Source organism: Streptomyces sp. NPDC029674 (assembly GCF_044903205.1).
Classification (GTDB): Bacteria; Actinomycetota; Actinomycetes; order Streptomycetales; family Streptomycetaceae; genus Streptomyces.
The window spans coordinates 112,400-227,192 of record NZ_JBJDPY010000005.1 but is presented as its reverse complement, the minus strand read 5'-3'; the positions used below and the strand labels follow the sequence as shown (position 1 = coordinate 227,192).

The following is a 114,793-nucleotide window of genomic DNA, read 5'->3' as shown; positions in this document are numbered from 1 at the left end:
CGCCGGTGATGTCGACCGCGCCGATCAGCCGCCCGGTCCGCGGATCGTGCACGGGAGCCGCCGCACACGTCCACGGCTGCACACGCCGCATGAAGTGCTCAGTGGCGAAGACCTGTACCGGCCGGTCCACGGCGACCGCTGTCCCCGGCGCGTTCGTCCCCATGGCGGATTCCGCCCACCGCGCGCCCGGCACGAAGTTCATCCGTCCCGCCCGCTGACGCGTCACCGCGTGCCCCTCGACCCACAACAACCTGCCCTGCGCGTCGCACACGGCGAGAAGATGCTCCCCGTCCGCCGCAAAGCTCCCCATCAGCTCACGGAACAGCGGCATGACCCGCGCCAACGGATGCTCGGCCCGATACGTCCCGAGGTCGCCGTCGGTCAGCTCCACCGCCGCTCCGGTGGCCTCCGGACTCACCCGTGCCCTGGCCGATCTCCGCCACGAGTCGGCCACCACCGAACGCACCGGACGGGAGATCGTCCCTGCGTCGGTGAACCTCTCATGGGCCCGGCGCACCACCCGCAGCCGCTCGACGGGATCAGTGCCGGGTTCCAGGGCCACCCATGGATCGGTCAACTCGGCCTCCCGGGACGGCGATGCGGTGCTGCCATCGTCACCCCGGAGAGGGAAGCCGACAAGGACGCGGTGGTTCAGGCGAAGTTGACGAGGCGTAGATAGCGCGTCCAGTCCCAGAGCGGCCCCGGATCCGTATGGTCCGCACCGGGGACCTCATGGTGACCGATGATGTGCTCACGGTCCTTCGGGATGCCGTACTTCGAACAGATCGCGGCGGTCAGCGCCGCGGACTGCTCGTACATCGCGTTGGTGAAGTACTCGGGTTTGTCCACCCACCCTTCGTGTTCGATGCCGATGCTGCGTGTGTTGTAGGACCAGTTGCCCGCGTGCCAACCGACGTTGCGATCGCGGACGCACTGGGCGATGTGGCCGTCCTTGGATCGCACCACGTAGTGGGCCGACACCCGCTTCGCCGGGTTCTGGAAGATGGCGAGGGTGTCCGCGTACGTCTCCTGCGTGACGTGAATGACCACGTAGTCGATGGGATAGGTGCTGGGGCGGCTGGCCGCCGTGTAGTTGGAGGTACTGGCCGGCACCCACTCGGCCAGGGGGTAGTCGACCGCCTGGGGTCCGGCGGTCGCGCGGGTGGCGGGCAGGAGCACCGCGGGTACGGCTGCGGCGACCGCACCCTGCAGCAGCCGACGCCTGCTCGGGGAGCGTCTTACTCGATCCATGACTGGTCTGCCTCTCGGTGGTGGTGGGTGGGGGGGGGAGAGAGAACGGCTTGACTGGCGCTGTACTTGGGGAGCTCACCTGGTGGTGAGATCAACTGCGGCTGAGAGACGCAGCGCCGGTCTCCGGACGGGAGAGGCCGCCCTGGCGAAGGCGCTGGGTCTCAGGAGGGACGGTGGTCCGATTCGCGTGGTAGCGAGCCGGATATCTGACGCAGCCGCGCGTGCAGTTCGCGGGTGACCGTCGTGGAGGCCGCCCAGTCGCGGGCCGGTCCGATCGGCACGAGGTGCACGGCGATGGTGTCGCCCGGCTCCGCGCCCTCCACATGGAAGGGACCGGTCTGCGGGTTCAAGAACGGCAACTTGCAGACTTCGGAGACCAAGTCCTTCTCCGAGCGCACGTTTCCCGCGAAACAGTCCTCAGTGAACAGGTCGATGACCGTGCCCGGAGCTATGCCCGCGACGGGGAGGGCACCGCCGAACGTCCAGGTGTACTCGTCCGGCCCAGGCCGTACGGTCAGGGTCTGCGGGTCATTCATCGCTGTGCCGCTCCACTCCGGCCGGATGGGCAGGTCGTTCTCGACTCCCACCACCATCCACGTTCCGATGTCCGGGCTTGTGCACGACACAGGTGCGGTGAGCTCGGACAGTAACTTTTGAGAGCTTTCCCCGACATTTGAATCCCCCGATCCGCGTCGCCACCGCTGTCGCTGTCGCCACCGCCGTCGCTGTCGCTGTCGCTGTCGCTGTCGCCAGGGCAGCGGGGCCTCGCGTGAATTACGTTACGGCGCTGGGTGGTTGAGGCGGAAGGGCGCTGCCTGGATCTGTGCATAGCAGCGTGATTGTGGATATCCCGACCACCCGATCGGGGGAGAGGTGGCCGGCATCCTCATCCGGCCCAGGCTCGCTGCGACAAGTTCGCGCCGTCGTCACGCGCAAGCCGTAGCCACGCTCACGCCAGTGCCACGCTCAGGCCGACGCACGCTCGCCCCGACGCCATGCGCAGGCCGACGCACCCTCACCCCGACCCCACGTTCACGCCGGCGCCGCGATCACACTCACGCCGATGTCATGCTTACGCTCAAACCCGCTGGATCATCCAGCACCGCCCGCGCCACCGAATGCGCCGCCCCCAGCAGCGGGCCGTCCGGTCCGAGGCCGGACACCGTCACTCCGCAGGCCCGACCAGCGGTGCGTTCCATCAGTTCCTGCTCGAGAGCGGGCAGCAGCCACGGCGCGAGGCGAGACAGTGCGCCGCCCAGTACGACGGCCCGCGGGTCCAGCAGATTGACCGCGCCGGTGAGCGCGATGCCCAGTGCCGTGCCGGCGTCGTGGAGCGCTCGTCGCACTGTTTCGTCGCCCGCGGCGGCGCTCTCGGCCAAGAGCTCAGCCGGTCCGTCACCGGGGCTCAGGCCCGCCGCGCGCAGAACCGCTTCCTCGCCCGCGTACTGCTCCAGACAGCCACGGCCCCCGCAGGGACAGGCCGGCCCGTCGGGATGCACGGGTATATGCCCCAATTCGCCTGCGAAACCCCGTGTGCCGCGCAGCAGCCGACCGTCGACGACGAGTGCGGCACCGATGCCGATCTCGGCGGAGACGTGAAGGAAGTCCTCGGGCGATGCTTCTCCGAGCCATAGCTCGGCGAGCGCACCAAAGTTGGCCTCGTTGTCCACTGTCAGCGGCATCTCGGTGGGGAGGAGCCGGCTCAGGTCGATGTCGTGCCATCCGAGGTTGGGGGCGCGGACGACGGTCCGCGTGTCGCGGGCGACAAGCCCGGGCACGGCCACCGCTAGGCCCGCGGGGGACAGGCCTGCCCGGCGGGCCTCTGCGCTCACCTCATCCACGAGATCGGCGAGTTCTTCCAGGACCGGCACGGGCGAGCGTCCACGGTTCCCGGCCCGCCGCACAGCGCGCGCACGGACCTCTCCACTCAGATCGACCGCACACACCGCGAGGTGGTCGACACCCACCTCGGCGCCGATGCCGACGGGCCCCCGCGCACTGACCGCGAGGGCGGACCCGGGGCGGCCCACCCGGCCCGGCCGCTCGGGACCCAGCTCGTCCAGCAGCCCGGAGCGGATCAACTCGTCCACCAGCGTGGAGACGGCGGCCCGCGTCAGCCCGATGCGGGAGGCGACGGCGGCACGGGACAGCGGGCCGTGCGCCGCCACGGCGTGCATCACCCGGGACAGGTTGCGGCGGCGCATCGCCTGCTGGGTGTCGGGCAGCCGCGCGCCGGACGTACCCCGGCGCTCGTCGTGCAGCGGTGCGGTCATGCCTCGGTCAGTCCTCACTCCCCATGGGGCGCCCTGTCCAGGAGCGGCGCCGCGTCGGAGAGTACCCCGGAGATCCGGGACAGCGTTGCGTCGTCCCGGTCCACGGGGTCGAGCACGGGTCCGCGGGCCGTGCCCCAGCGGCGCGCGATCGCACTGGGATCCTCACCGGTCAGCAAGCCCGCCGCCTGTGCCGCGGCGCCGAGCGCGACGAGCTCCTGGGCCTGGGGGATCTGAACGGGACGTCCGGAGAGGCGCTGTACGGTTTCCTGCCAGGCCGTGCCGCGCGCTCCGCCTCCGATGAGCAGCAGCGGGGAAGACCGGTCGGCGTCGGGGTCCAGGACAAGGTCGAGCGCGCCGAGCAGCGAGTGCACGGCTCCGTCGTACGCGGCCTGGAGCAACTGCCCGGGCGACGTGTCGTGACGCAGGCCGTGCAGCACTCCGGAGGAGTGCGGCAGGTTCGGCGTACGCTCGCCGTCCAGGTAGGGCAGGAGCGTGACGGAGCCCCCGGGTTCCACGGCGTCGCGCTCCAGGTTGAGCAGCGCGGCCACCCGGTCGACGGCCTGCGTGCAGTTGAGGGTGCAGGCCAGCGGTAGCCACGCGCCGCGTGCGTCGGCGAAGCCCGCGACGGTGCCGGTCGGGTCGGCGGGACGGTGTCGAGAGACCGCGTACACGGTGCCGGAGGTGCCGAGGCTCAGCACCGGTGTGCCGGGGCGCAGTCCGAGCCCCAGGGCGGCCGCCGCGTTGTCGCCGGTGCCGGGTGCGACCAGTGTGCCTCTGGAGAAGGGCAGCTCGTCGCCGTCCCGCACCGTTCCGACAACCTCACCGGGACGGGCGACACGGGGCAACAGCGCCGGGTCGAGACCGACCATGTCGAGGATGCCCTCGTCGTACTGTTCCGCTTCCGACGCCCACCAGCCTGTTCCGGAGGCGTCGCCGCGGTCGGTGGTGCCGAGACCCGTGAGGCGTTCCGTGAGGTAGTCGTGGGGGAGGCGTACCGCGGCTGTGGCGCGGGCCGAGGTGGGCTCGTGCTCGGCGAGCCAGGCCCACTTCGTCACGGTGAAGGAAGGTCCGGGAACGCTGCCGATCCGGTCGGCCCACTCCTTGGGGCCGCCGAGGCGCTCGACGAGGCTCCGGGCCTGCGGGGCCGACCGCACGTCGTTCCAGAGCAGCGCAGGCCGCACCGGCCTGCCGTCCCTGTCGAGCGTGACGAGCCCGTGCTGCTGGCCGCCGATGGACACGGCGGTCGCCTCGCGGGCGGCCCGACCGCATTGTTCGAGAGCCGCGCACAGAGCGTTCCACCACTCCTGGGGGTCGCTTTCGCGGTGCTCGCCCGTGCTGACGCGGTGCGGAGCCTGGCCGCTCGCGACGACCCGGCCGGTGGCCGCGTCGACGACCAGGACCTTGGTGGACTGGGTGGAGCTGTCCACGCCGACCACGAGGGGTCCCTGGGCCGTGGGCGCTGATGACATGACGGTCTCCGTTCCTGCGGTTGTCTCCGGGTGCGCTCCGAAGTTCCTTCCCCGACCTTCCCAGCGGCGCCCTCGGATACTAATTTGTAAAGTGCCATGACGAAATAGGTGAGGGAGCCGTACATGAACTACCAGCCCACTCCTGAGGACAAGTTCAGCTTCGGTCTGTGGACCGTCGGCTGGCAGGGCAGGGATCCGTTCGGGGACGCCACCAGGGCCGCGCTCGACCCGGCCGACTCGGTGCGACACCTTGCCGAACTGGGTGCCTACGGAGTGACGTTCCACGACGACGACCTGATCCCCTTCGGATCGTCCGAATCGGAACGGGAGGGTCACATCAAGCGCTTCCGGCAGGCGCTGGACGCGACCGGTCTCGTCGTGCCGATGGCCACCACGAACCTCTTCACCCACCCCGTCTTCAAGGACGGCGCGTTCACCGCCAACGACCGCGACGTACGCCGCTACGCGCTGCGCAAGACGATCCGCAACATCGACCTCGCGGTGGAACTGGGCGCGCAAACCTACGTCGCGTGGGGAGGCAGGGAGGGCGCGGAGTCCGGCGCCGCGAAGGACGTGGGCCATGCGCTCGACCGCATGAAGGAGGCCTTCGACCTCCTCGCCGCGTACGTGACCGAGCAGGGCTATGACCTGCGGTTCGCGATCGAGCCGAAGCCGAACGAGCCGCGTGGCGACATCTTGCTGCCCACCGTCGGTCACGCCCTCGCCTTCATCGAGCGCCTGGAGCGGCCCGAACTGTTCGGCGTCAACCCCGAAGTGGGCCACGAGCAGATGGCGGGCCTGAACTTCCCGCACTCCATTGCCCAGGCGCTGTGGGCGGACAAGCTCTTCCACATCGACCTCAACGGTCAGACGGGCATCAAGTACGACCAGGATCTGCGGTTCGGCGCGGGGGATCTGCGCAGCGCCTTCTGGCTGGTGGACCTCCTGGAGAGGGGCGGTTACGACGGCCCACGGCACTTCGACTTCAAGCCGCCGCGTACGGAGGACTTCGAAGGAGTGTGGGCGTCGGCCGCGGGGTGTATGCGCAACTACCTGATCCTGCGGGAGCGGGCGGCCGCGTTCCGGGCCGATCCCGAGGTGCGTGAGGCGTTGCGCGCCGCGCGGCTCGACGAACTGGCGGTTCCCACCGCCGAGGACGGGCTGTCCGGGCTGCTCGCGGACAGGGAGGCTTTCGAGGCGTTCGACGTGGAGGCGGCCGCGGCGCGCGGGATGGCTTTCGAACGGCTCGACCAGCTGGCCATGGATCACCTGCTGGCGGCTCGGGGCTGAGCGCTCTCGTCAGCCGACGCTCCGTCAGTTCGCGCACGGGGGTCGCCTGAGGACCGGTTCGAGGCGACGCTTGATGGTATGGCCATGCCGCCCGTACCTCCGCAGCCCCCTCCGCCCCCGCCCAGTGGTCCGCCACCGGGCGGGGGCGGGTTCGGCCCACCACCAGGCGGCGGTTACGGGCCGCCTCCCGGCAGTGGGGGATGGCCGACCGGCCCGCCTCCCGGTGGGCCACCAGGGCGGCGTAACGGGCTGTTCGTCCTGCTGGCGATCATCGTGGCGGTGGGAGCCGTCATCGCCGCTGTCCTCGTGGCCACCGGCGACGACAGCGACGACAAGAAGGAGCCCGTCGAGAGCAGCAAGGACACGACGCCGGAACCCACTCCCTCTCTGAGCGTCCCGTCGCAGATCCCGACCGAGCTGCCCACTGGATTACCGAGCGATGTCCCGTCGCTGCCCACTGGCATTCCCTCCCTTCCGACGGACTTCCCGAGCGACCTGAACTCCCTCGTGCCCTCCTCACCCGCTGGTGACCAAGTCCCGTACTACCTGCTGAAGACGGGGGACTGCTTCAACGTCGACAGCAGCAAGCCGGGGCAGGCCGCGAAGAGGTCGTGCAATGGACCGCATGACGCCGAAGTCGTCGAGTTCGCCGAACTGAAGGGCACCTATACGACCGATCAGGCCCTCAAGAAGGCGGCGGCCGCCCTCTGCGAAGGCCCACTGCAGCGCAAGGCGCGTAACCAACCCTCGGGAACCGTACGAGGCACTCTGGTGCAGTATCCCGACGCAACGGGCTACAAGGTGGGCATCGACAACGTTGCGTGCAGTCTGGCGGGGGACAGCGGCCCGGGAAAGCGCAAGCTCACCAAGCCACTGTCCTGACGGGGCGTCGCTTCGAAACCAGTATTTCGACGGCCAGTACTTCGACGCCAGCACCTCAAGGCGATACTTCGGAGTCAGTACTTTTCCGGGAGCCTCACGTACGTCACCGTGGTCTCCACACCACTGTCGACCAGCCGCCCTCGCCGGTCGAAGGCCTCGGGCCCGTCGCTCATCCCGAAGTCGTTGTCATTGATGAGGGCAAGGGTGCGGCTGTCGACCCTGGCGACGCCTTCGATCTTGTCGGGCACGCCCTCGACGGCACCCAGGTCGACCACCAGCCGCTTGTCGAGGACGGGCACTCCGGAGGCGGCGGGATCGTCGAGCTGCTCCAAGGAGGGCCATGTCGTGGCCTCGTCCCACTTGCCGCCGACGATGTTCGACCTGCGGTCCAGAGTGACCGTCTGGAGTCGCGCGGCCTTGTCGGTCCGCTCCTGAACGAGGAGCCGATCGCGTCCGATGGCCACTACGGAGGAGATCTTCAGCTCCGAGGTGTCGTCCTCGCCGGGGTCCACGATGCCCACGGCATCGAACCGGTAGGCGTACTCGGCGGTGACCTTCTGCTTCTTCGGAGAGAAGCGCAGCAGTCGCGCCGTACGCGATTCGTCACCGGCGTCCTCGTCCGGAAGGGCCAGCGGACTCTGCACGGCCATCACGAGGTCTCCGCCGGGGAGTTGCGTCAGGCCTTCGAAGCCACGGTTCGTCTTGCGGTGCAGCAGAACGCCCGGCAGCGCCTCGACCACCGGATAGCCGGCGCCGCGCAGCTTCAGCCCCCGGGGAACGTAGCGCTTGATGACCTTCCCGCGCGCGGAGACATGGATCAGTGAGGGTCCGTACTCGTCGGCCAACCAGAAACTGCCGTCCGCGGCCCGCACGATGCCTTCGGTGTCCAGGCCATTCGGGTCGTACGAGACGGGAGCCTTCGCGTCATACGTGTACGGGGCCTCGTCGCGGCCTTCTTGGTTGGGCAGGCCTGTGACGGGCTTCCCGGAGGAAGTCGTGAGCGGCAGCGCGGAGACGACCTCGATTTTCGCCCCGTGGAGGCGGATCTTCACGATCGCCGGGTCGAAGCCGGGGATGGGGAAGGTGCGGCGCTTCTTGCCGTCCACCTTGATCTGACCGTTGGGGCCCCGGTCGGTCACCGTCCAGAACTCGCCTTTGCGGCCCGTCGGGTAGAGGTCGCTGCCGATGCCGCCGAGATCGACGCCACGATCGTTCTTCACCGTTCCGGGAAGCAGCGCGTTGCTGAAGGGGCCGAGAGGTATGTCCCCCAGGGTGGCGACCTTGGTGACCCGTGCCGTGCCGTGATCGCCGCTCGTCTGCCGGCCCGTCGCGGTGCCGGCTGCCGTGCGGGCGGCGATCACGGCGAGCGGTATGCCGACGGCTATGGAGCGGCGGACACGCTCCTTGCGGACTGCGTGCGGGGACATCAGGGGCCTCCTGGGGTACGCGTTCGGTGACAGCGGCCAGACTTCGCCGCCGCCACGAACACGAAGGGGCCACCGCGTGAACAGCGGGAGACGCGCCCGCGGCGCCTCCCGCGAGGGGCAGAAGGCTGTCGTTCGAACCCTCATGGATCGACGCCCCCGGTGCGCCGTACCTCCCAGTGGGAACCCCGTCGGGGTTACTCCTTGCCGCTGGCCATGGCCAGCGCTGTCGCCGGGTCATGAGCCGCCGGCCCCGCGGGGACCCAACGGCCCCGCTCCTTCCGGTAGGGCCACCAGCGGCCGTCGCGCCCATGGCGCAGCTGCGCGTCCGTGCCGACCACGGTCCAGCGGTTGTGGGCCGCGCGAAGCCGGGGCCGCTCGTCCTCGTCCCAGGCTGCGTCCAGCGCGGCACGCGCGCGTGCCAGTGCCTCTCCCCGAGGCGTCCACTCCTCTTCGAGTACGTGGAGCGCAGCCCGGCCGCCGTACGTCCAGGCCCGCACAGCGAGCGCGAGACCGTCCCGGCCGCGTTCGGATTCCGCCGCGAGACGCGCTTCGATCACGGCGCCTGGCTGAGCGGCTGCCAGACGCACCGCATCCTCCGCTTCGGTCAACTCAGCCTCGACAGAGCTCTTTTCGTGGCCGGGGGTGAGCGCGTCGGCCAGCAGCCGGTACGCCTCGACGGCCGCCTGCGCGGCCAGGAACTCGACCGCCGGCACATCGAGTCCCGGCGCGGGCTCCGCCTCCGTGTCGAGCGTCGGCGGCAGGCCCGGCTCTGCGGGCAGCGGAGGCAGGCCGGGCAGCGGCGGAAGGATGGCGCCGTCCGCGTACGCCTCCGCGGCGCTGACGCCCTCCGGGGCGGCATCCTGGGTGCCTTCCAGAGGCTCCTGGAAACCCGCTTCGGCGACGCTTCGCACCTGTAGCTCGTCGAGAAGTATCCGCTCTCCGCGCCCCCGCACCAGCAGCAGCACAAAAGGATCCTCGTCCAGCAGGCGCGCCACCTGGTAGCAGAGCGCGGCCGTGTGCCCGCAGTGGTCCCATGCGTCACAGTCGCACTCGGGCTCCAGGTCGCCGATGCCCGGGAGGAGTTCGACGCCCGCAGCCGCGGCATCCTCCACCAGATGCGGAGGCATCTCACGGTCCAGGAGTGCCGCGATGTGCCCGGCCCGCTCGATGGTCATGCTCAGGAAGCGGTCCCACTCCTCCGGGCTCAGCTCCTGCAGCAGGACATCGGAACGGTGCGGTGTGCCGTCACGGTCCTTGACGACCGCCGTGATCCGGCCGGGCCGCACGGACACCGCGCCCACCGCACCCGCGCGGGCGAGCCTGCGCCCCGTCTTGAGCTGCTGGAGATCGAGCGCGGTGTCCTCGAGAGCCTTCAGCCAGGACTGACCCCACCAGCTCTGCGCGAAGCCGCGTCCATGTGCGGGCGGCAGAGCCGCGAACGTCCGCTCGTCCGACTGTGCGCCCGCGCGCGGGTCGTCGTCCACGGCACCGTACGTCTCGTCATGAATGTCACTCATCGCGCGCCCCCTCGCAGCTCCACCAGATCCGACAGTTCGGCGTCGGTCAGCTCGGTGAGAGCGGCCTCGCCCGACCCCAGCACGGCATCCGCCAACTCCCGCTTGCGCAGCAGCATGTCCGCGATGCGGTCCTCGATCGTTCCCTCGGCGATCAGCCGGTGCACCTGCACCGGCTGCGTCTGCCCGATGCGGTAGGCGCGGTCGGTGGCCTGCGCCTCGACTGCGGGGTTCCACCATCGGTCGTAGTGCACGACGTGTTCGGCACGTGTCAGGTTCAAGCCGGTTCCCGCCGCCTTCAGAGACAGCAGGAAGACCGGGACGTCGCCATCCTGGAAGCGCTGCACCATGGCCTCTCGCGCCGCGACGGGGGTGCCACCGTGCAGGAACTGAGAGGGGACCCCACGGGCCGACAGATGCTGTTCGATGAGTCGCGCCATCTGGACGTACTGCGTGAAGATGAGCACGCTCGCCCCCTCGGCGAGGATCGTGTCGAGCAACTCGTCCAGCAGCTCCAGCTTTCCGGAGCGCCCGGGGATCCGGGGCTTGTCCTCCTTGAGGTACTGCGCCGGGTGGTTGCAGATCTGCTTGAGCCCGGTGAGGAGCTTGACGACCAGTCCTCTGCGCGCGATTCCGTCGGCACCGGAGATCTCCGCGAGCGTCTCCCGGACCACGGCTTCGTAGAGGCCTGTTTGTTCCGCGCTGAGCGAGACGGCGCGATCGGTCTCCGTCTTCGGCGGCAGCTCGGGCGCGATCCCGGGGTCCGACTTGCGCCGGCGCAGCAGGAACGGACGCACGAGCTGCCCGAGCCGCTCGGCGGCGCCGGGATCCGCACCGCCCTCCACCGCCTGCGCGTACCGCGTACGGAAGGTGCCGAGTTTGCCGAGCAGGCCAGGAGTGGTCCAGTCGAGAATGGCCCACAGTTCGGAGAGGTTGTTCTCCACAGGTGTGCCGGTGAGGGCCACGCGCGCGCGTGCGCCGATGGTGCGCAGTTGCTTGGCCGTGGCCGAGTACGGGTTCTTGACGTGCTGAGCTTCGTCGGCGACGACCATGCCCCAGGAGGTCTGCCCGAGCTTCTCTGTGTCCAGTCGCATCGTGCCGTAGGTGGTGAGGACGAATTCGCCGTCCGCCAGGCCCTCCAGGCTGCGCTGTGCGCCATGGAAGCGGCGGACACGCGTACCGGGCGCGAACTTCTCGATCTCGCGCTGCCAGTTGCCCATCAGCGACGTCGGGCAGACCACCAGCGTGGGGCCCGCGGTCTCCTCCTGTGTCTGGCGGTGCAGGTGCAACGAGATCAACGTGATCGTCTTGCCGAGACCCATGTCGTCGGCGAGACAGCCTCCAAGGCCGAGGGAGGTCATCCGTGCCAGCCAGTTCAGGCCGCGCAGCTGGTAGTCGCGCAACTCGGCGGCGAGCGCCTCGGGCTGCCCGACCGGCTCCATGCCCTCCGGGTCCGCAAGCCGCTCGCGCAGGGTCGCGAGCCAACCCGTTGGCTGTACGTCGACACGGTGGCCCTCGACCTCGGCCGTGCCGGTCAGCGCGGCGCTGAGGGCATCGATCGGAGTGACCTTGTGGTCCTGACGGTCGCGGGCACGGCGGGCCTCTTCGGGGTCGACCAGCACCCATTGGTCGCGCAGCCGTACCACCGGACGGTTGGCCTCCGCGAGGCGGTCCAGTTCTGCCCGGGTCAGCTGCTGGTCGCCCAGCGCGAAGCGCCAGTTGAAGGAGAGCAGAGCATCGGCGGACAGGAAGGACGGCGTATCCGAAGAAAGCTTTTGCGGTCCCTTCTGGTCGTCATCCCGCTCGTCGTCCGGAGGACCGATGACCACGCGCGCGGTAAGGCTGCGCGACAGCTCCTTCGGCCAGTGCACGTCCACGCCGGCGACAGCCAGTGCTCGGGCGCCCTCGCCCAGGAGCGCGGTGACGTCCTCGTCGGCCAGCTCGATCGCGTCGGGCACAGTGGCGGAGAGCAGCGGGGCGAGAGGCGGCCACGCGCGCGTGGCACGACGCAACGCGAGCAGGGCGTCCATCCGTGAACGCGCCCCGAAGGCTTGTGCCGAAGCTCCGGAGCCGGCCCACACCTCGGCGGCGTCCGCGACGAGCGAGGGATCGCTGACGCTGTGCAATTGCAGTACGGCCCGGAAGGGCAACCGAGTGCCGTCCTCGGCCACCGAAGTGAGGCCGGGAATCTCCACGCGCAACGAGATGCGTACACCGGCGTCGTGTCCGGCAGCCACATCAAGGGCCCAGGCACGCTGCTCGGGCACGTGCTGGGGCTCCGGTGCGGCGAAGACGGCCCCGCCCGTAGCCAGGGGTGCGGCGGGGGAGCGCGGGAGTGTGTCGGCCACGGCGTCCAGGAACTGGCGCAGCAGTCGCTCGGGCTCCGGCAGCCGCGGCGGCAGGGTGTCGTTCAACGGGCGCGCGTGGGCGGCCGGCGGCATCGCCGCGGACAGCTCACGCAGCCGCTGCAGATCTTCGGCGCTGAGCGGGCCGACGCGCCAAGCGTCGTGGTCAGTGACGGTCAATCCCGGCAACAGGAGTCCGCGAGCAGCCAGTTGGAGGGCCAGCACCCCCGCCGTCCCCCAGAAAGCGGCCGTCGGATGAGCTCCCGTGGCGGCACGCGCGCGCGTGAGGACAGGCAGTGCGGCGCGGACAGAGAGCAACACCGCGGGCACGGCGGCGGGCTCGATCCCGTCGTCCCCCGGCACCGCGAGGGTCAGTTCTTCGTAGACGCCGGCAGCTGTGTCCGGTGGCTCAGTGCCGTCGCTGCGCCAGAAGGCGACGCGTCCGTCGCGCGACGGGTCGGCAGGCACGAAAAGGGCGGAACAGCGTGACAGTTCGGAGAGCTCGGAGGGAGACACTACGGGGAGTCTGTGCACAGCGATAACGCATTCCTCAAATTTGACTACTGCAGCCGGAGTCGCCGAGAGTACAGCAACTTCAGGTGCGTCGGGGGCTGTGCAACAGTGACCCCGATCACATGGTGTAGCCAGCCCCCCCTACCGCCCGGGGCTGACCCCCGGTTCAACATGGGTGGTGCCGTCATGGTCGGCGAAGGTCACTGATCCGTACGTTCTATGAGGTCAGCCCCTCACCACCAGACGGAGACCCACTATGCCCCAGGCCGCCGCAGTCGCGGAACGCTCCCCAGCCGACACCGGCAGGCAGTCTGCCGGTAGTGATTTCGCGCCCCTGCTGCGCGCAGTCAAGGAGCAGCGGCTCCTGGACCGCCGCACGGGTTGGTACACGCGAACCATCGGCATCAACGCCCTCGCGCTGGCCGCTGTGGGAGTGGGGATGTTTCTGCTCGGCGCCTCGTGGTGGGTGTTGCTGCTTGCCCCTGTGCTGTCCGTCCTGTGCGCCCGGACCGCCTTCATCGGCCACGACGCGGGCCATTCACAGATAACCGGGAACCGTTCCGTCAGCCGCGCCATCGGTCTCGTGCACGGCAACCTCCTGCTCGGGATGAGCTCGGCCTGGTGGAACGACAAGCACAACAGGCACCACGCCAACCCCAACCATGTCGAGAAGGACCCCGACGTCGCCGCGAATGTCCTCGTGTGGACCAGCAGGCAAGCCAAAATGCGTCTCGGGTTCCGGCGTTGGCTCACCCGCAATCAGGCCTGGCTCTTCTTCCCGCTGACACTCCTCCAGGGAGTCGCCATGAAGATCTACGGCTTCCAGGACCTGCGGCGGCAGGATCCGCGCGAGCGCGTGGTGGAAGGCATCCTGCTGGTCGCCCATCTCATCGGCTACGTGACACTGCTGGTCGCCGCCATGCCCCTCGGGCACGCGATTGCCTTCGCGGCGCTGCACCAGGCGCTGTTCGGCCTGCACCTCGGGCTCGCCTTCGCGCCCAACCACAAGGGCATGGAAATGCCCGAACCGGACGGCGAGCGATGGGGCCACCTGCGGCGTCAAGTGCTCACCTCACGCAACGTTCGCGGCGGCCCGGTGACGGACTGGTTCCTCGGCGGCCTCAACTACCAGATCGAGCATCACCTGTTCCCGAGCATGCCGCGCCCTCACCTGCGCCGCGCCCAACCCGTCGTGCGCGCCCACTGTGCCGCTGTGGGAATGGCCTACACAGAGGCCGGATTCGTCGACTCCTACCGCCAGGTGCTGCGCCACATGTACGAAGTCGGCGAACCTCTCCGGGTCGAATAGACGGGAGGGCGGCGCTCGGGCAGCGGCGATCGGTCAGGGGCCAGTAGGGGTCACGGCTCAGGGTTCTCTCAGGGTCGTGGCCAGGAACCGTGGGAGAGCTGATGCCGTTCTCCAGGACAGAGAGCGGCACAAGCCGCGAAGGAGGCGACGCACATGTCGAAGAACGCGAAGATCGCCGCAGGGGGTGCGGCGGCCGGCATCATTCTGCTGATCTGGTTGCCGTGGTGGGCCGCACTCCTGATCGTGCTCGGTGTCCCCGCGGCGGCCTATCTGACGCTCGACTCCGGTCAGCGGCGGAGGCTGCGCCGCGTCACACGCAAGGAGATCGGTCACTGAGCCCTCTGCGTGGTGACGCAGTGGCTTCTGTCGCTCGTGCTCAGGAAGGGCGAACCGCTATTTCGTCGAGGGCTTCCAGCAGTGCGGGAAGCTCGGGGCCACGGCCCACCGGCAGCACCTCTCCGGGTTCCTCGTCCAGCAGGAGGAAGGCGATGTCGTCGGTCCTGGCGACCATGGACCAGCCAGGGCCGTCGGCCCGCAGGGTGCGCGCGTTGCCCGAGGCGAAGGACGACCGCACCCGCCCCAACGGCGGTGGAGTGTCCACGTACGCGCGTGCTTCTGCCAGGACGCGCCGGACGCTGGTCAGAGGCGCTGCCTCGGCGTCCGCCGGAGACTCCACCGCGGACCCGTCCGTCGCGAAGTCCTCGTCGTCGATCTGTGCCCGCCAGGCCGCCCATTGCAGTGCTATCTCGTCGGCGCCCAGCCGCCGTTGCGCAGGGCCCCAGGTGTCGGACCGGGGCGGCGCGAGTGGTGGACGGTCGGTGTCGTCGGGATCAGGTTCCGGATCGTGCGGAGCGGGCACTCCGGGGGCGGCCACGGCCACCGCGAGAGGCCACCCGGGCAGCGCGGTGACCACCGTGCGCTCTTCCGGAGACAGGTCGTACTCCATGCCGCAGTCCCAGGACGCGATCGCCACGGCCACGAGCGACACGTCGTCGACGACGACAGTCCAGCGCGCACCTTCACCGTCCTGGCCGAGCACCAGCCCGTATCCGGCTGCGAGCGGCGGGAGGCCGAGCGCCGCACACGCCTCCGGATAGTCGTCGCCCAGCACGCTGGGAAACTTCGCGGGCGTCAGGAGCACTGCCGTCAGCACGTACAGCGCGTCGTCGGCGGCGTCGACAGCGTCGTCCGTCCCGGCCATGCCCAGCCTCCCCGCTCGCTTCATCCGTCGGCGCACCCTAACCACTCGCCCCAGAGATCGTCGAGAGGTCGATGAGCAGGAAAATCACCGACGGACCACATCACACGACGGCTCGGTCGGGCCGGGGGATCACGCGGCGGGCAGCCCCAGAAGGGAACGGGCCACGGCTCGTGGCGATTCGTCCCGTTCACGCGCCAGGGCGATGACAGCGCGGCACGCGAGCTCGTTGACGCCGAAAGACAGCGCCTCCGGAGAGACCCACCCGGTGGCTTCGTCCATCTCGGCCTGATCGTCCTCCGCGCACGCCGCCACATAGACCGCGGCGGCCTCGAAGAGGTTGTGTGGGCGCTTGTGCTTGCCCTGATCGCGAGCGGCCTTGCCGGCGTCCCGCGTGGACTTGTTGGCCTGCCAGAACTTGCGGAGCCCGTCAAACATGTGGTCCACCTTCCCCCGGATGCGGCTACCACCATTGAACCCTCATCAGCCGCTCACGGACGTAGAGTTGGTGTTCCGGCGCGAGAAGGGTGAGCACGTGGTGAAGCGTTTCGAGCGGCTCGAGCAGATCAGGCGACTCGACCCGGAGCGGGACTTTCTCGAGATCTACCGGCTCACCGCGACGTTCGAGTTCCCGTGGGACTACACGCGCGCACTCGAACTCGCGCTCTACCGCACCTACGCGGTCCCCAGTATCGGCCGTCTGCTGGCGCAGACAGCAGAACTGACAGACCGTACGCAGAAGCGATACGACGACACGGCTCTTCTTCTCGACGCCGTCGTAGAGCACGGGTTCGCCGACGACGAGGGTCGTACCGCCATCCGGCGCATCAACCAGATGCACCGCAGCTATGACATCAGCAACGACGACATGCGCTACGTACTGTGCACCTTCGTGGTGGTGCCGAAGCGGTGGATCGATACATACGGCTGGCGCAGGCTTTCGCGCCACGAGATGGACGCCGCCGCCGTGTACTACCGCACCCTCGGTCAGCACATGGGCATCAAGGACATCCCGGGCTCCTACGAAGAGTTCGAAAACTTCCTTGATGCCTACGAAGAAGCCAACTTCGGTTGGGACCCAGGAGCGCGTGAGGTCTCCGACGCGACCCTGGACCTGATGGCCTCGTGGTACCCACGCCCCGTGGCGCCCCTCCTGCGGAACGCGACCCTCGCCCTGCTCGACGAGCCCCTGTTGCGGGCGTTCCGGTACGAGCAGCCGGGTGCGGTGGCCCGCGCGGTGGTCAGGGGTGCGGTGAGGCTGCGCGGCCGCGTGGTGCGGCTCATGCCGCCGCGCGCGAAGCCGCACTATGCGCGACAGAACCCGGAGATCAAGGGCTACCCCGACGGCTACGAGGTCGCGAAGCTCGGTACGTTCCCCGTGCCGGGCGTTCGCGGGTGTCCGGTGCCGCACAAGGGCATGTCAGCGACCACGCCCGCCGAGTGACGTCAAGGTGTCGCGCAGCCAGGAGAGTTCAGCCTGGCTGGTGGCACGGGCGATCGTGAGGACGCCGCGCCGGAAGGGGTCGTCCAGTTCCTCCGCGCGCAGAGGGCGTTCACCGTCGTAGAAGAAGCTGGCGGGTTCCTCGAGGAAGGCCAGCCGTCGTCGGAGCACCGCCGCTTGTGCCGTTGCGTCGTCCAGGTGGCGGAGGAAGGCAAGGAGCGTGAACCAGCGGTTCTCGTCGGTGATGTCTCCCTGGGCCGGCTCCGCGAGTCGTTTGCGCAGCTCCTGCCTGCCGGCGGACGTGAGGCTCAGAACGTGGCGTGGCGCTGCCACAGCGCCGGGCTGCGTCTCCCTGGCGAGCAGTCCTGCCTTCTCCAGCCGTTTGATGGCGGGGTACAGCGTGCTCTCCGCGACAGGGCGCACGTGCCCGGTGAGAGCTGAGATGCGCTTGCGCAGCTCGTAGCCGTGCAGGGCGGCGTCGTAGAGGAATCCGAGGATGGCCAGTTCCAGCATGGGTCGCATTCTGCCGCACTCACTCCACAGCGGCGGTACATCTGTCACGCAATACATCGGTGTCGATGTATTGTCTCTGGAGTCTGCTGACGACGACGGGGCGGACGACATGACGCGGGTTACGGAGTGTGGCGATGAGGGAAGCACGGTTCGACGCTCGGGGTAGCCGTGTGCGGTGGACCGAGGTCGACGGGGCAGAGCCGGCACGGGTGTACGTCCACGGCCTCGGCGCGGCTTCCACGGTCTACCACGCGCACATAGCGGCCAGGCCTGAATTGGCCGGTCGCCGCTCGTTGTTCGTGGATCTTCCCGGGCACGGCCTCAGTGACCGTCCCGCCGACTTCGGATACACCCTGGAGGACCATGCTGAGGCGCTGGCTGCAGCCTTGGATGAGGCGCACGTGGTCGGTGCGGAGATCGTCGCGCACAGCATGGGCGGGTCTGTCGCCATCGTGCTTGCCCGCCGACGCCCCGACCTGGTGACGAGGCTGGTCCTCACGGAGGCCAACCTCGATCCGCATCCTCCCGTCACAGCGGGCAGCAGCGGCATCGCCGCGTACTCGGAGCAGGACTTCGTCAGCGGCGGTGGCTACGTGCGTGTGCTCGGGAAAGTCGGCGCCACATGGGCGGCCACGATGCGCCTCGCGGACCCTCTGGCACGCCACCGGAGTGCTGTCGGCCTTGTCACGGGTACCCGGCCCACGATGCGCCGGACGCTCATGGAATTGCCCGTCGAGTGGGTCTACTTGCAGGGTGCTTCTAGCGGTGAGCTACCCGGGCACGGTGAACTGACGGCCTCGGGCGTGCGGGTGGTGACGGTGCCCGAGGCGGGGCACAACATCATGTTCGACAACGCGGACGCGTTTGTAGTGGCGATCGCCGGTTGCCCCTGACCGGCTCGTCGAAGTGGGGTGGCCCACGTTCAGTCCTGGCGTACCGCCAGGGCGAGGAAGCGTGCGTCCTCGTCGACGTATGAGGTCATGAGCCACCCGGAAGCGGCGAGCAGCCGACGGAGGTTCGCCTCCGCCCGCAGGTCGTCCGGAGTGATCTGTCGTCCCTGCCGTGCCGCGAGTGCCGCCCTGCCGATCGGGTGGAAGAGCGCGAGCAGCCCTCCAGGGCGCACCACCCGCCTCAACTCCTCCAGGTTCTCCGCGGGATCGGGCAGGTGGGCGATCAGCCCGGCGGCGAACACGGCATCGAGTGACCGCGCGCGCAGCGGGAGGTGCGCCACGTCGGCGAGCAGGAGCTGCCCGTCGCGGTCCCTGCCCGCACGTGTGGCGGCCTCCAGCATGGCCGGAGTCAGGTCGGCGCCGAGTACGACGCCCGAGGGTCCTACGGCGTCCCTGAGCGCGGGCAGTGCACGACCCGTTCCGCACCCGGCGTCGAGCACGGAGGAGCCCGGAGTGAGCCTCAGTTCGGCGACGGCCGCCCGATAGGCGGGCCCGTCGTCGGGGAATCGGCTGTCCCAGTCGGCGGCGCGGGCGGTGAAGAACTCTTGGACCTGCGTGTGGTCGTCGCTCATGCGACCCATGATCCCGCAAAGAGCCGCACGCGCGTTGGGTGCACTCGTTCGAGCTTGATGCGATCGTTCAGGAGCGTCTCTCTGTCATATTCCGCCAGCTTTCGAACTGCGCCCCCGGTGTGCGCCCCATGCCGGACTACCGTCCCGGGGCCATGGGACACCTGGACCACGCCACGTTCGGTTGGCTGACCCCCGTGCTGTCGTACGCGATGGCCTGCATCGGCGCCGCCCTCGGACTGCGCTGCACCGTCCGCGCGCTCGGTGCCGAGGGCCGCTCACGCCGGAACTGGCTCATCACCGCTGCCTCCGCCCTGGGTACCGGCATCTGGACGATGCACTTCGTCGCCATGCTCGGCTTCGGAGTCACCGGCACCGAGATCCACTACAACGTGCCATTGACCTTCCTGAGCCTGCTCGTCGCGATGGCCGTCGTGGGCGCCGGCGTGTTCGTCGTGGGCTACGGCCGGGACCGCGGGCGCGCGCTGGCGCTGGGCGGGCTCACCACAGGGCTCGGCGTCGCGAGCATGCACTACCTGGGCATGGCGGCGCTGCGCCTGCACGGCGACGTGCGGTACGACCTCGTGCTGGTCGGGCTCTCCGTAGTCATCGCAGTCGTCGCGGCGACCGCCGCCCTCTGGGCCGGCCTCAACATCAAGTCTCCGATCGCCGTCGCGGTCGCGTCGCTGGTCATGGGCGGAGCGGTGACCAGCATGCACTACACGGGAATGCTCGCGGTCAGCGTCCAGGTGGCCCCTTCCGAAGCCGCATTACCCGGGGCTACGACGATGCAGTTCATCTTCCCCCTCGCTGTCGGCCTCGGGTCCTACCTCTTCCTGACCTCGGCATTCGTCGCGCTGTCCCCGACCGCCGGCGAGCGCGAGGCGTCCGTGTCGGCCCAGCGACCGGTTGACGGCCTCGCTCTCTAGAGACGCCTCCGGCTCCCACCGGGCCAAACGCCCCCGACCATCCGAGCGAGGAGGCCATGGACGCCCCCCGAAGCACCCCCGATCCGGCCGCAAGCCCGACACCACCGCCTCCGGAGCACCCGGCGCGCGGGCGTCGCGCCCACGCGGGCTCACCCGCCGACGAACGACCGGGCGCAGAAGGCGAGTCCGTCGACCCGTCGACATACAGGGCGCCCACGCGCGCGGCACGGTGGCGGGTACGGCCCCGCACGGTGCGCGCCAAGATCGTGTGCCTGCTGATGGTGCCCGTCGTGTCGTTGCTCGCCCTGTGGGGGTACGCGACCGTCAGCACTGCGCAAGACGTGGCCCGTCTGCGCCAGGTGCAGCGCGCCGATGCCGACGTACGGGCCCCGGTCGAGGCGGCCGTCGCCGCCCTCCAGGCCGAACGGGTCACCGCCGTTCGCTACGCGGTCGAGCCCGGTGCGGACCGCGGCAGCGCACTCGAAAGGCAGGCGACACGGACCGATCGCGCGGTGGCCGAGCTGCGGCTGGGAGACCGACGGACCGTCGCCGACGGAGCAGGGCTTGCCGACGGTGTGGCCGACCGGCTGGAAGCGTTCGTGGCCGGTGCCGAAGAACTGCGCTCGTTGCGGACCGACGTGCTGGACCGGCGCGCAGGCTGGGACGCGACGTACGGCCAGTACACGAAGACGATCTCTCAGGCGTTCGCAGTGGATGGCGCCCTCACCGGCATGCAGGACACCGAACAGGGCTCCCACGCGCGCGTGCTGCTCGAATTCTCGAGGGCGGACGAGATGCTGGCCCGTGAGAACGCCGTGCTCGCCGCCGCCCGGCTGGACGGCGCCCTGGACGGCGAACGGCTGCGGTTGTTCACCGGCGCCGTCGACACCCGCCGCACCCTGACCGAAGCAGCGGTCGCGGACCTGCGCGGTCCCCAGCAGGCCGCCTGGCGCGGACTTGACGAAGGCAAGGCGTACGGAGACGTACGCACCGCCGAGGACAAGGTCCTCCTGGCCGCACCGGGCCGCAAGGCACTCGCCGCGGCACCGGCAGGGGCCTGGGACAACGCCTACGCGGTCGTGCGGGACGAGATCCACGCGATCAAGGAGGGAGCGGACCGCAGCGCCGCCGACCGGACCGACCCACTCACCCAAGGAGTGCTCACCCCGGCGGGCGCCGCCGTCCTGCTCGGACTGGTCGCCGTCTGTGCCTCACTCGTCATCTCCGTACGCATCGGGCGAGGCCTTGTCGTCGAGCTCGTCAGCCTCCGTAACGGAGCGCTGGAAATCGCGCGCCGCAAACTCCCGCACGCCATGCGACGACTGCGTGCCGGTGAGGAGATCGACATCCGTGCCGAGGCGCCCCCGGGCCCACCCGCGGAGGACGAGGCCGGACAGGTCTCCGAAGCGCTCGATACCGTCCATCGAGCGGCCCTGCGCGCGGCGATCGAACGCGCGGAGCTGGCCAGCGGCATCTCCGGGGTGTTCGTCAACCTGGCCCGCAGGACCCAGGTCCTCGTCCACCGCCAGCTCAGCCTCCTCGACAGCATGGAGCGCAGGGCCGACGACCCCAACGAGCTCAGTGACCTCTTCCGGCTCGACCATCTGACGACCAGAATGAGGCGCCACGCGGAGAGCCTCATCATCCTTTCCGGGGCCGCACCCGGCCGGGCCTGGCGCATGCCCGTCTCCCTCACCAACGTGGTGCGCGCGGCAGTCTCCGAAGTCGAGGACTACGCGCGCGTGGAGGTACGACAACTCCCCGCGGCGTCGGTTCTCGGGCCGGCGGTGGCCGACCTCACCCACCTCCTCGCCGAACTCGTCGAGAACGCCGCCCAGTTCTCGCCGCCCCACACCAAGGTGCGGGTCAGCGGCGAACCCGTGGGCAACGGCTATGCCCTGGAGATCGAGGACCGCGGACTCGGCATGGGCAAGGAGACGCTCGCGGAGGCCAATCGCCGTATCGAGCAGTCGGAAGCACTCGATCTGTTCGACAGCGACCAGCTCGGCCTCTTCGTGGTCAGCAGGCTCGCGGCCCACCACGCCATCAAAGTGCATCTGCGCACGTCCCCCTACGGGGGAACCACCGCCGTCGTCCTGCTTCCCACCGCACTACTGCACAGCGGCACGGTGGGAATCGCGGAAGTCCACGCTGGGGAGGCTCACCCGATGGCGCGCAGGGCGGCTCTAAACAAGGAGCACGCGCGCGTGCAGGGAGCACCGCGACAACACCTGAACAACCACGCCGTTCCGGTCTCGGCCACTCGTCCCGTGCTGGCCGCGGCGGCCGAGGAGCCCTCTCCGCCCGGCGTCACCACGCTCAGGCTGCACCAGGGACGAGCCGCCCGCGACACCCTGGGAGCGCCTCCCGCCGGCACCGAGGTGCCTGACGCCGTCGGCGTCGACGCACGGGACGTCGACGGCGACGCACAGGACATCTCGGACGGCCTACCGCGCCGCGTACGCCAGGCGAGCCTCGCCCCTCAGCTGCGGGAACGCCCCACAGACGGTGGCGGCACCACGACAGGGGACGCCGGGGGTGAGGACGAGCGCAGTCCTGAACAGGTACGCGACCGTATGGCCGCCTACCGCGACGGCTGGGCACGAGGGGGCGGCCGGCCTCCGGGTGCAGGCGGCTCGGGTCCCGCGGCTCCGGGGACCGTACCGGGCAGTGACAGCAGCGAAGGAGATCGCGCATGATCCAGGACCAGAGCATCCCCACCGGCCGGACCGGCGAACTGGATTGGCTGTTGGACGACTTGGTGCTGCGCGTCGGTGAGGTGCGGCACGCGGTGGTGCTCTCCACCGACGGGCTTCCGGTGGGCGCGTCGACCGCTCTCAGCCGCGAGGACGCCGAACATCTCGCTGCCGTGGCCTCGGGTTTCCACAGCCTCGCCAAGGGGGCGGGTCGGCACTTCGGGGCCGGCGGAGTGCGCCAGACGATGGTGGAGATGGACGATGCGTTCCTGTTCGTGGCCGCTGCGGGCGACGGCTCCTGCCTGGCTGTTCTCACCGCTGTGACGGCCGACATCGGTCTCGTGGCGTACGAGATGGCGCGCATGGTCAAACGGGTGGGCGAGCACCTCTACACCCCGGCGCGCTTCGCTGAGCAACCACCGGCCGCCGGATGATCGCGGGCGGCCGGTACCCATGAGCGAGGACACGAGCGGCACCCCGGGACAGCCGGGCAGCCAGTGGTACGACAACGAAGCCGGGCCTCTCGTACGGCCCTATGCGATGACGGGCGGACGCACCAGGCCAGGGCCGCGGGGCGTCCGGTTCGACCTGATCGCCCTGGTGACGCTCGACGACCGTGCTCCGGAGCATGACGACAGCACCGTGCTCGGGCCCGAACATCGGGCACTCACCGAACTGTGCCGCACCGAGACGCAGTCCGTGGCCGAACTCGCCGCCGGAGCCGATCTCCCCGTGGGCGTGGTCCGTGTGCTCCTCGGTGACCTGCTGGAGCTGGGCTGCGTGAAGGTCAGCCGACCGGTTCCGCCCGCCCAGCTTCCTGACGAAAAGATCCTCCGAGAGGTGATCGATGGGCTCCGAGCACTCTGACGCCACGGGCGCCGAGACCTCTGCCATGGCGTTGAAGATTCTGGTCGCGGGCGGCTTCGGGGTGGGCAAGACCACCTTGGTGGGCGCGGTCAGCGAGATCCGTCCGCTCCGTACGGAAGAGCTGTTGAGCGAGGCGGGTCAATCGGTGGACGACACCGAGGGGGTGGACCGGAAGACCACGACGACCGTGGCCATGGACTTCGGTCGCATCACCATTCGGTCCGGCCTGTCGCTGTACTTGTTCGGCACCCCGGGACAGGACCGGTTCTGGTTCCTGTGGGACGAGTTGTCACAAGGCGCCCTCGGTGCCGTGGTCCTCGCGGACACCCGGCGGCTCGAGGACTGCTTCCCCGCCGTGGACTACTTCGAGCACCGTCGTATCCCGTTCGTCGTGGCAGTCAACTGCTTCACGAGCGTGCGTACGTACGGGGCGCTCGAGGTGTCACGTGCCTTGGACCTCGACCGCGGGACGCCCGTGGTGCTGTGCGACGCCCGGGACCGCGATTCAGGGAAGGAGGTGCTGATACGGCTGGTCGAGTACGCCGGGCGGTTCCATACCGCCCGGCTGCTCGACTCGGTGGGCTGAGCTGTCGGTGGGCCCGCACTGAGCTGGTGGTGCAGCCATGTCGAGTCCACCGTCAGTCCGTCCCGAATCCTCCATGTGCCGTCAGTCGGAGACCCCGGCGTACGCGAGCACCTTGTCGATCCGCACGCGGACCAGGAGTTCCCCAGGGACACCGTTGCGCTTACCGAACTCCTCGGCCCGGTCGTCGCCCATGTAGCGCGCGCCGATCCGGGCTGCCCAATGCTGGAGCTGATCGATGTCCTCGCTCAGCTCCGCGCTGCCCTGCAGCACGACGAAGGCGAACGGCGGCTGATCGTCGTCGACGCACAGGGCCACACGCCCGTCCCGTGCGAGGTTTCGCCCCTTCACGGTGTCCTTACCGGTGTTGAACACCAGGTCGTCCCCGTCGAGGAGGAACCAGATCGGTGCGATGTGCGGGCTGCCGTCCGCCCTGACGGTCGAGAGCTTGCCGGTCCGGGTGCCGTGCGAGACGAAGGCCCGCCACTGGTCATCGGTCATCTTCTGTGCCATGTCCCCATCATGCTTGCCGGGGCGCCGGTCGTGGTGAAGGCTGGCAGGTCAGATCCTCCAGCCAGGGGGAGGGACACGGGGAGACGGAACATGGGGCAGAGCATGGGGCTCGGTTGGCTGCTGGACGACCTGACCCAGCGGATGGAACACGTACGGCACGCGCTGGTGCTCTCCAACGACGGCCTGGTCACGGGCGCGAGCACGGACCTGAAGCGGGAGGACGCGGAACATCTGGCCGCGGTCTCCTCCGGTCTGCACAGCCTCGCCAAGGGATCGGGACACCATTTCCACGCCGGGAATGTACGCCAGACGATGATCGAGTTCGACGACGCGGTCCTCTTCGTCACGGCGGCGGGCGACGGCAGTTGCCTGTGCGTCCTGAGCTCGGCGGAGGCCGATATCGGCCAGGTCGCCTACGAGATGACGCTGCTGGTGAACCGCGTCGGAGAGCACCTGGCCGTGGACGCCCGGCAGCCGGAACGAACGCCGGTCGTCGACCTCTGACCTGCACTGACGCTGCCACGCCAAGAGTTATCCACAGGCCAAGCGAGGATCGTGGTGATCGGGCTACGGTTTTTCCCGAGAGCAAGCAAGCACATCTCACGGGGGAGATCCACCATGACCGGTGACACCATCACGCAATCCGCCGGCGCAAGGCCCGCCCGACCGACGGTCACGCCGGGCTGGGCGGCGAGGGAGCTGGGGCTGAAGCGCGGCGAGTTCGACCTGGCCGTGATGCTGGGGCGCATTCGCACCGTCGCGGACGTGCCGGGCGGCCAGCGCCGCGTCACTCGCGGGGAGATCGACCGTGTGCGCGGGTGCGAAGGCTTCCCCGAGGCACTGCGGGAGAGCGTCAGAGCGGTGGGCACCACCGAGGGCGCGGAGCTCATGCAGATCACCACGGCCCGCTTCACCCGGCTGGCACGCGCCGGTGCCCTGACGCCCGTAAAGTTCTACTTGAACCGGTATAGGGCAGTCGTCTGGCTCTACCTCGCCGAAGAGCTGCGACATTTCGCCGGGTCCGAGATCAATGCCGCACTTCTCACGGGACGCCTGCCGGAGACGATCCGAAGGCGCCTCGAAGAAGGACAGGATCTCCGGGCACGCAACTGGCGGGGACGGTACGCGGGGTTCCTGCTGCGCCAATCCGAAGACGCTTGGGAACGCGCCGCTGCCATGGCCTCCTTGCTCGATCCCGTACAGCTCGCGGAAATCGTCAGGGACCCCTATGAACGCGCGTATCTCAACCGGCTCAAGCCGGTTCCGCGCACCCAGGGCGCACCGGAGTCGCCCGCGGTGCGGACCGTTGAGAAGATCACGACCGCGGATGACCCCGACGAGATCCGGTGGCTGCGCTCCAGCCTGCTGTTCGGCCTCCTCCAAGCCCGCGCAGAACGCCCGGCGCCGCGGCCGAACCAACGTCCCGGGCCAGAAACGGTCGCCCGCGAGCGGGAGTTGGAGCCGCCAAGCGAGATCCCGGCGGAAGCTCCGGCGCCGGCGCCGCGAGGCCTGATGAAGTGGTTGCGCCGCAGGAGGGCGTAGACCGCCCGAGCCGCGTCGTCGGAGGACCGGGGCTGCGGTTGAGGCCCCTGCCCTGTCACTGCATCGTCGCGTCCAAGTCCTTGGCGTACTCCTCGATGGCGGGGCGGTATGCCGCGATCTCCGGGTCCTTGCTCGTGGCGACGAGCAGTGTCAGAAGCATCTCCATCGCGTCATGCGTCCGGCCGGTGTTGTACAGGGCCATGGCCAGGAATGTCTTGAGCCCGCCGTCGTTCGGGAACTCGGCCGTTCCACGTTCGAGTGTGGCGACGGCTTCCTCGTAGCGTCCCAGGATCCGGTAGGTGCTGCCCAGGCCCAGCAAGGCTCCGCGGCGATCGTCGTCCGACAGGCCGGTCCCGTTGAGCGCGCGTTCGTAGTACGGCACTGCTTCGGCCTCCAGCCCGAGCGTGTCGTGGACCCACGCCGTCTGGTACGCCACCTCAGGATCGTGCGGGAGCTCCGCTGCGAGGGCGACAAGTTGCTCCCGGGCCTCCTCGCGCCGGCCCACCTCGCGGAGCCGTACGGCCTCCGACAGCAACCGATCCCTGTCCCCGCTCGGAATCCCGCTCAACTCCCCGCCCCTTCAGAGCCTTGCCCGTCGTGCAACCACTCTCGCGGAAGCTGCGAAACCGGAATCTATCCCGAACGGAGGCAGAGATGCCTGTCGAATTCCGTCGTGCGCCCGGCCCGGGGCCGTCAAGCGGCCAGTTCGTCCTCCAGCCATGTACGTCCCCGGGTGCGAGCAGTGAGCCGTACGCCGCCCAGCCGCGTGGCGAGCCGCTCGGCCTCGGCCTGCACCGCGCCCTGCGCGTCCGCGCCGACGTCCTCGAGGAACCGGCACACGATCTCGCCGCTGCTGTCCTGGGCCCAGCCGCCGACGATGCGGCCGTCCCACCACACGGACGGGCCGATGTTGCCGTTCCTGTCGAAGAGGCGCGGGCCGTGCTCCCCGAGGAACCAACCGCGGTGCTGCCAGCCCATCGGGGTGGAGTCGAGTGCCGGCAGCAGAGCCGCCCACGGCTCCGGCTGAGAGGTCTCCTCCATGTCGTCGGGGAGCAACAGCCCTTGCAGCCCGTCCAAGTCGACCTCCACCGGGCGCAGTTCCGTCAGGGCCCGCTTGGTCTGGGTCTTGGTCCACCCGGCCCACCACCGCAAGTCATCGGCGGTGGCCGGGCCGAATGCCCGGAGCCACCGCCGGGCGAGCTCCGTCTCGGCCTCCCGGGTGTCCCAGTCGGTGAGGCCACCGGGAAACCAGTCCGTCAGCGGCGCCCAGCGGTACTGATGGGAAGTCCATGTGCCGCGGGGCCTGCCCCGCACCACGTGCCCCTCGGTGGCGAGCAGCAGAAGGAGTCGACTGGCCAGCTTCTGTCGGCCTTCGTAGCTCTTGCCGCGCGACATGACCAGTTCGGTCGCCAGCCTGGGGTCGTCGCTCGCGAGCTCGGCCGCGGTCGCCTCGCCCCGCTCCTTCAGCGCGCGCAGCGCCACCTCTTCCGCCTGTGCCAGCCACGCCTCCACCCCGGCCGCGTCGTCGGCGACACCGGACTCGGCCAGCATCCCCAGAAGAAGACGGCGCTCCCGCGCGGCGACCGCCCGCGAACAGGCGGCCTGCAGCACCGGCGCCACATCGAGGGACGTCACGAAGACCGTGCGCCGCATCCCCATCAGCCGGATCAGCGAGCGGTCCTCGTACAGAGCGCGCTCCACGTCCGCCACCCGACCGTCCCGCATGCGGGCCCAGGCGCCGACGTACACCGACGACGGGTCGGTGCCGTGGAGCGCCAGCAAGGACCGTGCCACCTCGACCGGGTCGTCCGACCTCGTGTCCACCGTCAGCCGATGGCGGAGCGCCAGCCTCGCCCGCCGCTCCGATGCGTCGATCCGTCGCACCGTGCCTCCCCTCCAGGCCCTGCGCCGGTTACGACCCGGCTGTCTGACTGTCCATGTGGCGCTCGCCGTACGGACGGAACAACCCTTCCTGCACCACCGACACGAGGAGGTTCCCCTCCTTGTCGTAGATGCGGCCGCGGGCGAGGCCGCGGCCCCCCGTCGCGATGGGGGACTCCTGGTCGTAGAGGAACCACTCGTCGGCCCGGAAGGGGCGGTGGAACCACATGGCGTGGTCGAGCGACGCCATGTCGAAGCCGCGGGGTCCCCACAGAGGTTCCACGGGGATGCGGACGGCGTCGAGGAGCGTCATGTCACTCGCGTAGGTCAGCGCGCAGGTGTGCACGAGCGGGTCGTCGCCCAGCGGGCCGACGGCGCGCATCCACACCGCGCTGCGCGGCTCGGCGCCCTTGGTCTCCTCGGCGGTCCAGCGCAACCGGTCGACATAGCGGATGTCGAAGGGCTGGCGCCGAGCCATGCGCTCCAACTGCTCGGGGAGTGCGCCGAGGTGCTCCCTGATCTCTTCGGCGACCGTCGGCAGCGACTCCGGAGCGGGGGCCGCGAGGCGCGGCGGCAGCTGGTGTTCGAAGGCGCCCTGTTCGGGCTGATGGAAGGAGGCGGTGAGGTTGAAGATGGTGCGGCCCTGCTGGACGGCGGTGACGCGGCGCGTGGTGAAGGAGCGTCCGTCCCTGACCCGTTCCACCTGGTACACGATGGGCACGCCCGGGCGCCCCGGGCGCAGGAAGTACGCGTGCAGCGAGTGCACCGGGCGGTCGCCCTCGGTGGTCCGGCCCGCCGCCACCAGGGCCTGTCCGGCGACCTGCCCGCCGAACACCCGCTGCAGGGACTCGTTCGGGCTGCGGCCCCGGAAGATGTTGACCTCGATCTGCTCGAGGTCCAGCAGGTCGACCAGCCGGTCGGCGGGATTGTTCATGACAGTTCCTCGACTCCTGTCCGGGACGCACGGTTCCTCGGGGCTCTCAGAGCTGGCCGACGTCCGTGACCCGGACGACGGCGCGGCCCTCCTCGTCGGAAGCCGCGAGATCGACCTCCGCGCTGATGCCCCAGTCATGGTCGCCGTTCGGGTCGGCGAACGTCTGCCGGACGCGCCACAGACCGTGCTCGGGATCCTCCTCGATGAGCAGCAGCTTGGGCCCGCGGGCATCGGGGCCGGTGCCGAGATCTTCGTACTCGTCCCAGTACTTGTCCATGGCCTCACCCCAGGCATCCGCGTCCCACCCGGACTCGGCGTCCAGCTCGCCCAGCTCCTCGACGTGGTCGAGGGCGGCCAGCTCGACCCTGCGGAACAGCGCGTTGCGGACCAGGACGCGGAAGGCGCGGGCGTTGGCCGTGACGGGCTTGACCTCGTCGGCCTTCTCCTGGGCCTCCTCGGCCGTCATGACCTCGGGGTTGGCCAGTTGCTCCCACTCGTCGAGGAGGCTGGAGTCGACCTGGCGCACCATCTCGCCGAGCCAGGCGATCAGGTCCTCCAGGTCCTCGGACTTCAAGTCGTCCGGGATGGTGTGCTCCAGGGCCTTGTACGCGCTCGCGAGGTAGCGCAGGACGATGCCCTCGGTGCGAGCGAGTTCGTAGAAGGACGTGAATTCCGTGAAGGAGAGCGCCCGCTCGTACATGTCGCGGATCACAGACTTCGGGGACAGCGGGTGGTCGCCGACCCACGGGTGGCTTGTGCGGTACGTGTTGTACGCGTGGAAGAGCAGCTCCTCCAAGGGCTTCGGGTACGTGATGTCCTGGAGCCGCTCCATCCGCTCCTCGTACTCGACGCCGTCCGCCTTCATCAGCGCCACTGCCTCGCCGCGCGCCTTGTTCTGCTGGGCCGCGAGGATCTGACGCGGATCGTCGAGCGTGGACTCGACGACGGACACCATGTCCAGGGCGTACGAGGGGGACTCGGGGTCGAGGACCTCGAAGGCGGCGAGGGCGAACGTCGACAGGGGCTGGTTGAGCGCGAAGTCCTGCTGCAGGTCGACGGTGAGGCGCACGATGCGACCCGTGGCATCCGGCTCGTCGAGCTTCTCCACGACGCCGCCGGCGAGGAGGGACCGGTAGATCGCGATGGTCCGGCGAATGTGCCGCAGCTGCTGTTTGCGCGGCTCGTGGTTGTCCTCGAGGAGGTGACGCATCGCCTCGAAGGCGTTGCCGGGCCGGGCGATCACGGACAGGAGCATGGTGTGCGTGACCCGGAAGCGGGAGGTCAGCGGCTCCGGCTCGGAGGCGATGAGCTTCTCGAAGGTGCTCTCGGACCACGCGACGAAGCCCTCGGGAGCCTTCTTGCGGACCACCTTGCGGCGCTTCTTCGCGTCGTCGCCGGCCTTGGCGAGTGCCTTCTCGTTCTCGATGACGTGCTCGGGCGCCTGGGCGACCACGAGCCCCGCTGTGTCGAAGCCCGCGCGCCCGGCGCGTCCGGCGATCTGGTGGAACTCCCGAGCGCGCAGTGTGCGGACACGAGTGCCGTCGTACTTGGTGAGAGCGGTGAACAGCACGGTGCGGATCGGGACGTTGACGCCGACCCCCAGGGTGTCGGTGCCGCAGATGACCTTGAGGAGTCCCGCCTGTGCGAGCTTCTCCACCAGGCGCCGGTACTTGGGGAGCATGCCGGCGTGGTGCACGCCGATGCCGTGGCGCACGTAGCGCGAGAGGTTGCGGCCGAACTTGGTGGTGAAACGGAAGTTGCCGATCAGGTCGGCGATCTTGTCCTTCTCCTCGCGCGTGCACATGTTGATGCTCATCAGCGACTGTGCCCGCTCGACCGCCTGGGCCTGCGTGAAGTGGACGATGTAGACCGGCGCCTGCTTGGTCTCCAGGAGCTCGGTGAGCGTCTCGGTGATCGGCGTCAGACGGTACTCGTACGACAGCGGCACCGGCCGCGTCGCGGAGCGGACGACCGAGGTGGGGCGGCCCGTGCGGCGCGTCAGGTCCTTCTCGAACATGGAGACGTCGCCGAGCGTCGCCGACATGAGGATGAACTGCGCCTGCGGAAGTTCGAGCAGGGGAATCTGCCAGGCCCAGCCGCGGTCCGGCTCGGCGTAGAAGTGGAACTCGTCCATGACGACCTGGCCGATGTCGGCGTGCTTGCCGTCGCGCAGCGCGATCGAGGCGAGGACCTCGGCCGTGCAGCAGATGACGGGGGCGTCGGCGTTGACCGACGCGTCACCGGTCAGCATGCCGACGTTCTCGGTGCCGAAGAGCTTGCACAGGTCGAAGAACTTCTCCGACACCAGAGCCTTGATGGGCGCCGTGTAGAAGGTGACCTTGTCCTGGGCCAGTGCCGTGAAGTGCGCACCCGCCGCGACCAGGCTCTTGCCGGAGCCGGTCGGGGTGGACAAGATCACGTTGGCCCCGGAGACCACCTCGATCAGTGCCTCCTCCTGGGCCGGATAGAGGGTGATGCCCTGGTCCTCGGCCCACGACGAGAAGGCTTCGAAGAGGGCATCTGGGTCGGCGTCCGGCGGCAGCTGATCGATAAGGGTCACACCCCCATCTTGCCTTCCTTCCTGCCCGATCACGGAACCGGAGGTCTCCACGAAGATCACGAACGCTACGCTGTGTCGCCAACGGGGCGTCAGAACAATCGAAATGGGGCGGGCAACACCAATGATGGGACCGGCACACTCACTGTCGGGGGCGGCGGCCTGGCTCGGGGTCGGTGCCGCGGCAGCGGCAGCGGGGCACACGATGCCCTGGCCGGTCCTCCTCGTAGGAGCGCTGATCTGCGCCGGAGCAGCGCTCGCACCCGACCTCGACCACAAGTCGGCGACCATCTCGCGGGCCTTCGGGCCGCTCTCCAGGGGCCTCTGCGAGATTGTCGACAAACTCTCGTACGCCGTCTACAAGGCGACCCGCAAGCAGGGGGACCCGCGTCGCTCGGGCGGGCACCGCACACTCACGCACACCTGGCTGTGGGCGGTGCTGATAGGAGCGGGCGCGTCGGCCCTGGCGATCTTCGGCGGGCGCTGGGCGGTGCTCGGAATCCTCTTCGTCCATATGGTGCTCGCCATCGAAGGCCTGCTGTGGCGGGCCGCCCGCGGGTCGAGCAGCGACGTCCTGGTGTGGCTGCTCGCCGCGACGAGCGCCTGGATCCTCGCCGGGGTCCTGGACAAACCGGGCAACGGCTCGGACTGGATGTTCACCGCGCCCGGCCAGGAGTACCTGTGGCTGGGGCTGCCGATCGTGCTCGGCGCGCTGGTGCACGACATCGGGGACGCGCTGACCGTCTCCGGCTGCCCGATCCTGTGGCCCATCCCGATCGGCCGCAAGCGTTGGTACCCGATCGGGCCGCCGAAGGCGCTGCGGTTCCGGGCCGGGAGCTGGATCGAGCTCAAAGTACTGATGCCGGTGTTCATGCTGCTCGGGGGAGTGGGCGGCGCGGCCGCGCTGAACTTCATCTGAGGGATAGCAGTCGTCCGGAGTGCGGCCACGCCCTAGTGGGGTCAGGTCGTCGTGGCCGGGTGCTCGCCGTGCCAGGAGTGCCAGAGCGCGGCGTAGGCGCCGTCGGCCGTCACGAGTTCGTCGTGCGTGCCGAGCTCCGTCACCCGGCCGTCCTCCATGACCGCCACGCGGTCCGCGTCGTGGGCCGTCTGCAGACGGTGCGCGATGGCGATGACGGTGCGCCCGCGAAGGACGGCGGCCAGGGCCCGTTCCGTGTGCCGTGCTGTCGTCGGGTCCAGGAGCGCGGTGGCCTCGTCGAGGATGAGCGTGTGCGGGTCGGCGAGCACGACACGGGCGAGGGCCAGCTGCTGGGCCTGCGCTCCGTGCAGGCGGTGACCCCCGGGGCCCAGCTCGGTGTCGAGACCGTCCGCCAGGCCGTCGGACCAGTCGGCACCGACCGCGGCGAGGGCGGCCTTCAGCTCGACGTCCGTGGCGGACTCCGCCGCGATGACGAGGTTGTCCCGGAGGGTGCCGAGGAAGACGTGGTGCTCCTGGGTGACGAGGACGACCTGACGGCGCAGCCGGTCGGGCGGAAGGTCGGCGATCGGTACGCCGCCGACGGTCACTGTGCCTTCGGCCGGCGCGTCGATCCCCGCGAGGAGTCGGCTCAGGGTGCTCTTGCCCGCCCCCGAGGGCCCGACGATCGCGAGCCGCTCTCCGGGATATACAGAGAGGTCGACGCCGTGCAGGACGTCGGCGCCACCGCGGTAGGCGAAGCGCACCCCGCTGACCTCGATGCGGTCGTCCTCGGGGGTGGTGCCGGGACGGGGGACGGAAAGGGCGGCAATAGGAGTGCCGATGTTGGTGCGCCCCGTCGGGGCGCAGGCCAGGCCTTCGACCCGGGCGAAGGCGGCGCCACTGCTCTGCAGCTGTTCCACCTGCTGCAGGATCGTGTCCAGCGGCTGGGAGAGCTGCTGCAGGTAGAGGGCCGAAGCGACCACCGTGCCCAGGCTCACGGAGCCCTGGTCGTGCAGTACCCCTCCCAAAAGCAGCACGGCGACGACCGGGACGGCGTACGAAATGTCGATGGAGGGGAAAAGGACGTTGCGCAGGAACAGCGTCCGTTCGTGGGCGACGACGCACCGCTCGATCTCAGCCTCGCTGTCCGCGACGCGGCGCTCGCGCAGGCGCAGGGCCTCTATGGTGCGGGCCCCGGACGCCGTGGCAGCGAGCACCTCGGCGAGTGCGGAGTGGGCCGTGCCCTGCTCGAGGTAGGCGGAGTGCGCACGGCGCAGGTACCAGCGGGTGACGAACCGGATGCCGGTGAGACCGAGCACACCGCACACCCCGAGCAGGGGGTCGAGCAGAAGGACCGCGCCGAGGATGAACAGCGCTTGCACGGCCGCCACGAAGACATCCGGGCCGGTGTCGCGCAGCATCTGCCCGGCGGTCGCCACATCGGTGGTGCCGCGGGCTGTCAGATCGCCCGCACCGGCCCGCTCCACGACCGAGGCGGGCATGCAACCATCCACGAATCCTAACCACCTCTGCTCCGGCGCGAACAGAGCTCCTCCTACCCGTGCCAGGACCGCCACAGCGCCGCGTACGCGCCGTTCGCCGCCACCAACTGGTCATGGCTGCCCAGTTCGCTGATCCGGCCGCTTTCGACCACCGCGATGACGTCGGCGTCATGTGCCGTGTGCAGCCGGTGCGCGATGGCCACGACTGTGCGGCCGTCCAGGACGCGGGCCAGGGAGCGCTCCAGGTGCCGTGCCGCGCGCGGGTCGAGGAGCGAGGTCGCCTCGTCCAGGACCAGTGTGTGCGGGTCGGCGAGTACCAGTCGTGCCAGAGCGATCTGCTGGGCCTGCGCGGGCGTCAGTGCGAACCCGCCCGAGCCGACCTCGGTGTCCAGGCCCTCGTCGAGGCCGCGTGCCCAGTCGGCCGCGTCGACCGCGCCGAGCGCCGCCCACAGTTCGGCGTCCCGTGCTCCGGTCCTGGCGAGGAGCAGATTGTCGCGCAGGGAGCCCACGAAGACGTGGTGTTCCTGGTTGACCAGGGCCACATGGGTGCGCACCGCCTCCGCGGGCATGGCCGACAACGCGGCGCCGCCCAGGGTGACATGACCGGTGCGAGGCCCGTAGATACCGGCAAGGAGCCTGCCCAGGGTCGACTTGCCCGCGCCCGACGGGCCCACCAGGGCGACGCGCGAGCCGGGTTCGACGGCGAGGGACACCTCGCGGAGCACGTCGACGCCCTCGCGGTAGCCGAAGTGCACGTCGTCGGCGAGGACATGCCGTCCGTCCGGAGTCACGGAGGGGTCGCCGGCGTCCGGTTCGATGTCGCGCACACCGACGAGCCGGGCCAGCGACACCTGGGCGACCTGGAGCTCGTCGTACCACCGGAGAATGATGCCCAGCGGGTCGACGAGCATCTGCGCGATCAGCACCCCCGTGGTCAGCTGGCCGACGCCGATCCAGCCCTGGAGGACGAAGACTCCGCCGATCATGAGCGTCGAGCAGAGCACGAGCGTGTGGGTGAAGTTGATCACCGGGAAGAGGACCGACCGCAGGTAGAGCGTGTACCGCTCCCATGCGGTCCACTCCGCGATGCGGCGCTCCGACAGTTCGATGCGGCGGCGGCCGAGGCGGTGGGCCTCCACCGTGCGTCCGGCGTCGACGGTCTCGGTGAGCGCGGCGGCCACGGCGGCGTACCCGGCGGCCTCCGAACGGTAGGCGGAGGGAGCCCGTTTGAAGTACCAGCGGCAGCCCACGACGAGAAGGGGAACGGCGACGAGCACGGCGGGTGCCAGCGGCGGCGCGGTCACGACGAGACCGCCGAGCAGCAGCACCACCCACACCACGCCGATGGCGAGCTGCGGCACGGCCTCGCGCATGGCGTTGGCCAGCCGGTCGATGTCCGTGGTGATGCGCGACAGCAGATCGCCGGTACCGGCCCGCTCCAGGACGCCGGGCGGCAGTCCGACGGAGCGTACGAGAAAGTCCTCGCGCAGATCCGCCAGCATCCGCTCGCCGAGCATCGCACCGCGCAGCCGCACTTCGCGCACGAAGAAGGCCTGCACGACGAGGGCGGCCGCGAACAGGCCGATGGTCAGCTCCAGGTGGAGGTCGCGGGTGTCGTCCGAGACCTTCTCGACCAGGCCGCCGAGGAGATAGGGGCCGACCATCGAGGCGACGACGGCGAGCGTGTTCACCAGGATGAGCAGGAGGAACGACCGGCGGTGGCGCTGGAACAGTTCGCGCACGTAGTCGCGCACGGTCGCGGCCGAGCCGACGGGCAGGGTCTCCGCCGTCGTGGGGGCCGCCGGATCGTATGCCGGGGGCGCCAGGCCGATCATGCCGTCTCCTCGATGTCGAAATCTGTCAGGGCTTCCGGATCGGCCGGGACTTCCGAGCCCGCGAGGGCCTCAGCGGCGAGGCGTTCGGTGTCGGTCTCGCGGGTCACGACCGCGCGGTATCGCGGTTCGCTGTGCATCAGTTCACGGTGCGCGCCGACCGCCGCGACCTCGCCGTCGGCCAGGAAGACGACACGCTCGGCACGGTCGAGGAGCAGCGGCGACGAGGTGAGCACGACGGTGGTGCGTCCCCGGCGCAGTTGCCGGATGCCGTCCGCCACCCGGGCCTCGGTGTGCGAGTCCACGGCGGACGTGGGCTCGTCGAGTACCAGCGCCTCGGGGTCGGTGACCAGCGAGCGGGCCAGCGCGAGGCGTTGGCGCTGGCCTCCGGAGAGGGAGCGGCCGCGCTCCGTGAGGTGGGCGGCCATCGGGTCGTCGTCCACCGACGCCTGCGCGAGCGCGTCCAGGACATCGGAGCACTGCGCCGCGGCCAGCGCCTCCTCCGGACTGACCTCTCCCGATGCCGGTACGTCGAGGAGGGCGCGGAGGGTTCCGGAGAGCAGGACGGGGTCCTTGTCCTGGACCAGGACCGCGGTGCGGGCGGCGGCCAGCGGGAGGTCGTCCAGCGGTACGTTTCCGAGACGTACGGACGGCAGGCCCGCGGCCTCGTCGAACGCGGGGTGTCCGCCGAGCCGTTCCGCGAGCCGTCCCGCCTCGTCCGGGTCGCCGCAGACCACGGCGGTGAGGCGGCCGGCCGGGGCGAGCAGGCCCGTCGCCGGGTCGTACAGGTCACCGGAGGGCTCAGGTGCGGCAGCCGCCGAAGGCTGCGGATCCGTGGAACCTGCCGCCGTCCGTTCCAGGGCGAGAACCCGGGCCGCCCGCTTGGCGGAGGGCCGGGAGAAGGAGTACGCCATGGCGATCTCTTCGAAGTGCCGCAGCGGATAATTGAGCATCATGATGGCGCTGTAGACGGTGACGAGCTCGCCCACCGTGACGCGGCCCTCGCGGGCGAGGTGCACGCCGTGCCAGACGACCGCGATCAGCAGCAGCCCCGGCATCAGGATCTGGATCGCCGAGATGACGGCCCACATCCGTGCGCTGCGGACCGCGGCGGTGCGTACCTCCTGTGAGGCGCGGCGGTAGCGGTCGAGGAAGAGTTCCTCGCCGCCGATGCCGCGCAGCACCCGCAGTCCGGCGACGGTGTCCGACGCCAGTTCGGTGGCACGGCCGGCCTTCTCGCGTTGGAAGTCCGCCCGGCGGGTGGCGCGGGGCAGCAGCGGCAGTACGGCCAGCGCGAGCACCGGGATGCCGACAGCGACGACGACGCCGAGCGCGGGCTGGTAGATGACGAGGCCGACGCAGACCAGGACGACGGTGAGCGCGGCCGCCGCGAACCGCGAAAGGGCCTCCACGAACCAGCCGATCTTCTCGACGTCGCCGGTGGATACGGCCACGACCTCACCGGCGGCGACGCGCCGGGTCAGCGCGGAGCCGAGTGCGGCGGTCTTGCGGGCGAGCAGCTGCTGCACGCGCGCCGCGGCGGTGATCCAGTTGGTGACCGCGGTGCGATGCAGCATGGTGTCGCCCACCGCGATGCCGATGCCGAGGAGACCGATCAGCGCGCCCGCGAGGGCGAGCCGTCCGCCGGACCGGTCGAGCACGGCTTCGACGGCGACGCCGACCATGTAGGGCAGGCCCGCGATGGAGGTGAAGTGCAGCAGGCCCCAGGCGAGGGACTTGAGCTGTCCGCCGAGCTGGTTGCGGCCGAGCCACAGCAGGAAGCGCGGCCCCGACCGGACATCGGGGACGCCGGGGTCGGTGAACGGGAGGTCGCGAATCTGCATGATGTCCCAGGACTAGGCGCGGCGGCCGTCGCTCCGACGAGGTGGCCGAAGAAGTGAACGGCGGTAACAAACCGTGAAAGGTTCGCCTCGCGCGGTGGTCCGAGGCAAACGGTTTTCCGTCCCGAGGTAAAGAATCGGCCCGGTCCTGGCATGTGCCGCGGCACTGGGCGGGGGCAGCGCGGGCCGGGTGCGACCATGGACGGATGCGAATAGCCGGTGGGGTGCGAGTGGTGGTCGCGGCAGCGGCCTGCGGTGTTCTTCTGACGTCCTGCGCGAGCGGCGACGACGGGGGGTCGCAGAAAGGCGACGGCGGCTCGCGGAATGCCGGAGCCGGCGCGAAGGGCGGCGAGAGCGCCCACGCCGGGGCTGAGAATCCGCGGCGCATCCCGGACGTCGGTGACCGTCTGCAGTCCAGGATTCCCCGGAACTCCCGCCAGGTCGTGGCCGTCTACGGTGCCGGCGAGGACTCGGCGAAGTCGACCGTGGTGCTCTACACGAAGTCGGGGAGCAAGGACACCACTTGGGAGAAGGCCCGCAGCTGGCCCGCGCACAACGGCAAGAAGGGCTGGACCACCGACCACCGCGAGAACGACAAGCGCAGTCCGGTCGGCGTGTTCACGCTCACCGACGCGGGCGGCGTCCTCGCGGACCCGGGAGCCAAATTTCCCTACACGGAGTCGGTGTCCATGCAGGCCCCGCACTACTGGCCGAAGACGCACTGGCACGACTTCGACTACGTCATCGCCATCGACTACAACCGCGCCAAGGGCACCCCGCCGAACGACCCGACGCGCCCGCAGGGCCAGGCCAAGGGCGGCAGCATCTGGCTGCACATGGACCACGGCAGCGGTACGTCGGGCTGCGTGAGCCTGTCCAAGGCGGGCATGAAGTACCTGCTGCGCACGCTCGACCCGAAGCAGCACCCGGTCGTGGTGATGGGCGACAGGACGAACCTAGGGGCCTGAGCGGTGCGGGCCGGCGGCAGCACCATTGCGGTGATCGGCGACTGGCCATAGAAATCCCCCATGAGAAGACGCGTCATGTCCATGCTCGCCGGAGCGACCCTCGCGGCGAGCACCCTCCTCGGCGCCGGTCCGGCCGCGGCCGCCACGCCTCCACCGGAGTTCGGGAACGACTGGCACGACCCGGTCACCGCCGCGCCGCCCATACCGAAACCACACACCAAGTCCTGCGAAGTGACGGTCGCCGAAGCGCAGTTCAAGGACTTCACGCCGTACGAGGGCGACTACACCCCTCCGGAGAGGTGCGGTAAGGGCGACTGGGGCAAGGTGGTCCTGCGGCTGGACGGAAAGGTCAAGGGGCGTCAGTACGACCGTCTCGGCTACCTCCGAGTCGGCGGCGTCGAAATCTTCCGTACGTCGACTCCGCAGCCGTCGGTCGACGGCATCACCTGGTCCGTGGAGAAGGACGTCACCCGGTACAGCGAAACGCTGAGCCACGACCAACACGTCGAGATGCTCATCGGGAACGTCGTCAACGACACCTACACCGGGATCATCGACGTCAAGGTGACGCTGACGTTCTACCAGCAGCGGAAGGCGGATGCCGCCGACCGTGGGACGCCCGACCGGATCATCCCCCTCGGCGACGGCACCACCGGCACCACCCTCACCACTCCACGCAACAGTGAACGCATCGTCGCCGAGGTGTACGCCACCGGCTCCGGCGGAGGCTGCGAGGAGTACTGGTACCTGACCGTGCCCGACGCCGCGCCCTACTCCTGCAAGGCTGACGGCGGCCCCTACCGCGAGGTGCAGGTCAAGGTCGACGGCCGCCTCGCGGGCATCGCCGCGCCGTTCCCCACCGTGTGGACCGGCGGCTGGTCGAACCCCTTCCTCTGGTACGTGGTCCCCGGGCCGCGCGCCTTCGACATCAAGCCCATCGAGTACGACCTGACACCCTTCGCGGGCATCCTCAACGACGGCCGCCCGCACCGGGTGGAGGTCTCCGTCGCGGGCGTGCCCGAGGCGCAGACCGGCTGGAGCACGCCGGTCAACGTCATGGTCTGGCAGGACGAGAAGAGCGACCGCGTCACCGGCAGGCTGACCCGCCACAAGGAGGGCGATCTCGCCAACAAGTCGACATACAGCCCCGGTTCGGGCGGCGAGGCGCACCGGCTCGACACGGAGGGCGGCCACCGGCTCAGCGTCTCGGGGTACGTGAACACCTCACACGGCCGCGTCGCGACGACCGTGACCCGCACCCTCGCGAACACGTCCGTCCACCGCTGGACCGACGGTGAGTCGATGGACGCGCTCAAGGCCACCTGGACCGACCGCGAGACGGTCACGACGGGCCACCGCGCGGTGCGCACCGCCCGGACGTACACCATGGACGGGACCACGACCCTCGGGGCCGGCGATCGGCTGCGGACCGAGATCTCCCTCGGGGACCGCGCCGAGAGCACGACGAAACAAGGCGGTCGGCGGACCGGCTGGTCGGTGCTGGACGACCGTTACGACGGCGACGCGACGTACACCGTCAACGTCCCGCGCGAGCAGCGGCACGCCGTGGGCACGTCGCGCGAGCGCTACCGGCTGCTCGGCGACGCGGGCTGCTACGACCGGAGCATCTCCACCGTCCAGGGGACCCTGACGGAGGACCGCCGGCGCTGCTGACCGGGCGAGGACGCTCGGGCTCGGTGGCATGAACCCCGCCACCGAGCCCGCCCGGGTCTCGTATCCCTCAGCCCTCTACGCCTTCGGCTTCTCCGAGTCGATCCCCGGCCGTGCCTTCTTCCACAGCCCGCGCGTGAAGTCCGGGATCGCCTGTGGCGCGCCCTTCGCCTTGATCGAGAGATGGCTCAGCGGCACGGGCGCCGTCCATGTCGCGGCGTCGTACACATCGAAGTCCGGGACCAGACCGAGCTGCATGGTCTGCATCAGCCGGAAGATCATGATGTAGTCCATGCCGCCGTGCCCGCCGGGCGGGTTGGAGTGCTCCTTCCACAGCCAGTGGTCGAAGTCGGCGTACTTGGCGAAGTCGGCCCACTGGTCGTTCGTGTGGTCCGGCTCGATGTAGATGCGGGCGGGGTAGTCCTCGAAGACGCCCTTCGTGCCGCCGAGGCTGTTGATCCGGGAGTACGGGTGTGGCGTGCTGACGTCGTGCTCCAGACGGATCACCCGGCCCTTCGCCGTCTGGACGAGGCTGATGGTGCGGTCGCTCTCGATGTACGTCTCCTTCCAGCTGGGGTCGCCCGCGGGCATGTGCGCCTTGCGGTACTCGGCGAGGCCGAGCGCGGGCGTGCCGAAGCTGGAGATGTGCGTGACGCGGTCGCCGCGGTTGACGTCCATGTAGTTGGCCGTCGGGCCGAAGCCGTGGTTGGGGTAGAGGTCGCCGCGCAGCCGGGTGTGCCAGAGGCGCCGCCACGGCCCCTCGTAGTAGTCGGGGTCGAACATCAGGCCGCGCAGGTCGTGGTTGTAGGCGCCCGCCGCGTGCAGCAGGTCACCGAACTTGCCCGCGTGCGCCATGCGCAGGACGCGCATCTCGTTCTTGCCGTAACAGCAGTTCTCCAGCTGCATACAGTGCTTGCGGGTGCGCTCGGACAGGTCGACGAGCTGCCACAGTTCGTCCAGGCGCATGGCGATCGGGCACTCCACACCGACGTGCTTGCCGTTCAGCATCGCCGACTTGGCCATGGCGAAGTGGAAGTCCCAGGGCGTCGCCACGTACACGAAATCGATGTCGCCGCGCTTGCACAGGTTCTCGTAGTCGTGCTCGCCCTTGGTGTACGTCGCGGGGGTCGGCTGGCCCGCGGCCGTGACCTTCTTCGCGGCGGCCGCGGTCTTGTCCTTGACCGGGTCGCAGAGCGCGACGACACGCACGCCGGGTATCGCGAGGAACAGGTCGATCATGCTGCCGCCGCGGTTGCCGAGGCCGATGATCCCGACCCGTACCGTGGAGCGCCGCTCGAACGGTACGCCGATCATGGTGTCGCCCTTGCGGGCCGGGGCCGGGGCCGGGGCCTGGGCCGTGTCCGACGCGGAAGCGGCCGCGGGGGCGTCGGCGTGCGCCGTGCCGCCGGTGAAGGCGCCGACTCCGAGCCCCGCGCCGGCGAGGCCCGCCGTGCGGAGCACCGTGCGGCGGGAGCGGCCGTCCCCCGCAGTGCTTCCGGAGCCGTCGTCGGGGGTGGTGCCGTCAGGGGTCGGGGTGGCGTTCTCGTCGTGCATCGGACCTCCGTAGCTGAATGTCGGCTGGTCTCTACCACTGGGGCGGAAGCCACCCTGGTGGGGGCCCGGCCGGGGCGCAAGGGACAGGAGGAACCGAAGAGTTGGATTTATCGAGGGAGGGGGGAAGGGGAGGGGGAGGAGGGAGGACGGAGGTAACAGGGGGCGCGGGGGAGTAGCGTCACGGACGCGTCGCGCGCTCCAACTCCAGGAGTACGGAGTAGTAGCCGCGGCCCGTCGCGTGGTCCATGCCCACCTCGCACATGCGGTTCGCCGAGAGATGCGCGTCGAACGGCCGGGACGTGACCTCCGCGGCCTCCTTGCGGGTGGCCGATTCCGTGAGCTCCTTGTGGAGCATGCCGCGGTCGCCCGCGAAGGCGCAGCATCCCGCGTCGTCCGGGACGACCACCTCGTCGGCGCAGGCCTCGGCGACGGCGCGGAGCTGTGCCTCGTCTCCGAGGTGCTGCATGGAACAGGTGGGGTGCAAGACGGCGGAGCCGACCGTGCGGTGCACCGTCAGCCGGGGGAGGAGCTCGTCGGCGGCCCAGACGACGGAGTCGACGACCGTCAGCTCCCGGTGCAACTCGCGATTGTCGGCAGTCAGGTAGGGCACGACCTCGTGCGCGATGCCGAGAGTGCAGGACGAGGCGTCGACGATCAGCGGCAGGCGGCCGCCCGCCGTCCAGCCCCAGGCCGCCTCGACGATGCGGTTGGCCATGACCCTGTTCCCGGCGTCGTACCCCTTGGAGTGCCAGATCGTCGCGCAGCACGTCCCCGCGACATCGTCCGGAATGCAAACCGGCTTCCCCGCGCGCGTGGAGACGGCGACCACCGCCTCCGGGAGGGAGCGGTCGCCCGGCCCGCCGAAGATGCGGTTGACGCATGCCGGGTAGTAGACGGCCGAGGCGTCCGCGCGTGCGGTGCGCGGCAGTGTGCGCGCGGCGGCCCCGGGGATCCGCGGCAGCCACTCGGGGACGAGGTCGGGGCGCACGGCCCTGCGGGCGGTGCGGGTGACCGCGGTCAGCAGCCGGTCGCTGATCCTGTCGGCGGCGGCCACCGCCAGTCGCGCGGATGCCTCGACGGCCTTGAAGTTCTTCGCGGCGAGAGCGGCCGCCCTCTCCTCGCGCGGCGAGTGCCGCGCATGACGGAAGTCCTTCATCAGCGCCCCCGTGTCGATGCCCACCGGGCAGGCGATTCTGCAGGTCGAGTCACCCGCGCAGGTGTCCACGGCGTCGTAGCCGTACGCCTCGACGAGGCCGTCCTCGACGGGGGAGCCCGCCGGCTGGCGCATCATCTCGCGGCGCAGCACGATGCGCTGGCGCGGTGTCGTGGTCAGGTCCTCACTGGGGCAGGTCGGTTCGCAGAAGCCGCACTCGATGCACGGGTCGGCGATCGGCTCCACCTTGGGGATGGTCTTCAGCCCGCGCAGGTGGGCCTTCGGGTCGCGGTCGAGGACGATGCGGGGCGCGAGCACCCCGTCCGGATCGATGACCTGTTTCGTGCGCCACATCAACTCGGTCGCCTTCGGGCCCCATTCGAGCTCCAGGAAGGGCGCGATGTTGCGTCCCGTGGCGTGCTCGGCCTTGAGGGAGCCGTCGAAACGCTCCACGGTCAGGCGGCAGAAGTCGTCCATGAACGCGGCGTAGCGCTCCACGTCGGCGGGGACCGCCGCGTCGAAGGCGAGCAGGAAGTGGAGGTTGCCGTGCGCGGCGTGGCCCGCGACGGCGGCGTCGAAGCCGTGCCGTGTCTGGAGGTCGAGCAGCGCCTCACAGGCCTCGGCGAGCCGGCCCGGCGGAACCGCGAAGTCCTCGGTGATCAGCGTCGTCCCCGAGGGGCGGGAGCCGCCGACAGCGGTGACGAACGCCTTGCGCGCCTTCCAGTAGCCGCCGATGGTCTTCGCGTCGCGCGTGAAAGCGTTCGTCACCGAGGGGACGGGCGCGACCAGTTCGAGCCCTTCGAGGACCTCGGCGGCCGCCGCCTCGTACGTCTCCTGTGTGGCCTCGTCCGGGGCACGGAACTCCACCAGGAGCGCGGCCGTGGACTTCGGAAGACCTGCCCAGTCGGCGGGCACGCCCCGCACGCTGACCGACGCGCGCAGGGTGTTGCCGTCCATCAGCTCGACGGCGAGCGCGCCGGCGGCGTTGAACAGCGGCACCGCGGCGGCGGCCGCGGGCAGCGAGGGGAAGAACAGCAGGGCGGTCGTCGTGTGCCGGTCCAGCGGCAGGGTCTCGAAGACGACTTCGGAGATGAAGCCGAAGGTGCCCTCGGAGCCGACCATCAGGCCGCGCAGGATCTCCACGGGTGTCGTGCCGTCGAGGAAGGCGTCGAGGCGGTAGCCGTTGGTGTTCTTGATCTCGTACTTGGCGCGGATGCGGGCCACCAGCGCGGCGTCCGCCTCGATCTCCCGCTTGACGGCCAGCAGGCCCTCGCACAGGTCCGGCTCCGCGTGCGCCAGCTGCTCGTCGGCATCCGGCTGCGCCGTGTCCACGACCGTCCCGGAGGGGAGTACGAAGGTCAGCGAGGCGACCGTGCGGTACGAGTTACGGGTGGTGCCCGCGGTCATGCCCGACGCGTTGTTCGCGACGACGCCGCCGACCGTGCAGGCGATCGCGCTCGCCGGGTCCGGGCCGAGCACCCGGCCGTACCGGGACAGTGTGGCGTTGGCGCGCACGATCGTCGTGCCGGGCCCGATGCGCGCCCGCTCGCCCCCGCCGAGCACCTCGATGCCCGACCAGTGCTTGCGCACGTCGACGAGGATGTCCTCGCCCTGCGCCTGTCCGTTCAGTGACGTACCGGCCGCGCGGAAGACGACTTCGCGGCCCTTCCCGTGCGCGTACGACAGGACCGCCGACACGTCGTCGATGTCCTCGGGGACGACCACGACCTGCGGCACGAAGCGGTAGGGGCTGGCATCCGACGCGTACCGCACCAGGTCGGAGATGTTCGTCAGGACCTTCTCTGCGCCGAGCAGCGCGGCCAGTTCGGAGCGCAGCGGCTCAGGGGCGCCGCCGCTCCGCCGGTCCGGCACGCGGTCGTGCGCCGGACCCTCCGTGCGCGACGCGGGACCGGGGCGCAGGGCGTCCGGCTCGGGCTCCAGCAGTGGCATGAGCTCTCCTCGGCGGCGGTCGGTGTCAGCAGTGGCGGACGTCCGGCTCGAACAGCGCGTTCAGCAGCACGCCCAGCTGTGCGCGCTGCTCGGTGTCCAGTGGAGCCAGGATGTCCTCGGCGGCGGCGCGGCGCGCGCCGCGCAGCTCACCCAGGGCCTTGAGACCCGCGTCGGTGAGTTCGATGCGGATCACCCGGCGGTTGGTGAGGTCGGGCGCCCGTCGCACGAGATCGGCGGATTCCAACCCGTCGACCAGGGTGGTCACGGCGCGCGGCACCACTTCGAGACGCTCGGCGAGGTCGGCCATGCGCGGCGGGGTCTCGTAGTGCGCGAGGGTGCGCAGCAGGCGGGACTGGGCGGGCGTGATGCCGGTCGGCACCAGATGACGCTTCTGGATCCGCTGCAGCCTGCGGGTCAGCCGCAGCAACTGTTCGGCGAGCAGGCCGTCGGGGTCCGGAGAGTTCATGCGGGAACATTACCAGGACCTTGTGCATTGTGAGTATAGGTAACAGTGAGCTATGCTCCCTGAGTCATCGTCGTCCGAAATCCCGAAGGAGCCCATGCGTCACGACGAACCCACCTGGACGCCGCAGCCCCCCGCCCCCGGCGAGGAGCCGCCGCCGCGCCAGCTGCGCCGCATCCTCCGCCTCTTCCGGCCGTACCGAGGCCGTCTCGCCATCGTGGGCCTGCTGGTCTGCGCCGCGTCGCTCGTCTCGGTCGCGACCCCGTTCCTGCTCAAGGAGATCCTCGACACCGCCCTGCCGCAGGGGCGCACGGGCCTGCTGAGTCTGCTCGCGCTCGGCATGATCCTCAGCGCGGTCGTCACGAGCGTCTTCGGCGTCCTCCAGACGCTGATCAGCACATCCGTGGGCCAGCGCGTCATGCACGACCTGCGCACCGCGGTCTACGGCCGGCTGCAGAGCATGTCCCTGGCCTTCTTCACCCGCACCCGCACGGGCGAGGTCCAGTCCCGGATCGCCAACGACATCGGAGGCATGCAGGCGACGGTCACCTCCACCGCCACATCCCTGGTCTCGAACCTGACGAGCGTCATCGCGACCGTCGTCGCCATGCTCGCCCTGGACTGGCGGCTCACGGTCGTCTCGCTCCTCCTGCTCCCCGTATTCGTGTGGATCAGCCGCCGTGTCGGCCGCGAGCGCAAGAAGATCGCCACGCAGCGCCAGAAGCAGATGGCCGCGATGGCCGCGACCGTCACCGAATCCCTCTCGGTGAGCGGCATCGTCCTCGGCCGCACGATGGGGCGCGCCGACTCCCTCACCAAGTCCTTCGCCGAGGAGTCCGAGCAGCTCGTCGACCTGGAGATCCGGTCGAACATGGCGGGCCGCTGGCGCATGGCCGTCATCTCGATCGTCATGGCCGCCATGCCCGCCGTCATCTACTGGACCGCGGGCATCGCCTTCCAGACGGGCGGCCCGACCGTCTCGATCGGCACACTCGTCGCCTTCGTCTCGCTGCAGCAGGGCCTGTTCCGCCCGACCGTGAGCCTGCTCTCGACCGGCGTGCAGATCCAGACCTCGCTCGCCCTCTTCCAACGCATCTTCGAATACCTCGACCTGCCCGTCGACATCACCGAGCCCGCCGAGCCGGTGCGCCTCGACAAGATCAAGGGCGAGGTCCGCTTCGAGAAGGTCGAGTTCCGTTACGACGAGAAGTCGGGCCCCACGCTCCAGGACATCGACATCGTCATACCCGCGGGCGGCAGCCTCGCCGTGGTCGGGTCCACCGGCTCCGGCAAGTCGACCCTGAGCCATCTGGTACCCAGGCTCTACGATGTCACGGCGGGACGCGTCACCCTCGACGGGGTCGACGTGCGCGATCTCGACTTCGACACCCTCGCGCGCGGCGTCGGCGTGGTCTCCCAAGAGACGTATCTCTTCCACGCCTCGGTCGCGGACAACCTCCGCTTCGCCAAGCCCGACGCCACCGACGAGGAGCTCACGGCCGCCGCCCGCGCCGCCCAGATCCACGACCACATCGCGTCCCTCCCCGACGGGTACGACACGGTCGTCGGCGAGCGCGGCCACCGCTTCTCCGGTGGCGAGAAGCAGCGTCTCGCCATCGCCCGCACCATCCTGCGGGACCCGCCGGTCCTCATCCTCGACGAAGCGACCAGCGCCCTGGACACCCGCACGGAGCGAGCCGTGCAGGAAGCCATCGACGCACTGTCCGCAGGCCGGACCACCCTCACCATCGCCCACCGCCTCTCCACCGTCCGCGGCGCCGACCAGATCGTGGTCCTGGACGCCGGCCGCACCGCCGAGCGCGGCACCCACGAGGAACTCATGGAGCGCGACGGCCGTTACGCCGCCCTCGTCCGCAGAGACGCCCAACTGGAGCCGGTTACGTGAAGATATGCCAGGAATATGAGCATTTGCGGGTTACCGTGCCCGCATGCAGACCAAGACTCCGAGACGGGGCACGATTCAACTGACGCGCCGGGGCCGGATCGCCCTGATCGCGACCGGAGCCGCCGTCGCGGCCGCCGCCGTGGCGGTGCCGCTGCTGCTGCCTGACGACGACGCGCAACCCGAGACCCTGACCATCCCGGAAGGGTGGCGCTCGGGGCAGGTGTACAAGGCCGTGGACAAGGCCCTCGGGGTGCCCGCCGGCACCACGAAGAAGGCCCTTCCGAAGGCCGGTCTCAAACTTCCCCGCGACGCCCGTGGCAACCCCGAGGGGTATCTCTTCCCGGCGACGTATCCGATCAGTGACCGGTCGACCCCCGCATCCGTCCTGTCGTACATGGTGAACACGGCGAACAAGAAGTTCGGCGGCGGTCAGGTCACGGCGGGCGCAGACCGGAATGCCCCCAACCTCTACCAAACCGTCACCATCGCGAGCATGATCGAGGCCGAGGCTGGCTCCAAGGAAGAGATGGGCAAGGTCGCCCGGGTCATCCACAACCGCCTCGACCAGGGCATGCCGCTACAGATGGACTCCACCATCAACTACGCGCTCAACCGTTCCACACTGGCCACCAGCGAACGCGACACGAAGATCAGCAGTCCGTACAACACCTACGCACGCATGGGCCTGCCGCCCACGCCGATCGGCAACCCCGGGGAAGAGGCGATGCGGGCGGCCGTCAACCCGACTCCGGGGAACTGGCTGTACTTCGTGACCGTAAAGCCGGGGGACACGCGGTTTACGGCCAGCTTCGAGGAACACCAGAAGAACGTGGGGGAGTTCAACAAGGCGAAGTAGCGCGACGAAGCGGGTCGGCTGCTCCTTGACCTCAACCGTGGTTCAGGTACAACGCTTTCTCTGACCGTACCGTCCTGGATGCAGGAGGAGCCGACCATGGCCGCACCGATATCACGTGCCTTTCCCGACGTCCGGCGCGCGGACGTCGGGACGATCCTCGTCAGTTCCTGGACCCTGCCGGCCCCAGGGGTCCAGAAGCAGGCCGCGGACCTGGTGATCGAGGAGTGGGAGCAGCAGAAACGCCCGGCGGGGATGCTGTCGTTCACCACCTTCCTCAGCGAGAACGGCCGTGAGGTCCTCAATTACGCCCAGTGGACGGATGACGACTCGCACCGGGAGTGGGCGCGTGCGGCCCTGAACTCCGAGGACATGCGCGGGGTCGACCGAATGGTCCTGGGCATTGAGCGGCCCGGCGAGGTGCGCTATTCGCTCTATCGCAGTTATGCGACCGAGGAGAGATCGGAAAGCACCCCGGGCGCCCTGGTCACCCCCCTCTTCGAGACCGACGGGCCGGACCGTCAGCGCGCCTTCATCGACGGCGTCGTGGCCATCCTGGAGCGGACCCGGCCGCCAGGCCTTCTCGCGGCCCATTTCCACACGAGCAAGGACGGCCGCAGGGTGCTCAACCACGGGGAGTGGACGGACATGTCGGCCTGGCGGCGCTTCACCGAAGGGGGCGGCACGGTCGAGCTGGGCGTGATGCTCGATGGCCTGGAGGGTGTCACTCCGGTGCCCACCCAGCCCAGCGTGCCGCGTTACCTCCCGTACAAGAGCCTGGTGAACGTCGCCGCACCCTGACTGAACCTCTTGTGCCGCGCTGAGTGGCGCGAGAGGCTGGCATGCGCTCCACGCGCGACCCGCAGAACCCTGGGCAACAACCGCACCGCGCACCGCACATGATCCGACCCCTCCGGTCAACGAAAGGTTCAGGTGCACCGGGAATGAGAATGCCCTCCCGTCGGCGACAGGCAGCGGTGCTGCTGTCCGCCGCGCTGACCGCCACCGGCCTGCTCGGCGCCACCCCCGCCACCTCCGCCACTTCCGCCACCCATGCGGCGGCCGACAAGAAGCTGCGGCTCGCGAGCGGCTCCGAGCTCCCGGTGCCGGACGGCTGGATCGTCGTGCTGAAGGAACAAGAACAGCAACGCGTACCGGGACCGCAAGGCGTGGCGCGTGAGCTCGTCGGCCGGGCCGAAGGGGCGCGGCTCGGGCACGTGTACCAGTCGGCGCTGCGCGGCTTCTCCGCGCGGATGAGCCGGGCGCAGGCCGCCCGGCTGGCCGCCGACCCCCGTGTCGCGTACGTCCGCCAGGACACCCGGATCCGGATCGACACCCCGCGGGCCACCCAGCTTCGGGCCGGGGCCGACGGGACCGCCGCCTCCGAACAGACACAGACCGACGCGCCGTGGGGCCTCGACCGCATCGACCAACGCCGCCTGCCGCTGTCGACCACGTACACCTATCGCACCACCGCTCCCGGCGTGAGCGTGTACGTCGTCGACACGGGACTGCGCACCACCCACACGGAGTTCGGCGGCCGGGCGTCGGTCGGGGTCGACACCGTGGGCGACGGCCGGAACGGCGACGACTGCAACGGCCACGGCACCCACGTGGGCGGCGTCGCCGCGGGCAAGACGTACGGGGTGGCCAAGGAGGCCAAGCTGGTGGCGGTGCGCGTCCTGGACTGCCAGGGCTCCGGCACCACTTCCGGGGTCGTCGCCGGAGTCGACTGGGTGACGAAGAAGGCACCGCGGCCCGCCGTCGCCAACATGAGCCTCGGTGGCGGCGCCAGCCAGGTCCTCGACACAGCGGTGCGCAACTCGATCCGTTCCGGCGTCACCTACACCGTCGCGGCGGGCAGCTCCGGCCAGTCCGGCGGCGCCTGCAACACCTCGCCCTCGCGGGTGCCCGAGACGATCAGCGTCGGTGCCAGTGACCGGAGCGACCGCCGGTCGCCGTCCTCCAACTACGGCGCCTGCGTGTCCCTGTTCGCACCCGGAGCGCAGATCCCCTCGGCGTGGAAGGACAGCGACACGTCGACGGCCACGCTCAGCGGTACGTCGATGGCCACGGCGCATGTGGCCGGCGCGGCCGCGTTGCACCTCGGCTTCCGGCCGGCGGACACCCCGGCGCAGGTGAAGAAGGGGCTCGTGGACAACGCCACCACGGGAGTACTGCAGGGCAGCCCGCCGGTCACTCCGGACAAACTGCTCTACACGCTGTACCTGCCCTAGCGTTTCGCGCGGGAGGGGGTGCCGTCACACCGTGACCGGCGCCCCCGCCAGCAGCCGCTGAACGTCACGTACCGCCGCACGGCCCGCGCGGTTGGCGCCGATCGTGCTGGCCGAAGGCCCGTACCCCACCAGGTGGACGCGCGGGTCGGCGGCGGCCCGGGTGCCTTCGAGACGGATGCCGCCGCCCGGCTCGCGCAGCCGCAGCGGCGCCAGGTGGTCGACCGCCGGGCGGAAGCCCGTCGCCCAGAGGATGACGTCGGCGTCGACCCGGCGGCCGTCGTCCCACTCGACGCCGGTCGGGGTGATCCGGTCGAACATCGGCAGCCGGTCGAGGACGCCGTCGGCCCGCGCCCGCCGGATCGCGTCGTTCACCGGCAGCCCTGTCACGGACACCACGCTCCGCGGCGGCAGGCCCTGGCGCACGCGCTCCTCGACCATGGCGACGGCCGAGCGCCCCCAGTTCTCGTCGAACGGTCCCTCGCGGAACACCGGCTCACTGCGGGTGACCCAGGTCGTCGCGGCGGCGTACGGGGCGATCTCCATGAGGTGCTGGGTGCCGGACGCGCCACCGCCCACGACGATCACCCGGCGACCCTGGAAGGCCTCGGGTCCGGGGTACATCGCCGTGTGCAGCTGACGTCCGCGGAACGTGTCCTGGCCCGGGTAGCGCGGCCAGAACGGCCGGTCCCAGGTGCCCGTCGCGTTGATCAGCGCCCGCGTCGACCAGGTGCCCGCCGACGTCTCGACGAGAAGCCGGCCGCTGTCCCCCTCCCGGACCCGGCGCACGTCGACGGGGCGCCGGACCCGCAGGTCGAAGCGGCGCTCGTACTCCTCGAAGTACTCGCCGATGACCTCCGAGGACGGGCGCGCGGGGTCCGCGCCGGTCAGCTCCATGCCGGGGAGCGCGTGCATGCCGTGCACCTTCCCGTACGTCAGGGAAGGCCACCGGAACTGCCAGGCGCCGCCGGGCCGGGGCGCGTGGTCGAGGACCACGAAGTCCCGGCCCGGCCCGAAGCCGACCCGCCGCAGGTGGTAGGCGCTGGACAGGCCCGCCTGCCCGGCGCCGATGACGACGACGTCCACGTCGTGCACCGCGTCGTCCGCCGTCTCCGGCACCGCTTCCCGTACCGCCGCCGGGGCGGCCGCGTCTCGTACCCCGATGTCGTTCACGTTTCTACTAACTTCATCGGGGTCCGGGATCTTCCCGCCGGGCCGGATTCCTCAGCGTCCTCCGGCCACCAGCAGCGGAGCACCGCCCGGGGCGGAGGCCGGTCGGCCGTTCGCCGCGGGCACGCCCCTCAGCGGCGACGCCGGGATGCGGGGCAGCAGCCCGCGCGCGGCCAGGTCGGGGATGACGCCCTCGCCGAACCAGTACGCCTCCTCCAGGTGCGGATAACCGGACAGTACGAAGTGCTCGACGCCGAGCGCGTGGTACTCCTCGATCCGGTCGGCGACATCGGCATGGCTGCCGACCAGGGCGGTGCCCGCGCCGCCGCGCACCAGGCCGACACCGGCCCACAGGTTCGGCGCGATCTCCAGCTTGTCCCGCGAGCCGCCGTGCAGCGCGAGCATGCGCCGCTGGCCCACCGACTCGCTGCGGCCGAGCGCTTCCTGGGCGGCCGCGACGGTTTCCGGGTCGAGATCGTCGAGCAGCCGGTCCGCGGTGGCCCACGCCTCGGCGGCCGAGTCGCGGGAGATGCTGTGGAGGCGGATGCCGAAGCGGACCGTACGGCCCTCCTTCTCGGCGAGTCCGCGAATCCAGTCGATCTTCTGTTTGACCTGCTCAGGCGGCTCGCCCCACGTCAGATAGACATCCGTGTGCCGCGCCGCGACAGGCCCGGCGGCCGCCGACGACCCGCCGAAGAAGATCTCCGGCAGCGGGTCCGGCGGCAGCGCGGTCAGACCGCCCTCGATCTGGAAGTGCTCGCCGTCGAAGTCGTACGGCTTGCCGCTCCACACCCCTCGTACGACCGAGAGGAACTCGTCGGTGCGGGCGTAGCGGCGGTCGTGGTCCAAGTGGTCGCCGAACCGGCGCTGCTCGGTCGAGTCGCCGCCCGTCACCACGTTGAGCAGCAGCCGGCCGCGCGTGATGCGCTGATACGTCGCCGCCATCTGCGCGGCGAGCACCGGCGAGAGCACGCCGGGCCGGAAGGCGACAAGGAATTTCAGGCGCTCGGTGTGCTGGGCGAGCGCGACCGTCGTCAGCCAGGCGTCCTCGCACCACGTGCCGGTCGGTGTGAGCACCGCCTCGAAGCCCAACTGCTCGGCCGCCTTGGCGATCTGGGCCAGATACTCGATGTCGGGCGCGCGGACGCCGCTCACCGGGGTGACGCGGGAGCGCGCGATGCCGCCGTCGGTGTAGGCGTGCCGGTCGACGAGCGTGCGGCCGTCGCCGCCCGTCGGCAGGAACCAGTGCAGGTGGACGGTCATGGTCAGGACTCCTCGCGGTACGTGCGCGGCTTGCTGGTGGAGGGCGGCAGACCGCCGTTGAAACGGGTGTCGACGAAGTCGCCGAAGTCGATGCGGCGCGGTATCAGCTTCAGCTCGGTGAAGGTGTCCGCGATCTCCTGCTCGGACTTGATCACGTTCTTGTCCACGGCCACCGTGACCCGGGTGCCGTTGGTGCGCTTGACCGCGTCGAGCGCGACTTCGTAGGGCAGCCCTGTGTCCTTCGCCCAGACCTTCGCCCAGGCCTCGGGGTGCTCGTACACCCAGTCCTGCGCCCTGCGGAGCCGCTTCAGGTAGTCGGAGATCGCCGCGGTCTTCTTCTTGTCCGCCAGCGCGCCGGGCGCGGCGGCCTGGAAGGCCAGCCCGTTCACCACACCGTCCCCGTCGGTCAGGACACGGCCCTGCTTCCCGCGCAGGACCTGGGAGGTGTACGGGTCCCAGACGGCCCAGGCATCCACCTTGCCGCTGGTGAACGCGGCGAGCGCGTCGGCGGGCTGCAGGTACTTGACGTGGACGTCCTTGAAGCCGAGACCGGCCTTCTTCAGGGACGCGATCAGCTGGTAGTGCGCCGACGAACCCTGCGCCACGGCAACGGACTTGCCCTTCAGTTCCCGGGTCTTCTTCAACGGCGAGCCGTCGGGCACGAGGATCGTGTCCCCGGCCGCCGTGCCGTGGGTCGCGGCCACCACGGAGATCTTCGAGCCCGCGCCCGCCGCGAAGACCGGCGGTGTGTTGCCGATGCCGCCGATGTCGACGGCCTTGGCGTTGATGGCTTCCAGCAGGGGAGGGCCGGACGTGAAGGTGGACCAGCGGATCTTGTAGTCGAGGTCGTCGAGCTCCCCGGCCGCGCGCAGCACGGCTTCCGAACCGCCTTTCTGGTCACCGACGTTCAAGGTCAGCGACCCCTTGCCGTCGGTACCGCCGCCGGAGCCGCCGATCGAGGTGCCGGCGGACGAGGTGCCGGAGCAGGCGGCGAGCAGCAGGGCCAGGGGAAGCAGGAGTACGGCGGCGGGGGCTGGGCGTGGTCGTCGCATGGCGGTTCCGTTCGCTTCGATACGTGGGGGACGGGAGGTTTGCGGGTGAGGGTCTGCGGGACGAGGGGCTGCGGGACGGGGGCAATGTTCAGGCGGCGGAGGCTTCGGCGGGCGTCTCGACGCCGAGCCGCTGGAGCAGCTCCGCGCGGAGCTCGCCGAAGCGGGGGTCGGAGATGCCGCGCGGCCGCTCCAGGCCGATCTCCTTCTCGTACGCGATGACACCGTCGTCCATGACGAGCACCCGGTCGGCGAGGAGCACCGCCTCCTCGACGTCGTGCGTGACGAGGAGCACCGCGCAGCCGCGCCGCTGCCACAGTTCGTCGACGAGCCGCTGCGCCTTGATGCGGGTCAGCGCGTCGAGTGCGCCGAACGGCTCGTCGAGCAGCAGCAGGTCGGGCTCGCGCACGAGGGCCCGGGCGAGCGAGGCGCGCTGGGCCTCGCCGCCGGAGAGCGTCTTGGGCCAGGCGGTGGTGCGGTGCTTCAGACCCACCTCGGCCAGCGCCCGCTCGGCCACGCCCCGGTCGGGCCTGCCCGGCAGCCCGAGCAGCACATTGCGCCACACCCGCTTCCACGGCATCAGCCGCGGTGCCTGGAACGCGACGGCCTTGCGGCGCGGTACGAGGACGGTGCCCTCGATGTCGCGGTCGAGCCCGGCGAGGATGCGCAGCAACGTCGACTTGCCGCAGCCGCTCCGTCCCAGCAGCGCCACGAACTCGCCCTGGTGTACGTCGAGCCGCAGGTCGTCGATGACGGCGCGCCCGTCGAAGGTGCGGGTGAGCCCGTCGACGCGTACGGCGGACGGGGCCGTGGTCACCGGCCGGTGAACGTCGGTCGCCATTGCAGCAGCAGCCTTTCGAGGGTTCGGACGACAAAGTCGGCGGTCAGGCCGAGGAAGGCGTAGACGACCAGGCACACCACGATCACGTCGGTACGCAGGAAGTCGCGGGCCTGGACCATCAGGAAGCCGATGCCGGCGTCGGCGTTGACCTGCTCGGCGAAGACGAGGGCGAGCCAGGAGATGCCCAGCGAGTAGCGCAGCCCGGTCATGGCACCGGGCAGCGCCCCCGGCAGGATGACGTGCCGCACCAGCCCCCACCGCGACAGGCCGAGCGACTCCCCGGCCTCGATCAACTGGGCGTCGACGCCCCGGATCCCGGCGTACACGTTCAGATAGAGCGGGAAGGACACGCCGAGCGTGATGATGGCGATCTTCGGCGCCTCGCCGATGCCGAACCAGATGATGAACAGCGGGATGAGCCCGACGAACGGCACGGTGCGGAGCATCTGCACGCTGGCGTCCACGAGATCCTCGCCGATGCGGAAGAGCCCGGACACGAGGGCGAGCGCCGTGCCGACGACGGTGCCGAACAGCAGCCCGATGGCGACGCGCTGCAGTGAGACGCCCATGGCGTTCGGCAGGGATCCGTCCCGGATGAGATCCCCGGCGACCCGGGCGACGGTGCCGGGCGAGGCGAGCACGTCGCTGGTCAGTACGCCGGTGGCGCTGAGCACCTGCCAGAGCGCGAGCAGTGTGAGCGGGCCCGAGGTGCGGCGCAGCCAGCGGGGGACGCGGGCGCGGCGGCTGGAGGAGGGGACGAGGGCTTCGAGTTCGGGCCCCGGCGTGGGCTCGTATGCTGGTTTAAGGGATATGTCGGGCGGCGGTGAGGCATGCGGCGGGGCATGACTGATGCGCACAAGCGCTCCAGGGGAGGGGGAGGGGAAGGTGGAAGGAGGAGGGTGCTACCGGCGGGCGGCGCGGAGGCGGCTCGGCTCGCAGTTCAGACCACAGGTGCGGGCATGTGTGAACGGCACGGAGCGCCTACCGGCCGTAACCGGAAGAGGGAAACGCGAAAGCGGGGTGAAAGGGCGTCAGCAGCCGCGGCGACACGCGGAGGAGGCCACCCGCAGCAGGTCGATGTGACCGCGCGTGGTGAGCAGGGCTGAACGCAACATGCCGCAGAACGTAGCCAGATCGTGCACGCACGGTCAATGGCGTCTCGAAAGGCGGACTTCCGGTGTCACGGGTTGAGAGACGCTGAGGGGCCCCGGCGTCGGTGAATGAGAGGCGGCGTGGGAGAAGATGGGTGTATGTCCGACGTATTCACCACCCGAGTCCTACAGGTCGCCACCGGTTCGCACGAGGCGGTCGTCGACCTCACCACCGACTGCGAGGCCTTCCTGCGCGAAGCCGCGGGCGGCCGCGACGGCCTCCTCAACATCTTCGTCCCGCACGCCACGGCGGGCATCGCCGTCCTGGAGACGGGCGCGGGCAGCGACGACGACCTGCTCGCCGCGCTGCACACACTGCTCCCCGCGGACGACCGCTGGCAGCACCGTCACGGAAGCCCGGGGCACGGCCGCGACCACGTCCTGCCGGCGTTGGTCCCCCCGCACGCGACACTGCCGGTCGTGGACGGGAGCCTGCAACTGGGGACGTGGCAGTCGGTGTGCCTGGTCGACACCAATGTCGACAATCCTCACCGGCAGGTGCGGCTGAGCTTCCTGGGCTGACCGGGAACACCGAGCGGGGCGCGCCGCGTCTGAGCGCAGGCCCGGGAGCGCCCCGCCGTCAGGACCGGTTGCCGCGTTTCCAGTTCTTGCGCACCTCGTCGCGCTGCCGCGCGTCGATGCGCTCCGCGATCCACTCGTTCTCCTTCGTCAGCTTGCGGTAGCTCTCCAGGCGTCGTTGGGAGAGCTCACCGTCCTCCACCGCCGCCAGCACGGCGCAGCGGGGTTCCGCCGTGTGGGAGCAGTCCTGGAAGCGGCAGGCTCCCGCCAGGCCCTCGATGTCGGAGAAGAGCAGCGTGAGGCCGTGCGCGGCGTCCCACAGGCCGACGCCGCGCAGGCCGGGGGTGTCGATCAGGGTTCCGCCGCCTGGGAGTACGAGCAGGTCGCGGCGGGTCGTGGTGTGCCTGCCCTTTCCGTCGCTGTCCCGCGCGGCCCTGACCTCCTGGAGCTCCTGGCCGACGAGCACGTTGGCGAGGGTGGACTTGCCGGCGCCGGATTGCCCGAGGAGTACCGATGTGCCGTCCGACAGCCGGGCGGCCAGCTCCGCGAGGCCCGCGCCGGTCTGTGCGCTGACGGCGAGGACCGGCACGTCGGGGGCGGCGTCGCGAATGTCCTGTGCCAGGAAGCGCAGGGTCTCCGGCTCGTGGATGAGGTCGGATTTGGTCATCACGACCACGGGCTGTGCCCCGCACTCCCACCCGAGGGCGAGGAAGCGCTCGACCCTCTCCAACTCCAGTTCGACGGCGAGTGAAATGGCGATCACCGCGTAGTCGATATTGGTCGCGAGGACCTGTCCCTCCGAGCGCTTGGAGGAGGTGGACCGCACGAACGCGGTACGGCGGGGCAGCAGGACCCGTACGGCCGCCGGCTCGGCATCGGCGTCCACGGCGACCCAGTCCCCGGGGCAGACCGCCCACATGGGGTCACGCGAGGCGACGGGGGCCGGATCGGCGTCCAGGGCCAGAGCCGAGGAGCCGTCCGCGGCGAGCGTCACCACCTCGCAGCGGCCGCGGTCCACGCGGATGACCCGGCCGGGCAGCAGCCCCTTGGACGCGTGCGGGGCGAAATCCGCTTCGATCCCGTCGTTCCAGCCGTACTCGGCGAGTGGATGAGAAGCAGCAAGTTCTGTCAACGGTTTAGCCCTTCGAGAAGCCGCGTCGTCCGAGCCTACCGACGGGACCGGGTGCTGCCAACAGAAACCACTGGCGAGCAGTATCTGTAATCACCCTGCTTATGCCGGGCTAAGTCCTATTGATGAAGGGGAGCTGAACGCCGGGCGGAAACAGGCGTCAACGCATCGGTCGCTGCGGTCCGATGCCAATTACCCTTACGTTTCCCTGGCATGGCCGTCGCTCCCGATTGCTCCCGAAAAAGAACATGCCGCAGCGCTGTGTGATGCAAACGTGACGTGGTTTCAGTGGCTCAGCGGCTCGCCGCCCTCCAATAGTTGGGCGCCGAGGGTGGGATAACGAGGGAGGCAGGCAACTGCATGCGTGGCAGCGGGAGAATCAGATGGGGCGCGGGGGCCGTGGTCCTCGCCCTGGCGGTGACGGCTTGCGGGGGAGAGACTGAGAACCAGGGGTCCGTCGATGGCGGAACCTTCCGGTTCGGTCTGACCGAACCGGCCTCGATCGATCCTGGGCTGGCGTCGGAGACGACGGGGCTGATTGTCTCCGAGGTGGTGTTCACCGGTCTGTACCGCGTGAATCCGAAGGGTGAGATGGAGCCTCGGCTCGCCACGGCGGCCGATACCAACGACGACTGCACTCAGTGGAAGTTCTCGGTCAAGAGCGGTACGAAGTTCACCAATGGCGAACCGGTCGACGCCAAGGCCTTCGTGCGCGGCTGGAACCGTTCGGTGAACCCGGAGCTGGCGTCCGATGTGTCGTACCACCTCGATGGAATCGTCGGCTACGACCAGGTGCGCAGCGGAAAGTCGAAGCGACTGAGCGGTCTTTCCGCGCCCGATGCCACGACGTTGCGCGTCAAACTCGCGGCGAGCGACTGCGAGTTCGACAAGAAGACCGCGCACACGGTGTTCAGCCCGATTCCCGAGGTGGCCGAGACCGACGGGTTCAAGAAGTTCGCGGACCTGCCGATCGGGAACGGCCCGTTCAAGATGGCGGGCAAGTGGGAGCACAACAAGAAGATCTCCCTGGTCCGGAACGACGGCTACGGGCTGAAGAAGGCCAAGGTCGGCAGGGTGGACATCTCTCTGCTCAACGACCAGAGCATGTTCGATCTCGAGTACCAGGGTTTCCAGACCGGCCTCTTCGACTACGCGCACATCCCGCCGGGGCAACTGCGGGCCGCCGAAGCCAAGTACAAGTCCACCGGGAACTGGCTGACCCAGGACGTCAACGGCATGAACTACCTGTTGCCGATCACCGACCAGGGGCCGCTCAAGAGCAAGGACGCCCGCCTCGCGGTCTCCTACGCCATCGACCGCAAGGCCATCACCGAGGGCCTTTACAAGGGTTATCAGCGGCCGGCCTCCTCGATCGTCCCGCCCGCGCTGGCCAAGTCGTATCAGGACGGGCTGTGTGCTTCCTGCCTGAAGACCGATGCCAAGAAGGCGAAGGCGCATGCGAAGGCGGCGGGACTCGAGCCGGGTGACGAGTTGTCCATCGTGTTCAACACCGGCGTCGGGCACGATCAGTGGATCCAGGCCGTGGCGAAACAGCTCGAGGACACCCTCGGGCTCAAGGTGAAGCTCCAGGGCAAGTCCTTCAGGGAAGGGCTCGAGGCCGAACAGAGCGCGAGTGCCACGGGAATGTTCCGGTACTCGTGGGGTGCGGACTATCCCACGCCCGACAACTATCTGTATCCGCTCCTGCACTCCGGTTCGATCTCCAAGGACAAGAGCGGTGAAGTCACCGGCGACAACCGCAGCCGCTACGACAACCCCGCATTCGACAAGCTGGTCGACCGGGCCCGCGCGACGAAGGACGAGAAGCGGCGGGTGGCCATGTACAAGCAGGCCGAGAAGATCGCCATGGATGACATGGCGCTCATCCCCACGTTCCACCGGTCCGAGTACCGGTTGGTGGCCAAGGACAAGTTCGACGGGCTCGATGCTCTCTCCTTCGGGGAGACGCCGTATCTCGAGGAGATCTCGTTGAAGTAGCGGTGCGGGGAGCACGAGAGGCGAAGTGAAGAAGCGGTACGGAGAGAGGACATGTCATGGGGCGCTTCATAGCCCGTCGTTTCGGGCAGATGCTGATCGTCCTCATAGGTGCGACTGTCGTTCTCTTCGTCTGCCTCTTCGTGCTCCCGGGGGACCCGATCGGCTCACTGGCCGGCGGTGAGAACGCCCATGACCCGGTCGTCGTGGCCGAGCTGCGGGAGCGCTACGGCCTGGGTCAGCCGTTCCATGAGCAGTACCTCAACTATGTCGGCAGGCTGCTCTCCGGTGACCTCGGCGAAGATTATGTGCAGCGACGCGAAGTCAGTGAAATCCTTGCTCCCAAACTGCTGAACACCGCACAGCTGGCCCTGGCCGCCATTGTCATCAACATCGTCGTCGGAGTACCGGTCGGCGTGCTGGCGGCCGTTCGCAAGTACAGCGTCTGGGACGTCTCGGCGACCTTCGTCTCCACGCTGGCCATCGGATTCCCGACCTTTGTCATCGGTTTCCTGCTGCAGAAGTTCTTCGTCGTGGAATTGGGCTGGTTCCCGCTGCTGAGCACCGGAGGCATCGAGTCCTTGGTGCTGCCCGCGGTGACGCTGGCCATCGTCGACGCGGCGCTCGTCGCCCGATTGATGCGCGGGACGATGCTGGAGGTGCTGCGGGCGGACTACATCAAGACGGCCATCGCCAAGGGGCTGCCGCCCCGCACGGTGCTGTTCAAGCACGTGCTGCGGAACTCCATCATCCCGGTCGTCACCTATCTCGGCATCTCCCTCGGTCTGCTGATGGGCGGAGCCCTGATCGCCGAGGCGATCTTCAACTGGGACGGTGTCGGGCTCGCCCTGGTCACCGCGGTCCGCCAGCAGAACAACCCCGTCGTCCTGGGAGTGGTGACGTACGGGATCGCTGTCTTCGTCGTGCTGAGCCTGCTGGTGGACCTGCTGTGCGCGGCGCTCGATCCGCGCATCCGGGAAAGCTGACCGATTCAGGGAAAGCTGACCGATCGCATTCCCGCCGGCCCGACCGCGACCCCGGTCCCGACGAAGGAAGCTCCATGAGTGAACTGACCAAGAGTCCGGCCGCCGCGTCCTCGACGCCGCCGCAGACGACCTACTGGCGGGTCGTGCGATCCCGGTTCCTGCGCAACCGGCTCGCCGTGGTCGGACTCGTCATCGTGGTGGGCCTGGTGCTGACCGCGGTCTTCGGGCCCTTGCTGGTGCCGCACGACCCGGAGACGCAGGACCTCGGCAACACCATGGCGGGGCCGTCCGCCGAGCACTGGTTCGGGACGGACGGCCTGGGCCGGGACCTGCTCTCCCGGCTGGTCGCGGGGACCCGCCTCGCCCTGCTGATCGGGCTGGCTTCCATCGTGCTGACCTGTGCCATAGGTGTCGGGCTCGGAGCGCTGGCGGGCTATGCGGGCGCATGGGTCGACGCGGTGATCATGCGGACCGCGGATGTCTTCCTCGCCTTCCCGCTGCTGATCGGCGCCATCGCCATCATTCTGGTGACGGGTCAGGGGGTCTGGCCGGTCATCGCCGCGCTGGCGTTGTTCTCGTGGGCGACGGTGGCCCGCCTGCTGCGCAGTTCGATCCTCTCGGTCCGGGAGGCCGACTATGTCGCCGCGGCCAGGGCACTCGGCGCCGGTCACACCCGGATCGTGCTGCGGCACATCCTGCCCAACTCGATGACACCGGTGCTCGTGTACGCCGCCTTCAACACGGGGACGGCGATCGTCAGCGTGGCCTCCCTCTCGTTCCTGGGCATCGGCGTCGCTCCGGGAGTGCCGGAGTGGGGGAACATCCTCGCCGAGGGCCGGGAGTTCATCGGCGTCAGCGATCACCTCTGGGCGTTCCCCAGCGTCGCGATCGTCCTGACCGTACTCGGCTTCGTCTTCGTCGGCGACGGACTGCGCGACGCTCTCGACCCCAAGCTGCACTGATTCGCCTCGGGGTGGCCCCGAAGGGCTCGCGCCGCCGGAAGGTCCTGGACCTGCCGGCGGCGCGAGCCCTTGTATCAGCTGCTGTCGGCGGTGGCCATCTGCATCACACCTGAGCGGTAGGCGAACGAGACCAGTTGAGCCCGGTCCCGGACCTCCAGCTTGTTCCGCAGCCGGTACACGTGGGTGCGTACGGTGGCGATGCCGATGGCGAGATCCACCGCGACCTGCTCCGTCGACCTGCCGCGCGCGATGAGCGAGAGAACCTGCCGCTCCCGCGGAGTCAGGGCGGCCGCGACGGGTTGCAGGCCCCCCTCGGGTCGGCTGTCCTGCCGACGGAACCAGGTGACGAGTCGTTCGGCGACCCTGGGCGCCAGCATCATCTGTCCCTGCGCCGCGGCGTGTACCGCCGAGATCATCTCCGCGTGGTCGACCTCCTTGACCAAGAGACCGGTGACGCCCGCGTGCAGCAGGGCGGAGATGACGTCGTCGCTGTCGTCCATGGTGAAGGCGACGATGCGCGGAGCAGGAGAGAGGTCTTCCTTGCGGAGCCGCTTGATCATTTCGAGACCGGACAGCCCGTCCAGGGTGAGGCTGGTGATGATGACATGGGGCCGTCGCGTGCGGGCGATCATCATCGCGTGGATTCCGGAAGCCGTGGAATCGATGACGCGAATGTCCTCTTCGGGCGCCAGAATTGCGCTTATCCCGTTTCGAACAACTGGCAGTTGATCGCAAATCAGTACGTCGATTGGCATGTTCCCCCGTTTCACTTCCCTTAGCTGGGGGCATGGGAAAGCGCACGTACTGATACTGAAATCTCGCGCATGCGCAACCGGCCCACGGGCGCAGGTCGTTGCCCGTGGACACTACGGCATAGAGCTAGATTTCCCCCAGTTGGTCTTCCCTGTCCCCCGACGTCGCTCCAGTTTCTGGCAGTGACGCTCTGGTTACTGGCAACATTGCCGACTCCCGGGGGACAGGTCAAGGCTTGAGTTTATTTGCGCCGTATGCTTTTGAGGACGTTACCGGCGAAATTCTCGCGGCCCCGCGGTGGTCGCGATCGAGTCACTCCACATGTCGTGATCGCGCCGTCCTGTATCAGGATGAGGAGCTCGCGCCGGTTTGTGGCTGCAATTCGGCGGCCTTGCTGTCCGAATCTCGATCCTCGTGCACCGCCTCCAGATTGCGGGCATCCCGGACCACGAAGAGCAGGGCGGGGGTGAGGAACATCCAGACGGCCCCGACGACGAGTACGGTCGTTGTGGAGGTCAGGCCCCCGGCCGGACCGACGAGAGCCTGGCCCACGGGCAGCAGCCCGATGCTTCCCAGCCACTCGTACGAACTGACCCTGCTCATCGAGCCGATGGGGACGTTCTGCTGCATCGCGGTCAGCGAGAAGACGTTGAACATCGAAAGGCCGATGTTGCTGATGACCGCGGCGACGGCGATCACGGGCACCGGAGCGAGCAGCGCTATGGCGAGGAACTGCAGTCCGTAGAGTCCGAGCGGTATGAAGGACGCGCGCATGATGAAGCGCGGCCGCATCCGCAGCGCGATCACCCCGCCCAGCACGGAGCCGAGGCCGGTGCATGCGCTGATGATCGCCCAGGCGGACGCACCGCCGAGGTCGTCACGGGCCAGCGCGGGGCCGAACACCTGCCAGGCGGGCAGGACCAGCAGGTGGAACGAGGCGGCCCACGCCACCATCGTCCACAGCCATGTCCTGGAGCGGAACTCGTCCCAGCCGAGCCTGAGGTCGTTGAGGATCGACGAAGGCTTCTCCGTCTCCTCCGTGTCCGTGGTGGCGGATCCGGGCGCGAGACGTATGAAGTAGAGCGCGGCCGCGCTGACGGCGAAGGTCGCCGCGTCGAAGACCAGGGCGGCGCCGGGGGAGAACATGACCACCAGGACGCCCGCGATCGCCGGACCCACGGTGTACGCCGTGTTCTCGCTCAGCCCCATCAGGCCGTTCGCCCTCTGCAGCTGCGCGGGCTTGACGACCTCGGGCAGCAGGCCGGTGGCGGCCGGGTGGAAGAAGGCGCCGGCGGTACCCGCGATGAACTGGAGCGCGAGCATCGACGGCAGCGAGGCCGTTCCCGTGAGCAGCATGACGCCCTGGGCGAACTGGGACAGGAAGCAGGCCGCGTCGCACAGGAGCATCAGGCGCCGACGGGACATGCGGTCGGCGATGACTCCCCCCAGCAGGAGCAGCAGCACGGTGGGGACCACTCGTGCGGCGAACACCAGGCCGAGGGCGGTGGCGGACTCGGTGAGCTCCAGCACCGCGAAGGCGAGGGCGACCGGCACGATCGCGTCACCGATGATGGAGCTTGTCTGCCCGATGTAGAGAAGCCGGAACTCCCGCTGACCGACCAGCTCCCGCAGTTCTCCCCTGCGGGCGGCCCTACGTTTCGTCGGCCCGTCTGCGGAATTGTTCATGTCGTCCTTTCATGAGGGGGCGCCTGCGCGGGCGAAGCGTCCGGCGGGCTTTCCTGCGCGGCGAGGAGGGCGTCGAGCCGGTCCGGATCCATCGCCGCCATCAGCTCCGAGGTCACGGCCCGGGCCAGCTGCGCGACGGTGGGCCCTTCGAGCAGTACGCGGACTTGCAGCCGCACGCCGAAGTCGCGGCGCACCCTGGCCATCAGGCGGACGGCGAGCAGGGAGTCCCCGCCGACGTCGAAGAAGTCGTCGTGGATGCCGACGTGCCGGAGGGAGAGCACCTGGGCGAAGTTGTCCGCGATGCCCTCCTCGATCTCGTCGCGCGGCCCGTCGGCCGACGCGGCATCGTCCCACGCCCTTACGGGGACCGGTAGTTGGGTGGGGTCGAGCTTCCCGTTGGGGGTGGTGGGGAGGGCGGGGAGAGGGGTGATGGTCGTGGGGACCATGTGGGGCGGGAGGTGCTGCGTGAGGTGCTCGTGGAGGGACTTGAGGGTGACTGACGTGGCCGGGGTGGCGGGGGCCAGCACCGTGTAGGCGGCGAGCCGGGGGTGGGTCGGGTCGCTGTGGTCGAGGGTGACCGCGGCGGCCTCGATGTTGGGGTGCGCGAGGAGGGTGCGTTCGATCTCGCCGGGTTCGATGCGGAACCCGCGGAGCTTGATCTGGTGGTCGCTGCGGCCGTGGTGATGGAGGCGGCCGCCGGGGGTGCGGTGGGCCAGGTCACCGGTGCGGTAGAGGCGTCCGCCGGGTATGTACGGGTCCGGCAGGAAGCGGCCGGCGGTCAGATCGGGACGGTCGAGGTAGCCCTGCGTGACGCCGGGGCCGGATACGTACATCTCGGCGATCGTGCCGTCGGCGACGGGCCGCAACCGGTCGTCCAGGAGATGGACGGCGAGGTCGGGCAGCGGAGTCCCGATGGGTGTGCCGTGCGGACGGGGGTCGCTCAGGTCGGCCTGGGTGAGGCGGTGGTGGGTGACATGGACGGTGGTCTCGGTGATGCCGTACATGTTGACCAGGTGAGGGGAGCCGATGCCGTAGTGGGCGGCCCAGTCGGTGAGTTGCGCGGGCTGGAGGGCCTCACCGCCGAAGACGATGTGCCTGAGGCGGGTGGGGCCGTGACCGGCGCGGGCGGCGGCGCGGGCCAGGTGCGCGAACGCGGTGGGGGTCTGGGAGAGCATGGTGACCCGCTGCTCGCCGATCAGCCGCCACATGGCGTCCGGGTCACGGGTGGTGGCGTAGGGCACGACATGGACGCGGCCCCCGTGCAGCAGCGCGCCGTAGATCTCCCACACCGAGAAGTCGAACGCGGCCGAGTGGAACATCGTCCATACGTCGGACTCGTCGAAGCCGAACAGGTCCCGCGCGGTGGAGAAGAGCCGCAGCAGGTTGTCGTGGCTGACCGCCACGCCCTTGGGGCGGCCCGTGGAGCCCGATGTGTAGATCACATACGCGGTGTCCCGGCCCGAGACCCGGGCCCACCCACCGTCGAAGCCGTCACTGTCGTCGTCGAGGGCGCTGCTGTCGCCGGGATCGTCGAGGTCGACGAACGCGCCCGTCGCCCCCGCGAACGTCTCCGCAAGACGCCCCGGAGCCGCCACCGCCACACATCCGGCGTCCACCGCCGTCAGCCGCAGCCGCTCACCCGGATAGCCCGGGTCCAGGGGCACATAACCTGCCCCCGCCCGCAGCACGGCGACGAGCGCGACGATCAGTCCCGCACCCCGGTCCGTACAGACCCCCACCAGGGAACCGCGTCGCACACCCACCGCGCGCAAACGCCTGGCCAGCGCTCCCGACAAACGGTCCAACTCGGCGTACGACAACGACTGCGCACCGTCGGAGACCGCTACGCGCCCCGGCCACCGGTCCACCGCTCGTGCCAGCACCCCGCACACACTCGTACCGCTCTGATCCGCCGGATTCCCGGACGCGTCCAACACCGCTGTTCCCCTTTCTGACGGTTGGGCTGTTCACTCGGCGGCGGTGGCGACCCAGACGAAATCCTCGGAGTCCGGTGCGTAAGGACCGCGCTCGTAGTCCCCGTACTCCTGCTCGATGCGGAAACCCGCCCGGTCCAGCAACGTGCGTATCTGCGGCGGGAACCGGTAGATGTTCCTGCGGATGTCATGGCGGCGTTCCAGGACGAGACCCTGCTCGTCCAGGATCTCGCTCACCCGTCGACGCGTGATGCTCTGCTTCTCGAAGTCGAAGGTGCTGTAGTCCCACAGCGCGATCCGCCGGCCCGTACGCGGGTGACGGATCTCGTCCACGAAAAGCTGACGGTTGTGGTAGTTGGTGAAGTCGGCCTCTTGGAACACGGGAACTCCCGCGACGAAACGCGCCCCGGGCAGCATGTGGCGGCGAATGGCGGTCAGAGCCGCGAGCCAGTCCTCGTCGGTCTCGAGGTGGAACATGGTCTGGCCGCCGGCGAGGACGAGCTTGAAGCGCTCACCGAGGTCGAAATCCCGTAGATCGGCCTCGACCAGTCCGACGCGTTCCTCCGGCACCCCGGACTGCGACAGATTGACACGGCCCTGAGCCAGCATCGACGGGGAGCGGTCCACGCCCACCGCGCGGTCGACGTGCTCCATGCAGGGCAGCAGCACCCGGCCCGTGCCGCATCCGATCTCGAGCAGCGGGCCGCCGAATTCCTTCGCCTCGGTCAGCAGGAAGGGCAGGTCGAAGCTGTTGAGATCGGCCCAGAGAACGTCATAGATCTCTGCTTCGTGAAGGTAGTCGTCTGCGGTCCCGGTCACCGGTGCTCCTGAGTTTCGTTGACGGTGTGAAGCAGAATGCTGGCGATGTCGCGCACGGTTTCCCCGGTCAAGAGAGTGAAGTGATCACCAGGGACGCGGTGCTGTATGAGCGGAGCCTCCGTGCACAGGGGCCGCCATGTGTCAGGGCTGACGTCGGAGGCCTGCGCGTGGAAGAGCGTCACCCGCCCCCGGTAGGCGCCCGGAGTGTGCCGCTGCATGGCTCTGGTGGCCTGGGCGAACACCGCATACCGCCCCCGGAGTTCCGTGGGGTCGAGGCCGAGGCCGAGCCCCTGTTCCGCGAGGCCCAGGGCCGCGCGCTCCAGTGCCTCGGGCACCGGGGCGTCCCAGACCGTGTCCGGCAGCGGCACCCCGTCGGTCTTGGCGCCGCTCGACCCGAGCAGATCCTCGACGAAGGCCCGCAGCGTCTGCGCCCGGGACCACGGGCCGGTTCCGGCCGGCCACGGTGCGCTGTCGATCAGCGAGACCGGCGCGGCCCGACCGGTCGCAGAGGCATGGCGGCGCGCCATCTCGTGCGCGACCAGGCCGCCGAAGGACCAGCCGCCCAGGAGCGCGGGATGCTCCACTCCACGCTCACCGAGAAGATCCAGATAGTGCTGAGCCAACTCCGCGACGGTCGGCCGGCGTCCGTCGGCGAGAGAGTCGTCGGCGGCGATCGCCCAGACCGGATGCGGACCGTCCAGCAGCCGGGCGAGAGGCCCGTAACAGAAGACGCCGCCACCGATGGGATGGGTGAGCACGATCGGATCGGCTCGCCCGGCCGCCCCCTCCCGCAGGACGATCACGCCGCCCGACGAGGTGGCCACACCGGAAGACCGGGTCCGCTCCCGCTCCTGGAGCCTGCGCAGGAACAGCTCACGTTGGGCCGGGGACAGAGCCCCGATGCGGTCCTCCATGGAAGGCGTACTGCCGTCGCGCGTCACTGATTCCCCCTCGTCCACCCCGGCGCTCCTGCCCCCCCTTCGCGTGCCGTTACGGCTGCGCGGGCGTCGGCAGGAGCTTCAGGCGCCGCTCGTACAGGTAGGTGTAGAAGGGCAGTTCTTCCCGGTAGTACTCGGCGAGCAGCGAGTTGTTCCCGACCGTGTCCGCATACGTCTTGGTGCTCTTCACGAAGCCGTCGGTGGCGCTGGCGTCCTGGTGCCAGCGCGCCGTCAACCGCCACTCGGCGGGCATGCCGGGGGACCAGGAGAGCGCGGTGGGGTCGAACGGCAGCCCGACCCGCTCGCAGTACGCGCGCACGGTGTCCGCCGGCCGGTCGATGAGATCGTCGGAGTCCACCACGACGGGCTCGGCCCCCCGGGTCTGCGCCACTGCCAGATAGATCTCCTGGAGGCGGGCGAACCCGACCTCCTCCAAGCGCAGTTCGGGATTGAGCGCGTAGTGCGAAGCGATGACCTCTATGGGGTCCCGGATGATGAAGGTGTGACACACCTCGCGCAGGAATTCCTGATCCTCGAGCACTCCGGGGTAGCGAAAATCGGTGGTGTCCTTGAAGAACAGGCTCGATTTCGCTCCCATTTCCCTGATCGCCGCTATGAGTTCGGCCTCGGAACGCACCACCCGGTCCCCGATCTCCGCGGAACCGAAGTCGGCAAGACGGGAAAAGGGCTCGTGCAGGGCGACCACGTCGTCCCGCCCCATCATCATGCGCAGGAACGCGGTCGAACGGGAGCGGGGCGCACTCCACAAGGCGATGACCTGCGGCACCGAACCTCCGTCGCGCAGCGAGTCCTTCATGTCCGGCTCCTCTTCTCGAACGGCACGGTCACCGTGGCCCGCCGCCGCACAGGGGGCAGCCGCAACCAGCAAGCAGGGTAATCCAGAGCCCGGTTCGCGGAATACCGAAAGGCTTTACGCGATAGTTCATCGCTGAGCCACACCGGGGTAAGCGTCACGCTTACCCCGGTCGAGCGCCGGTGGTGAGGACAGCTCGCGGGGTTTCTCTTTATCGTTCCGAATCGGTACCCGAAGCCCGGCCGAATGGAGATCCGCCATGAGCGAGCTGGTCAACAGACTGGCCAAGCTGCCCGAGAGCCGCCGGGCGGAGTTCCTCGCGCAACTCCGCTCGGGAGCCGAGGACCGGCGCGGCCAGGAACTGACACCCAGGGACACACAGGAGCCCCCGCCCCTGTCCCATGCGCAGGAGACCCTCTGGTTCATCGACCGGCTCGCGCCCGGCCGGGCCACGTACAACGTCGCCCGCAGCTTCCGCATCCGGGGCGCACTCGACGTACCCGCCCTCCGCCGGGCGCTGCGGACCGTGGTCACCCGCCACGAGACCCTGCGCACCTCCCTGGTGGAGACGCACTCCGGCCTGGTGCAGCGGGTGCTGCCCGCGGACGACCCCCAGGTCGCGGTACCGCTCGTGGTCCGTGACCTCTCCTCGGCACCGCCGGGCGCCGACGCGGCCCGCGGCTTCGCCGACGACCTGGCGCGCACTCCCTTCGATCTCACCCGGGCCCCGCTGTGGCGAGCGGAGCTGGCGCTCCTCGGTGCCGAGGACCACCTCTTCGTGTTCGTGGTCCATCACGTCGTCTTCGACGGCTGGTCGGCCGGCGTGTTCGTGGAGGAGCTCTCGGCCGCCTACGCCGCCGAGACGACATCACGGACCGCCGACGTCCTGGCCCCGCTCGCCGTCCAGTACGGCGACTACGCGCACTGGCAGCGGCGACGCCTGACCGGCGACACGTACGAGGAGCTGGCCGCGTACTGGCGCGAACAGCTCACCGGCGCCCCCACCCTGGAACTGCCCACCGACAGGCCCCGCCCCGCGGAGACGACGTACGACGGCACCTACCTGCGTCAGGTCCTCGCCCCGGAGCTGACAGCCCCCGTGACACGGCTCGCCCGCTCCTGCGGCGTGACGCCGTACGTCATTCATCTCTCCGCCTTCCTGCTGCTCCTGCACCGGTACAGCGGCCAGGACGACGTGGTCGTCGGCACGCCCACGGCCAACCGCGACCAGGTCGAGACCGAGCGGCTGATCGGCTTCTTCGTCAACATGCTTCCGCTGCGCGCCGACCTGTCGGGGGCCCCGAGCTTCCGCGAGCTCGTCGGGCGCGTCGGCGAGCTGGCGCGTGATGCCTTCGCGCACGGGGAGCTGCCCTTCGAGAAGATCGTGGAGGTGGCGCGGCCCCGGCGGGACCTGTCGCGGTCCCCGCTGTTCCAGGTCGTGTTCGCCTTCCACAACACTGTCGACGAGGGCCTCGGCCTGCCGGGACTCGACGTCGGGCAGGAGTACCTCGACGCCGGCACGTCCCGCTTCGATCTGAGCTGGAACGTCACCGAGCGCCCCGAGGGCAGCATCGTCGAGGCGGAGTTCAACACCGATCTCTTCGACCCGGAGACCGTCGCGGACCTGCTCTCCCACTACGAGCAGGCCCTCACCTCGGTGCTGGCCGACCCGGAGCTGACGGTCCCCAGGACCCCGCTGCTCACGTCGGCCGCCCGCAAGGAGATGGTGACCAGGTGGAACGGCCCCGCCCTCGCCGTCCCCGATCTCTCCGTACCGGCCCTGTTCGAGGACCGGGTACGGGCGACCCCGCACGCCGTCGCCCTGGTCGTCGGCGCCGAGCGGCTCACCTACGCCGAGCTCGACCGGCGGGCGAACCGGCTGGCCCGGGTGTTGCGCGCCCGCGGCGCGGGGCCCGGTGAGCGGGTGGCGCTGTGCCTGCGCCGTACGCCGGACCTGGTCGCGGGCGTTCTCGGGGTGCTCAAGTCCGGTGCCGCGTACGTGCCGGTCGACCCCGGCTATCCGCAGGCCCGCATGGCGTCCATCCTCGACGACGCCACGCCGGTCGCCGTCCTCGCCCACGAGGAGTGCGCCCGGAGCCTGCCCGGCGGCCACGACGTGCTCGTACTGGAACAGCTGGCGGACGCCCTGTCCGAAGAGGCCGACGACGCCCCGGCCTTCGCGGTGTCTCCCGGGGACGTCGCGTACGTCCTCTACACCTCCGGTACGACCGGCCGCCCCAAAGGCGTGCTCATCGAGCACCACTCGGTCGTCGGATTCGTCGAGGCCATGCGGGAGCTCTTCGAGATCACCCCGGACGACCGTGTGCTGGGCTACGCGTCGGCCAACTTCGACGTCTCCGTCGGTGAGATGTTCAACGCACTGCTCACCGGGGCGCAACTGCACCTGGTCCCGGACGAAGTGCGCCTGGACGTCGGCCGGCTGCAGGAGCTGCTGGAGGAGGAGCGCGTCTCCGTCGTCGATCTGCCGCCCGCGGTGCTGGCCCTCCTGGACCCCGACCGCCTGCCCGACCTGCGCATCGTCTTCGTCGGGGGCGAGGCCTTCCCCGGCGAACTGGTGAACCGCTGGAACCGCGACGGCCACCGCTTCTTCAACGGCTACGGCCCGACGGAGTGCACGGTCACCATGGTCGTCCACGAGTGCCCCGGCCACTGGGACGCGTCCCCGCCCATCGGGCTGCCCATCGCCAACCATGTCGCGCACGTCCTGGACGAGCACTTGGAGCCGGTGCCCTACGGCGTGGTCGGCGAACTGCTCGTGGGTGGCGAGGGGCTGACCCGGGGCTACCTCGGGGCACCCGGGCTCACGCGCGAGAAAGTGATCGCCGACCCCTTCGACAGCACCGCGGACGGACGTCTCTACCACACCGGCGACCTGGTGCGCAGGCGACGCGACGGCAGCCTCGTCTTCGTCGGGCGCAAGGACCAGCAGGTGAAGATCCGCGGACTGCGCATCGAACTGGGCGACGTGGAAGCGGCGTTGGCGACCTGTCCCGGCGTCAGCCAGGTGGCCGTGGTGCCGTGGACGGACCCGCACGGCGAGCGGCACCTGGTGGCCTACACCGCGTCCTCGGGCGCGGCGGTCGAACAGGCACGGCTGCGGGCCCACGCGGCCGACCGGCTGCCCGGCTACATGGTGCCGTCGTTCTTCGTCGCGCTGGAGTCGCTCCCGCTCACGGTCAGCGGCAAGGTCGACCAGCGGGCGCTGCCGGAACCGGACCACTCCGCCGCCGTGCGGGAGAACGCCGGCGCGCTGCCCCGAACGGAGACCGAGCGGGTCCTCGCCGAGGAGATCTTCGCCCGGGCCCTGAAACAGGAGCGGGTCGGCGTGCACGACGACTTCTTCGCGATCGGGGGCAACAGCCTCCAGGCCGCGCAGCTGATGTCGCTGCTCTCCGAGCGCTTCCACGTACGGGTCGGCCTCGCGGAGTTCTTCCGCTCTCCCACGGTGGCCCACCTCGCGGAGTGCGTCGACCGGCTGCGCGCACAGATCAGCGGCAGCGACGACGACCTGCTCGCCCTGATCGAGGGCATGTCGGACGACGACGCGGCCCGTCTCATGAAGGCGGAGGCCGCGGGCGCCGCGGACGAGCAGAGCTGACCGGGTGCCACGGACCGTACGAGCGAGAAGAGACCAGCATCATGCACTTCGGCTTCACTCCGGATCAGGAAGCGTTCCGGGGGCGGGTACGCGAAGAGCTCGGCGCCGATGACATCCGTGCCGAGCTGGACCGGCTGGCGGCGGACACCGGCCGGGAACCGGATGTCCGCCCGCTGTACCGGGCGCTGGGCCGCCGACGCCTGCTCGCCGCCAACTGGCCCAGGGAGTACGGAGGCCGGGGCACGACGCCGGCCGAGGCCTCGATCGTCGCCGAGGAACTCGCACGGGCAGGCGTGCCGGACACGCTGCACGTCAACACGGTCCAGATCGTCGGGATGTTCCTGCTGCACGCCGGGTCCGACCGGCTCAAGGCCCGCTACCTGCCCGCCATCGGCGAGGGCCGGAGCTGCGCGAGCGTGCTGTACACGGAGCCGGAGGCCGGTTCCGACCTCGCCGGGCTGCGGACCACGGCGGTGCGTGACGGCGACGACTTCGTCATCAGCGGAGTGAAGGCGTACAACCTCAAGAGCGACATCACCGACGTCGCGCTGTGCGCCGCGCGGACCGGTGCCCCCGACGGGCGCTACCAGGGCATCACCCTGTTCATGGTGGCCATGGACGCCCCGGGCGTGCGCCGGGAGACCATCGCGGGGATCGCCGACGAGCAGTTCCACCGGGTGGTGCTGGACGAGGTGCGCGTCCCGGCGGCCGACGTCGTCGGCGCGGTCGGCCAGGGCTGGCAGCTGCTCACCCAGGCGCTGGCCGTGGAACGCACCGGTCTCGACTACTCGCTCAAGGCCGAGGCCTGGTACGCGGCCGTGGTCGCCGGTGGCGTCCAACCGGAGGAACTGGAGCGGTGCGGCCGCTTCGGCGCCGAGGTCGAAGCCGCACGGCTGCACACCTGGCGGGTGCTCGGACAGCTCAAGCGCGGACTCGACGAAGCCGACACCACCTGCGCGGCCGTCGCCAAGTACGTCACCAGCGAAGCGGCCCGGTCCGTGGCGGCCTGGGCGAACTCGCTGCCGCCGACGCCCGCGTCGGTATCCGCCACGCTCCTGGAAGCCGCGTACCGGGAGGCACCCGGCCTGACCTTCTCGGCCGGAACCTCCGAGATGATGCTCCAGATCGCCGCCGCGGGCGAAGGCGGCGGTACGGGGGCCGCATCGGAAGCGGCCGAGGACACCCTGACCCGCCACCTGCGACAGGCGCTCCGCACCCGCTTCACATCGGTGACGGCGGCCCTCGGATCCGGCGCGGAGGCCGTCCACGGGACCCCGGCGCGGGACGGCGCGTCCTGCCCGAGCTGGTCCGCGCTGGCCGACATCGGCGCACCCGGATTCGAGGTGCCCGCGGAGGCGGGCGGACTCGGACTCGGGCTGCCCGGCTCCCTGGTGGTGTGCGAGGAGCTCGGACGCGCCGCCCTGAGCGGACCGTACCGGGCCACGGCGCTCACCGCCGACGCGGTGCGGCTGTGCGCCGACGACAGCGCGCACGAGAAGGTACTGCAGGGCTTGAACACCGGTGAACTCACCGTGTGCGCGGACTCGTTCGGCGCGGCGGACCCGCTCGTGGCACCGGCTGCCGAAGGGGGCTGGACCGTCCCGCTCCGCTCCGCCGACGCTCCACCGGACACCACACACCGGCTGCTGTTCCTGGCGGCGGAGGACGGCCTCGCCCCGGTCCTGATTCCCACGGACGAGGCCACGAGCGGCCTCATCGACGTGTTCGTCCCGCACAGCCGCGCACTGGGGCGGCTGTCACCGGAGCAGTGGACGGAGCTGGTGGCCCGCGCTCGCATCCGGCAGGCCGCGTACCTGCTCGGTATGGCCGGGGGTGCGCATGCCGCGGCACGCGCGTACGCCTTGCGCCGTGAGCAGTTCGGCTCCGTACTCCACGACTTCCAGGGCGTGTCCTTCGCGTTGGCGCGAGCGGCGGCCCGTGTGGAGACGGTCCGCCTGGCGGTGCTCCGCGCGGGAGAGCTCGCGGACGCGGGCCGGCCCGCCGAGCGCGCCGCGGTGGACGCGCTGGCGCTGGCCGCCGAGACGGTGGCCGACGTCACGGCGACCGCCGTCCACGTGTGCGGGGTGCGCGGCCTGACCGCGGAGCTGCCGGTGCAGCGCCACTACCGGCTGGCCCGCACGGAAGCCGTCCGCATGGGGGCACCGGCCGGGCTGTTCCGCGAGGCCGGCCGGCTGCGGCTGTCCGGCCGGGCCGACCTGGAGCTGCTGACCGCACCGACCGCACTCCGGACCACCTGAGCACCTGAGCACCCCCGAACCAGCACACGACCGAGAGAGAACCGAGGAGACGTCCATGGCCGCATCCGTACCGCCCGAGCCCGAGGAACACGTCAGCGAGCTCCAGTACCGCGTCGTCGCCAACGACGAGGAGCAGTTCTCCATCTGGCCGCTGGGCCGCGAAGTGCCCGCGGGCTGGCGTGACATGGGCGTCAGCGGCCCGGAGGCGCGCTGCCTCGATCACATCGCCGAGGTGTGGACCGACCTGCGGCCGCTGAGCCTGCGCCGGGACATGGCGGCCGACACCTCCGTCCGCTCCCCGGCACTGCCCCGATGACCACGGACGCCACTGTGGACCGGTGGCTCCTGGGCGACCGGCTGCCGCACCCCCGGGCCCGGCTCATCGCCTTCCCGCACGCCGGGGGCGCGGCAGCCGCATACCGCCAGTGGTCGACGTGGGCGGGCCCGGACATGGAACTGCACGCGGTGCAGTACCCGGGGCGCGCCGGGCGGTTCAGGGAACCGGCACACACCCGGTGCGAGCCCCTGGCGCTCGACACGGCCGCCCGCCTCCAGTCGTTCGCGGACCTTCCGTTGATCCTCTTCGGCCACAGCATGGGCGCCCTGGTGGCCTTCGAGGTGGCCGTGGAACTGGAGCGGACGTACGGCATCCGGCCCGCGCACCTGATCGTCTCCGGCGCTCCGGCGCCCTCCGTGCCGTCCCGCACCACGGAGATGCGCTCCGACGCCTCCGACGACGCGCTGGTCCGCGCGATGCGCGAGCTGGGCGGCAGCAAGGAGGAAGTGCTCGCCGACCCGGAGCTGCTGCCCCTGATCCTGTCGGTGATGCGCGCGGACCTGACGATCGGTGAGACCTACCGGCCGCGCGCCAGGACGTGCATCGCGGCCCCCGTCACCGTCATGTCGGGCGTCGACGACGACTTCGCCACGGCCGCGGCCGTCCAGGGATGGCAGGAGTACACCACCGGCGAGTTCCGGCAGGAGTCGTTCCCCGGCGCCCACTTCTACCTGCACGCCGACCAGGCACGACAGGTCTTCGACCGGGTACGCGAACTCGTCGAGCGGTGCGCGGCCGACGGGGCGCGACAGCCGGGCGGCCGGCGGAGCGAGCACACCCGGTGACCTACGCCCTGCCGCTGGTCCACCAGCTCTTCGAAGACCGGGCCGCGGCCGCGCCGGACGCCGTGGCCGTCGTCCACGGCGCCGTTTCGGTGAGTTACGCGCAACTGAACCGGCGGGCCGACGCGCTGGCACGGCTGCTGCGCGCGCGGTGCGCCGACGGCGCGGACGAGGGACCCGCCGGAGAGCCGGTGGTCGCCGTCCGCATGCCGCGCGGCCCGGAGCTCATCACGGCGCTCCTCGCCGCCGCCAAAGCGGGCGTCGCCTACCTGCCGCTCGACCCCGGCCTCCCCGCGGAACGCACCCGGTACCTGCTGCGGTCCGCCGGGGCACGGCTGCTGCTCACCGACGGCCGACGCGTGCCGGACGCCGGCCCCGTGGCCGGCTCCCTGCCCGTGGTCGACGTGTCCGCCGACACGGACGGCACCGCCGGCGGCGCGACGGCAGGCGTACGGGACGAGGCCGACGGCGACGCGCGGCGCCTCGCCTATCTCATCCATACGTCCGGTTCCACGGGCCGCCCCAAGCCCGTGGCCGTCGAGCACCGGTCCCTCGCCAATCACGCCCGGGCCGTACGAGCGTTGTTCGGACTGTCCCGGACGGACCGCGTGCTCCAGTTCACCAACCCCGGCTTCGACGTCCTCGGCGAGGAGGTCTTCCCGACCCTTGCCGCAGGCGGCTCTCTCGTCGTCCTGGACGACACCGCGCTGCCACCCGTCGCCTTGGAGGACTTTCTCCGCGCGCACCGGGTGACCGTCGCCAACCTCCCCACGCCGTACTGGGCACAGTGGTGCGCCGACCTGGAACAGACCCCCCGCCCACTGCCGCCGGAGTTGCGGCTGCTCGTCGTCGGCAGCGACACCACGCACACCCGCAGCCTCGCCGCCTGGCGGCGGCACGGCACCGTACCGGTGATCAACGCCTACGGACTGACCGAGACCACCATCACGGCCACCGCCGCCGTCTATCCGGCCGACGCCCCACTGCCGGCCGGGAGCACGCTGCCCATCGGTACCGCCCTCGACGGCACCCGAGCACATGTCCTCGACCGGGAGATGACACCCTGCCGCCCCGGCGAGACCGGCGAGCTGTACATCGGCGGCCTCGCGGTGGCGCGCGGCTATCCGGGGCGGCCCGACCTCACCGCCCGGCGTTTCGTGCCGGATCCGTTCGCCCGTGAGCCGGGCGAGCGCCTCTACCGCACCGGCGACCTGGCGCGCAGGGACGCGGACGGCACGATCGAGTTCCTGGGCCGCGACGACCACCAGGTGAAGATCCGCGGCCACCGCGTCGAGCCCGCCGAAGCGGAGGCGGTGCTCGCGCGGGACCCGTGGGTACGGGAGTGCGCCGTGGTACCGGTGGTCACCGGGGCCGATCCCGTCCGGCTGGTCGCCTACATCGTCGGGGACGCCGATCCGCGGCGGCTGCGCGCACTGGCCGCGCGGTCCCTGCCCGACTACGCCGTCCCGTCGGCATACGTGTCGCTGCCCGCACTGCCGGTCACGGCCCAGGGCAAACTGGACCGCAAGGCTCTGCCCGTGCCCGCACCGGAGGCGCGCCACAACCCCTACGTGCGCCCCGTGGGGCCGGACGAGGAGCGGCTGGCGGCCCTGTGGAGCGAGGTGCTCGGCGTTCCCCGGGTGGGACGGACCGACGACTTCCTCGGGCTCGGCGGCGACTCCCTGCACATGGCCCGGGTGCTCGGCCGTATGGAGCGGGAGTACGGGACGCGCGTGGCCCCGCGGGAGTTCCTCGCGGCGGGCACCGTCCAGGGCCTCGCCGCACGCATCCGCGAGGCCACGCCCGTGCCGTCCCCGGCGCCGTCGGCCGCGGCCGTCCCCGCGGACGCGGTCTCGCCCGGGGAGCAACGCCTCTGGTTCCTCGGCCAGTTGCGGCAGGCGGCCGGCACCGCGTACAACGTGCCGAGCGCGCTGCGGCTGCGCGGCCCCCTCGACGTCACCGCACTCCGGCTCGCCCTGGGGGACGTCGTCGAGCGGCACGAGCGCCTGCGCACCTCCTTCCACTTCCGGGACGGCCGGCTGACCGCCGACATCGCGCGGGACGTGACGGTGCCGTTGCCGGTCCTCGACCTGAGCGGGGACGGACAGGACGCGGCCGCCCCGCTCGCCCGGGCCGAACAGCTGGCGCGGCAGCCGTTCGATCTGGCGAGCGCCCCGCTGCTGCGCACCGCGCTCATCCGGATGGCGCCCGACGACCATCTCCTCGCCGTGGTCACTCACCACGTCGTGTCGGACGGTGTGAGCGGCGACGTCTTCGACCGGGACCTGGCCGCGGCCTACGCGGCGCGCTGTGCCGGCGCCCCGTCACCGTGGCGTGAACCCTCCACCGGCTACCGCGACTTCATTCGCGCCCGGCGCGACGCGGGAGCCACCTCCTCGGAGGACGCCCTCGTCAAGCAGGTGGTGGAACGGCTGCGCGGCGCGCCGACGGTGCTCGAACTGCCCACGGACCACCCACGGCCCAAGGCCATGAGCTTCCGCGGACACCGTCTCTCACGGAACACCCCGGACGGGCTCCTCGCCGCGGTCACTCGGCTCGCGCGGGAGGAGAAGACCACTCCGTACTGTGTGGCGCTGACCGCGCTCGGCGCCGTGCTGCGCGAACTCAGCGGTCAGGACGACCTGTTGATTGGCTCGCCCGCCGCGGGGAGACCGGGGCCGGAGTTCGAGGACGTCATCGGGTTCTTCGCGAACACGGTCGTCCTGCGGCTCGACTTCCGGGGCATCCACTCCTTCCGCGACGCGCTGCGCCTCGCCCACGGGCAGGTCCTTGACGCGATCGAGAACGAGTACGTCCCCTTCGACCGGCTGGTGCACGAACTCGTCACCGAACGGGTGCTCTCCGTGCCACCGCTCGTCCAAGTGGCTCTCGCTTACCAGGGTCCGCGCCGCCCCGAGGCCCGGCTGGCGGGGCTGCGGGCCACGCCGGTGCCGCTGCACAACGCCACCGCGAAGTTCGATCTCACGCTGGAGATCGAGGAAGTGGCGGGGGAGCTGGTGGCCACCGTCGAATACAGCACCGACCTCTTCGCGCGCGGCACGGTGGAGAACTTGCTCGACCGCTGGACAGCGGTGGTTTCAGGGGCGGTCGCGGGGCCGGAAGCGGCCCTGCGCGGCCATGTCGGAAGGGGAGGGGCGAGGACATGATGAACTCGGACGCGCAGGAGGGGCCGGGGCTCGAGCGGCTGCGCGGGGTGTGGTCGCAGGTCCTGGGGCGTGACTCCGTCGCCGCGGACGACAATTTCTTCTCCCTCGGCGGGGATTCGATCACGGCCATCCGGCTGGTGGCGGAGGCACGCTCGGCGGGCCTGGACATCAGCGTGGAGGAGGTGTTCCTGCACCCCACCCTGGGCGAACTCGCGCGCGAGGCCGCGGGGGTCCCCGACGCGCCGATGACCCAGGAGCCGTCGGCGGGCGCCACGCTCACCACGACACTGGCCGACCTCGACCCCGGTGACGTGCCCGCGGGCGTGGCGGACGCCTACCCGCTGTCCTCACTCCAGTTGGGCATCCTGTACCACTGCGAGGTCAGCGACGACCCGCGGCTCTACCACGACCTGACCAGCGTGCGGGTGAGCGGCCCGTGGGACGAAGGGGCGCTGCGGGACGCGGTGGCGGCACTCGTCGACCGGCACGACATGCTCCGTACCTCCTTCGAACTCGCCGAGTTCCGTGAACCCCTGCAACTGGTCCACACGACGGCCACGGTCCCCATGGAGACGCAGGACCTGAGCGGCCTCACCGACGAGGAGCAGCTCAGCGCCCTGGACGACTGGTGGCAGCGGCAATCCGGAACGTCCTTCGACGAGACCAAGGCGCCGCTGCTCCGAATCCACGTGGGCATCCTCGCCCCGGACTCCTTCCACCTCTCCCTGTCGGTGCACCACATCCTGCTGGACGGCTGGAGTTTCGCGCGGCTCGCGACCGAGGTGCTCGTCGAGTACGAGAGGCGCCTGGGGTACGAAGGACCGGGGCTCGAACCGATGCCGCGGGTCCGCTACCGGGACTTCGTGGCGGCGGAGCAGAGCGCCACCAGGGACGCCGCGTCACGTACGTACTGGACGCAGCTGCTGAAGGGCATGGAGGCGCTGTCGCTCCCGAAACCCTCCGCTGCGGACGGCACCGGGACCGGGGAGCTGGTGCAGGAGCTGCCCGACGCGCTCGCCGTGGGTGTGCAACGGTTCTCCGCCGAGCTGGGAGTGCCGGTCAAAAGCGTGTTCCTGGCCGCGCACCTGTGGGCGATGGGTGAACTCTGCGGGACCGAGGACGTCGTGAGCGGGCTGTGCGGGAACGGGCGCCCCGAGTCGGAAGGGGCGGACCTGGTGCTCGGTGTGTTCCTCAACGTCCTGCCGGTCCGCCTGCGGCTGGAGCACGGCGGCTGGACGGAGCTGGTGCGGGCCGCGTTCGACGCGGAGCGCGAGCATCTGCCGCACCGGCAGTATCCGCTGGCCCGGATGCGGAAGGACCTGGGGCACTCCCCCTTCGAGGCGATGTTCAACTACACGGACTTCCACGTCTTCGACAGGGTGGACTCACTGCGCCGCATCAGCGCCGACCGGTGGAGTTTCGCCGACCGTACGAACTTCCCGGTGCTCGTCGAGGTGAACCGGCTTCCGCAGCGGATGTCCTACGAGCTGAACATCCGGGTGGACCCCGCGGAAGCGTCCGCGACCCTCGCGCCGAGGATCGGGGAGCTGATGGTGCGGGCCCTGACCGCCATCGTGCGCGAGGGCGACCGACGTGACTGCGGCAGCGAATCAGTGACCAGCGGAAAAAGAGGTTGAACAGTGGAGTACCGGCGGTTCGGCAGGCTCGGGTATCAGGTCAGCGAAGTCGGCTATGGAATGTGGGGAATAGCCGGTGGTGAAGGAGGATGGTCCGGCGCCGACGACGTGACGGGCCGGGAGGCGCTCGCGGAGAGCATTCGGCACGGCTGCAACTTCTTCGACACGGCATGGATTTACGGCCGTGGCCACAGCGAGGAATTGCTCGGACAGCTGCTCGAGGAGCACCAGGAGAAGCGGCTCTACGTCGCCACGAAGATTCCGCCGAAGGACCGTAAATGGCCTTCGACGCGGGACTCCCGGCTCGCCGATGTGTTTCCCGAGGACCACATCCTCGAATACACCCGCAAGAGCCTCGACGGGCTGGGTACGGAATCGATCGACCTGCTGCAGTTCCACGTGTGGGAGGACAGCTGGGCCGACGACCCGCAATGGCAGGACCCCATCCGCCGGCTGAAGGACGAGGGAGTCGTCAAGGGTGTGGGCATCAGCGTCAACCGCTGGGAGCCGACCAACGTCCTGAAGACGCTCGACACCGGGCTCGTCGACGCGGTCCAGGTGATCTACAACATCTTCGACCAGGCCCCGGAGGACGAGCTGTTCGCCGCCTGCCAGGAGCGGGACATCGCCGTCATCGCCCGGGTCCCCTTCGACGAGGGCACCTTGACCGGCACCCTCACGCACGAGACGACGTGGCCCGAGGACGACTGGCGCAGCTCGTACTTCGTACCGGAGAACCTGCACGCGAGCGTCGACCGCGCGGACCGGCTCAAGAAGGTGGTGCCCGCGGACATGACGATGCCCGAGCTGGCGCTGCGCTTCATCCTGCGGCATCCGGCGGTGAGCACCGTGATCCCGGGCATGCGCAGTGTCCGGCACGTCGCGGCGAACCTCGGGGTGAGCGGAGCGGAACCGCTGTCGCCTGAGCTCTACGCCGAGCTGCGCCGGCACCGCTGGGACCGTACGCCGACGGCCTGGTCCCAGTAGGGTCCCGGGATAGCGGTACGAGGAGGGGGCAGGGAGACGACTCCCTGCCCCCTCCTCGCGCGGGCGGCCCGGATTCCCGTGGGCGGTTCAGACGGTGGCGCCCTGCCCTGCCTGCGTGATCCAGTGGTGGCCGCCGTGCGTGAAGCGCGTCTGGCGTGCCGTTCCGGGCGCGTCCGCGAGGTCGAGCAACCGCTGGACGTGCACGTTCCCCCGGTACAGCGTCGCTTCCACGGTCCCGCTCACGCCCGCCGCGAGGAGGTCGGCGCCGGCCGCCGCCGCCCTCCCGGACGCGTCGTGGAAGCGTCCCTCGTACACGGCGCCGCCGAGGGTGGCGGACAGCCGGCGCAGCAACGCGGTCGAGGGCTTGTCGAGGCAGGCCTGGTACAACGCGTCGAGGCAGGGGCCGAGCACATCGAGTCCGGGCGCCTCGTACACGCCCCGGCACTTGGTCCCGTTCACCCTGTTCTCGACGACGGTGCGCAGCGAGATGCCGTGCCGGCCGCCGAGCGCATTGGCCCGGAGCATCGCGTCGAGCGGGGCGACCGCCGTCCCGTCCACCGCCACGGGGCGCCCGCCCTCGAAGCGGACGGTGAACGTCCCCGGCTCGTCGGCCGCGTCCTGCGGCCACACCGTCATCAGCGGTTCCAGCGACGCGGGAGCGGTGGCCAGTGACTCCAGCGCGTCACTCTCGTGGGAGAAGCCGGCGAGGCTGCCGTCGATCGAGTACGCCGCCCAGTCCGTGAGTTCCTTGGGATATCCCAGGTCGGACAGGTATGTGCTCATGTGCGTACGGGTCGGGAACCGCTCCAGCATCCACGCCTCGGTCCACGGCGTGAACACCGTGAGGTCGGGCGTGAAGCGCGCCGCGTAACGGGCGAACCTGGACTGGTCGTTGCCGCCGCCCACGCACCCGTGGGCGAGTACGTCGCACCCGTCGGCGCGCAGGACCGGACCGAGTCCGCTGACCAGGACCGCGCGTGAGGCCCCCGTCGTGTTCCAGTAACCGCCCTCGTAGGTCGCCTGGTACGTCACGAGATCGAGTGCGGTACCGGCCATCTCGGCGCGGAGGTCGACCGCCCGGGACTTCAGGCCGTGTTCAGAGAGGCGCGTGGCGAGTTCCCCGGCGGGCATCGGCGCCTGCTGGCCGATGTCGGCGACGTAACACGTCACGTCGACACCGTTCTCCGCCAGCCAGGCGGCGACGGCGGTACTGGAAAGCCCGCCGGAGGTGAACAGGCCCACGCGCAGGCCCTTGAGCTGTTTCAAATCCATCTGCGTATTACCCCCGAGGCCGTGCGTCGGCATAGTGGATACTCAATTCCATGACGGATCGAGCCGTGACATCAGTGTCCCCGTTCTCGCCCCGTCAATGTTGGCTCCGGCGGTGACAGTCGGGTCGCTAATCGAGTCACATCCGTAATTACGATGCTTACGAACGCGGTAATCACCGAGCGGTATCGCGGCCCGTGGTGACGGCCTTAACTTGTTCCGGAATATTCGGGGAATCGCCATTGGCTTTCCCGGTTCGGAACTTTGGGGGGCGTCCGGTATGTCCGAGCGGTATCAAGTCCGGTCGTGTAGTGACGTCGCGGAGCGATCCGCCGACGATCCGGGAGACCGCACCGTCCTCCAGCTCTTCGAGGCGAGGGCGGCCGAGACACCGCAGGCACCCGCCGTCACCCATGGTCCGCTCACGCTCTCCTACCGGGAGCTCGACGAACGGGCCAACGCAGTCGCCCGGCAGTTGCGTGAACACGGCGTCGGGCGTGGTGACTTCGTCCCGCTCGTCGTCGACGGGGGAGCGGAGCTGCCGCTGGCGATGATCGCGGCGATGAAGCTCGCGGCGCCGTTCGTCCCGGTCGACGACTCGGGCCCCGCGGACCGGCTCGACCGGATGATCCGGACCCTCGACGCCAAGGTGGTGCTCACCTCCGAGGGCGCCGCCCACCGGCTCCCGCCCGGCATCCCCGTACTACCGGTCCGGCCCGCGCACCCGGCGAGCGGCACCACGCCGCCGGCCGCGCCTCCGGCCACCCTGGACGACATCGTCTACGGCTTCTACACCTCCGGCTCCACCGGGCTGCCCAAGTGCACGCTCAACGTCCACCGGGGCCTGCTCAACCGCTTCGCCTACATGAGCCGCCGGCTCAGCGGCCGGGCGGACGAGGTGGTGCTGCAGAACAGCCGCCACCAGTTCGACTCGTCGCTCTGGCAGCTGCTGTGGCCCCTCACCACGGGAAGCCAGGTGGTGATACCCGAGCGCTCGGGCATCCTCGACCTGGCGGCCACGGTGGACGTCATCCACCGGCACGCCGTCACCACCACCGACTTCGTCCCCTCCATCTTCAACACGCTGGTGGAACTGCTCACCACGGAGCCCGGACTGATCCACCGCCTGGGCTCCCTGCGGCGGCTGCTCATCGGCGGCGAGGAGATGACAGCGGACGCGGTCCGCACCTTCAGGTCGTACCTCCCTGACGTTTCCATCATCAACACCTACGGCCCGACCGAGGCCTCGATCGGCAGCGTCTTCCACACCGTGAGCGACACCGACCGCGACCCCATGCCGATCGGGCGCCCCATCGACAACACGTACGCCGTGATCGTGAACGACCGCTCGGAGCCCGTGGAGAACGGCGAGACCGGCGAGATCTGGATCGGCGGCGAGTGTCTCGGCCTCGGGTACGTGAAGGATCCCCGCAAGACCGCGTCCGTGTTCGTGCCCAACCCCTTCCCGGAGATCCCGGGCGACCGGCTCTACCGCACGGGCGACCTCGGCTACCGGCGGCCGGACGGGCTCCTCCAGTTCGTCGGGCGCCTCGACCACCAGGTCAAGATCGGCGGCGTGCGGATCGAGCTGTCGGAGGTCGAAGCGGGGCTGCTGCGCCACCCCCAGGTACGGGAAGCCAAAGTGATCGTCCACGAAGAGGGCGGAAGCCGCGCGCTCGTCGCCTTCGTGACCGTACGCTCCGCCGAACTCGGGTCCGCCGCGCTCAGGGAGCACGCCGCCGCGAGCCTGCCACCCGCGCTGACACCGCGCCGCTTCGTCGTCCTGGACGCCCTGCCGCTGACCCCCAACGGCAAGGCCGACCGCAAGGCACTCCAGCAGCTCGCCGCGCACCGGCCCGGCGCGGTGGAGCCCGGCGCGGATGCCGTGGAGGTCCAGGTCCGCACCGCCTGGCTGGGGTTCCTGCCGGTCGGCCGGGTCGAGCCGGGCGCCGACTTCTTCGACCTGGGAGGTGACTCGCTCGGCGCCCAGCGCCTCGCCGTGGCCCTGAGCGAGAGGTTCCGCACCCGCGTGTCGGTGCGCGACGTGTACGAGCGCCCGACCGTGGCCCAGCAGGTCGCCCTCCTGACCGGACGCGACACCCGCCAGCCGTCCTCGGAGGGCGGCGCCGGCGACGCCGCGGCCCGCGAGCTCAGGGAACTCCTCGACGCCGACACGGTGTTGCCCGAGGACATCACCCCCTCGCGAGCTGCCACTGCCACCGCCCCGCCGCGCAACGTGCTGCTGACCGGCGCCACCGGCTTCGTCGGCGGCCAGCTGCTGCACGACCTGCTGGTGCACACACAGGCGGACGTGCACTGCCTGGTGCGGGCGGACGACGCGGAGGGCGCCCGGCAGCGGATCGTCGCCAACCTGCGGGAGTACCGGCTCTGGGACGAGACCCACGCGGACCGGATCAAGGGCGTGCCCGGCGACCTGCGGCTGCCCCGACTGGGCCTCGGCGCGGGGGAGTTCGCGGCGCTGGCCGAACGCGCCGACACCGTCATCCACAACGGCGCGATGATCAACCTCGCCCGCGGTTACCACGCCCATCGGGGCGCCAACGTCCACGGCACCGTGGAGATCCTCCGCTTCGCCACGGCCCACCGGGACAAGCACCTGCACTTCGTCTCGACCCTGGGAGTGTTCCCCACCGGGGGGCACGACGGCACCGGGTTCATCCCCGAGGGCCCGGTCCCCGGCGACGCGGTCCCCGGCGACGGCTACAGCCAGTCGAAGTGGGTGGCCGAGCGCCTCCTCACCCAGGCCGCCGTGCGCGGACTGCCCGTCACCGTCCACCGCTTCGGCGAAGTCACCCCGCACTCCGTGACGGGCGTACCCAGCCGCTGGGGCCTGCACGATCTCCTCGTCAAGGCCTGTCTGCGGACGGGAATGTGGTTCTCGAGCCCCATCGTCACCGACTACACGCCGGTGGACCGCGTCAGCGCGCTCGTGGTCGCCGCCGTCCGCAAGGGCGAGCGGGGATGGCTGCACGAGGTCCAGCCCCACGCCGTGGGCTTCGACGCGCTGATGGCCGTGTTCCAGGAGGCGTTCGGTCTCACCCAGGTGCCGTACCCGGTGTTCTGGGAGCAGGTGCGACGCCGGTCGGCACAGTCACCGGACGACCGTGACCTCGTGCGTGCCCTCGCTCTCCTTCCGTCGCCCGCGGGTGACGAGCCCGATACCGGAGACGGTGACGCCCGGGTCAAGGAGAGCCTGGCGGAACTCTTCCGGCAGGACCCGGCGGCGGTGGGCAGGGAGCGGGCCGAGCGGCTGGCGGCCGGGGCCGGGCTTTCGTGGCCACCGGTCGGGGACGCCGTGTTCCGGCGGTACGCCGCCTTCTACCAGTCGATCGGCTGGTAGCCGTATGTCCGGCACCGCTCATGGCGGGACAGTGTGGCTGACAGGTCTGCCGAGCGCCGGCAAGACCACGATCGCCCGCTCGCTGGCGGAGCGCCTGCGGGACGAGGGCCGGCGCGTCGAGGTGCTCGACGGGGACGAGGTCCGCGAGTTCCTCTCGGCGGGCCTCGGCTTCTCCCGCGAGGACCGGCACATCCACGTGCGGCGCGTCGGGTTCGTCGCCGAACTGCTCGCCTCCCACGGAGTGACGGCCCTGGTACCGGTGATCGCACCCTATGCGGACAGCCGGGAGGCGGTGCGCGGCCGGCACCGCCGCGCGGGCACCCCGTATGTGGAGGTGCACGTCGCCACCCCACTGAAGGACTGCTCCGCACGCGACGTGAAGGGGCTGTACGCCCGGCAGGCCGCGGGCGAGATCTCCGGTCTGACCGGGGTGGACGACCCCTACGAGGAGCCCGAGTCGCCGGACCTGCGGATCGAGTCGCAGCGACAGACCGTGCAGGAGTCCACAGCCGCGCTGTACGCGCTGCTCGTCGAAAGGGGTCTGGTGTGACGACCAGCGTGTCCGCACCGCCACAGGTGACCGGCAGTCCTCGTGCGCTGAGCCACCTGGACGCTCTGGAGTCCGAGTCGGTGCACATCTTCCGTGAGGTGGCGGGGGAGTTCGAGAACCCGGTGATCCTGTTCTCCGGTGGCAAGGACTCGATCGTCATGCTGCACCTGGCCCTGAAGGCGTTCGCCCCTGCGGCGATCCCCTTCTCGCTGCTGCACGTCGACACCGGACACAACTTCTCCGAGGCGATCGACTACCGGGACCGGGTCGTGGAGCGGCATGGACTGCGCCTGTACGTGGCCTCGGTGCAGGAGTACATCGACGCGGGCAAGCTGCGCGAGCGTCCCGACGGCACCCGCAATCCGCTGCAGACCGTGCCGCTGACGGAGAAGATCGCCGCCGAGCGATTCGACGCGGTCTTCGGCGGCGGGCGGCGTGACGAGGAGAAGGCCCGGGCCAAGGAACGGGTCTTCTCGCTGCGCGACGAGTTCTCCCAGTGGGACCCGCGCCGCCAGCGCCCGGAGCTGTGGCAGCTCTACAACGGCCGCCACGCCCCGGGCGAGCACGTCCGGGTCTTTCCGCTGTCGAACTGGACCGAGCTGGACGTCTGGCAGTACATCGCCCGCGAGGGCATCGAGTTGCCGCGGATCTACTTCGCTCACGAGCGGGAGGTGTTCCGGCGCGCGGGGATGTGGCTGACCGCCGGGGAGTGGGGCGGACCGCGCGCCGACGAGCAGGTCGAGAGGCGCCTGGTGCGCTACCGCACGGTCGGCGACATGTCCTGTACCGGTGCCGTCGACTCCGACGCGACGAGCCTGGAGCAGGTCATCGCCGAGATCGCCGCGTCCAGGCTGACCGAGAGAGGCGCGACCCGCGCCGACGACAAGCTGTCCGAGGCCGCGATGGAAGACCGCAAGCGCGAGGGGTACTTCTAGACATGACCACCAGCATCAGCAACCGCACGGGCGCCGGTGACGTCGCCGCCGCCGCGGGGACACTCCGGCTGGCCACGGCCGGTTCCGTCGACGACGGCAAGTCGACGTTGGTGGGACGGCTGCTGCACGACTCCAAGTCGATCCTCACCGATCAGCTGGAGGCCGTCGAGCGTGCCTCGCGCGGCCGCGGCGCAGCCGGACCCGACCTGGCGCTCCTGACCGACGGCCTGCGGGCCGAACGGGAGCAGGGCATCACCATCGACGTCGCCTACCGCTACTTCGCCACCGCCCGGCGCCGTTTCATCCTCGCCGACACCCCCGGCCATGTGCAGTACACGCGCAACATGGTCACCGGCGCCTCCACCGCCGACCTGGCCGTCATCCTGGTCGACGCCCGCAAGGGCGTGGTCGAACAGACCCGCCGCCACGCCGCCGTCGCCGCCCTGCTGCGCGTCCCGCACGTGGTTCTCGCGGTGAACAAGATGGACCTGACCGACTACGCCGAATCCGTCTTCGCCGCCATCGCGGAGGAGTTCACCGCCTACGCCACCGAACTCGGCACAGCCGAGGTCACCGCCATCCCCGTCTCCGCCCTCGTCGGCGACAACGTGGTCGAGCCTTCCGAGCTCATGGACTGGTACCGCGGCCCCACCGTCCTGGAACACCTGGAATCCGTTCCGGTAGACCACGACCCGGACACCTGCCCCGCCCGCCTCCCCGTGCAGTACGTCATCCGCCCGAGGACCGCCACGCACCCCGACTACCGCGGCTACGCCGGACAGATCGCCGCCGGCACCTTCCGGGTCGGGCAGCCCGTCACCGTGCTGCCCTCCGGACGGACCTCCGTCATCACCGGCATCGACCTGCTCGGCACAGCCGTCGACGTCGCGCGGGATCCCCAGTCGGTCACCGTTCTCCTTGCGGACGACATCGACATCTCCCGCGGCGACCTCCTGGTGCCCTCCGGTGAAGCCCCCACGCTCAGCCGGGACGTGGACGCCACCGTCTGCCACGTCGCCGACACGCCCCTCACCGTCGGCCAGCGGGTCCTGCTCAAACACACCACCCGCACCGTCAACGCCATCGTCAAGGACATCCCGTCGCGGCTGGCCCTGGAGGACCTGTCCCAGCACCCGGCCCCCGGCCGGCTCGTCGCCAACGACATCGGCCGGGTCAGGGTCCGCACCGCCGAACCGGTCGCTCTGGACTCCTACGCCGACTCCCGGCGCACCGGTTCCTTCCTCCTGATCGACCCCGCCGACGGCACCACCCTCGCCGCCGGAATGAGCAGTCAATCTCCGGCACAGCGGGGGCACCGGCCCCTGAAGGTCACCTCGACCGCCGAGACGCTGAACCCGTAGCGCTCCGCGGGCGGCAGGTCGGTCAGGAGGTCGCCGACGGGATGGACGTCGCGGATGGTGCCGCAGCCCGAGCACACCAAGTGCTGGTGGGGGCGGCAGGCGTTCGGGTCGTACCGCTTGGCGCGGCCGTCCGTGCTGACCTCGATCACCTCGCCGAGGGAGACCAGTTCGCGGAGCGTGTTGTAGACGGTGGCGCGCGAGATCTCCGGCAGGCGGGCGCTCGCCCGGGCGAGCACCTCGTCGGCGGTCAGGTGGACGTGTTCGCCGTCGAGCACCTCGGCGACCACGCGACGTTGCGCGGTCAGCCGCCAGCCGCGTCCGCGAAGCCGTTGGAGCAGGTCACTCATGACCACCAGCCCTCACTGTGCATAGTCGGTGCCTCGTCCGTCCCTGGCCCGTACCTGGCCCGCGCCCAGTCATGCCTGGCTCGTACGAATGAATCCGCGTGCGCCTGTCTTCCGTATTGACTTGGATTTCGTCCATCGTAGGATCGGATCCGGCTGACAGCCAAGGGACAGGGCAACGGCAGGCAACAGCACGGGACTTCACCGGATCCGGGTCGCCTTCCGGCCCGTGCGTGCGCCCGCTCCACCACCCTCCGCTCGTGAGCACCGCGATCCGCCCTCTCCGGAAGGATTCCCATGACCGAGAACCACGACGCGATCGTCACCGACCCCAAACCGGAGGAGACGGAGGGCTGCCCGGTCGCGCACCGCGCGCCGCATCCGACGCAGGGCGGCGGGAACCGGCAGTGGTGGCCGGAGCGCCTCAATCTGAAGATCCTCGCCAAGAACCCCGCCGTGGCCAACCCGCTCGGCGAGGAGTTCGACTACGCCGAGGCGTTCAAGGGCCTCGACCTGCCCGCCGTGAAGCGGGACATCGCCGAGGTGCTGACGACCTCCCAGGACTGGTGGCCCGCCGACTTCGGCAACTACGGCCCCTTCATGATCCGCATGGCGTGGCACAGCGCGGGCACCTACCGGATCAGTGACGGCCGCGGCGGCGCGGGCGCCGGACAGCAGCGTTTCGCCCCGCTCAACAGCTGGCCGGACAACGCCAGCCTCGACAAGGCCCGCCGACTGCTGTGGCCGGTCAAGAAGAAGTACGGTCAGTCCCTTTCGTGGGCCGACCTCCTGATCCTCACCGGCAACGTGGCCCTGGAGACGATGGGCTTCGAGACCTTCGGCTTCGGCGGCGGCCGCGAAGACGTGTGGGAGCCCGACGAGGACGTCTACTGGGGCCCCGAGACGACCTGGCTCGGCGACGAGCGCTACACCGGCGACCGCGAGCTGGAGAACCCACTCGGGGCGGTCCAGATGGGCCTCATCTACGTCAACCCCGAAGGCCCGAACGGCAATCCGGACCCGATCGCCGCGGCCCGCGACATCCGCGAGACGTTCCGCCGCATGGCGATGAACGACGAGGAGACGGTCGCCCTGATCGCGGGCGGCCACACCTTCGGCAAGACCCACGGCGCCGGCCCGGCCGACGCGGTCGGCGACGACCCCGAGGCCGCCCCGATGGAGCAGATGGGCCTCGGCTGGAAGAGCACGCACGGCACCGGCGCGGGCCCCGACGCCATCACCAGCGGACTCGAGGGCATCTGGACCGACACCCCCACGACGTGGGACAACAGCTTCTTCGAGATCCTCTTCGGCTACGAGTGGGAGCTCTTCAAGAGCCCCTCGGGCGCGCACCAGTGGCGGCCGAAGGACGGCGCGGGCGCGGGCACCGTCCCCGACGCCTTCGACGCGTCGAAGACGCACGCCCCGACGATGCTGACGACCGACCTGTCGCTCCGCTTCGACCCCGTGTACGAGCAGATCTCGCGCCGCTTCAAGGACGACCCCGACGCGTTCGCGGACGCCTTCGCGCGCGCCTGGTACAAGCTCACCCACCGCGACATGGGCCCGATCGTCCGCTACCTCGGCCCGGAGGTCCCGAGCGAGACGCTGCTGTGGCAGGACCCGCTGCCCGAGGCGACGTACGAGACCATCGACGCCGGTGACGTCGCCGCGCTGAAGGCGCAGGTCCTCGACTCGGACCTGTCGGTGTCCCAGCTCGTGTCGACCGCGTGGGCGGCGGCCTCCTCGTTCCGGGGCAGCGACAAGCGCGGCGGGGCCAACGGCGCGCGCATCCGCCTGGAGCCGCAGCGCGGCTGGGAGGTCAACAACCCCGACGAGCTCGCGGCGGTCCTCCGCACCCTGGAGGGCATTCAGGAGTCCTTCAACTCGGGCCGCACCGACGGCAAGCAGGTCTCGCTCGCCGACCTGATCGTGCTGGCCGGCGGCGCGGCCGTCGAACAGGCCGCCAAGGACGCAGGATTCGCCGTCGAGGTGCCCTTCACGCCGGGCCGCGTCGACGCGACGCAGGAGCAGACCGACGTGGAGTCGTTCGCCGCGATCGAGCCGCCCGCCGACGGGTTCCGCAACTACGTCGGCAAGGGCAACCGCCTGCCGGCCGAGTTCCTCCTCCTCGACAAGGCGAACCTGCTCACCCTGAGCGCCCCGGAGATGACGGTCCTCGTGGGCGGCCTGCGCGTCCTGGGCGCGAACCACCAGGGCTCCGGGCTCGGCGTCCTCACCACGAGGCCCGGGACTCTGACCAACGACTTCTTCGTCAACCTGCTCGACCTGGACACGCGGTGGAAGTCCACGTCGGAGGCCCAGGACACGTTCGAGGGCCGCGACTCCTCGGGCACGGTCAAGTGGACCGGCACCCGGGCCGACCTGGTCTTCGGCTCGAACTCCGAGCTGCGTGCGCTCGCCGAGGTCTACGCGAGCGACGACGCGAAGGAGAAGTTCGTGAACGACTTCGTCGCGGCGTGGGTGAAGGTCATGAACCTCGACCGGTTCGACCTCGTTTGATCCCTCTGCCCCGGAGGTCCGGGCCGGCCCTCGCGGGTCGGCCCGGACCTCTGTCCGACGTCCACTGTCGAAACTGACGTGCCGATGCGGTCGGCGGGCGTGCAGACTCGGCGCATGGTGGACATGTGGGCGTTCCGTGACGCGGTGAACCGGTGGGCGGCCGGCGGGCCCGGTGGCGCGGCGAGTGAACTGGCCGGGCAACTGGGGCTGCGGACGGCCGTGTTGCTGGAGGGGCCGAGCGACCTCGCGGCCGTCGAGACGCTGGCCGCACGGCGCGGCCGGGACCTGGCGGCCGAAGGCGTGTGCGTCGTGCCGATGGGCGGGGCGATGAACGTCGGGCGCTATGCCGCACTCCTCGGACCGCCCGGACTCGGGCTGCGCCTGACCGGACTGTGCGACGTGGCCGAGCAGGGCTTCTACGACCGGGGGCTGGAGCGGGCGGGCGCCTCGCGCCAGGGCGTCTTCGTGTGCGCGGCCGACCTGGAGGACGAGCTGATCCGCGCGCTGGGCACGGAGAAGGCCGAAGAGATCGTCCGGGCGGAGGGCGACCTGCGTGCCTGGCAGACCCTGCGCCGGCAGCCCGCCCACCAGGGGCGCCCCGCGCACCAGCAGCTGCGGCGCTTCCTCGGCACGAAGAAGGGACGCAAGATCCGGTACGGCCACCTCCTGGTGGCGGCCCTGGAACCCGGCCGGGTACCGGCCCCGCTCGACGGCCTTCTCAGTTCCGTCCCGGTCGGTGGCCCGATCCAGCACTGAGGCGCGGCCGACAGGGTCCGCCCAGGGGGCCCTGTCACGGCTTTCAGGAGTCATAAGGCATGCTTATGGGGTCATAAAGCAGACCCGCCTACTTACTTAGGCTTGCCTTAGTTTAGGCTTTCCCTCGAGTCACTCCATCACCGCTCGAAGGGAACCTCAACATGCCTCGCCCTCTGCGGGTAGCCATTGTCGGAGCCGGCCCCGCCGGAATCTATGCCGCCGACGCGCTGCTCAAGTCCGCAGTGGCGGTCGAGCCGGGTGTGTCGATCGACCTCTTCGAGCGGATGCCGGCCCCCTTCGGCCTGATCCGTTACGGCGTCGCCCCCGACCACCCGCGCATCAAGGGCATCATCACGGCCCTGCACCAGGTGCTCGACAAGCCCCAGATCCGCCTCTTCGGCAACGTCGACTACCCGCGCGACATCAGCCTGGACGACCTGCGCGCGTTCTACGACGCGGTGATCTTCTCCACGGGTGCGACGGCCGACCGCGCGCTCGACATACCCGGCATCGACCTCGACGGTTCCTACGGCGCCGCCGACTTCGTCTCCTGGTACGACGGACACCCCGACGTGCCGCGGACGTGGCCGCTGGACGCCGAGAAGGTCGCCGTCCTCGGCGTCGGCAACGTCGCGCTCGACGTCGCCCGCATCCTCGCCAAGACCGCCGACGAACTGCTGCCCACCGAGATCCCGGCCAACGTCCACGAAGGCCTCAAGGCCAACAAGGCGCTGGAAGTCCACGTGTTCGGGCGCCGCGGCCCCGCGCAGGCGAAGTTCAGCCCGATGGAGCTGCGGGAGCTGGACCACTCGCCGAACATCGAGGTCATCGTCGACCCCGAGGACATCGACTACGACGACGGCTCGATCGCGACCCGGCGCGGCAACAAGCAGGCCGACATGGTCGCCAAGACCCTGGAGAACTGGGCCATCCGCGACGTCGGCGACCGCCCGCACAAATTGTTCCTGCATTTCTTCGAGTCGCCCGTCGAGATCCTCGGCGAGGACGGCAAGGTCGTCGGCCTGCGCACCGAGCGCACCGCCCTCGACGGCACCGGCAACGTCAAGGGCACCGGCGAGTTCAAGGACTGGGACCTCGGCGCCGTCTACCGTGCCGTCGGTTACCTCTCCGACGAACTGCCCAAGCTGCCCTGGGACGTCGCGACGGGCACCGTTCCGGACGCGGCGGGCCGCGTGATCGAGGAGTCGGGCGAACACCTTCGGTCGACGTACGTCACCGGATGGATCCGGCGCGGCCCCGTGGGCCTCATCGGCCACACCAAGGGCGACGCCAACGAAACGGTCGCCAGCCTCCTCGACGACCGCGAGAACGGCCGGCTGCTCACCCCCGCCTCGCCCGAGCCCGAGGCCGTCGACGCCTTCCTCGGCGAGCGGAACGTCCGCTTCACCACGTGGGACGGCTGGTACCGCCTCGACGCCGCGGAGAAGGCGCTGGGCGAGCCGCAGGGCCGCGAGCGCGTGAAGATCGTCGAGCGTGAGGACATGCTCGACGCGAGCGGCGCGTAAGGCTCCGGCCGGTCCCCTCGCTCCCGGTCGTCAGCCGAGGTGCCCCGTGGCGCCGAGGCTGACGACCTGCCGGTTGTGGAAGAAGTCGTCCTCGCGCAGTTCGGTGATGCTGCCCGAGGGCGCCCGGAAACTGACCGACCCCAGTGACTCGTACGGCATCTTGATCCACGCCGTCACGACGAACGTCAGGGCGAAGCCGTGCGTCACGACGATCTGGTGGGTGGCGGGGCGCCCCAGGATGTCGTCCATGGCGTCGTGGACGCGCCGCGCGCACTCCCCTCTGGTCTCGGCGCCCGGCACGCCCTCGTGGTGGCCCATGCGGTCGCCCGTGGCCGGGGGCGGTACGAAGCGCCGGTCCAGCCACTCCTGCGGGCGGCCCTCCGCCTCTCCGTAGGACTTCTCCCGCAGTCTGCGGTCGAGGACCGGCGCCACGCCGAACAGCCCGGCGATCTCGTCCGCCGTCCGCCGGGCCCGTCGCAGATCCGACGAGACCACCTCCACCTCCACGCCCTCGGGGATCTCCGCCCGCAGCGTCCGCGCGATGGCCCCCGCGGCGCGCAGGCCCGCCGCCGTGAGCCGTGAATCGTGCCATCCGCCGACCACCTTCTCGATGTGGTGGGCCGCCTCCGGGTGGGCGACGACGTACATGCTCCGCATCGGTTCCTGCCTTTCTGCCGGGTGGCTCCGGAAGAGATGATGCCGGGTCGCGGAGCTGGCCTGATCCGCCGCGTGCGCAGGCGAGTTGGTGTCGTACCGACGTAACATGACCACCCGATCGGTGAGCCGGGCCGGGGGCGGGGATCGTGGAGCGGGGGCGGTGCGGGGCAAGGACCCATGGAGCTGGGCGTGAACAGGGACATGCACTACCGCTTGCTGGGGCCGGTCGAAGCGTGGCGCGCGGGCCGGCGCCTCGCCCTCGGCGGGCCCAAGCCCCGCGCGCTGCTCGCGGCACTGCTCCTGGAGCCCGGCCGGGTCGTCTCCGCCGAGGCGCTGATCGACGTGATCTGGGGTGACCGCCCGCCCGACACCGCGCGGTCCCTGATCCAGTCGTACGTCTCCGCGCTGCGCCGCTCGCTGTCCGCCGACGTCATCGAGACACAACCGCCGGGCTATCTCATCCACGCGGACGCCGACGTCGTCGACCGCGTCGCGTTCGAACAGCTTGCCGCGCGGGGCCGGCAGGCGGCGGCCGCGGGCGCCCACGCCGACGCGGCGCGGCTGCTCAGCGAGGCCCTCGCGCTGTGGCGCGGCCCCGCGCTCGGCGGGATCGGCGAGACGCTGCGCGCCATGGCCGACCAACTGGAGGAGGCCCGGCAGGCCGCCCTGGAGGAGCGGATCGCCGCCGACCTCGCGCAGGCGGGCCACGAGACGGAGCTGGTCGGCGAGCTCACCGCCCTCGTGGCCACCCACCCCACCCGCGAACGGCTGCGCGCCCAACTGATGCTCGCCCTCTACCGGTTGGGCCGTCAGGCCGACGCGCTCGCCGTGTACGCGGAGGGACGCGACGTACTCGCCGAGGAGCTGGGGCTCGACCCCGGACCCGGACTCCGCTCGATGCACGAGGCCATCCTGCGGGCGGACGCGGCGCTGCTGCCCGCACCGAGGCAGACGACGGTGGCCACGCACAGCGCCGAGCCCGGGACGAAGGACGGTCCCGCCCTCGAAGGCCCCGACACCGACTCCGGCCCCTCGGCCACCCGCCCGCCCCCCGCCCTCCTGCCGCCCGCCATCGGCGACTTCACCGGACGCGAGACACAGCTCAGTGAGGTGCGGGCCGCGCTGACGGGCCCCGGACCCCGGCAGGCCGTGCCCGTCGTCGTCATCTCCGGGCCCGGCGGCATCGGCAAGTCCGTCCTCGGCGTCACCGCCGCCCACCGGGCCGCCGACGCCTACCCCGACGGACAGCTCTACGCCGAACTGCGGGGCGCCACCGACCCCGTGGCCCCCGGCGAAGTCCTCGGCCGCCTGCTGCGCGCCCTGGGCGCCGACCCGCCGGAAGGCGACGCCGAACGCAGGGACCTCTTCCGCAGCCTCGTCGCGGGCCGCCGCGTCCTGCTCGTACTCGACGACGCGGGCAGCGAATCCCAGGTCAGACCACTGCTCCCAGGAAGCGCCACCTGCGGCGTGCTGATCACCGCGCGCGCCCGCCTCGGCGCGCTGCCCTGCACCCACCGCGCGGACCTCGACGTCCTCGACACGGAGCCCGGAACCGATCTCCTGGCCAAGGTCGCGGGCGAACGGCGGGTCCGCGAGGATCCCGCGGCCGCCCGCCGCATCGTGGAGCTCTGCGGCGGCCTCCCGCTCGCCCTGCGCATCGCCGGAGCCCGCCTCGCGACCCGCAGCCACTGGTCGGCGCGCGCCCTCGCCGACCGGCTCGCCGACGAGCACCACCGCCTCGACGAGCTCTCCGTCGGCGACCTGGAGGTCCGGGCGGGCCTCGGCCTGAGCTACCGCGCCCTGGACGCCCCGGCCAGGACCGCCCTGCGCCGCCTCGGCCTGCTCGCCGCGCCCGACGTCGCGTCCTGGGTGGTCGCCGCGCTGCTCGACGCGCCGGAAGCCGAAGCGGAACGCGTCGTGGAGCAGCTCATCGACGCCCAGCTGCTGCACTGCACGATCGTGGACCGCGCGGGCCAGCCCCGCTACCGGCCGCACGACCTCGTCCGGGTGTACGCCGCCGAACGCGCCGAGGCCGAGGACACCCCCGCCGAACGCTCCGCCGCCGTCGGCCGGGCGCTCGGCGCCGGGCTCTGGCTGACCGGCCGCGTCGCGTCCGCGACACCGTCCGGAGCGGTCGAACTGCACCGCGGCTTCCTCGACTCGGGCGGCCCCGCGAGCTCGGCGCCCGGCGCCCTGCGGGACGTCGTGCGGCCCGTCGGCCCGGCCGCCGTCCGGCGGGCGCTCGCCGACCCGGCGGCCTGGTTCGAGGCGGAGGCCGACGCGTTCGCCGCCGCCGTGGAACGCGCCGCGGCCTTCGACCTGCACACCCTGGCCTGCGAGGCCGCGGCCGCCCTGTGCTCGTCCGCGTACGCCGTCGGCAACCGCTTCGAGGCCTGGTGGCGCAGCCACGACGCCGCCCTGGCCGCCGCCCGGCGCGCCGAGGACCGCTCCGGCGAGGCCCTCCTCCTCATCGGTCTCGGCCAACTCCGCTACGAACAGGACCGGTTCACCGAGTCGCAGGACTACTTCCGGCAGGCGGCCGGGATCTGCGCCGATCTCGGCGACGCGCGCGGCCGGGCCGCTGCCCTCGCCGGACTCGGCAGCGCCCTGCGTGAGGCGGGACGGCTGCGTGCCGCGCTGGACGTGCTCGGCCGGGCCGTCCACGGCTTCCGCGCGCTGCGTGACGACCCGGGGCTCGGCCTCTCCTGCCGCTTCGCCGGCACCGTCCACCTCGAACTCGGCGAACACGAGGAGGCGTTCACGCTCCTCGACGCATCCCTGCGGGCGTACCGAAGGCTCGGCAGCCGCCGCGGCGAAGCGCTCACGCTGCGCTCGCTGAGCCTCGTCCACCGCTCACTCGGCGAGTACGCCGAGGCGGAGCGGCTCGCCGACCGTGCGGTGACGCTCCTCGCCGCCATCGGGGACTCGCTGATGTCGGCGTACGCCGTGCAGGCCAGGGCCAAGTGCCGGATGAGGATGGGGCGTTCGGCCGACGCCGCCGCCGAGCTGCGCGGGGTCCTGGACACCTGCCGGACCCACCGTGACCGCTTCGGCGAGGCGCTCACGCTGCGCACCCTCGGCGAGTGCGAACTCGCCGACGGCCGGATCGCCGCGGCCGAACAGCTCCTCACCGAGGCGGCCGACCTCTGGGCGGCCCTCGGTCTCCCGCTGGCCCGCGCCCGCACGCTGCGCGATCTCGCCGCGGCGCGGGAGGCCGCGGGCGCGCACGACGAGGCGCTCGCGCTGCGCGCGGAGGCACGGGAGGTCTTCACGGCGTACGAGGCGCGCGAGCGGCACGAGAGCTGACCGGATGCCCGAACCGGCCGCTCCACAAGCCCGCTTGGCGCGGAATTGCAGAGAACTTGCAGCGGTGTGCGTCAGGCTCTACGTGTCGGCGGAGCAGTGAGGCCGACAGCAACGGGGGAAACAACGGGGGACTATCGGGGGAAAGGCCACTGTTGCGCTCACGGCCCATACGACCGAGGCAGTCGGCCGTATGGGCCTGCGGCACGTGGAGCCACGGCAAAGGCGCGGTGGAGCCACGGCAGGACCGGGGGACTCCGGGGGCGGGCAGCAGCCCGTCCCCGGAGCTTTGCCCGCCGCGAAGACTTCCGTAACAGAGGGGGCCGGCATGCCGCCGATCATTCTCATGAGCGATCCCCGTGTCGCCGACATGCCCGTCCACGACTGCGGCGAAGTCCTCGTCGACCTGCGCCACCTGCCCTTCGTCGACGTCGACGACCGCCTCGCCGACCCGGCAGGCGCCTACGCCCAGCTCCGCGAGGGCGTCACCTGGCGGCTCGCCCGCGCCGCCCGGCTGCTGCCCGAAGGCCTCCGCCTGCTGATCACCGAGGGCTACCGGCCGCTCGACCTGCAGATCAAGTACTTCGAGGAGTACGCGGCCGAGCTCAGACGAGCCCATCCCGACTGGTCGGACGACCACCTCCACCACCAGGCGAGCCGCTCCCTCTCACCGCCCGAGGTGGCCCCGCACGTCGCGGGCGCCGCGGTCGACATCACCCTGTGCACCACGGACGGCACCGAACTCGACCTGGGCACACCGGTGAACGCGGGCCCCGAGGAGAGCGACGGCGCCTGCTACACGGACACCGACCGCATCACCGCCGAGGCCCGCCGCAACCGCCGCACTCTCGCCGCGGCCCTGGCCACGGCGGGCCTGGTGAACTACCCCACCGAGTGGTGGCACTGGTCCTACGGCGACCGCTACTGGGCCCTCACCACCAGCGCCCCCAGGGCCCACTACGGAGCGGTCGCCTTCCGAACCGGCTAGGGCGTGTCTTTCGGATCAGCCCGGGCCCGCGACGCCTGGCACGGCGCCTCGCGGCGTTGTCGCATCACCCACGGACACCCAGTCCGCGGGCGATGCTCCGCCTTGCGATGCACCGCACCAGACGCCGCGGGCTGTCCGGACCGATCCAAAAGACACGCCCTAACCCAGCGGCACGTCGAGGCGGGCGCGGCGGTGGCTGAAGGTGGCGATGGAGTGCGGGCCGTGGTAGCTGCCCATGCCGCTCTCACCGACACCGCCGAACGGCAGCTCGGCCACGCGCAGATGAGCCATCGGCAGTCCGAAGCCGAGCCCGCCGGACGAGGTCTCGGCGGCGAGCCGCTGCCGGGTGGTCTCGTTCTCCGTGAAGCCGTACAGGGCGAGCGGCTTGTCGCGGTCGTTGATGAACGCGATGGCCTCGTCCAGGCCCTCGACCTCCACGATGGGCAGCACCGGGCCGAAGATCTCCTCGCGCATGACGGGGTCGTCCCCCGTCACTCCGGTCAGGACGGTCGGCGCGATGTACACGTCGTCCCGGTCGGTCCGCCCGCCGAACACCGGCGTACCGGAACCGAGCAGGGCGGACACGCGGTCGAAGTGCCGCTCGTTCACCATGCGTCCGTACGCGGGGGAGGACTGCGGGTCGGTGCCGAAGAGGCGCTCCACGGCCTCGGCGAGCGCGACTTCCAGGGCGCGGGCGGTGGCCGGGTCGGTCAGGACGTAGTCCGGCGCCACGCAGGTCTGCCCGGCGTTGCGGAACTTGGCGTCGGCGAGGCGCGCGGCCACCACCGTGACGTCGGCGTCGCGGTCGACGAACACCGGGGACTTGCCGCCCAGTTCGAGGGTGACGGGCGTGAGGTGCTCGGCGGCGGCGCGCATCACGATGCGGCCGACCGTGCCGTTGCCGGTGTAGAAGATGTGGTCGAAGCGCTGGGCGAGCAGCGCCGTGGTCTCCGGCACGCCTCCCTCGACGACGGCGACCGCCTCCTGGTCCAGGTAGCGGGGCACGAGGTCCGCCATCAACCCGGACGTGGCCGGGGCGAGTTCGCTCGGCTTGAGGAGCACGGTGTTGCCCGCGGCGAGCGCGCCCGCCACCGGTACGAGGGACAGCTGCACCGGGTAGTTCCAGGGCGCGATGACCAGCACGGTGCCCAGCGGCTCGTACTGCGTACCGGCCGTGGACCCCTCGGGCAGCCCGGCGAGGGACGCCTGGTCGAGCGGCTGCGGAGCGAGCCATTCGGCCAGGTGCGCCAGCGTGTGATCGATCTCGTGGACGGGCAGGTCGACCTCGGCGCCGTACGCCTCGGGGCGGGGCTTGCGCAGATCGCTGTGCAGCGCGTCGGCGATGGCCTCGCGGTTCTCGGTGAACAGCGCGCGCAGCCGGGTGAGCTGCTCCTGGCGCCAGGCGAGGGGCCGGGTGCGGCCGGTGGCGAAGGTGGCGCGCAGCCGGGCGACGACGGCTGCCGCGGTCCGGTCGGTCTGCTCGGTCTGCTCGGTCTGTTCGGGGGAGGTGACGTCGGTGGTCATGGGGGGTTCCTCAGGGAGTGCTGTGCGGAGGGTGCGGAGAGTCGTCGGGCCGGGCGTCCGTGCCGAGCAGGCCGGTCGCGAGGGCGTCCGTGGCCGGGGGCAGCAGGCCGCGGGGGTCGGGCGCCGACTCCAGGCCGACGACGAGGGCGATACAGATGTCGGCGGCGCGCGCGGGCCCGACCCCGGCGACCGTGCCCGCCTCGGTGAACAGCCCGGTCAGCAGGGACCGCAGGTCCGCGGTGAACGACGTGCAGATGTCGCCGAAGAGGCGGGTCTTCTCGTCGATCAGCTCGGCGGCGTGCGGGGAGTCCCCGGCGAGCTGGAGCACCAGGCCGAGCTTGGCGGCCAGGACGCCGTGCAGCCGGTCCGGGTACGGCGCGTCGGAGGCGGCGGCTTCGCGGGCCCGCCGGAGCGCCTGCTCGTGGAGGCGTCCGGCGAGCCTGCGGAAGGCGTCGTCCTTGCTGCGGACGTACTGGTAGACGGCCGACCGGGACACGCCCATGGCGGTGGCGATGTCGTCCATCGTGGTGCGTCGCACGCCGTACCGCGTGAGGCAGTAGTAGGCGGCGTCGAGGACCTCGTCGAGCCGGTCGGTGCCCATGGTTCAGGCCAGTTTCTTGAGCAGTTCGTCGGCGAGCGGGGCGGAGGAGGCCGGGTTCTGGCCGGTGACCAGGCTGCCGTCGACGACCACGTGCGGGGCCCAGGGCTCGCCCTCCTGGAAGTCGGCGCCGCCCTGGACCAGGCGGTCCTGAAGCAGCCACTCGGCGCGGTCCGCGAGTCCGGCCTGGGTCTCCTCGGCGTTGGTGAAGCCGGTGAGGCGGCGGCCCGCGAAGGCGGGGGTGCCGTCGGCGGAGACGGCCGCCAGGAGCGCTGCCGGGGCGTGGCAGACGATGCCGAGCGGCTTGCCGGTGTCCAGGGCCAGGTTGATCAGGCGGCCGGAGTCGGGGTCGACGGCGAGGTCCTCCATGGGCCCGTGACCGCCCGGGTAGAAGACGGCGGCGTAGTCGTCGAGGTCGACGTCCGCCAGCGTGACCGGGTGCTGGAGCTCGGTGAAGGCGGCGAGGGAGGCGGCGACCTTGTCGGCACCTTCCTGCCCGCCGTTGGCCTCCGGGGCGAGGGAGCCGCGGTCGACGGTGGGCACGACGCCGCCCGGCGTGGCGACGACGACCTCGTGACCAGCGGCCTTGAACGCCTCGTACGGAGCGACGGCCTCCTCGGCCCAGAAGCCGGTGGGATGCCGGGTGCCGTCGGCCAGCGTCCAGTGGTCGACGCCGGTGACTACGAACAGGATCTTCGACATGCGGTGCTCTCCGATGGACGGGTCCGACGTTCTGGCCGGGCTGACGTTCTGGTCGCGCTGACGTTCTGGATCCAGACCGTCAGAGCGGTGATGTCCTCGACGGTAAATCTTTCGGGCATAGGTATCCAATGAGGAATCCGATGGGAGGTATCGGAAAACCGATGCCGGTGCAGGGCGGAGGGTGCCAGTGCCTCGTCAGTCCGTGGATCCGGAGTCCTTGCGCCGGCCGGCGTTGAAGCGCGCCTTCTTCTGGCGGTTCCCGCACGTGTTCATGTCGCACCACCTGCGGGTGCGGCTTCGGCTGGTGTCGAAGAAGGCCGCCCGGCAGGTCGGCGAAGCGCACAGGGCGAGTCTTCCGTCCCGCTCGCCCGAGATGATGCTGATCGCGTCGGCGGCGATCACGCCGAGGGCATCTTCCACGCCGGAGGCCGAGCCGAGCAGCCACCGCCGCTTGCCCTCGGGCGTCAGGGCGGCCGCGGCGCGGCCCTGAGCGCTGCGGTCATTGATGACTTGGACGGCGGACGCGGGGAGAGGGTCCTGGACCGCGGCCGCTGTCGCGGCGGCGTGGATCGACTCCCTCAGTTCCCTGGCGAGGTCGAGCTGGGCCGTGGTGCAGGAGTCCACGTCGAGGCCGTTCACCGCCAGCCAGTCGATGAGCCGGTGCGGCGTGGGGATGCGCTCCACGGCGTTGCCGTGACGCTCCGAGAGGGTCCCCGTGAAGCTGGTCGCCAGCACGGTACCTAGGCGGAAGTCGGGGTACTCGGTGCGCATGGAACCACCATAGCCGGTTGCGGCACGGCTCGACCCGCTGTTAGAACCGTCTTAGACGGTTCGCGACGGATCGTTGCCGGTACCGCGATGGCCAGGAGGTCTCATGCCCCGCCCCAACAGCGACGTACAAGCAGACGCGCAGGCAGTCGCACAAGCTGACGTACAAGCCTTTGAAGCCCGTGCGACCGACGCCGACCTCGACGATCTGCGCGCGCGGCTGGCCGCGGCGCGGCTGCCGGAGGCCGAGACGGTCCAGCGTGCCGGGCCCGGCCCCCACCGATGGGAACAGGGCGTTCCGCTCGCCGACCTCGTCGATGTCGTGAACTACTGGCGCACCGCGTACGAGTGGCGGTCGTTCGAAGAGCGCCTCAACGGGATCGGGCAGTTCCGCACGGTCATCGACGGTCTGGGAATCCACTTCCTGCACCGCCGGTCCACGCGCGCGGACGCCACTCCGCTGCTCTTGACGCACGGCTGGCCGGACAGCGTCGTCCGGTTCATCGACGTGGTGGACGAGCTGGCGGATCCGGAGGACGCGGACGCGCCGGCGTTCCACGTCGTGGTCCCGTCGCTGCCGGGCTTCGGTTACAGCGACAAGCCGGCCACGACCGGCTGGGGGACCGAGAAGATCGCGGCCGCATGGGTGGAACTGATGGGACGGCTCGGCTACGACAAGTTCGTGGCCCACGGCGGCGACTGGGGAGGCAACATCACCACGATCCTCGGCGGCAGGTTCCCGGCGCACGTGCTCGGCATCCACTCCACGTTCGCGGAGGGGCCGCCCGGGTCGACGACGGACGGGCTGACGGCTTCCGAGCGCGAGTGGGCCGAGGAAACCCGCGATTTCTGGCGCCACCGGGCCGCGTACGCGAAGCAGCAGGCGACCCGGCCGCAGACCATCGGCTACTCGCTCGTCGACTCACCGGTGGGGCTGCTCGCCTGGATCCTCGACAAGTTCGCCGAGTGGTCGGACACCGAGGACAGCCCGTTCGAGACGATCTCCATGGACAGAATTCTTGACGACGTCACCCTGTACTGGCTGACGCGGACCGGCGCATCGGCGGCCCGCATCTACTACGAGAGCCACAACTCGCTGGACCCCGAGCTCCGGGTCGACGTCCCGTCGGCACTCACCATGTACCCCCGTGACGTCGAGAAGTGCCCGCGCCCCTGGGCGCAGGAGCGGTACCGGCGGATCGTCCGATGGAGGGAGCCCGAGAGCGGGGGACACTTCCCGTCGCTGGAGGTTCCCCAGTACTTCGTCAAAGATCTTCGCGAGGGCCTGGCGGCAGTGCTGGCCGCCCACCGCCAGCCCCGGCCCGCAGCCCGTCCATGACGAGGTCCATGAGGCGGCCCGCCCGTGACTCCCAGTCGCTGTGCGGGTCGATGTGCCAGAGGCCGGCGATGGCGAGCAGGAAGTCGTCGGGGGTGACTCCGGGCCGGATGGTGCCCGCCTCCTCGTTCGCCCTCAGCAGGTGTTCGATCGCCTCGGTCAGCGGGCCGGGGCCCACACCGGCCAGGCTGCCCAGCGTGCTCGTGGCCTTGCGGATCGCCTCGGCGAGGCCCGCCTTCGCCATCGCGTACCGGACGAGGCGGTCCATCCACTCCCGCAGGGCCCGGTCGGGGTCCCGCGTGTGGAGCAACTGGCAGGCCGCGTCGGAGACTTGCTGGACCTCGTAGCGGTACACCTCCAGGACGAGCGACTCCCGGTTGGGGAAGTTGCGGTAGAACGTGCCCTGTCCGACGCCCGCCTTCTTCGCGATCACGCTGAGCGGCGCGTCGCTCGCCCGCGTCAGCTCCGCCAGGGCCACTTCGAGGATCCGCTCGCGGTTGCGCTGCGCGTCCGAGCGCAAGGGCGCGTCCTTGTGCCGGCCCATTTCGCTCTCCTTCGACCCGTCACGCGGCGCATCACGGCCTGGTTGTGCCTTGCTTAGCGGACAGCTGTCCGCTAAGTTCAACGGTTAACGGACGGCTGTCCGCTTAGGCTCACCATAGCGCCAGTCACGGCCACTGGGGACCCCCGCCGCCGGAGCGGCAGGTCTCCCTCCCTGTACAGCGCCATCTCTCCCGCACTTCCCGCCGGGACCGCCTCGTTCGACGCGATTCGCGAAAGAAGGCTGCTCATGGCTCCATCGACGTCCAGTGCCCTCACCCTGAACATCAACGGTGAGAAGCACACACTGACCGTCGACCACCGCACCACCCTGCTCGACGCGCTGCGCGAGCGGCTCGATCTGACCGGCACCAAGAAGGGCTGCGACCAAGGCCAGTGCGGGGCCTGCACGGTGCTGATCGACGGCCGCCGGGCCGTCTCCTGTCTGCAACTCGCGGTCGCCGCCGAGGGACGCGAGATCACCACCATCGAGGGCGTCGCGGACGGCGACCGGCTGCACCCCGTCCAGCAGGCCTTCCTCGACCTCGACGGATACCAGTGCGGCTACTGCACACCGGGGCAGATCTGCTCCGCGCTCGGCGCGCTGGAGGAGCACGCGGCGGGCTGGCCGAGCGCCGCCACCACCGACGTGCGGCCCGAGGCGGGCGTGCCCGAGCTCACCGCCGAGGAGATCCGCGAGCGGATGAGCGGCAACCTCTGCCGCTGCGGCGCGTACGTATCGATCGTGCAGGCCGTCGCCAAGGCCGCGAGCGCCGAGGAAGGTGCCACCGCATGAGGGACTTCGGTTACCAGCGAGCTCATGACGTGTCCGGCGCGGTCGCCGTGCTCGGCGCCGACCCGGACGCGCGCTACCTCGGCGGCGGCACCAACCTCGTCGACCTGATGAAGACGGGCGTGGAGCGGCCCGCGCTCCTCGTCGACGTACGCGAACTGCCCCTGGACCGCATCGAGACCACCGAGGACGGCGGGCTGCGCATCGGTGCGACCGTCACCAACAGCGACCTCGCCGCCCACCCCGACGTGCGGCGCCGCTACCCGGCGCTGACGCAGGCGGTCCTCGCGGGCGCCTCCGGCCAGCTCCGCAACATGGCGACGGTGGGCGGGAACCTCCTGCAGCGCACCCGCTGCGGCTACTTCACCGACCTGACCAAGCCCTGCAACAAGCGCGAGCCCGGCACCGGCTGTTCCGCCATCGAGGGCGTGCACCACAACCACGCGATCCTCGGCGCCAGCGAGCACTGCGTGGCCGTTCACCCCTCCGACATGGGCGTGGCCCTCGCCGCCTTCGACGCCGTCGTCCACTACGAATCGGCGGACGGTCCTGGCGAGTTGCCGATCTCCGACTTCTATCTGCCCGTGGGGGACACCCCGCATCTGGAGACCGCGCTGCCGTCCGGCGCGCTCATCACGGCCGTCACCCTGCCGCCCGCCCCGGTCGCGGCCGTCTCCCGCTACCGCAAGGTGCGCGAGCGTGCCTCGTACGCGTTCGCCATCGGTTCGATCGCCGCCGCCCTCGACGTGCGGGACGGTGTCGTACGGGACGTGCGCATCGGCATCGGCGCGGTCGCTTCCCGGCCGTGGCGGGCCAGGGAGGCGGAGCGGGTACTGACCGGCGGCCCGGCGAACGCCGAGGTCTTCGCCGCCGCGGCCGACGCCGAACTGGCCGCCGCCCGCGCGCTGCCCGACAACGGCTACAAGGTGACGCTCACGCGCAACCTCGTCCTGGCCCTGCTGACCGAACTCACCGAGGAGGCAACCGGATGACCGCGACGACCACGACGACCACCGCGGCGGCCGGCGCCGTCGGCACCGCGCACACCCGCATCGAGGGCCGGGACAAGGTCACCGGCGCGGCCCGCTACGCCGGCGAGATCCCCTTCGCCGACCTCGCCCACGGCTGGCTGGCGCTCTCCACGATCGCCCGCGGCCGGGTCCGGTCCGTCGACGCCGCGGCCGTCCTCGCGATGCCCGGCGTCCTCGCCGTGCTGCACCACGGGAACGCGCCGCGTGTCGACGCGGACTATGTGGGCATGCTCGGGCGCCCCGACCCGATCGTCGAGGCCTTCCAGCACGACCGGGTGCCCTTCGTGGGCTGGCCGGTGGCGCTGGTCGTCGCCGAGACGCCGGAACAGGCGAGAGAGGCCGCCGAGGCGCTGGTCGTCCACTACGACCAGGAGCCGCACGACATCGAGTTCTCCGCCGGGCATCCGGGCACGTACACGCCGGATGCCGACGGAATGCGCACGGAGAAGGGCGATCTGGAGTCCCGGCTCGCCGCCTCCACCCACGTCGTGGACGCCGAGTACCGCACGCCCGAAGAGCACCACAGCTCCATGGAGCCGCACGCCGCGACCGCCCGCTGGGACAACGGCCGCCTCGACATCGTCGACTCCAACCAGGGCAGCACCTGGGTCGCGGACGAGCTGGCGAAGCTGTTCTCCCTCGACCCGGCCTCGGTGCGGGTGCGGTCCGAGCACGTCGGCGGCGCCTTCGGGTCCAAGGGGCTGCGCATCCACCAGGTCTTCGCCGTGATGGCGGCGACCATGCTGGACCGGCCCGTCCGCGTCGTCATGACGCGCCGCCAGATGTTCTCGCTGGTCGGCTACCGCAGTCCCACCGTGCAACGCGTCCGGCTCGGCGCCGAGCCGGACGGACGGCTGCTCGCCTTCGACCACCAGGGCCACAGCCTGTCGTCGACCGTCCATGAGTTCATCGAGCAGAGCGCCGGGTTCGGGCGTCCGATGTACGCCGCCGACGCGCACCACACCGTCAACCGTGTCGTACGCCTCGACGTGCCGACACCGACCTGGGTGCGGGCTCCCGGCGAGGCGCCCGGCTCCTTCGCCGTGGAGTCGGCGCTCGACGAACTCGCCGAGAAGTGCGGCATGGACCCCATCGCGCTCAGGACCCGCAACGAACCGGACGTCGGCCCCGTCTCCGGCCTGCCCTTCAGCAGCCGCAATCTGCTGGCGTGCTTCGACGAGGGCGCCCGCAGGTTCGGCTGGGCGGACCGCGATCCGCGTCCCGGGCTGCGCCGCGAGGGACGCTGGCTGCTCGGCACCGGCACGGCCGCGGCCACCTTCCCTGTGCTCGTCGCCCCGAGCACCGCGGGCGTGACCGCGGAGGCCGACGGCACCTACACCGTGCGCATCACCGCCGCGGACGTCGGCACCGGCGCGCGCACCGCGCTCACCCTCATCGCCGCCGACGCCCTCGAAGTCACCACGGACCGGGTCCGCGTCCACATCGCCGACAGCGACTTCGGACCCGCGATGATCGCGGGCGGCTCCATGGGCACCCGGTCCTGGGGCTGGGCGGTCACCCTCGCGGCGCGCGAACTGCGGGACAAGCTGGTCCCCGGCGGAGACATCCCGCCGGAGGGCATCACCGTACGGTCGGACACCAGTGACGCCATCGGCGCGCTCACCCAGAAGGAACGGCACGCCTACGGCGCCCAGTTCGCCGAGGTCGCCGTCGACGTCACCACCGGAGAGGTGCGCGTGCGGCGCATGCTCGGCATCTTCGCCGCCGGACGGATCGTCAACCCGCTCACCGCACGCAGCCAGTTGATCGGCGGCATGACCTGGGGCCTGTCCATGGCACTGCACGAAGAGGCGGTCCGGGACGCGGCGTCGGGCGGCCTCGTGGGCCCCGACCTCGCGGGCTATCACATCGCCACGCACGCCGACGTGCCGCACATCGAGGCGGACTGGGTGGCCGACCCGGACGCGGACGACCCGGTGGGCATCAAGGGCGTCGGTGAGATCGGCATCGTGGGCGCCGCGGCGGCGGTCGCCAACGCGGTCTGGCACGCGACGGGCGTCCGCCACCGGACCCTGCCGATCCGCCCCGACCGCGTCCTGCTGGCAGGAACCGCGCCCCGTGCTTGACATCGCCGACGACCTGCACCGATGGGTCGAGGAGGGCCGGGACTTCGCCGTCGCCACCGTCGTGAGCGTCGGCGGCAGCGCACCGCGCGGTCCCGGCGCCGCCCTGGCCGTCGACGGCGCGGGCACCGTCATCGGCTCGGTCTCCGGCGGCTGCGTCGAGGGGGCCGTCTACGACCTGTGCGTCCAGGCCCTCCAGGACGGCGAAGCCACCGTCGAGGAGTTCGGCTACAGCGACGAGGACGCCTTCGCGGTCGGCCTGACCTGCGGTGGGACCATCGAGGTCCTGGTCACGCCGGTCGCCGCGGACGCGCCGGACAGGGCGGTGTTCGCCGCCGCCCTGTCCGCCGCCGTCCGCGGCGGGACGGTGGCCCTGGCCCGCGTGTTCAAGGGCCCGCCCGAACTCCTCGGCAGACCGCTCCTGGCGGACCCCACCGCGTACGAGGGAACACTGGGCGGACACCCGGAGCTGGACCGCACGGCGGCGGGGGAGAGCCGCGCCCTGCTGGCGGCCGGCCGCACCGGCGAGTTCGTCGTCTCCGAGAGCGGGACGCGCTGCGGGAGCGCCGTGACGGTCCTCGTCGAGTCGAGCGTGCCGCCACCCCGCATGATCGTCTTCGGCGCCGTCGACTTCGCGGCGGCCCTGGTCCGCGCGGGCAAGTTCCTCGGCTACCACGTGACGGTCTGCGACGCCCGCCCCGTCTTCGCCACCCGGGCCCGCTTCCCGGAGGCCGACGACATCGTCGTCGAGTGGCCGCACCGCTACCTCCGCGACACCACCACGGACCGCCGCACCGTCCTGTGCGTCCTCACCCACGACGCCAAGTTCGACGTGCCGCTCCTCGCGGCGGCGCTGCGGCTGCCCGTCGCGTTCGTCGGCGCGATGGGCTCCCGCCGCACCCACGAGGACCGCAACCGCCGGCTGCGCGAGGTGGGCGTCACGGAGGACGAACTGGCCGCGCTGCACTCGCCGATCGGCCTCGACCTCGGGGCTCGCACGCCCGAGGAGACCGCCCTGTCCATCGCGGCGGAGATCGTCGCGGCACGGCAGGGCGGCACCGGCCTGCCGCTGACCGGCTCACGCACGCCGATCCACCACGACGGACCCGGCGGCACCCGGCAGGGCACGGACAGTGCAACCACCACGGAAGGTGCGCAAGCATGGCCGACACGACACCGCCCCGTACAGAAGCCACCCGTACGGAAGTGATCCGTACCGGACCGATCCGCTACGCCACCGCCGAACGCTTCGCCCGGCCCCGGCCCGTACCGGACGGAGACCCGCTCCCCACCCGCGGCGAGATCTGCCCGCAACCGCCCTCCCGGCTCGACTTCGTGATGGGTGCGCCCCGCGACACCCACCCGCAGGGCGAGGACTGCCTCAACCTGGCGATCGCCACCCCGGCCCGGGACGCCGGGGCCAGGCCGGTGTTCGTGTGGCTGCACGGCGGCGGGTTCAGCACCGGCGCGGGCCTCATGGACTGGTACGACGGGGGAGTCCTCGCCGCCGAGGGCGACGTGGTCGTCGTCAGCGTCAACTACCGCCTAGGAGCGCTGGGTTACCTGTGCCTCGACGGGGTGAGCGAGGGCAATCTCGGCCTGTACGACCAGGTGGAGGCGTTGCGCTGGGTGCGGAAGCACATCGCCGGGTACGGCGGCGACCCCGCGGACGTCACGCTGATCGGGCAGTCCGCAGGCGGCATCTCCATTCGCCTCCTGATGGAACTGCCCGAAGCGCGCGGCCTCTTCCGCCGGGCCGTCCTGCAGAGCGCCCCGCTGGAGATCACCGCCCGGCCCCGAGAGGAGTCCTTCGCGCTCGGCAAGGTCTTCGCCGACGCCCTCGGCACCGACCCGCGCACGGCCGAGGTCCCCGCGATCCTGGCGGCACAGAGCGAGACGGCGGCCTTTCACCTGCGCACGGCGGGCAGGCGCATGGAGCCCGCCTTCATACCCGTGGAGGGAGTCCCTCCCATCCCGCCGCCGGGCACCCCCCTCGGCGAGAGCGTCCGGGGCCTGGACGTCCTGTACGGCTGGAACGCCGACGACATGACCGTGTTCCTCGGCGCGGGCGAGGACCCGGCGGTGCGCACCCGCGAGGTGTACGAGGGGCCGCTGACCCGCTACGGGGAGCGCCTGGCGCGGGCCGGTGCGCGCGTGCACTCCTACCGCATCGACTGGCGCCCCGCCGGATCCCCGCTGGGCGCCACCCACTGCCTCGAACTGCCCCTGCTCTTCGGTACGCGCGACGCGTGGCGGACGGCGCCGATGCTGGGGGAGACGCCGTGGGAGGAGATCGACCGGCTGGGCAGGGCGCTGCGTTCCGCGTGGCTCACCTTCGCGCGCACGGGCACGCCCGGCGACCTGCCCGCGCCTCTCACCGGCGGACCGGCACCCGGGACCTCATGAGCCGGGCAGCTTCCGCGGCTCCAGCGGACGGGTCGCGGGGCCCTGCAGGACCGAGCCGTCGGTGGCGAACCGGGAGCCGTGACACGGGCACTCCCACGTCGTCTCCGCCTCGTTGAAGGAGACCAGGCAGCCGAGGTGGGTGCAGCGGGCCGAGACCGCGTGCAGCGCGCCGGACTCGTCCCGGTGCACCGCGCAGCGCCGCCCCTCGACCCGGACCACCGCCCCGGATCCCGCGGGGATCTCGTCCACGGAGTCGAGGTGCGTGGTGCGGAGCCGGTCCCCGATGAAGTGCCGTGCGACCTCCGCCTGCGTGCTCAGCAGGGACGGCATCTCCCGCACGGCGCTCCACAGCCGGCGCGGGTCGTACAGCTCGGCCCACGGCGACTTCTCGCCGCAGATCAGCTTGGTGAGCAGCTGTCCCGCCATGACGCCGCCGCTCATGCCCCAGCCGCCGAACCCGGTCGCCACATAGGTGTGCCGGGCGCCGGGGTGGAAGGGGCCGACCATCGGGACCGTGTCGGTGGCCTCGTTGTCCTGCGCCGCCCACCGGTAGGCGGTCTCCCCGACGTCGAAGCGTTCCCGCATCCACGTGTCCAGGGAGAGGAAGCCCGCGGCGGGGTCGCCGGTGCCCGGGGTGAAGCTCTCACCGGTGACGATGAGGAGCCGTCCGCCGTCACCGCCGTACGGCGCGGTGCGCACCGAGCGCTTGCCCTCGTCCTGCGTGATGTACATGCCGCCCGGGTCCTGGCCGGCCGCCAGCGGGGCGGCGACGACGAGTTCGCGCCGGGGGGAGAGGCGGGCGAACAGCAGGGCGCGGTCGAAGACCGGGTAGTGGGTGGCGATGACGACGGACCGAGCGGTGACCGTGTGCCCGGACTCGGAGGTCACGGTGCACGGCGACCCTTCGCGCAGGCCGGTGATCCGGGTCCGCTCGTGGATGACGCCGCCCCGCGCGAGCAGGTCGTCGGCGAGCGCGAGCAGGTAGGCGCGGGGGTGGAACTGCGCCTGGTCCTCGACGCGCACCGCGCCCGCCACGGGGAAGGGCAGACCGCTCTCCTCCGTGTACGTGGCGGCGAGGCCGGCCTCCCGGGCCGCGGCGGCCTCGGCCCGCAGCTCGTCGGTGCGGTCGGTGCGGGTCGTGAAGGTGAAGGCGGGGGCGCGTTCCAGATCGCAGTCGATGCCGAGCTCGGCGGAAACCTCCGCCACGTGCTCGACCGCCCGTTGCTGCGACTCCGCGTACAGGCGGGCGCCCTCGGGGCCGCGCGTGCGGCGCAGCTGCTCATAGACGAGGGAGTGCAGGGCGGTGAGCTTGGCGGTGGTGTAGCCGGTGACGCCGGCGGCGATGCGGTCGGCCTCCAGGACGGCGACCGACCGTCCGGCGCGGGCCAGTTCCCACGCCGTGCTCAGCCCCGCGACGCCGCCGCCGACCACGGCGACGTCCACCTCGATGTCCTCGGTCAGGGGCGGGTGGGACGTGGACGCGCTGGTGTCCATCCAGTACGACTCGGGGCGGCCCGGCAGCGGGCCGGATGTCTTCGTGTTCATGCGGCTTCCGTGACGGTGTACATGTCGGTCTCCAAGGTCTCGGCGTCCGTGGGGCGAGTCTCCCCCGGCCTGTGCGCCAAACCCGGCCGCCGCGCCGCCCCCGCGGCCCGGCGGCCGACCGGACGGGTCAGAGCCAGTCGCGCGGCAGCGTCTCGTTCCATGTGCGGGAGAAGACGCGGCGTTCGCCCTCGTAGCCGTCCAGCGTCGCGTCGACGAAGAAGTGGTCCTCGTCGCACCTCAGCACCGTGCGGGTCCGCACGCTGACGTCCCAGTCGTCCCGCCGGAACTGCAGCGTCCAGTCGGACTCGCCGCCCACCGAGGTGAAGTCGTCGCCGGTCGCGGTGTACCGCTCGTACGCCCGGCAGCCGACATCGAGGCCGATCTCGTCGTAGCGCACGGTGCCGCGGTCCTTGACGATCTCCAGGGAGGAGTCGTATCCGACCAGGTCGCGCTTGACCTCCCAGCGCTGCTCCGGGGGTGTGAGCTGGGTGGTGGCGAGCGGCGGGGTTCCCTCGGGTTCGCCGAAGGGCCGCTGGGGCGCGTTGTCCGGTTCCGTCGTCGGGCGCACCGGCAGGCGCAGCGCGCTGGACCCCTCGTACACGCTGAGCACGACGGGGCGCGGCGGCGGCCAGGCCAGCGGCCAGTAGGACGTCGACAGGGAGAGCCGGATCCGGTGGCCGGGCGGGAAGGACTGGGCGACGCCGTTGAGCTGGAGGGTCGCGCGGTAGCGGCGGCCGGGTTCGAGCGGTTCGGGCTCGCCCGTGCCGTCCCTTCGGGTCAGGTTGAGCACGCCGTAGGTGACCCGCGTGGCGCGCCCGTCGGGGGCGACGTCGGAGATGCGGGCGGCGACGGTGGCCACCGGCTCGCTGACCGACAGGTCGAGATCGACGCAGGGCGAGCCGAGGATCTCGACGGTCTCGGTGAGCTCCGGCGAGTCGAAGACGAGCGAGCCGCCGTCCTCCTCGCGCTGGTCGTAGGGCAGGTCCGGCGGCGCGTTGTAGGACGCCCACTTCCCGGCGAACTGACCCACGGAGAGCGGCGACTGCACGGTCATGGCCTCGCCCGGGTCCGCCTCTCCCGCCGTCAGGATGCGGTGCCGGGCCAGCGGGTGGCTCACCTGCTCGATGTGCGGCGAGGGCCAGTCCGGCTCGCCGACCCAGCGGCCTGGACGCTCCTCGTACGAGGTGGAGGGCGGCACGCTCTCCTGCATCCAGGCCCGCAGCATCGGGCCGTCCATCGCACCGTTGTCCTCACCCTTGAGCCAGTGGTCCCACCAGCGCACCACCTCCTGGAGGTAGCCGATGGCGGGGCCGGGCTCGCCCAGGTGCGGATACTTGTGCGACCAGGGGCCGATGAGGCCCTTGCGCGGCACGTCGAGATGGCCGAGCAGCCGGGTCACGGCGTTGGAGTAGCCGTCCGCCCAGCCGCTGGAGGCGAGGACGGGGCAGCGCACGTCCTGGTAGTTCTCGCAGACCGAGGCGTGCTTCCAGTACGTGTCGCGGCGCTGGTGGCGCAGCCACTCCAGGACCCAGGGCCGGGCGTGGTCGAGGCGCTCCTGCCACATCTCGCGCCAGCGGTCGCCGACCACCGCCGGGTCCGGGGGACAGGTGGCGTAGGCGAACATGGTGCCCGCCTCGGCCAGGTTGTCCGACAGCATCGCGCCGCCCATGTAGTGCATGTCATCGGCGTACCGGTCGTCCGTGAACGACGAGATGACGATCGCCTTGAGGCTCTCGGGCTGCCGGGCGGCGACCTGGAGGGCGGCGAACGCGCCCCAGGAGATGCCCATCATGCCGGTGGTGCCGTCGCACCAGGGCTGCTCCGCCAGCCAGGCGAGCACCTCCTCGGCGTCGGTCTGCTCCTGCTCCAGGTACTCGTCCGTGAGGACGCCCTCGGACTCGCCGGTCCCGCGCAGATCGACCCGCACGCACGCGTACCCGTGCCCCGCGATGTAGGGGTGGTGGATCGAGTCGCGCTGCGAGCTCAGATCCCGTTTGCGGTACGGGATGTACTCCAGGATGGCCGGTACCGGGTCGTCGTCCGAGGCCGTGGGGCGCCAGACGCGGGCCGACAGCCGGACGCCGTCGGACATGGGGATGACGACGTGTTCTTCCTCTTTCGTCGCGTACGGGAGATTGCCCACGTAACGCATGGTGCGGGTCGTCCTCTCAGTTGCTTTCCCGCCGGGGCCGGCGGGTGGTGCGGGGTGTTCGCTGCTCCGGTCAGTCGTTGGTGACGTCGCGGCCGCCGGGCTCGGTGTCGTCGAAGGCGAGACCCAGCGCGGCCACGCACCGGTCGTACTTGCGCCGCAGGTCCTGCTCGTCGTCGCCGCCGGTGCTGATGTGGGCCAGCTCGTAGCTGTAGCTGTCCTGATCGGTGACCTCGGACAGCTTCCTGCCCTCCTCGGCGAGGACCTCGACGCGCACGCCCGGGTTCTCCCGCTCGATCCGCTCGACCTCCTCGGAGGTCGGCACCTGGTGCGACACGCCGTCGGCGAACCACCGGTAGTACCACTTGGCCGCCGTCGCGTACGGGCCCTCGCGGTAGGGGAGCGCCGGATCCCGGTCGAAGGCGAGGCTGACCATGCAGTGGTGGTTGGGGACGCCGTCGACGTACGCGAAGAGCTCCGCGTGCGACTGCGAGTGCCGGGGGTTGATCTCAAGGAGGTTGATGGCGTCCGTGCCCGGGTCGTAGAAGTACTCGATGCTGAACGTCGCGGCGTCCATGCCGATCTGCCGGATCACCCGCTCCGAGATGTCGTGCAGCCGCCGCACCACGGGCTCCGGCAGGCCGGAGGGGTACTGGTGG

General features: G+C 70.7%; 91 protein-coding genes and 2 pseudogenes (2 of these 93 cut by a window edge). 46 read left to right on the top strand and 47 right to left on the bottom strand.

What is annotated here, in order from left to right:
* The 5 genes and pseudogenes from ACI2L3_RS14450 to xylB form a co-directional block, all read right to left on the bottom strand.
* Positions 1-577 carry the start of a GAF domain-containing protein gene (locus tag ACI2L3_RS14450; RefSeq protein WP_404752686.1) on the bottom strand. The gene continues 704 nt to the left of window position 1, outside the view, so the window shows 577 of its 1,281 coding nt (coding positions 1-577); the start codon lies at positions 575-577; the stop codon falls past the left edge of the window.
* A 74-nt stretch (positions 578-651) separates the two neighbouring features.
* Positions 652-1,251, bottom strand: a complete 600-nt coding sequence (locus ACI2L3_RS14445) for an N-acetylmuramoyl-L-alanine amidase (RefSeq protein WP_404752685.1) — start codon at positions 1,249-1,251, stop codon at positions 652-654.
* Positions 1,252-1,487: 236 nt separating this feature from the next.
* Positions 1,488-1,787: pseudogene (locus ACI2L3_RS14440) on the bottom strand (acetamidase/formamidase family protein); the annotation flags it as partial.
* A gap of 519 nt (positions 1,788-2,306) precedes the next feature.
* On the bottom strand, positions 2,307-3,524 hold the full coding sequence (locus ACI2L3_RS14435) for an ROK family protein (protein ID WP_404752684.1): 1,218 nt from the start codon (positions 3,522-3,524) through the stop codon (positions 2,307-2,309).
* A gap of 14 nt (positions 3,525-3,538) precedes the next feature.
* Positions 3,539-4,993, bottom strand: a complete 1,455-nt coding sequence (xylB, locus tag ACI2L3_RS14430; protein ID WP_404752683.1) for a xylulokinase — start codon at positions 4,991-4,993, stop codon at positions 3,539-3,541.
* Positions 4,994-5,116: 123 nt separating this feature from the next.
* Between xylB and xylA the strand changes: the two genes are divergently transcribed.
* A complete protein-coding gene (xylA, locus tag ACI2L3_RS14425) occupies positions 5,117-6,283 on the top strand; it encodes a xylose isomerase (RefSeq protein ID WP_404752682.1) in 1,167 nt (388 codons plus the stop codon).
* Between the two features lie 279 nt (positions 6,284-6,562).
* The gene (locus tag ACI2L3_RS14420; RefSeq protein ID WP_404752681.1) at positions 6,563-7,165 is read left to right on the top strand and encodes a hypothetical protein; all 603 of its coding nucleotides are present in this window, start codon (positions 6,563-6,565) and stop codon (positions 7,163-7,165) included.
* A gap of 74 nt (positions 7,166-7,239) precedes the next feature.
* Here the strand turns inward: ACI2L3_RS14420 and ACI2L3_RS14415 are convergent, their stop codons facing one another.
* The 3 genes from ACI2L3_RS14415 to ACI2L3_RS14405 all read right to left on the bottom strand — a co-directional run bounded on the left by ACI2L3_RS14415 (position 7,240) and on the right by ACI2L3_RS14405 (position 12,985).
* Positions 7,240-8,592, bottom strand: a complete 1,353-nt coding sequence (locus tag ACI2L3_RS14415) for an esterase-like activity of phytase family protein (RefSeq protein ID WP_404752680.1) — start codon at positions 8,590-8,592, stop codon at positions 7,240-7,242.
* 194 nt (positions 8,593-8,786) lie between these two features.
* Positions 8,787-10,109, bottom strand: coding sequence for an SWF or SNF family helicase (locus ACI2L3_RS14410; RefSeq protein WP_404752679.1), 1,323 nt, complete (start codon positions 10,107-10,109; stop codon positions 8,787-8,789).
* Positions 10,106-12,985 carry a DEAD/DEAH box helicase gene (locus ACI2L3_RS14405; RefSeq protein ID WP_404752678.1) on the bottom strand — a complete coding sequence of 960 codons (2,880 nt, stop codon included), beginning with the start codon at positions 12,983-12,985 and terminating at the stop codon, positions 10,106-10,108. The genes ACI2L3_RS14410 and ACI2L3_RS14405 overlap by 4 nt, the downstream gene beginning before the upstream one ends.
* A 235-nt stretch (positions 12,986-13,220) precedes the next feature.
* On the opposite strand from ACI2L3_RS14405, the gene ACI2L3_RS14400 reads away from it, so the two are divergent.
* Both ACI2L3_RS14400 and ACI2L3_RS14395 read left to right on the top strand, forming a co-directional pair.
* Positions 13,221-14,273: a fatty acid desaturase family protein gene (locus tag ACI2L3_RS14400; RefSeq protein WP_404752677.1), complete on the top strand. Its 1,053-nt coding sequence runs from the start codon at positions 13,221-13,223 to the stop codon at positions 14,271-14,273.
* A 153-nt stretch (positions 14,274-14,426) separates the two neighbouring features.
* Positions 14,427-14,609: a hypothetical protein gene (locus ACI2L3_RS14395; protein WP_404752676.1), complete on the top strand. Its 183-nt coding sequence runs from the start codon at positions 14,427-14,429 to the stop codon at positions 14,607-14,609.
* 40 nt (positions 14,610-14,649) lie between these two features.
* Here the strand turns inward: ACI2L3_RS14395 and ACI2L3_RS14390 are convergent, their stop codons facing one another.
* A complete protein-coding gene (locus ACI2L3_RS14390) occupies positions 14,650-15,474 on the bottom strand; it encodes a hypothetical protein (protein WP_404752675.1) in 825 nt (274 codons plus the stop codon).
* A gap of 129 nt (positions 15,475-15,603) precedes the next feature.
* A complete protein-coding gene (locus ACI2L3_RS14385; RefSeq protein WP_404752674.1) occupies positions 15,604-15,909 on the bottom strand; it encodes a hypothetical protein in 306 nt (101 codons plus the stop codon).
* A gap of 100 nt (positions 15,910-16,009) precedes the next feature.
* On the opposite strand from ACI2L3_RS14385, the gene ACI2L3_RS14380 reads away from it, so the two are divergent.
* Positions 16,010-16,915, top strand: a complete 906-nt coding sequence (locus ACI2L3_RS14380; RefSeq protein WP_404752904.1) for an oxygenase MpaB family protein — start codon at positions 16,010-16,012, stop codon at positions 16,913-16,915.
* Here the strand turns inward: ACI2L3_RS14380 and ACI2L3_RS14375 are convergent.
* Positions 16,892-17,425 carry a PadR family transcriptional regulator gene (locus ACI2L3_RS14375; RefSeq protein WP_404752673.1) on the bottom strand — a complete coding sequence of 178 codons (534 nt, stop codon included), beginning with the start codon at positions 17,423-17,425 and terminating at the stop codon, positions 16,892-16,894. The two genes, ACI2L3_RS14380 and ACI2L3_RS14375, sit on opposite strands and share 24 nt — an antisense overlap.
* 134 nt (positions 17,426-17,559) lie before the next feature.
* On the opposite strand from ACI2L3_RS14375, the gene ACI2L3_RS14370 reads away from it, so the two are divergent.
* Positions 17,560-18,318, top strand: coding sequence for an alpha/beta fold hydrolase (locus ACI2L3_RS14370; protein WP_404752672.1), 759 nt, complete (start codon positions 17,560-17,562; stop codon positions 18,316-18,318).
* Between the two features lie 29 nt (positions 18,319-18,347).
* Here ACI2L3_RS14370 and ACI2L3_RS14365 read toward each other — a convergent pair whose 3' ends face one another.
* Positions 18,348-18,947: a class I SAM-dependent methyltransferase gene (locus tag ACI2L3_RS14365; protein ID WP_404752671.1), complete on the bottom strand. Its 600-nt coding sequence runs from the start codon at positions 18,945-18,947 to the stop codon at positions 18,348-18,350.
* A 152-nt stretch (positions 18,948-19,099) separates the two neighbouring features.
* On the opposite strand from ACI2L3_RS14365, the gene ACI2L3_RS14360 reads away from it, so the two are divergent.
* Genes ACI2L3_RS14360 through ACI2L3_RS14340 form a run of 5 tightly spaced genes read left to right on the top strand, consistent with a single transcriptional unit; the run spans position 19,100 to position 24,022 of the window.
* Entirely contained in the window at positions 19,100-19,873 is a 774-nt protein-coding gene (locus tag ACI2L3_RS14360; RefSeq protein WP_404752670.1) for an MHYT domain-containing protein, read from the top strand.
* Between the two features lie 56 nt (positions 19,874-19,929).
* The gene (locus ACI2L3_RS14355; RefSeq protein ID WP_404752669.1) at positions 19,930-22,572 is read left to right on the top strand and encodes a nitrate- and nitrite sensing domain-containing protein; all 2,643 of its coding nucleotides are present in this window, start codon (positions 19,930-19,932) and stop codon (positions 22,570-22,572) included.
* Positions 22,569-23,003, top strand: coding sequence for a roadblock/LC7 domain-containing protein (locus tag ACI2L3_RS14350; RefSeq protein WP_404752668.1), 435 nt, complete (start codon positions 22,569-22,571; stop codon positions 23,001-23,003). The genes ACI2L3_RS14355 and ACI2L3_RS14350 overlap by 4 nt, the downstream gene beginning before the upstream one ends.
* Before the next feature lie 19 nt (positions 23,004-23,022).
* Positions 23,023-23,436, top strand: a complete 414-nt coding sequence (locus tag ACI2L3_RS14345) for a DUF742 domain-containing protein (RefSeq protein ID WP_404752667.1) — start codon at positions 23,023-23,025, stop codon at positions 23,434-23,436.
* Positions 23,417-24,022, top strand: coding sequence for a GTP-binding protein (locus ACI2L3_RS14340; RefSeq protein ID WP_404752666.1), 606 nt, complete (start codon positions 23,417-23,419; stop codon positions 24,020-24,022). Before ACI2L3_RS14345 ends, ACI2L3_RS14340 begins: the two co-directional genes overlap by 20 nt.
* Positions 24,023-24,103: 81 nt before the next feature.
* Here ACI2L3_RS14340 and ACI2L3_RS14335 read toward each other — a convergent pair whose 3' ends face one another.
* Positions 24,104-24,532, bottom strand: coding sequence for a PPOX class F420-dependent oxidoreductase (locus ACI2L3_RS14335; RefSeq protein WP_404752665.1), 429 nt, complete (start codon positions 24,530-24,532; stop codon positions 24,104-24,106).
* 90 nt (positions 24,533-24,622) lie between these two features.
* On the opposite strand from ACI2L3_RS14335, the gene ACI2L3_RS14330 reads away from it, so the two are divergent.
* Positions 24,623-25,036: a roadblock/LC7 domain-containing protein gene (locus ACI2L3_RS14330; protein ID WP_404752664.1), complete on the top strand. Its 414-nt coding sequence runs from the start codon at positions 24,623-24,625 to the stop codon at positions 25,034-25,036.
* A 114-nt stretch (positions 25,037-25,150) separates the two neighbouring features.
* Positions 25,151-26,074, top strand: a complete 924-nt coding sequence (locus ACI2L3_RS14325) for a DUF6397 family protein (RefSeq protein WP_404752663.1) — start codon at positions 25,151-25,153, stop codon at positions 26,072-26,074.
* Positions 26,075-26,129: 55 nt separating this feature from the next.
* Here the strand turns inward: ACI2L3_RS14325 and ACI2L3_RS14320 are convergent, their stop codons facing one another.
* The 4 genes from ACI2L3_RS14320 to ACI2L3_RS14305 form a co-directional block, all read right to left on the bottom strand.
* Positions 26,130-26,633 carry a tetratricopeptide repeat protein gene (locus ACI2L3_RS14320; RefSeq protein WP_404752903.1) on the bottom strand — a complete coding sequence of 168 codons (504 nt, stop codon included), beginning with the start codon at positions 26,631-26,633 and terminating at the stop codon, positions 26,130-26,132.
* 134 nt (positions 26,634-26,767) lie between these two features.
* Entirely contained in the window at positions 26,768-27,949 is a 1,182-nt protein-coding gene (locus tag ACI2L3_RS14315; RefSeq protein WP_404752902.1) for a winged helix DNA-binding domain-containing protein, read from the bottom strand.
* Positions 27,950-27,986: 37 nt separating this feature from the next.
* Entirely contained in the window at positions 27,987-28,889 is a 903-nt protein-coding gene (locus ACI2L3_RS14310) for an acyl-CoA thioesterase (protein WP_404752662.1), read from the bottom strand.
* A gap of 46 nt (positions 28,890-28,935) precedes the next feature.
* On the bottom strand, positions 28,936-31,509 hold the full coding sequence (locus ACI2L3_RS14305; RefSeq protein WP_404752661.1) for a DEAD/DEAH box helicase: 2,574 nt from the start codon (positions 31,507-31,509) through the stop codon (positions 28,936-28,938).
* Between the two features lie 61 nt (positions 31,510-31,570).
* On the opposite strand from ACI2L3_RS14305, the gene ACI2L3_RS14300 reads away from it, so the two are divergent.
* Complete coding sequence (locus tag ACI2L3_RS14300) at positions 31,571-32,365, top strand: metal-dependent hydrolase (protein WP_404752660.1); 795 nt, start codon at positions 31,571-31,573, stop codon at positions 32,363-32,365.
* Between the two features lie 41 nt (positions 32,366-32,406).
* Here ACI2L3_RS14300 and ACI2L3_RS14295 read toward each other — a convergent pair.
* From ACI2L3_RS14295 to ACI2L3_RS14285, 3 genes and pseudogenes are all read right to left on the bottom strand, one after another.
* Positions 32,407-33,864 (bottom strand): annotated as a pseudogene (locus ACI2L3_RS14295) (ABC transporter ATP-binding protein); the annotation flags it as partial.
* A gap of 53 nt (positions 33,865-33,917) precedes the next feature.
* The gene (locus ACI2L3_RS14290) at positions 33,918-35,699 is read right to left on the bottom strand and encodes an ABC transporter ATP-binding protein (RefSeq protein ID WP_404752659.1); all 1,782 of its coding nucleotides are present in this window, start codon (positions 35,697-35,699) and stop codon (positions 33,918-33,920) included.
* Positions 35,696-37,540: an ABC transporter transmembrane domain-containing protein gene (locus tag ACI2L3_RS14285; protein ID WP_404752658.1), complete on the bottom strand. Its 1,845-nt coding sequence runs from the start codon at positions 37,538-37,540 to the stop codon at positions 35,696-35,698. The genes ACI2L3_RS14290 and ACI2L3_RS14285 overlap by 4 nt, the downstream gene beginning before the upstream one ends.
* Before the next feature lie 203 nt (positions 37,541-37,743).
* On the opposite strand from ACI2L3_RS14285, the gene ACI2L3_RS14280 reads away from it, so the two are divergent.
* Together ACI2L3_RS14280 and ACI2L3_RS14275 are read left to right on the top strand one after the other, a co-directional pair.
* A complete protein-coding gene (locus ACI2L3_RS14280) occupies positions 37,744-38,505 on the top strand; it encodes a L,D-transpeptidase family protein (protein WP_404752657.1) in 762 nt (253 codons plus the stop codon).
* 60 nt (positions 38,506-38,565) lie between these two features.
* Positions 38,566-40,179, top strand: a complete 1,614-nt coding sequence (locus ACI2L3_RS14275) for a peptide-N4-asparagine amidase (protein ID WP_404752656.1) — start codon at positions 38,566-38,568, stop codon at positions 40,177-40,179.
* A 75-nt stretch (positions 40,180-40,254) separates the two neighbouring features.
* Here the strand turns inward: ACI2L3_RS14275 and ACI2L3_RS14270 are convergent, their stop codons facing one another.
* From ACI2L3_RS14270 to ACI2L3_RS14260, 3 genes are all read right to left on the bottom strand, one after another.
* Entirely contained in the window at positions 40,255-41,730 is a 1,476-nt protein-coding gene (locus ACI2L3_RS14270; protein ID WP_404752655.1) for a Gfo/Idh/MocA family protein, read from the bottom strand.
* A 178-nt stretch (positions 41,731-41,908) separates the two neighbouring features.
* A complete protein-coding gene (locus ACI2L3_RS14265; protein WP_404752654.1) occupies positions 41,909-44,833 on the bottom strand; it encodes an FAD-binding and (Fe-S)-binding domain-containing protein in 2,925 nt (974 codons plus the stop codon).
* Between the two features lie 25 nt (positions 44,834-44,858).
* Positions 44,859-45,299, bottom strand: a complete 441-nt coding sequence (locus ACI2L3_RS14260; protein WP_404752653.1) for a MarR family winged helix-turn-helix transcriptional regulator — start codon at positions 45,297-45,299, stop codon at positions 44,859-44,861.
* A 94-nt stretch (positions 45,300-45,393) separates the two neighbouring features.
* Here ACI2L3_RS14260 and ACI2L3_RS14255 point away from each other — a divergent pair, with 94 nt between their 5' ends.
* From ACI2L3_RS14255 to ACI2L3_RS14240, 4 genes are all read left to right on the top strand, one after another.
* On the top strand, positions 45,394-47,202 hold the full coding sequence (locus ACI2L3_RS14255) for an ABC transporter ATP-binding protein (protein ID WP_404752652.1): 1,809 nt from the start codon (positions 45,394-45,396) through the stop codon (positions 47,200-47,202).
* 43 nt (positions 47,203-47,245) lie between these two features.
* Positions 47,246-48,058: an endolytic transglycosylase MltG gene (mltG, locus tag ACI2L3_RS14250; protein ID WP_404752651.1), complete on the top strand. Its 813-nt coding sequence runs from the start codon at positions 47,246-47,248 to the stop codon at positions 48,056-48,058.
* 96 nt (positions 48,059-48,154) lie between these two features.
* Positions 48,155-48,856, top strand: coding sequence for an antibiotic biosynthesis monooxygenase (locus tag ACI2L3_RS14245; protein WP_404752650.1), 702 nt, complete (start codon positions 48,155-48,157; stop codon positions 48,854-48,856).
* Positions 48,857-49,005: 149 nt separating this feature from the next.
* On the top strand, positions 49,006-50,292 hold the full coding sequence (locus ACI2L3_RS14240) for a S8 family peptidase (protein WP_404752901.1): 1,287 nt from the start codon (positions 49,006-49,008) through the stop codon (positions 50,290-50,292).
* 24 nt (positions 50,293-50,316) lie between these two features.
* Here the strand turns inward: ACI2L3_RS14240 and ACI2L3_RS14235 are convergent, their stop codons facing one another.
* The 6 genes from ACI2L3_RS14235 to ACI2L3_RS14210 form a co-directional block, all read right to left on the bottom strand.
* The gene (locus ACI2L3_RS14235) at positions 50,317-51,408 is read right to left on the bottom strand and encodes an NAD(P)-binding domain-containing protein (protein ID WP_404752900.1); all 1,092 of its coding nucleotides are present in this window, start codon (positions 51,406-51,408) and stop codon (positions 50,317-50,319) included.
* Between the two features lie 105 nt (positions 51,409-51,513).
* On the bottom strand, positions 51,514-52,722 hold the full coding sequence (locus ACI2L3_RS14230) for an LLM class flavin-dependent oxidoreductase (protein ID WP_404752649.1): 1,209 nt from the start codon (positions 52,720-52,722) through the stop codon (positions 51,514-51,516).
* Positions 52,723-52,724: 2 nt separating this feature from the next.
* A complete protein-coding gene (locus ACI2L3_RS14225; protein WP_404752648.1) occupies positions 52,725-53,774 on the bottom strand; it encodes an ABC transporter substrate-binding protein in 1,050 nt (349 codons plus the stop codon).
* Between the two features lie 88 nt (positions 53,775-53,862).
* The gene (locus tag ACI2L3_RS14220) at positions 53,863-54,612 is read right to left on the bottom strand and encodes an ABC transporter ATP-binding protein (protein ID WP_404752647.1); all 750 of its coding nucleotides are present in this window, start codon (positions 54,610-54,612) and stop codon (positions 53,863-53,865) included.
* Positions 54,585-55,469, bottom strand: coding sequence for an ABC transporter permease (locus ACI2L3_RS14215; protein WP_404752646.1), 885 nt, complete (start codon positions 55,467-55,469; stop codon positions 54,585-54,587). Before ACI2L3_RS14215 ends, ACI2L3_RS14220 begins: the two co-directional genes overlap by 28 nt.
* A gap of 174 nt (positions 55,470-55,643) precedes the next feature.
* A complete protein-coding gene (locus tag ACI2L3_RS14210; RefSeq protein WP_355809829.1) occupies positions 55,644-55,727 on the bottom strand; it encodes a putative leader peptide in 84 nt (27 codons plus the stop codon).
* Between the two features lie 135 nt (positions 55,728-55,862).
* Between ACI2L3_RS14210 and ACI2L3_RS14205 the strand changes: the two genes are divergently transcribed.
* A complete protein-coding gene (locus ACI2L3_RS14205) occupies positions 55,863-56,285 on the top strand; it encodes a secondary thiamine-phosphate synthase enzyme YjbQ (RefSeq protein ID WP_404752645.1) in 423 nt (140 codons plus the stop codon).
* 58 nt (positions 56,286-56,343) lie between these two features.
* Here the strand turns inward: ACI2L3_RS14205 and rsgA are convergent, their stop codons facing one another.
* Positions 56,344-57,414, bottom strand: a complete 1,071-nt coding sequence (gene rsgA, locus ACI2L3_RS14200) for a ribosome small subunit-dependent GTPase A (protein WP_404752644.1) — start codon at positions 57,412-57,414, stop codon at positions 56,344-56,346.
* Between the two features lie 315 nt (positions 57,415-57,729).
* Here rsgA and ACI2L3_RS14195 point away from each other — a divergent pair, with 315 nt between their 5' ends.
* The 3 genes from ACI2L3_RS14195 (at position 57,730) to ACI2L3_RS14185 (ending at position 61,354) form a co-directional block, all read left to right on the top strand.
* A complete protein-coding gene (locus tag ACI2L3_RS14195; protein ID WP_404752643.1) occupies positions 57,730-59,409 on the top strand; it encodes an ABC transporter substrate-binding protein in 1,680 nt (559 codons plus the stop codon).
* A 56-nt stretch (positions 59,410-59,465) separates the two neighbouring features.
* Positions 59,466-60,392 (top strand): ABC transporter permease, encoded by a 927-nt coding sequence (locus ACI2L3_RS14190; RefSeq protein WP_404752642.1) that lies wholly within the window; start codon positions 59,466-59,468, stop codon positions 60,390-60,392.
* A 74-nt stretch (positions 60,393-60,466) separates the two neighbouring features.
* Positions 60,467-61,354 (top strand): ABC transporter permease, encoded by an 888-nt coding sequence (locus ACI2L3_RS14185; RefSeq protein ID WP_404752641.1) that lies wholly within the window; start codon positions 60,467-60,469, stop codon positions 61,352-61,354.
* 74 nt (positions 61,355-61,428) lie between these two features.
* Here the strand turns inward: ACI2L3_RS14185 and ACI2L3_RS14180 are convergent, their stop codons facing one another.
* The 6 genes from ACI2L3_RS14180 to ACI2L3_RS14155 all read right to left on the bottom strand — a co-directional run bounded on the left by ACI2L3_RS14180 (position 61,429) and on the right by ACI2L3_RS14155 (position 68,301).
* Complete coding sequence (locus ACI2L3_RS14180; RefSeq protein WP_404752640.1) at positions 61,429-62,109, bottom strand: response regulator; 681 nt, start codon at positions 62,107-62,109, stop codon at positions 61,429-61,431.
* 343 nt (positions 62,110-62,452) lie between these two features.
* Positions 62,453-63,793, bottom strand: a complete 1,341-nt coding sequence (locus ACI2L3_RS14175; protein ID WP_404752639.1) for an MFS transporter — start codon at positions 63,791-63,793, stop codon at positions 62,453-62,455.
* Positions 63,790-65,661 (bottom strand): amino acid adenylation domain-containing protein, encoded by a 1,872-nt coding sequence (locus ACI2L3_RS14170; RefSeq protein ID WP_404752899.1) that lies wholly within the window; start codon positions 65,659-65,661, stop codon positions 63,790-63,792. The genes ACI2L3_RS14175 and ACI2L3_RS14170 overlap by 4 nt, the downstream gene beginning before the upstream one ends.
* Positions 65,662-65,760: 99 nt before the next feature.
* Positions 65,761-66,546, bottom strand: a complete 786-nt coding sequence (locus ACI2L3_RS14165; RefSeq protein WP_404752638.1) for a class I SAM-dependent methyltransferase — start codon at positions 66,544-66,546, stop codon at positions 65,761-65,763.
* Complete coding sequence (locus tag ACI2L3_RS14160; protein ID WP_404752637.1) at positions 66,543-67,505, bottom strand: thioesterase domain-containing protein; 963 nt, start codon at positions 67,503-67,505, stop codon at positions 66,543-66,545. Before ACI2L3_RS14160 ends, ACI2L3_RS14165 begins: the two co-directional genes overlap by 4 nt.
* Before the next feature lie 31 nt (positions 67,506-67,536).
* Entirely contained in the window at positions 67,537-68,301 is a 765-nt protein-coding gene (locus ACI2L3_RS14155) for a sulfotransferase family protein (protein ID WP_404752636.1), read from the bottom strand.
* A gap of 256 nt (positions 68,302-68,557) precedes the next feature.
* Here ACI2L3_RS14155 and ACI2L3_RS14150 point away from each other — a divergent pair, with 256 nt between their 5' ends.
* Genes ACI2L3_RS14150 through ACI2L3_RS14120 form a run of 7 tightly spaced genes read left to right on the top strand, consistent with a single transcriptional unit; the run spans position 68,558 to position 81,085 of the window.
* Positions 68,558-71,917 (top strand): amino acid adenylation domain-containing protein, encoded by a 3,360-nt coding sequence (locus ACI2L3_RS14150; RefSeq protein ID WP_404752635.1) that lies wholly within the window; start codon positions 68,558-68,560, stop codon positions 71,915-71,917.
* A gap of 41 nt (positions 71,918-71,958) precedes the next feature.
* Positions 71,959-74,175 (top strand): acyl-CoA dehydrogenase family protein, encoded by a 2,217-nt coding sequence (locus ACI2L3_RS14145; RefSeq protein ID WP_404752634.1) that lies wholly within the window; start codon positions 71,959-71,961, stop codon positions 74,173-74,175.
* A 55-nt stretch (positions 74,176-74,230) separates the two neighbouring features.
* Positions 74,231-74,491 carry an MbtH family protein gene (locus ACI2L3_RS14140; protein ID WP_404752633.1) on the top strand — a complete coding sequence of 87 codons (261 nt, stop codon included), beginning with the start codon at positions 74,231-74,233 and terminating at the stop codon, positions 74,489-74,491.
* Entirely contained in the window at positions 74,488-75,297 is an 810-nt protein-coding gene (locus ACI2L3_RS14135; RefSeq protein WP_404752632.1) for a thioesterase II family protein, read from the top strand. Before ACI2L3_RS14140 ends, ACI2L3_RS14135 begins: the two co-directional genes overlap by 4 nt.
* The gene (locus ACI2L3_RS14130) at positions 75,294-78,461 is read left to right on the top strand and encodes an amino acid adenylation domain-containing protein (protein WP_404752631.1); all 3,168 of its coding nucleotides are present in this window, start codon (positions 75,294-75,296) and stop codon (positions 78,459-78,461) included. Before ACI2L3_RS14135 ends, ACI2L3_RS14130 begins: the two co-directional genes overlap by 4 nt.
* The gene (locus ACI2L3_RS14125) at positions 78,458-80,098 is read left to right on the top strand and encodes a condensation domain-containing protein (protein WP_404752630.1); all 1,641 of its coding nucleotides are present in this window, start codon (positions 78,458-78,460) and stop codon (positions 80,096-80,098) included. The genes ACI2L3_RS14130 and ACI2L3_RS14125 overlap by 4 nt, the downstream gene beginning before the upstream one ends.
* A 3-nt stretch (positions 80,099-80,101) precedes the next feature.
* The gene (locus ACI2L3_RS14120) at positions 80,102-81,085 is read left to right on the top strand and encodes an aldo/keto reductase (RefSeq protein ID WP_404752629.1); all 984 of its coding nucleotides are present in this window, start codon (positions 80,102-80,104) and stop codon (positions 81,083-81,085) included.
* Between the two features lie 87 nt (positions 81,086-81,172).
* On the opposite strand, the gene ACI2L3_RS14115 is transcribed toward ACI2L3_RS14120, so the two are convergent.
* Entirely contained in the window at positions 81,173-82,357 is a 1,185-nt protein-coding gene (locus ACI2L3_RS14115) for an argininosuccinate synthase domain-containing protein (protein WP_404752628.1), read from the bottom strand.
* Between the two features lie 277 nt (positions 82,358-82,634).
* On the opposite strand from ACI2L3_RS14115, the gene ACI2L3_RS14110 reads away from it, so the two are divergent.
* The 4 genes from ACI2L3_RS14110 to ACI2L3_RS14095 are packed head-to-tail and all read left to right on the top strand — an operon-like array spanning position 82,635 to position 88,561.
* Positions 82,635-85,715, top strand: a complete 3,081-nt coding sequence (locus ACI2L3_RS14110) for an amino acid adenylation domain-containing protein (protein ID WP_404752627.1) — start codon at positions 82,635-82,637, stop codon at positions 85,713-85,715.
* A gap of 4 nt (positions 85,716-85,719) precedes the next feature.
* A complete protein-coding gene (gene cysC / locus ACI2L3_RS14105; RefSeq protein ID WP_404752626.1) occupies positions 85,720-86,265 on the top strand; it encodes an adenylyl-sulfate kinase in 546 nt (181 codons plus the stop codon).
* Complete coding sequence (gene cysD, locus ACI2L3_RS14100; RefSeq protein WP_404752625.1) at positions 86,262-87,200, top strand: sulfate adenylyltransferase subunit CysD; 939 nt, start codon at positions 86,262-86,264, stop codon at positions 87,198-87,200. The genes cysC and cysD overlap by 4 nt, the downstream gene beginning before the upstream one ends.
* A gap of 2 nt (positions 87,201-87,202) precedes the next feature.
* Positions 87,203-88,561, top strand: coding sequence for a sulfate adenylyltransferase subunit 1 (locus ACI2L3_RS14095; protein WP_404752624.1), 1,359 nt, complete (start codon positions 87,203-87,205; stop codon positions 88,559-88,561).
* On the opposite strand, the gene ACI2L3_RS14090 is transcribed toward ACI2L3_RS14095, so the two are convergent.
* Positions 88,492-88,908 (bottom strand): Fur family transcriptional regulator, encoded by a 417-nt coding sequence (locus ACI2L3_RS14090; protein ID WP_404752623.1) that lies wholly within the window; start codon positions 88,906-88,908, stop codon positions 88,492-88,494. The genes ACI2L3_RS14095 and ACI2L3_RS14090 overlap by 70 nt on opposite strands.
* Before the next feature lie 294 nt (positions 88,909-89,202).
* Here ACI2L3_RS14090 and katG point away from each other — a divergent pair, with 294 nt between their 5' ends.
* From katG to ACI2L3_RS14075, 3 genes are all read left to right on the top strand, one after another.
* Entirely contained in the window at positions 89,203-91,428 is a 2,226-nt protein-coding gene (gene katG, locus ACI2L3_RS14085; protein ID WP_404752622.1) for a catalase/peroxidase HPI, read from the top strand.
* A 114-nt stretch (positions 91,429-91,542) separates the two neighbouring features.
* Positions 91,543-92,184 carry a TOPRIM nucleotidyl transferase/hydrolase domain-containing protein gene (locus tag ACI2L3_RS14080; RefSeq protein WP_404752621.1) on the top strand — a complete coding sequence of 214 codons (642 nt, stop codon included), beginning with the start codon at positions 91,543-91,545 and terminating at the stop codon, positions 92,182-92,184.
* A gap of 161 nt (positions 92,185-92,345) precedes the next feature.
* On the top strand, positions 92,346-93,710 hold the full coding sequence (locus ACI2L3_RS14075) for an FAD-dependent oxidoreductase (RefSeq protein ID WP_404752620.1): 1,365 nt from the start codon (positions 92,346-92,348) through the stop codon (positions 93,708-93,710).
* A gap of 30 nt (positions 93,711-93,740) precedes the next feature.
* Here the strand turns inward: ACI2L3_RS14075 and ACI2L3_RS14070 are convergent, their stop codons facing one another.
* Positions 93,741-94,367, bottom strand: a complete 627-nt coding sequence (locus tag ACI2L3_RS14070; protein ID WP_404752619.1) for a histidine phosphatase family protein — start codon at positions 94,365-94,367, stop codon at positions 93,741-93,743.
* Between the two features lie 189 nt (positions 94,368-94,556).
* Here ACI2L3_RS14070 and ACI2L3_RS14065 point away from each other — a divergent pair, with 189 nt between their 5' ends.
* Both ACI2L3_RS14065 and ACI2L3_RS14060 read left to right on the top strand, forming a co-directional pair.
* Positions 94,557-97,673 (top strand): AfsR/SARP family transcriptional regulator, encoded by a 3,117-nt coding sequence (locus ACI2L3_RS14065; RefSeq protein ID WP_404752618.1) that lies wholly within the window; start codon positions 94,557-94,559, stop codon positions 97,671-97,673.
* Between the two features lie 325 nt (positions 97,674-97,998).
* Positions 97,999-98,658, top strand: a complete 660-nt coding sequence (locus ACI2L3_RS14060; protein WP_404752617.1) for a M15 family metallopeptidase — start codon at positions 97,999-98,001, stop codon at positions 98,656-98,658.
* Between the two features lie 159 nt (positions 98,659-98,817).
* Here ACI2L3_RS14060 and ACI2L3_RS14055 read toward each other — a convergent pair whose 3' ends face one another.
* The 4 genes from ACI2L3_RS14055 to ACI2L3_RS14040 form a co-directional block, all read right to left on the bottom strand.
* Positions 98,818-100,182, bottom strand: coding sequence for an aldehyde dehydrogenase family protein (locus ACI2L3_RS14055; RefSeq protein WP_404752616.1), 1,365 nt, complete (start codon positions 100,180-100,182; stop codon positions 98,818-98,820).
* Positions 100,183-100,192: 10 nt separating this feature from the next.
* A complete protein-coding gene (locus ACI2L3_RS14050; RefSeq protein ID WP_404752615.1) occupies positions 100,193-100,783 on the bottom strand; it encodes a TetR/AcrR family transcriptional regulator in 591 nt (196 codons plus the stop codon).
* A 3-nt stretch (positions 100,784-100,786) separates the two neighbouring features.
* Positions 100,787-101,482, bottom strand: coding sequence for a type 1 glutamine amidotransferase domain-containing protein (locus tag ACI2L3_RS14045; RefSeq protein ID WP_404752614.1), 696 nt, complete (start codon positions 101,480-101,482; stop codon positions 100,787-100,789).
* 195 nt (positions 101,483-101,677) lie between these two features.
* Complete coding sequence (locus ACI2L3_RS14040) at positions 101,678-102,253, bottom strand: CGNR zinc finger domain-containing protein (RefSeq protein WP_404752613.1); 576 nt, start codon at positions 102,251-102,253, stop codon at positions 101,678-101,680.
* 103 nt (positions 102,254-102,356) lie between these two features.
* Here ACI2L3_RS14040 and ACI2L3_RS14035 point away from each other — a divergent pair, with 103 nt between their 5' ends.
* Positions 102,357-103,589, top strand: a complete 1,233-nt coding sequence (locus ACI2L3_RS14035) for an epoxide hydrolase family protein (RefSeq protein ID WP_404752612.1) — start codon at positions 102,357-102,359, stop codon at positions 103,587-103,589.
* Here ACI2L3_RS14035 and ACI2L3_RS14030 read toward each other — a convergent pair.
* Positions 103,516-104,130, bottom strand: coding sequence for a TetR/AcrR family transcriptional regulator (locus ACI2L3_RS14030; RefSeq protein WP_404752611.1), 615 nt, complete (start codon positions 104,128-104,130; stop codon positions 103,516-103,518). The two genes, ACI2L3_RS14035 and ACI2L3_RS14030, sit on opposite strands and share 74 nt — an antisense overlap.
* A gap of 246 nt (positions 104,131-104,376) precedes the next feature.
* Between ACI2L3_RS14030 and ACI2L3_RS14025 the strand changes: the two genes are divergently transcribed.
* Genes ACI2L3_RS14025 through ACI2L3_RS14005 form a run of 5 tightly spaced genes read left to right on the top strand, consistent with a single transcriptional unit; the run spans position 104,377 to position 110,440 of the window.
* A complete protein-coding gene (locus ACI2L3_RS14025) occupies positions 104,377-104,922 on the top strand; it encodes a (2Fe-2S)-binding protein (RefSeq protein WP_404752610.1) in 546 nt (181 codons plus the stop codon).
* Positions 104,919-105,911, top strand: a complete 993-nt coding sequence (locus ACI2L3_RS14020; protein ID WP_404752609.1) for an FAD binding domain-containing protein — start codon at positions 104,919-104,921, stop codon at positions 105,909-105,911. Before ACI2L3_RS14025 ends, ACI2L3_RS14020 begins: the two co-directional genes overlap by 4 nt.
* Entirely contained in the window at positions 105,908-108,037 is a 2,130-nt protein-coding gene (locus ACI2L3_RS14015) for a xanthine dehydrogenase family protein molybdopterin-binding subunit (RefSeq protein WP_404752608.1), read from the top strand. Before ACI2L3_RS14020 ends, ACI2L3_RS14015 begins: the two co-directional genes overlap by 4 nt.
* Complete coding sequence (locus ACI2L3_RS14010; protein ID WP_404752607.1) at positions 108,030-109,244, top strand: XdhC family protein; 1,215 nt, start codon at positions 108,030-108,032, stop codon at positions 109,242-109,244. Before ACI2L3_RS14015 ends, ACI2L3_RS14010 begins: the two co-directional genes overlap by 8 nt.
* Positions 109,196-110,440 carry a carboxylesterase family protein gene (locus ACI2L3_RS14005; protein WP_404752606.1) on the top strand — a complete coding sequence of 415 codons (1,245 nt, stop codon included), beginning with the start codon at positions 109,196-109,198 and terminating at the stop codon, positions 110,438-110,440. The genes ACI2L3_RS14010 and ACI2L3_RS14005 overlap by 49 nt, the downstream gene beginning before the upstream one ends.
* Here ACI2L3_RS14005 and ACI2L3_RS14000 read toward each other — a convergent pair.
* The 3 genes from ACI2L3_RS14000 to ACI2L3_RS13990 all read right to left on the bottom strand — a co-directional run.
* Positions 110,435-111,985: an FAD-dependent oxidoreductase gene (locus tag ACI2L3_RS14000; RefSeq protein ID WP_404752605.1), complete on the bottom strand. Its 1,551-nt coding sequence runs from the start codon at positions 111,983-111,985 to the stop codon at positions 110,435-110,437. The genes ACI2L3_RS14005 and ACI2L3_RS14000 overlap by 6 nt on opposite strands.
* A gap of 127 nt (positions 111,986-112,112) precedes the next feature.
* Complete coding sequence (locus ACI2L3_RS13995; protein WP_404752604.1) at positions 112,113-114,137, bottom strand: CocE/NonD family hydrolase; 2,025 nt, start codon at positions 114,135-114,137, stop codon at positions 112,113-112,115.
* Between the two features lie 70 nt (positions 114,138-114,207).
* A protein-coding gene (locus ACI2L3_RS13990; RefSeq protein WP_404752603.1) for an acetyl-CoA carboxylase biotin carboxylase subunit family protein crosses the window boundary here: on the bottom strand, positions 114,208-114,793 show its final stretch. It continues 728 nt past the right edge of the window; 586 of the gene's 1,314 nt are visible here — the last part of the coding sequence; the start codon falls outside the window, past its right edge — the gene reads right to left on this strand; it ends in the stop codon at positions 114,208-114,210.

Excerpts from the sequence above, each read along its gene's own strand:
- ACI2L3_RS14355 (WP_404752669.1), top strand. The coding sequence starts at position 19,930 with ATGGACGCCCCCCGAAGCACCCCCGATCCGGCCGCAAGCCCGACACCA.
- ACI2L3_RS14055 (WP_404752616.1), bottom strand. The coding sequence starts at position 100,182 with ATGACCACCGACGTCACCTCCCCCGAACAGACCGAGCAGACCGAGCAG.
- ACI2L3_RS14330 (WP_404752664.1), top strand. The coding sequence starts at position 24,623 with ATGGGGCAGAGCATGGGGCTCGGTTGGCTGCTGGACGACCTGACCCAG.
- ACI2L3_RS14360 (WP_404752670.1), top strand. The coding sequence starts at position 19,100 with ATGGGACACCTGGACCACGCCACGTTCGGTTGGCTGACCCCCGTGCTG.
- ACI2L3_RS14180 (WP_404752640.1), bottom strand. The coding sequence starts at position 62,109 with ATGCCAATCGACGTACTGATTTGCGATCAACTGCCAGTTGTTCGAAAC.
- ACI2L3_RS14325 (WP_404752663.1), top strand. The coding sequence starts at position 25,151 with ATGACCGGTGACACCATCACGCAATCCGCCGGCGCAAGGCCCGCCCGA.
- ACI2L3_RS14080 (WP_404752621.1), top strand. The coding sequence starts at position 91,543 with ATGGTGGACATGTGGGCGTTCCGTGACGCGGTGAACCGGTGGGCGGCC.
- ACI2L3_RS14390 (WP_404752675.1), bottom strand. The coding sequence starts at position 15,474 with ATGGCCGGGACGGACGACGCTGTCGACGCCGCCGACGACGCGCTGTAC.
- ACI2L3_RS14400 (WP_404752677.1), top strand. The coding sequence starts at position 13,221 with ATGCCCCAGGCCGCCGCAGTCGCGGAACGCTCCCCAGCCGACACCGGC.
- ACI2L3_RS14115 (WP_404752628.1), bottom strand. The coding sequence starts at position 82,357 with ATGGATTTGAAACAGCTCAAGGGCCTGCGCGTGGGCCTGTTCACCTCC.
- cysC (WP_404752626.1), top strand. The coding sequence starts at position 85,720 with ATGTCCGGCACCGCTCATGGCGGGACAGTGTGGCTGACAGGTCTGCCG.
- ACI2L3_RS14205 (WP_404752645.1), top strand. The coding sequence starts at position 55,863 with ATGTCCGACGTATTCACCACCCGAGTCCTACAGGTCGCCACCGGTTCG.
- ACI2L3_RS14060 (WP_404752617.1), top strand. The coding sequence starts at position 97,999 with ATGCCGCCGATCATTCTCATGAGCGATCCCCGTGTCGCCGACATGCCC.
- ACI2L3_RS14445 (WP_404752685.1), bottom strand. The coding sequence starts at position 1,251 with ATGGATCGAGTAAGACGCTCCCCGAGCAGGCGTCGGCTGCTGCAGGGT.
- ACI2L3_RS14365 (WP_404752671.1), bottom strand. The coding sequence starts at position 18,947 with ATGAGCGACGACCACACGCAGGTCCAAGAGTTCTTCACCGCCCGCGCC.
- ACI2L3_RS14395 (WP_404752676.1), top strand. The coding sequence starts at position 14,427 with ATGTCGAAGAACGCGAAGATCGCCGCAGGGGGTGCGGCGGCCGGCATC.
- ACI2L3_RS14410 (WP_404752679.1), bottom strand. The coding sequence starts at position 10,109 with ATGAGTGACATTCATGACGAGACGTACGGTGCCGTGGACGACGACCCG.
- ACI2L3_RS14175 (WP_404752639.1), bottom strand. The coding sequence starts at position 63,793 with ATGAACAATTCCGCAGACGGGCCGACGAAACGTAGGGCCGCCCGCAGG.
- ACI2L3_RS14145 (WP_404752634.1), top strand. The coding sequence starts at position 71,959 with ATGCACTTCGGCTTCACTCCGGATCAGGAAGCGTTCCGGGGGCGGGTA.
- ACI2L3_RS14185 (WP_404752641.1), top strand. The coding sequence starts at position 60,467 with ATGAGTGAACTGACCAAGAGTCCGGCCGCCGCGTCCTCGACGCCGCCG.
- ACI2L3_RS14220 (WP_404752647.1), bottom strand. The coding sequence starts at position 54,612 with ATGGCGACCGACGTTCACCGGCCGGTGACCACGGCCCCGTCCGCCGTA.
- ACI2L3_RS14350 (WP_404752668.1), top strand. The coding sequence starts at position 22,569 with ATGATCCAGGACCAGAGCATCCCCACCGGCCGGACCGGCGAACTGGAT.
- ACI2L3_RS14275 (WP_404752656.1), top strand. The coding sequence starts at position 38,566 with ATGAGAAGACGCGTCATGTCCATGCTCGCCGGAGCGACCCTCGCGGCG.
- ACI2L3_RS13995 (WP_404752604.1), bottom strand. The coding sequence starts at position 114,137 with ATGCGTTACGTGGGCAATCTCCCGTACGCGACGAAAGAGGAAGAACAC.
- ACI2L3_RS14285 (WP_404752658.1), bottom strand. The coding sequence starts at position 37,540 with ATGCAGATTCGCGACCTCCCGTTCACCGACCCCGGCGTCCCCGATGTC.
- ACI2L3_RS14335 (WP_404752665.1), bottom strand. The coding sequence starts at position 24,532 with ATGGCACAGAAGATGACCGATGACCAGTGGCGGGCCTTCGTCTCGCAC.
- ACI2L3_RS14070 (WP_404752619.1), bottom strand. The coding sequence starts at position 94,367 with ATGCGGAGCATGTACGTCGTCGCCCACCCGGAGGCGGCCCACCACATC.
- xylB (WP_404752683.1), bottom strand. The coding sequence starts at position 4,993 with ATGTCATCAGCGCCCACGGCCCAGGGACCCCTCGTGGTCGGCGTGGAC.
- ACI2L3_RS14370 (WP_404752672.1), top strand. The coding sequence starts at position 17,560 with ATGAGGGAAGCACGGTTCGACGCTCGGGGTAGCCGTGTGCGGTGGACC.
- ACI2L3_RS14030 (WP_404752611.1), bottom strand. The coding sequence starts at position 104,130 with ATGGGCCGGCACAAGGACGCGCCCTTGCGCTCGGACGCGCAGCGCAAC.
- ACI2L3_RS14090 (WP_404752623.1), bottom strand. The coding sequence starts at position 88,908 with ATGAGTGACCTGCTCCAACGGCTTCGCGGACGCGGCTGGCGGCTGACC.
- ACI2L3_RS14255 (WP_404752652.1), top strand. The coding sequence starts at position 45,394 with ATGCGTCACGACGAACCCACCTGGACGCCGCAGCCCCCCGCCCCCGGC.
- ACI2L3_RS14000 (WP_404752605.1), bottom strand. The coding sequence starts at position 111,985 with ATGAACACGAAGACATCCGGCCCGCTGCCGGGCCGCCCCGAGTCGTAC.
- ACI2L3_RS14015 (WP_404752608.1), top strand. The coding sequence starts at position 105,908 with ATGACCGCGACGACCACGACGACCACCGCGGCGGCCGGCGCCGTCGGC.
- ACI2L3_RS14290 (WP_404752659.1), bottom strand. The coding sequence starts at position 35,699 with ATGATCGGCCTGGCGCCCCCGGCATACGATCCGGCGGCCCCCACGACG.
- ACI2L3_RS14190 (WP_404752642.1), top strand. The coding sequence starts at position 59,466 with ATGGGGCGCTTCATAGCCCGTCGTTTCGGGCAGATGCTGATCGTCCTC.
- ACI2L3_RS14155 (WP_404752636.1), bottom strand. The coding sequence starts at position 68,301 with ATGAAGGACTCGCTGCGCGACGGAGGTTCGGTGCCGCAGGTCATCGCC.
- ACI2L3_RS14050 (WP_404752615.1), bottom strand. The coding sequence starts at position 100,783 with ATGGGCACCGACCGGCTCGACGAGGTCCTCGACGCCGCCTACTACTGC.
- ACI2L3_RS14140 (WP_404752633.1), top strand. The coding sequence starts at position 74,231 with ATGGCCGCATCCGTACCGCCCGAGCCCGAGGAACACGTCAGCGAGCTC.
- ACI2L3_RS14135 (WP_404752632.1), top strand. The coding sequence starts at position 74,488 with ATGACCACGGACGCCACTGTGGACCGGTGGCTCCTGGGCGACCGGCTG.
- ACI2L3_RS14045 (WP_404752614.1), bottom strand. The coding sequence starts at position 101,482 with ATGTCGAAGATCCTGTTCGTAGTCACCGGCGTCGACCACTGGACGCTG.
- ACI2L3_RS14245 (WP_404752650.1), top strand. The coding sequence starts at position 48,155 with ATGGCCGCACCGATATCACGTGCCTTTCCCGACGTCCGGCGCGCGGAC.
- ACI2L3_RS14110 (WP_404752627.1), top strand. The coding sequence starts at position 82,635 with ATGTCCGAGCGGTATCAAGTCCGGTCGTGTAGTGACGTCGCGGAGCGA.
- ACI2L3_RS14385 (WP_404752674.1), bottom strand. The coding sequence starts at position 15,909 with ATGTTTGACGGGCTCCGCAAGTTCTGGCAGGCCAACAAGTCCACGCGG.
- ACI2L3_RS14345 (WP_404752667.1), top strand. The coding sequence starts at position 23,023 with ATGAGCGAGGACACGAGCGGCACCCCGGGACAGCCGGGCAGCCAGTGG.
- ACI2L3_RS14310 (WP_404752662.1), bottom strand. The coding sequence starts at position 28,889 with ATGAACAATCCCGCCGACCGGCTGGTCGACCTGCTGGACCTCGAGCAG.
- ACI2L3_RS14280 (WP_404752657.1), top strand. The coding sequence starts at position 37,744 with ATGCGAATAGCCGGTGGGGTGCGAGTGGTGGTCGCGGCAGCGGCCTGC.
- ACI2L3_RS14375 (WP_404752673.1), bottom strand. The coding sequence starts at position 17,425 with ATGCTGGAACTGGCCATCCTCGGATTCCTCTACGACGCCGCCCTGCAC.
- ACI2L3_RS14005 (WP_404752606.1), top strand. The coding sequence starts at position 109,196 with ATGGCCGACACGACACCGCCCCGTACAGAAGCCACCCGTACGGAAGTG.
- ACI2L3_RS14125 (WP_404752630.1), top strand. The coding sequence starts at position 78,458 with ATGATGAACTCGGACGCGCAGGAGGGGCCGGGGCTCGAGCGGCTGCGC.
- ACI2L3_RS14415 (WP_404752680.1), bottom strand. The coding sequence starts at position 8,592 with ATGTCCCCGCACGCAGTCCGCAAGGAGCGTGTCCGCCGCTCCATAGCC.
- katG (WP_404752622.1), top strand. The coding sequence starts at position 89,203 with ATGACCGAGAACCACGACGCGATCGTCACCGACCCCAAACCGGAGGAG.
- ACI2L3_RS14035 (WP_404752612.1), top strand. The coding sequence starts at position 102,357 with ATGCCCCGCCCCAACAGCGACGTACAAGCAGACGCGCAGGCAGTCGCA.
- ACI2L3_RS14020 (WP_404752609.1), top strand. The coding sequence starts at position 104,919 with ATGAGGGACTTCGGTTACCAGCGAGCTCATGACGTGTCCGGCGCGGTC.
- ACI2L3_RS14210 (WP_355809829.1), bottom strand. The coding sequence starts at position 55,727 with ATGTTGCGTTCAGCCCTGCTCACCACGCGCGGTCACATCGACCTGCTG.
- ACI2L3_RS14150 (WP_404752635.1), top strand. The coding sequence starts at position 68,558 with ATGAGCGAGCTGGTCAACAGACTGGCCAAGCTGCCCGAGAGCCGCCGG.
- mltG (WP_404752651.1), top strand. The coding sequence starts at position 47,246 with ATGCAGACCAAGACTCCGAGACGGGGCACGATTCAACTGACGCGCCGG.
- ACI2L3_RS14435 (WP_404752684.1), bottom strand. The coding sequence starts at position 3,524 with ATGACCGCACCGCTGCACGACGAGCGCCGGGGTACGTCCGGCGCGCGG.
- ACI2L3_RS14270 (WP_404752655.1), bottom strand. The coding sequence starts at position 41,730 with ATGCACGACGAGAACGCCACCCCGACCCCTGACGGCACCACCCCCGAC.
- ACI2L3_RS14260 (WP_404752653.1), bottom strand. The coding sequence starts at position 45,299 with ATGAACTCTCCGGACCCCGACGGCCTGCTCGCCGAACAGTTGCTGCGG.
- ACI2L3_RS14340 (WP_404752666.1), top strand. The coding sequence starts at position 23,417 with ATGGGCTCCGAGCACTCTGACGCCACGGGCGCCGAGACCTCTGCCATG.
- ACI2L3_RS14025 (WP_404752610.1), top strand. The coding sequence starts at position 104,377 with ATGGCTCCATCGACGTCCAGTGCCCTCACCCTGAACATCAACGGTGAG.
- ACI2L3_RS14230 (WP_404752649.1), bottom strand. The coding sequence starts at position 52,722 with ATGACCGTCCACCTGCACTGGTTCCTGCCGACGGGCGGCGACGGCCGC.
- ACI2L3_RS14075 (WP_404752620.1), top strand. The coding sequence starts at position 92,346 with ATGCCTCGCCCTCTGCGGGTAGCCATTGTCGGAGCCGGCCCCGCCGGA.
- ACI2L3_RS14265 (WP_404752654.1), bottom strand. The coding sequence starts at position 44,833 with ATGCCACTGCTGGAGCCCGAGCCGGACGCCCTGCGCCCCGGTCCCGCG.
- xylA (WP_404752682.1), top strand. The coding sequence starts at position 5,117 with ATGAACTACCAGCCCACTCCTGAGGACAAGTTCAGCTTCGGTCTGTGG.
- ACI2L3_RS14095 (WP_404752624.1), top strand. The coding sequence starts at position 87,203 with ATGACCACCAGCATCAGCAACCGCACGGGCGCCGGTGACGTCGCCGCC.
- ACI2L3_RS14225 (WP_404752648.1), bottom strand. The coding sequence starts at position 53,774 with ATGCGACGACCACGCCCAGCCCCCGCCGCCGTACTCCTGCTTCCCCTG.
- ACI2L3_RS14300 (WP_404752660.1), top strand. The coding sequence starts at position 31,571 with ATGATGGGACCGGCACACTCACTGTCGGGGGCGGCGGCCTGGCTCGGG.
- ACI2L3_RS14240 (WP_404752901.1), top strand. The coding sequence starts at position 49,006 with ATGCCCTCCCGTCGGCGACAGGCAGCGGTGCTGCTGTCCGCCGCGCTG.
- ACI2L3_RS14040 (WP_404752613.1), bottom strand. The coding sequence starts at position 102,253 with ATGCGCACCGAGTACCCCGACTTCCGCCTAGGTACCGTGCTGGCGACC.